This window comes from Streptomyces sp. NPDC023481 (assembly GCF_055560195.1).
On the sequence record NZ_JBVHJE010000003.1, the window covers coordinates 57,672 to 169,094 of the forward strand.

The following is a 111,423-nucleotide window of genomic DNA, read 5'->3' on the forward strand; positions in this document are numbered from 1 at the left end:
TCACCAAGGGGGTCCGGGTCCTCATCCTCGACGCCGCCGACACCAGGGCGCTGCGCTCCTCCATCCAGGAGGCGCACGCGGCGGGCGTCCCCGTCGTCGCCTACGACCGGCTCGCCGAGGGCCCGGTCTCGGGCTTCGTCAGCTTCGACGGCGCGCAGGTCGGCCGGCTCCAGGCCGAAACCCTGCTCAGGGGCATGGGAAAGAAGGCGCACGGCGGGAACGTGGTCATGATGAACGGCGACCCGGCCAGCCCGAACGCGGCCTGGTTCAGGCAGGGCGCGCTGTCCGTCCTCACCGGCAGGGTGAAGATCGGCAGGTCCTACGACACCCCGGGCTGGAGCACGGAGAACGCCCACGCCAACATGTCCGCGGCCCTCGCCGCCCTGCACCCGGAACGGATCGACGGCGTCCTCGCGGCCAACGACGCCATGGCCGCGGGCGTCATCTCCGCCTTCAAGAGCGCCCACGTCCGCAGACTCCCGCCGGTCACCGGCCAGGACGCAGACCTCGACGCCGTACGACGCATCGTCAAGGGCGAGCAGTACATGACCGTCTACAAGCCCTTCCGTGCTGAGGCCGAAGCGGCCGCCGCGATGGCCGTCAGCCTCGGACGCGGCGGCGACCCGCGCGGCCTCGCCACGACGACGGTCGACAGCCCCACCACGAAGCACGTCCCGTCGGTCCTGCTCACCTCGCGCGCGGTGACCGTCGACACCATCGAACGGACGCTGGTGAAGGACGGCGTGTACACCGTCGACCAGATCTGCACCCCGCGCCTGCGCCCCGCCTGTGCCAAGGCCGGCCTCGGCGGGGACGGGTCCTAACCGGCGTCAGGCGCGGAGGAAGTCGAGGAGCGCCTCGTTCACCTCGCGCGGGCGTTCCTGCTGCGTCCAGTGTCCGCAGTTCGCCAGCTTCAGCGGCGGGCGCCGCAGGTTGGGCATCAGGTCGGGGAGCTTGGCGATGAGTTCGGGGGTGCCGGGGAAGGCGGGGACGAGGTCGCGGTCGCCGTAGACGTACAGGGCGGGCGGGGTGACGACGGCCCCGTGCCAGGGGGCGGTCAGCTCCCAGTTGCGGTCGAGGTTGCGGTACCAGTTGAGCGCCCCGGTGAACCCCTGGGAGAAGCTCTCGGTGAGCGCGTCCAGGTCGTCCTCGGTGAACCAGTCCGGCAGCACCTCCGGCTCCGACATGGCCGCGAGCCAGCCGCGTTCGTGGTTGACCAGCGGCTGCTTGCCCACGCCGGCGTCGGGCGAGTCCGCGGAACCCCAGTAGAAGATCTTCCGCAGGGTGGTGCGCGGGTCCCGCGCGAACTCGGCGTCGGCGAGGCCGGGGCGGTTGAAGTAGTTCCAGTAGAACCGGCCGTCGAACATCTTGTCCATGGCGGCCAGCGGCGGCCGGGTCCCGCGGAAGGGCGGCGGCACGCTCAGGCCGGCCACCCCGCGCACCACGTCCGGGCGCAGCAGCGCGGTGTGCCAGGCGACCGGCGCGCCCCAGTCGTGCCCGACGACGTAGGCCTGTTCCTCGCCGAGGGCGTGGATCAGCCCGACGACGTCGCCGACCAGGTGGAGGATGGTGTACGCGTCGACGTCCTCGGGATGGTCGCTCTGCCCGTAGCCGCGCTGGTCGGGGGCGACCACCCGGAAACCGGCGGCGGCCAGCGGACCGAACTGGTGCTGCCAGGAGTGCCAGGACTCCGGGAAGCCGTGCAGGAGCACCACCAGCGGGCCGCTGCCCTGCTCGGCGATGTGCAGTCGGATGCCGTTCACGTCGACCATGCGATGTTCAACCATGTGTACGAGCGTACGCGCGGTGTTCGGGAGGCGGCGGTACCGGCCCGGGCCTGTCGTGCCGTCAGTACACGTCCCGCACGTACCGCTTGTCCGTGGCGAGGCGCCTGACGTACGCGGCGGCCTCGTCGGCGTCCATGCCGCCGTGGAGGGCGACGATGTCCCGGAGTGCCTGGTCGACGTCCTTGGCCATGCGCCCCGCGTCACCGCAGACGTAGAAGTGGGCGCCGTCCCGGAGCCACTGCCACAGACGGGGGCCGTGCTCGCGCATCCGGTCCTGGACGTAGACCTTGTTGCGCTGGTCGCGGGAGAACGCCAGGTCGAGACGGTCGAGGTGGCCGGACGCCCGGTACGCCGCCAGCTCCTCGCGGTAGTAGAAGTCGGTGGCCTCGCGCTGCTCGCCGAAGAAGAGCCAGTTGGGCCCGGTGTGACCCCGCGCCAGGCGGTCCTCCAGGAACCCGACGAACGGCGCCACACCGGTTCCCGGGCCCACCATGATCATGGGGGTGGCGGGGTCGGCGGGCGGCCGGAAGTGCGGGGCGCGCTGCACGAAGACCTGGACCGGGCCGTCGTCCGCGTGGTCGGCGAGATAGGTGGAGCACACGCCCTTGCGGTCCCGGCCGAGGCCGTTGGTATAGCGGACCACGGAGACCGTGAGCCGGACCTCGCCGGGGTGGGCGAGCGGGCTGGACGAGATGGAGTACAGCCGGGGCTGGAGGCGTTTGAGGACGCCCGCCCACTCCGCCGCCGAGGCGCGGACGGGGAACTCGGCGACGACGTCGGCGGCCTGCCGGCCCCAACTCCACTGCGCCAGCGCGTCCTTGTTGTCGGACCGCAGCAGGCGCTTCAGGTCGTGGCTGCCCGTGCGCTCCGTGAGGAACCTCAGCAGGTCGGTGGTGATGCGGGCGATGTCCAGGCGGGTGCGCAGCGCCTCTTCGAAGGGGACGGGCGTGCCGTCGCCGAGGTCGACCACCTCGTCGGGGTCGACACCGGTCAGGGCGAGCCATTCGGCGACGAGAGGGGCGCCGTTGGCCGGCCAGACGCCGAGCGCGTCACCGGCGTCGTAGGCCAGCTCGCCCTCGCGGGTGTCGAAGGCGAACTGCCGTACCTCCTTCTGCGAACCGGGCAGGCTCAGCAGCCGGTTGCCGACGAGCAGGGTGGCGAACGGGGACGCCTTGGTGTAGCCCGCCGGTGCGGAAGCCGGCGCCGGGAAGGCGGCGCCGGCCGGTGTGGCCGCGCGGGCCGCCGTGGGCGCCACGGCGACCGAGCCCGCCGGCACCGGGTGCCGGTCGTCGGTCGCGGTCAGGGCGGTGACGGCCCGGCCGAGCCATGGCTCGGCGGCCTCCTCGAAGTCGGGCTCGCAGTCGGTGCGGGGGAGCAGCCGGGTGGCGCCGAGCGCTTCGAAACGCTCGTCCAGCCGGCGGCCGTGACCGCAGAAGTCGTCGTAGGTGGAGTCGCCGAACGCCAGGACCGCGTACCTGATCCCCTCCAGCCGCGGGGCGTCCGGGGCGGACAGCGCCTGCCAGAATCCGGCGCCGTTGTCGGGGGCGTCGCCGTCACCGAAGGTGCTCGTGACGAGGAGGACGTCGGTGTCCGGGGTGAGATCGGCCGGAGAGGCGTCGGCCATGGGCAGCAGCTCGGCGTCCAGGCCGGACTCGGTGAGGCGGGCGGCGACGGTGGCGGCGAAGTCCTCGGCGTTGCCCGTCTGGGAGGCCCACAGGACGAGCAGCCGGCGGGCCGGCACGGCGGTGTCGGCCGCCGGCGGGCCGGCCTGCCCGGGGGCGGGGGCGGCGGTGCGGGAGTACATGCCGGCGAGGACGCCGTCGACCCACAGGGCGTGGCCGGGGCTGAACGGCGCGCCCGGCGGCAGCACGGGGACGCGTCCGTCGGGCGGGGTGAGGGTGAGACCGGAGAGGAAGCCGGCGAGGTAGCGGCGCTCCGGCTCGGCCAGGGACGCGGGCGCGAGGTCGGCGACGCCGAACAGCGCGGCGAGCGCGGGGACGGGGGAGTCCACCGGGGTGACCGCCGCGCTGACCGGGACCGGGACCGGGACGTCCACGGGTGCTCCTCCTCGGCTGGGTTCGGGCGTGCCGCCGGGGCGGGCCGCCGGGGCGGGGGCGGCCGTCCGGGTGAGGGCCACGGCGCAGACCTTGAGCTCGGGCTGGAAGGAGAGCGGGTCGATGGCGTCGTTGGTGACGGCGTTGACGCTCAGGTACTCCCCGAACAGGTCGTTCCAGTGGAACGGCGCGAAGCAGGTGCCCGGCCGCACACGGTCGGTGACCACGACGGGCAGCACGGCGCGCCCGCGCCGGGAGGCGATTTCCAGATGGTCGCCCCCGGCCACCCCCAGCGCCCGGGCGTCCTCGGGGTTGACCTCCACGAACGGGCCGGGGTTCAGCTTGGTGAGCTTGGCGACCTTGCCGGTCTTGGTCATCGTGTGCCACTGGTGCTGGAGGCGGCCGGTGTTGAGGACGAAGGGGTGGTCGTCGTCGGGGAGTTCGGCCGGCGGCAGGTGCGGGCGGGCGAAGAACCGCGCGCGTCCGCTCGGGGTGGGGAAGGCCAGCCGGGGGCGGGTGCCGTCCGCGTGTTCCCGCAGGGTCTGGCTGACCCCGTCGTTGAGGTAGCGGATCGGGTTGCGGTCCGGGCCGTCGGCGGTGGGCGCCGGCCACTGCACGGGGGTGGCGCGCAGCCGGTCGTAGGTCACGCCGCGCAGGTCCCAGCCGGTCGCGGGGTTCCAGGCCCGCTTCAGCTCCTCGAAGACCTCCTCGGCGCAGCTGTACGTGAAGCCGTCGGCGAAGCCCATCGCGCAGGCCACCCGGGCGATCAGCTGCCAGTCGGGCAGCGCCTGCCCGGGCGGGTCGACGACCCCCTGGACCAGGGTGAGGTTCCGTTCGGAGTTGACCATCACACCGTCGGACTCCGCCCACAGCGTCGCGGGCAGCACGACATCGGCGTACGCGTTGGTCTCGGTCTCGGCGAACACGTCCTGGGTGACGACGAGTTCGGCGGCCTCCAGGCCGGCGATGACGGACCTGCGGTTGGCGACCGAGGCGACCGGGTTGGTGCAGATGATCCAGCACGCCTTGATGTCGCCCGCGGCCATCCGCTCGAACATCTCGACCGTGCCGCGCCCGACCTCGGTGCGCAGGGTGCCCTCGGGGATGTTCCACAGGTCCTCCACGAAGGCGCGGTCGGCGTCGGCCAGGACCGAGCGCTGGCCGGGCAGACCCGGGCCCATGTAACCCATCTCCCGGCCGCCCATGGCGTTGGGCTGGCCGGTCAGCGAGAACGGCCCGGAGCCCGGGCGGCACAGGGCGCCGGTGGCGAGGTGCAGGTTGACCAGGGCGTTGGTGTTCCAGGTGCCGTGGGTGGACTGGTTCAGGCCCATGGTCCAGCAGCTCATCCACTCGCCGGCCTCGCCGATCCACCGGGCGGCCTGCCGGATGTCGCCCTCGGGGATGCCGGTGATCTCCGCGACCTTCCCGGGCGGGTAGTCGGCGAGGAAGGCGGGCATCTCCTCCCAGCCCTCGGTGAACTCGGCGATGAACTCCTCGTCGGTGTGGCCGTCCGCGACCAGCAGGTGCAGCAGGCCGTTGAGCAGGGCCAGGTCGGTGCCGGGCCTGATCTGCAGGAAGAGGTCGGCCTTGTCGGCGGTGGCGGTGCGGCGCGGGTCGACGACGATCAGCCTGGCCCCGGCCGACTTCACGCGGTCCATCATGCGCAGGAACAGGATCGGGTGGCAGTCGGCCATGTTGGCGCCGATGACGAGGAAGGCGTCCGCGTGGTCGAAGTCCTGGTAGGAGCCGGGCGGGCCGTCCGCGCCCAGTGACAGTTTGTAGCCGGTGCCGGCGGAGGCCATGCACAGCCGGGAGTTGGACTCGATCTGGTTGGTGCGTACGAAGCCCTTGGCCAGCTTGTTCGCCAGGTACTGCGCCTCCAGGGACATCTGCCCGGACACGTAGAAGGACAGCGCGTCCGGGCCGTGCTCGTCCAGGATCGCCCGCAGCCGCCCGGCGACCGTCCGGACGGCCTCGTCCACGTCCGTCTCGGCCGGCTGGGCCTCGCGCCCGGCCCGCACCAGGGCCTTCGTCAGCCGTCCGGGCGCGGCCATCATGTCCGCGCTCGTGGCGCCCTTGGTGCACAGGCGGCCGCTGTTCGTGGGGTGCGCCCTGTCCCCGGAGGCCCTGGCCGCGATCCGCCTGCCGTCGCCGGGGTCCCGCTTGATGTCGAGCACGATCCCGCAGCCGACCCCGCAGTACGAGCAGACCGTACGGACGCCGCCGTCCTTCGAGCCAGCCGCCACCGAACCCCCACTGCCGCGCGTCCACCGTCCGGACCGGCCCGCGGGTGGCGGGCGGCCCCAGGACAAGCACCGTAGGAAGATCGCATTACCGGCCCGTCACACACCGGGCCCGCCCGGGGTTACACCCCGCGCACACCCGTCGGCGGTGCCCTGTGAGACGGGCGGGACACCACCGGCCGGGACGGGGCGTCCGGTCAGGAGGCGCCGCCCGTACCCCGCTCCCCTCCCGCTCAACAGGCGCCGCCGGTGTCCCCCCGCGCGACGCCCGCCTCGCGCAGCGCCGGCCACACCCGGTCGCGGGTCAGGGGCAGCTCGGTGCAGCGCAGGCCGGTCGCGTCGCGCAGGGCGGGCGGGAGAGCCGTGGCGCCGGCCTTCCGGGCGCCCCGCACGGCACGGGGCGCGGGGTCACGGCTCGCCGTGCCGTTCCGTGTCGCGGAGCAGCAGCACGGTGTTGGAGACGCCTCCCGCCGCGGTGTTCACGGGTGCCGTGGCGGGGTCCGCCCCGGGGCCGGGATGGCGGACGTAGGCGCCCGCGATGCGGCCGTCCAGCAGGAACGGGGAGACGACGAACGGCACACGGGCCACCTTCCGGGCGCCGTCGCGGCCGCGGAAGTGCATCGGGGTGCGGTCGGGCACCAGCCGGCGTTGCAGGACGAGCGTCTGCTCGCGCGACCGCCGCGTCAGCAGGGCGAGCCACTCCCGTGCCGTGACCTGGTGACCGGCGACGAACCCGGCGCCGCCACGGCCGCACGAGGGCTTGACGACGAGGCCGGCCCGCTCCCGCACGGCCCGCGCCAGGACGTCCCGCCGCAGCTCGGCGGGCTGCTCGGGACCCAGCCACGCCGTCCACGGCACGTGCGCGAGGATCAGCTCGCGGTCCGCCGGCTCGTACAGGTCCAGGTCCTCGTGCATCCAGGCCAGCACCTGCTTGGCACTCGGCAGGCACGCGGCTTCGGGTACGAACAACCGCACGCTGCCGGCGAGGACCGCGGCCCGCAGGACGGCGACGGACCGGCCGTCCGCCAGCACCCGGCTGACGAACGGGTTGAAGACCACGTCGATGCGGTCGTCGCCGGCCCAGAGCCCGCCGGCGCCCCCGCGCACCTCGGACAGATCGGCGACGGACACCTCCAGCCCGGCCGCCCGGGCGGCTGCCGCGGCCGGCCGCAGATAGCGGCGCAGGGCGCGGGCGTCGTCCAGTTTCGCCGCGATGCCCGAGGTCGCCCGCCAGGTGGGCACGAGCACCCGGCCACGCCCACCGCCCGCCGGTACGACGCGGGCCAGACAGGCCGCCCGGGCCCGCAGCGTCGACGGAGGCTCGACCAGGGTCCCGTCCGGCCGGCAGCGGGCGAACGCCGAGGCCCGTCGCTCCAGGCCCGGTACACCGTAGATGTTCGGCCCGATGTTCAGCTCGACGAACCACGGCCTGCCGCCGACCGCGAGCGCGTCGGGACGGGCCATGCGCAGCAGCTCGGCGTCCGACAGCGGCTGCGCCGGGTCCAGGAGGCGCAGGTCGCGGCGGTCGTTCAGGACCCGGTACAGCTCGCCGGCGGTCCCGGCCCGGCGCCGGCACGCGAGCAGGGCGCACCGGAGCACCCCCGACGCCAGCGCGCCGAACCGGTGGTAGGCCGCCTCGGAGAACACCAGCGGGCGCAGCGCCTCCCAGCGGCCCGGCAGCGCGTCGAGCACCCACCAGTCGGCCCCGGCGGCGTGGCACAGCAGCTCCGAGCGGGCCTCGCGGGGCAGCCGGTGCCACAGGTCGTGCAGGGCGCATCCGTCCATCGGTTCCGACGGTAAGCGGTGGCGGCTGCGACGGCTTCCCCGGAAGCGGCGGGGGACCTCGTTGCTAGGCTCACGCGTATGCCGACGTCAGCGCCGCCCCGCAACCGATCCGCCTGCCGGGCGTCCGGCCCGGGGACGCCCGCGACGGCGCCCGGCGCCCCCTGCCCGGCCTCGGCCGACGGCGAGGACCGGGCATGGCAGCGCACGTCCTGATCCTCGGCGGTACCGCGGAGGGCCGCCGGGTCGCCGAACTGCTCGACGGCATCCCCGGGTTGCGGCTGACCAGCTCCCTCGCTGGACGGGTCGCCGGTCCCCGGGCGCTCCCGGGCGGGACGCGCGTCGGCGGCTTCGGCGGGCCGGAGGGGCTGACGGCGTGGCTGCGTGAGCACACGGTCGACGCGGTGGTCGACGCCACCCACCCCTTCGCCGGAACGATCAGCTTCCACGCGGCACAGGCCGCTGCCGCCGCCCGGGTCCCCCTGCTCGCCCTGCGCCGGCCTGGCTGGGCCCCCCTCCCGGGCGACCGGTGGCACCCGGTGGACTCGCTGGAGGAAGCGGCGCGCGTCCTGCCCGCACTGGGCCGGCGTGTGTTCCTGACCACCGGGCGCCTGGGGCTTGCCGCCTTCGCGGACCTGGACGCCCTGTGGTTCCTCGTCCGGTCCGTGGACGCCCCCGAGCCTCCGCGGCCGTCCCGCATGGAGGTGCTGCTGGACCGCGGCCCCTTCACCCTCGACGGGGAACGCGAGCTGCTGCGGCGCCACCGTGTCGACGTCATCGTCACCAAGGACAGCGGCGGAGCGGCCACCGCGCCGAAGCTGACGGCCGCCCGGGAGGCCGGGCTGCCCGTCGTCGTGGTCCGCAGACCACCGGCGCCCCGGGGCGTCCCCGTCGTCCCCGACCCGGAGAGCGCGGCCCGCTGGGTCCGCGAACGCCTCGCACCGGGGCAGCCGTCAGGCCGCTGACCGGCACCGGTACGCGCCGGGGCGCGCCGGCGCGCCCCGGCGCGTCACTCCTCCTCGCTCGCGAGCGCGTTCACCGCGGCGGCGGCGATGGCACTGCCACCGCGGCGGCCGCGGACCACCAGGTGCTCCAGCCCGGACGGATGCGCGGCCAGGGCGTCCTTGGACTCGGCGGCGCCGACGAACCCGACCGGGACACCGATGACGGCGGCGGGCCGCGGCCCGCCCGCCTCGACCATCTCCAGGAGGTGGAACAGAGCGGTCGGCGCGTTGCCGATGGCGACCACCGCGCCCTCCAGCCGGTCCCGCCACAGCTCCACCGCCGCCGCACTGCGCGTGGTGCCCAGCCGCGCGGCCAGCTCCGCGACGGCCGGGTCGGACAGCGTGCAGAGCACGTCGTTGCCGGCCGGCAGCCGCCTGCGGGTCACACCGCTGGCCACCATCTGGACGTCGCAGAGGACCGGCGCCCCGGCGCGCAGGGCCGCCCGGGCGCGGGCCACCACCGCCGGCGTGTAGGCCAGGTCCCGGACGAGGTCGACCATCCCGCAGGCGTGGATCATCCGCACCGCGACCTGGCCGACGTCGGCGGGCAGGCCCGCGAGGTCGGCTTCCGCCCGGATGGTGGCGAACGACTGGCGGTAGATGGCCGCGCCGTCCTTCTCGTAGACGTGGGGGGTCACGGTGCTCTTCTCGCTGCTCTCGGTCGTCTCGCGGCGCATGAGGTGCTCGCCGCCCGCACGGCGGTGAGCATACCCACCGCGCACCGCGGCGCGCGGCGGGCGGTGGTCACCTGCGCCAGGGACCGGTCACCGCGAACGTCGTGCCGGGCGTGTAGCAGTTGACGAACATCGTCTCGCCGTCGGGGGAGAAGGTGACCCCGGCGAACTCGCCCCACTCGGGCCGTTCCGGCGTCCCGATGTTCTGCCGGCCCCGGGCCATCGCGTACACCTCGCCCCCGCGGGTCACGCCGAACACGTGCTGCGCGCCGTTGCCGTCCTCGCACACCATCAGGCCGCCGCCGGGAGCGAGGCAGATGTTGTCCGGGGACTCGCCGGGCAGCTGGACGTCGGTGTCCGGGCCGAACACGACGACGAGGGTCAGCCGGCGGCGCGCCGGGTCGTAGCGCCAGATCTGCCCGTAGTGGTCGGCGGCGGAGCCGTCCGCGCCGCGGGCGAAGGACGACACGAAGTAGACGCAGCCGCCGCCCCAGTAGCAGCCCTCCAGCTTCTGCGCGTGGGTGATGCCGCCGGGGCCGTAGTCCTGCAACCGGGTCGGTGTGGAGACGGCCAGCGGGTCGGGTACGTCCACCCACGCGATGCCGTCGAAGCGCGCCCCGGTCTCCTGGACGGTGGAGAGGTCCGGTACGCCCGGCACCCGCATCGCCTGGAGCCGGCCGCCGGCGCGGAGGGAGCCGACGCCACCGAGCGGCCGGTCGGGCAGGAAGCGGTAGAAGAGGCCGAACGGCTTGACGAAGGCGTCCTCCGTCTCGTAGACGGTGCCGTCGCGCGGGTCGACCGCGATCGCCTCGTGCTGGAAGCGGCCCATCGCGGTCAGCGGAACCGCGCCGGTGCGGTGCGGGTCGGTGGGGTGGACCTCGAAGACGAAGCCGTGGTCCTTGGTGTAGCCGTTGGTGCCGGCCTTGTCCTCGGTCTCCTCGCAGGTCAGCCAGGTGCCCCAAGGGGTGTGGCCACCTGCGCAGTTGACGGCCGTACCGGCGATGGCGACCCGCTCGGACAGCACGCGGTGGTCCGCGTCGAGCGTCAGGGCCGTACAGCCGCCCTTACCCTCCGGGTCGTAGGTGAGACCGCGCACGGTCGGTACCGGGATCTCGGCCGTGACCCGGTTCTCGTGGTTGCGGACGAGGTGGGTACGGCCCCCGCGGCCGCCGAAGGCGGCCATGCCGTCGTGGTGGGAGGGGACTCTGCCCTCGCCGGAACGGAGCGGGTCGCCCTCGCGGGAGAGCACCGTGTAGCGGAATCCTTTCGGCAGGTCGAGCAGCCCGTCCGGATCGGGGACGAGCGGGCCGTAGCCGGAGTGACCCGGGCTCTGCGCGGCGGCGGTGCCCGCGAAAAGCTCGGACAGGGCCCCGGTGAAGGCGATGCCGGCGCCCAGGGCGCTCGCACGGGCCAGGACCTGACGGCGTGTTGCAGACATGCGGCAGCGACCTTCCTGCTGGCGGACAGGAACTGTGACCCCGCTGTGTCTATCACCCGGTGCGGGCCGCGGGAACCAGGCGTTCAGCCGTGTCAGCACGGCGTACCGGAACGGCCCGGCGGCCCATGGGCGCGGACAGACCACCACCGTGCGCCCTCGGTCGGGCCATCCCCTACACTGGGTAGACCTACCTACCTAATTCCATGGCGACGAGGGAGACCGGTGTGAGCAGCGGGGACAGCGGCCGGCGGCGGCCGGCCCGGGAGCGGCTGCTGGCGGCCGCCGCCCGCCGTTTCTACGCCGACGGCGTGGCGGCGACCGGCATCGACGCGATCACCGCGGAGGCCGGCGTGGCGAAGATGAGCCTCTACAACAACTTCGCCTGCAAGGCCGACCTGGTCAGGGCCTACCTCGACGCCCGGCACGAGGAGTGGCTCGGCCTGTACCGGGCGCGGCTGGAGCGGGCCCAGGGCCCGCGCGACGGCGTCCTCGCCGTCTTCGACGCATACGCCGACCACGCGGGGTTCGCCTACGAGCACGGCTTCCGCGGCTGCGGCCTGCTCAACGCCGCCGCCGAGCTTCCCGCCGGGGACGAGGGCCGGGCGGTGGTACGCGCCCACAAGGAGGAGGTCGAGCGGCTGATCGCCGGCCACCTGGAGGAGCTGATGCCGGAGCGTCCCGACGAGGCTCGCGCGACGGCCGAGCACCTGGCCTTCCTCCTGGAGGGCGCGACGGCCCGCGCCGGGCTGGAGGGCGACGGCGACCGCCTCCGGCGGGCCCGCGTGTTGGCGGCCGGCCTGCTGGACCGCCTGTGAAGCGGCCCGCCGGCCCCAGCCGGTCCGCGGGGATCGGCGCCCTGTGCGTCCTGGCCGCCTCCGTCCTGTGGGGGACCACGGGTACGGCCGCCACCTTCGCCCCCCAGGTGGGCCCGTTGGCCATCGGTGCCGTCGCCATGGGCCTGGGCGGACTGCTCCAGGCCCTCGCCGCCGCCGCACAGCTCGGCCGGCACGCGCCCCGCCTGCGCGAGCGGCGCGGCACGGTACTGCTCGGCGCCGTCTCGGTGGCCGTCTACCCCCTGGCGTTCTACAGCTCCATGCGGCTGGCCGGAGTCGCCGTGGGCACCGTGGTGTCGCTAGGGACCGCTCCGCTCGCCTCGGCCCTGGTCGAACGCGTCGTGGACCACCGCCGGCTCACCCGCCGCTGGACGGCCGCGGCCGCACTCGGCCTGGTGGGCACCGCCCTGCTGTGCGTCGCCGAAGCGGCCCACGCCGCCGACGGCACGGGGCCGGCGTCCGTGGCCGGCACACTCCTCGGCGTGAGCCTCGGCCTGGTCGCCGCCGCGACCTACGCCCTGTACTCCTGGGCCGCGCACCGGCTCATCAGCGGCGGGATCCCCTCGCGTGCGGCGATGGGCGCCGTCTTCGGCCTCGGCGGACTGCTCCTGCTGCCCGTCCTCCTGGCCACCGGCGCGCCGCTCGCCGGCTCCTGGTCCAACGCGGCCGTCGGCGCCTACATGGCGCTGGTCCCCATGTTCGCCGGGTACGTCCTCTTCGGCCGGGGTCTCGCGTGCGTGCCCGCCAGCACGGCCACCACCCTGTCCCTGCTGGAACCGGCCGTCGCGGCCGTCCTCGCCGTCCTGGTCGTCGGCGAACGCCTGCCGGCCGCCGGCTGGACCGGCATCGCCCTCGTCATCACCTGCCTCGCGGTCCTCACCACCCCCACCCCGGCCACCCGCCGCCGTCAGCATCGGCAGCCGCCGCCGGAAGGCAGGGCCGTCGCGCCGCCCCCCGACTCGGCCGGGGCGCTGCCGCCGGCCTCGGACGCGGACGCCGTCTGAGGACACCCGCCGCAGACGGACCCGGACGCCGTCCGAAGACACCGGCCGTGGACGCCCCGAGCCGTACCGGGCCGAGGGGCGCGGTCGGTCAGCCCGCGGGGTCGAGGACGACCGGCAGCTCGGCGAGGCCGCGGAAGGCCGGGAACGGGACCTCCAGCCACCGGGGTCCGGCGGCGGGGTCGGCCAGCGCCATCCGGGGGAACCGGTCGAACAGCCGGGTGAGCGCCAGCTGCGTCTCCATCCGGGCCAGCGGGGCACCCAGGCAGTAGTGGCCGCCGTGCCCGAAACCGAGATGGGCGTCCTGCGCGTTGCCCGGTCGCCTCACGTCCAGCTCGTCGGGGCGGTCGAACTTCTGCGGATCGCGGTTGGCCGAGCTGATGGCGATCTGGACCAGCGCGCCCTTGGGGATCAGGGTCCCGCCGTACTCCACGTCCTCGGTCGCGTAGCGGAACGTGGCGCTCTCCACCGAGCCGTCGTAGCGCACCAGTTCCTCCACCGCCGCGCGGATCAGCTCCGGGTTCTCCCGTACGGCGCGCAACTGCTCGGGATGCGACAGCAGATGGTGGACGGCATTGCCGATGAGGTACGCGGTCGTCTTGTGACCGGCGAACATCAGCAGGAACGCCGTGGAGACCAACTCGCTCTCGGTGAGCCCGTCGTCGTTGTCCCGGACCGCGATGAGCGCGCTCAGCAGATCGTCGCCCGGACGGGACCGCTTGGCGGTGATGAGCTCCGAGAAGTACGTGTGCAGACCCTCCTCGGCCTGCTGCTGGGCCCGCTTGGCCTCCTCGCCGAAGCCGGTCTGCGCCACCGTGGTGGACAGATGCTGCATCCGCGCGCGGTCCTCCGGCGGCACACCGAGCAGATCGCAGATCACGATGATCGGCAGCGGGAAGGCGAACTCGGGCAGCAGGTCGAAGCGTTCCCGGGTGGGGCACGCGTCGAGCAGGTCCTGGACGATCTCCTCGATCCGCGGCCGCAACGCCTCCACGCGCCGAGGGGTGAACGCCGAGTTGACCAGCCGGCGCAGCCTGGTGTGCTTCGGCGCGTCGGAGTTGAGCATGTTGTCGTCCAGCGCGACGGACGAGTCACCGAAGATCCTCCGGTAGGCTTCCATGGCCCCGTACATGTCCTTGCTCAGCCGCGGATCGGACAGGGCGGCCCGCGCGTCGTCGTACCGGGTGATCAGGTACGTGTCGTTGCCGTGCGGCGGCCGCATGGGGCAGACCGGTGCCGCCGTGCGCAGATGGGCGTAGACCGCGTGCGGGTCGCGCCGGAACTCCGGGGTGCACCGCTCGGCTGCGGTGACGGCCTCTTGCGTGGTGGTCACGGACGGCTCCTGAGGTCGAAGAGGGCTTGGGCGTTGCCGCCGAGGATGAGCTGCTGGGCGGCCGCGTCGACCGGCAGCTTCTCGATCAGGTGGATGAAGTCCTCCAGCGGCGCGGCCATCGGCGGTGAGTCGGTGCCGAACAACATCCGTTCGGGGCCCAGCACTTCGGCGTTCAGGCTCAGGTGCGCCGCACTGAACGGGCTGGTGTCGACGTACATGCGCCGCAGCGCCGCGGCCGGGTCGGCCGAGGGTTGCAGCACCGCGGGCTCACCGGCCCCGGGCCCGCCGGCCGCCGGCCCCGGGGCCGGGGCCTGCCGAGGCGCGACCTGCCGCGGGGCCTGCTGCTCCGCCCCCGGGTGGGGTGCCTCCGGGCCGCCTGCCGCCGACCGGCCCGGAGCGGAGGCCGCCCCGGGCCGGCCGGCGGCAGGCGCGCCCCCGGCCCAGTGCCGGGGGCGCGCCGCCGTCTGCAGGCGCTCCGGCAGCAGCGCCATCGCGCCGCCGCCGGTGGCGCCGATCAGCCGCAGACCGGGGTACTTGTCCAGCCACCCCGCGAACGCGATCATCGCCATGCCCAGGGTGACGTCCCCGAACCGGCCGATCTGCTCCACGAAGCCGATCCCCTCGACCCGCTCGGTGCCGACCGGTTCGGCCGGCGCGTGCACCAGCACCGGCACCCCCGCCTCCGCGGCCAGCGCGAAGAAGGAGTCGGCCCGCGGCGAGCCGAGCAGCTCGCCGTGGACGCTGGACGTGGTGATCAGGCCGACGAAGGCGGGGTCCGCCAGCGTCTCCCGCACCCCTTCGAGGTGGTCGTCGTCGCCGAACGGGTTGGCGAAGACGTACCCGCGCAGCTGATCCGGGAACGTCCGGATCAGCCCCGACATCCAGGCGTGGAAAGCGCGCAGCCGGTCGCGTGGTTGCGCGTAGTTGTCCACGCCCGGCACCCGCGCCATCGCGCCGGCCCCGACGGGGCTGCCGATGATGGTCAGGTCGATGCCGGCCTCGGCGCGAGCGGCGAGCATGCCGTCGACGTCGGTCAGACTCGGGGGCATGGGGAAGCGCTTCGCCGCTTCCGGTGGGGACAGGTGCCCGTGGATGTCGATGATCACGTGTCGGTTTCCGGTTTCGGTGCGAGTGCGCGGGTGACCGCGGCACAGTCCTGGTCGCCCAGCCCCTGCTCGGTGGCGCGGGCGTGGGTCTCCGCCGCGGCGGTCGCCAGCGGCAGGCTCAGGCCGACTGCTGCTGCCTGCTTGGAAGCGAGCATGAGGTCTTTCGCCATCAACCGCAGCCGGAAGTCCGGCTCCTCGAAGCGCCCGGAGGCCAGGCGCCGCGACTTGAACGCCATGACGGGCGAGGCGAAGCCGCTGCCCGCGATGGTCTTGAGGACCAGCTGCCGGTCGAGGCCACAGGCCTGCGCCAGCTCGGTGGCCTCCGCCAGGGCCTGGACCTCTATGCCCATCAGCAGGTTGAGGAGCAGTTTCATCCGCATGCCGGACCCGAGTGCGCCCAGATGGACCACTTCCTTGCCGAGCGCCTCCAGCAGCGGACGGGCGGTCTCGAACGCCCGCTGCTCGCCGCCCGCGAACAGCCGCAGTTCTCCGTCCCGGGCGTGGTCGCGGTTGCCGAGCATGCCGACGTCCAGGACGGCCGGGACCTCCCCGGCGATCTGCACGACCTCGTCGGGCGCGACGGTGCTGGCGCAGATCAGCACGCCGGGGTACGGGCCCTCGGCCAGCACACCGCCCGGTCCGTGCAGCACCGAGCCGAGGGCCTGGCCGTCGGCCACGACACACAGGACGGCGCTCGTACCCGCCACGGCGTCGGCCGGGTTGGCGGCGGCGTAGGCACCCGCCTCGGCGAGCGGGGCGGTGCGCTCCGGAGTACGGTTCCAGACGCGGACCTGTACCCCCTGGTCGAGGAGGCGACCGGCCAGGCCGGCGCCCATCGTGCCGAGACCGAGGACGGCGACGGGGCCGCGCACGGGGGGCTTCATGACGACACCCCCTTGGTCTCCTTGACCACACGGAACCGCATCGACTGCCTCTGGTCGACGAACTGGCGCAGCGGGGCCACCAACTCCTGGTGCTCCGCGCTCTGCTGCCAGGCGAAGAAGTCCTCGGCGGTCCGCCACTCGCTGGTGATCACCCACTGGCGGGAGTCGTCGACGGGTTCGCCGAGTCGCTCGATGATGTGTCCGGGGGTGCTGGACACGGACTTCCGGAGCTGCTCGTACAGATCCAGGAATCCCTGTTCGCCGCCCTCGATCACGCGGACCGCGAAAACCACGCTCAGCTTGTCGGCCGATCGGCCGTTGTCGTTGGCGCCCATGTCTCCTCCTGATGTGAGAGCCGGACGGTCACGACACCAACGGACTCATGTCCCTCGTACGGCTGCAACTCCGAACGGGGGACGACCCAGTGGGGACAAGGGATGCACAATCCGTTATTACTCATATCGGGTGACTTATAGGTATGAGGCGCGTGGTCCCGCGCCACGAGCCGCGCAGGGGTCCGCGGGGGCCGCACCGGGCGCCAGCGCCCCCGTTCGGCGGTCGGGTGACGGGCCGCCACCTGGGATGACATGATGACCGGCGACACAAGGCGACGGCGGTCCGAGGGGAGCGGCGCGGTATGCCCGAGGGGCCGACGGAACAGACAGCGGGCGGAGCGGTGCCGAGCCGGGTCGTCGTGTGCCGGGACTGCTGCTGCGGCACGCCCAAGGTGACGGGCGATCACGCGGCGCAGACCGCGCGGCTGCGGGCGGAGGTGCCCGTGCGCATATCCGACTGCCTCGACGTGTGCGAGCAGGCCAACGTCATCGTCGTACAGCCCTCCGCCGCCGGCCGGGCCGCCGGCGCCCGACCGGTCTGGCTGGGGCTCGTCAACGACCCGGACGCGACCGAGGACATCGTCACCTGGGTACGCGCCGGCGGCCCCGGCGTGGCTCCCCGGCCGGACATCCTCGACCTGTACGCCTTCACCCCACCGCGCCGGCGCTAGGCCCTCTCTTTCGGATCTTGTCGGCGTCGAAAGAAAGGACCTAGGTCGCCCCCGGCGGGCGGCCCAGCCGTAGGTTCCAGCGCCCGGACCGGCCGCTGAGTTCGGTCACGGTGAGCGGTGGCACGTCGAGACGCCAGAACAGCGCGGCGGGCAGGTTCAGCGCCTCCACGACCGCGGCCCGCACCACCTCCGGTTCGACCACGGCGAGCGTACGGCCCTCCACGGACTGGGCGTCGGCCAGCCAGCGCGCGATCCGCCCGCACAGCTCCCGGACCGACTCGCCGCCATGGGGCGCGCAGGCGGGATCGGTGAGCCAGCGGCCCACCGCCTCGGGCTCGGCGGCCCCCACCTCCTGAAGGGTGCGGCCCCGCCAGCGGCCCACATCGAGACCGGCCAGGTCCGCCGCCGGCACGCCGTCCAGGCCCAGCGCCGCGGCCGTCTCACGACAGCGTGTGCCGGGGGAGACCAGCACCCGCGCCGCGGACGGCAGCGACCCGGCCGCCGAACGGGCCTGCGCCGCACCCGCGTTGTCGAGAGAGCCGTCGTCGTCGAAGCGTGCCTGCCGCAGCGACGCGCTCATGGCGGGCGAGACGAGAAGGACTCGGCTGGTCACACGGTCGCTCCTGTTCACTGGTGTCCGAGGCGCGCGACCCGACCGGGCGGGACGCCTACGGACGCCGGCGCGCATCCTGTCGTCCGAACCGCTCACCGCCTGCCGCGCCCTCGCGAACATAGCATCCGCGTCAGGAACGCCGGCCGCGCAGCAGCAGGCCGGCGACCACCGGGCGGTGGTCGGAGGCCGTCGCCCGGGACTCGTACGCGCCGGTGACGGTCACCTCCGGGGAGACGGCCACGAGGTCGATCCGCCTCACCGGGTCGACCGCCGGACAGGTCTTGCCGCCACCCGGGGCGGCATCGGCCAACGGCCCCCACAGCCTGGCCAGTTCGGGCGCGTCCGGCTCGGCGTTGAAGTCGCCGAGGAGGACCTTCGGGCCGCGGTCCTCGGCCAGGACCCTCAGCATGTCGTCGACCTGGGCCCGCCGGACCGAGGGGTCCGTACGGTAGTCCAGGTGCGTCGCGTACACGTGCACGGGGACCCCCCGCACCCCGACCACCACCTCCGCGAAGCCCGGCGCGGGGGCCGGCACCGGGTCGGGCGTCTGGGTGGACAGCCGGGTGATCTCGTGGTTCCAGGCGCCGCGCACCGGAAGACGGCTCAGCACCGCGACACCGAACTGCCGTCGGTCGCCGCCCGGGGCGGCCGGAGGGAGGTCATAGACCGGCGCGAAGAACACCCGCATGCGCAGTCGGCCTGCCAACGCCCGGGCCTCGTCGGCGAAGTCGCTCCGGGCACCCCAGTGCACGTCGACCTCCTGCAGGCCCACCACGTCGGCGTCCAGGTCCCGGATCGCCGCTGCCGTGCGGCCGAGGTCGAAGACGTCGTCCTGGCCGGCTCCAGCATGGATGTTGTAGGTGGCCACGCGTAACGGCACGCGGCCGGGCTCCGCCGCGGCGGCGCTCGGTGCCGCCACGCCGACAGCGGCGGTGACGGCGAGCACGGCGGCGAGAGCGGCGGCGGCCGGTGCACGGCGAACGGGGCGTCGGGGCCTGCGGTCCACTGCGTCCTCCAGGTGATCCGGGTGCGGCGCTGCTGTCCGGGACCGGGCGCCGGGCCGCCCCGTGGGTGAAGGCGGCCGTCACGGCGGCCGGGCCGTCCGGCATCATGCCCGGCAAGGGGCACGGCCAAGCGGCCCCGTACCGTCGCCGCGAGGCACGTCGCATCGAGGCCCCGTACCGTCGCCGCGAGGCACGTCGCCTCGAACGCGGTGACTATGTAGAAGGTAGGAAGAAGGCGGCCACAGGCCGCCGGCGCGGCACGCGCTCCCACCGACCGGGAGAGGAGCACGCGGCATGGGCAGTACGGACACCTCGCGACCCGGCAGGGGCCGCCCCCTCGCGGGTGCCGGCTCCTCGCCCACCGGCCTGCTCGACCTGCTGAGCGTGGCCGCGGTGGTGCTGGACGCGAGCGGGCACGTGGTGTTCTGGAGCCCGCAGGCGGTCGACCTGTTCGGGTACACCGCCGAGGAGGCGCTGGGCCGGTTCGCGGCGCACCTGCTCATCCACGAGGAGCACCGCGACGAGGTGGTCGCGCTCTTCGCCGAGGTCATGGAGTCCGGCACCGACTGGGCCGGTGCCTTTCCGGTCCGGCACAAGAACGGCAGCACCCGGCTGGTCGAGTTCCGCAACATGCGCCTGGTCGACGACCTCGGCGACACCTACGCCCTGGGCCTGGCCGTGGACCAGTCGATCCTGGCCCAGGTCGAGCGGGGCGTCGCCCTGTCGGCACGCCTGGTCACCCAGTCCCCGATCGGTCTGGCCATCCTCGACACCGACCTGCGCTACCTGACCGTCAACCCGGCGCTGGAACGGATCCACGGCGTGTCCGCCGCCGACCACCGCGGCCGGCGGGTCCGCGACATCCTGGCCTTCCTGGACGGCGAGGCCATCGAGAGCCGGCTGCGCCGGGTCCTGGAGACCGGGGAACCGGTCACCGACCGGTACGTCGTCGGCCGCCCCGCCTCCGACCCGGAGCGCGATCACGCCTGGTCCGTGTCGTACCACCGGCTGGAGGACGCGGCCGGCCGGGTACTCGGCGTGGCCACGTCCGTCATCGACATCACGGAGCGCCACGAGGCCACCATCTCGGCGACCCAGGCCCGCAACCGGCTGGCCCTCATCGCGTCCGCCTCCGCCTCCATCGGTACGACCCTCGACGTGGAGCAGACGGCACACGAGCTGGCCGGAGTCGTCGTACCGGACCTGGCCGACGTCGCCTCCGTGCACGTGCTCGAAAGCCTCCTGCGCGGGCGCACCCCGTCCGCCGCCGGCCCCGCCCGCTTCCGCGTCACCGCCGTCGCCGCCGCACGGGCCACCGAGGCCGCCGACATCGCCGACCCGCCCGGCGAACTGGCCCGCTACGAGAGCGACCGGCTGCTCACCCGGTGTGTGCGCACCCGCCGGCCCGTCCTGGTGGCCGAGACCACCGGCGAGGACCTACGGCGCATCGCCCGCACCGACGAGGCCGCCGCACTCCTGAAGCAGGCGGGGGTGCACTCCTACCTCGCGGTGCCGCTGCTGGCCCGCGGCGAGATACTGGGAGCCCTCAGCCTCGTCCGCACCGGCACGGCCGCCTCCTTCGACGAGGACGACACGCTCCTCGCCTGCGAGCTGGCCGGCCGGGCCGCGACCTGCGTCGACAACGCCCGCTGGTACCAGAGCGCGCGCAACACCGCCCTCACCCTGCAGCGCCGACTGCTGCCGCAGCTGCCGTCCCACCTGCCCGGCCTGGCGATCGCCTGCCGCTACCTGCCGGCCGGGGCCGTCAGCGAGATCGGCGGTGACTGGTTCGACGCCATGCGCCTGCCCGGCGACAAGACCGCCCTGGTCGTCGGCGACGTGATGGGCAGCGGTATCAACGCCGCCGCCAGCATGGGACAGCTGCGCAGCGCCACCCGCGCCTTCGCCGGGCTCGACCTCGACCCGGCGGAGGTTCTCCGGCACCTGGACCGCCTCACCGAGGACGTCGAGCACACCATCGCCACCTGCGCCTACTGCCGCTACGACCCCGAGCGCGGGGAGTGCCGTATCAGCCTCGCCGGCCATCTGCCCCCGGTCCTGCTGCGTTCCGGCCGGCCCGCGGAGCTGCTGGACCTGCCCTCCGGCGTGCCGCTGGGAGTCGGCGGTACGGCGTTCGAGACGACGGTGTTCCCCTTCCGCCCCGGTGACCAGCTCGCCCTCTACACCGACGGCCTGGTCGAGACCCGCAGCGACCCGATCGACGCCCGCCTCGGCACCCTCCTGGACGCCCTCACCGCGACGGCCGCCCAGGACCTGGGCAAGACGTGCGACCGGGTGCTGGAAACACTCCGGCCACCCGGCGGCGACGACGACGTCGCCCTGCTCGTGGCCCGCGCCGAGGGCTGACCGGCCCCGGCCGCGGCAGCGCTCAGTACGGGTGGGAGCTGAGCCGCTCGATGGCCTCCAGCACACCCCTGCGCTGGGCGTGGGTGCGCTCGTAGCCCTGGAGGACCTGGAGGTCGGACTCGGACAGCGTGGGCAGGCGCCGCTCGATGTCCTCCACGCTGAGCTGGCTGAAGCCGACGATGGGCAGGCTCTCCTCGCTGCTCACCGCTCCCTGCACCTGCTCGGCCGCGGCGGTCACCTCACGCTTCGCTCCCGCCGGCCGCTCGGCCTCCCCGGCGTGCTGCGGGGGGCGGGCCGCGTGGCGCAGCCGGTCGGCGACGGCGAGCAGCGGGCGGGTGGCCCGGTGGGCGAGGCCGCCGCCCGCCGTCTGCTCCACGCGGAAGCCGTCGCCCGCGGCGGCCACGGCCCGGGCCTGCCGGGCGAGGCTGTCCTCCAGCTGGTCCAGCAGCTCCCGGTCGTGGTGGCGCAGCTCCACGAACAGGTCGAGGGTGACGCGGTCCTCGGCCTGGTCGGCGAGGACCTCGCCGGCCTGGGTGGTGGCGAGGGCCCGGGCCGCGGCGGCGTACTCGTCCTCGGTGTTCCGCAGCAGCTGCCGCTCGTCGGCCGGCCCCCGGCCGCCCATCACACCCGTCACCGCCTTCTGCCCGAGGGCCAGCGGGAGCGCGGCCGTCCGCACCGTGGTGCGGGCGGCGAACCGCGCCATGTCGGTCACACCGCCGAGCAGGCCCCGGGGCCGAAGGCCCCGGAGATGGAGTTCGAGGCTGTGCAGCCGGTCCTGCATGTCGTCGGCCTGGCGTCGCAGCATCCGCTGGTGCGGGCCGGGCGGTGCGGCCTCCGCGTCCGCCCGCAGTCGGTCGCGCGCTGCGGCATGGGCATGCTGGGCATCCTCGAGCGCCGGTATCAAGGTCTGCGTCATCGCCATGGGGGGCTGCTCCCTGCGGGGATCGGGCGGCGTTCGGCCGCGCGCGAGTACGACCGCCCGGCCGGCCGTACTCCGGGCCGGGCGCCCGCGATCATCCTGCGGGACCCACGCCAAGATCACCCGCCGGGAGCGTGACCGCCCGCGACGCGAACGGTGCCGGCGCCCGGTCCCCGGCGCTGTCACCGGCCCGGGGACGATCTCCGGGCCGTTCGACCGTGCGGGTGAGGGGGCGACGACGACCCGGAGGACGATGACGTCCCCGACCGGTGAGGGCGAAGCGGGCCGCGATCCTGGCGCACCGCGGCGAGGTGGGGACTACCCCCGCGTCACCCTCGGCCCGGGCGCTGGGTGAGGGCGGTGAAGCGGTCGACGTCGATGTTGCCGCCGGACGCGATGAGCCCGATCCGTCGCGGCGGGTTGTCGACGCGTCCGGCCAGCAGGGCGGCCAGGGGCGTGGCCCCGCTGGGCTCCAGGACGATCTTCAGCCGTTCGAAGGCGAACCGCATCGCGGTGACGATCTCGTCGTCGCTGACGAGGGCGATGGAGTCCACCAGGCGCTGGTTGACGGGGAAGGTGAGTGCGCCGGGCGTGTCCAGGGCCTGGCCGTCTGCGATGGTGTGGGGCACCGGGACGGTGACCCGCGCCCCGGCCTCCAGGGACCGCTTGGTGTCGTCACCCGCCTCCGGTTCTACGCCGATGACACGGATCCCGGGGTGCAGTGCCGTCGCCGCGGTGGCGCTGCCGGCGATGAGCCCGCCGCCGCCCACCGGCACCAGCAGCGCGTCCAACGGGCCGGTCTCCTCCAGGAGTTCCAGGGCCGTGGTGCCCTGGCCGGCGATGACGTGGGGATGGTCGTAGGGCGGGATGAGCGCCAGGCCGCGGTCCTCGGCCAGGGCGTGGCCGAGCGCGGTGCGGTCCTGGGTGTAGCGGTCGTAGGTGACGATCTCCGCCCCGTACCCGGCGGTCGCCTCCCGCTTGGAGCGCGGGGCGTCCTCGGGCATCAGGATGACGGCGGTGGTCCCCAGTTCACGGGCGGCGAGCGCGGTGGCCTGGGCGTGGTTGCCGGAGGAGTAGGCCGCGATGCCCTTCGCGAGCTGGTCCGGGGGGAGTTGGGCGGCGGCGTTGTAGGCGCCGCGGAACTTGAAGGCCCCGATACGCTGGAAGTTCTCGGCCTTGATGAACACCTCCGCTCCGACAAGGGAGTTCAGGGTGCGGGAGGTGAGGACCGGGGTGCGGTGGGCGACGCCGTCGAGGCGGGCGGCGGCCTCGCGGACGTCGGCGAACGAAACGGGCAGGGGGGCGGCGGCCATGGGAATCCTCGCTGTGTCCTGGGCGGGGGAGGGGCGGGAGGGGGTCACCAGCCGGTGACGCGCGGCCAGTACGCCTCGACCGCCGGCGCGGACGCCGCCGTGCCGTGCGTGCCGTCGATGACGTGGTAGCCGTGGTGCTGGGCGGCGGTGGCGCAGGCGTGGTTGGGCAGGACGCGCAGCCGGGTGCCGATGGGCAGTTCGGGCAGGTCGGCGCCGTTGCGGGCGGTGAGGGTGCCGTGTTCCTGGCTGGCGCCGGTCATGACCAGGTCCGGGATCAGGGTGCCGCCCAGGTCGGCGACCAGGCCGTAGCCCTGGTCCTGCGGCTGGGCGGCGGTGCCGCGGTCGCGGGACATGGCCATCCAGCCGCCGTCGGTGACGATCCAGCCGTACTCGGGGCGGTGGCCGATGACGGTGACCACCACCGACAGGGCGAGGTCGTCCAGGCCGCACACGCCGAGGCCGGCCATCACCAGGTCGAAGAAGACGTAGGTGCCGGCGCGGAGTTCGGTGACCCCGGTGAGGTCGTCGGCCGCGTGGGCGGTCGGGGTGGAGCCCACGCTGACCGTGGACACGGGCAGGCCGGCCGCGCGGAGCCGCTCCGCGGCGGCGACCGCGGCATCGCGTTCGTTCCGCGCCGCCTCGCGCCGTTCCCCGGCGGTGTGGCAGAAGTAGGACTCGCCCGCGTGGGTCAGTACGCCGTCCAGGCAGCCCGCGTCGTGCAGGACGCGGGCGATCCCCGCGAGGCCCGGGGCGTCGGGCCGCAGACCGCCGCGGTGGCCGTCGCAGTCGATCTCGATCAGCGCGGGGAGGGCGATGCCCGCCTCCCGGGCGGCCGCCGCGACGAACGCCGCCTGCTCGGTGCTGTCCAGCAGTACGCGCAGGGTGACGCCGCCTCGCGCCAGGGCCACCACGCGCGGGAGTTTGTGCGGTTCGATGCCGACGGCGTAGGTGAGGTCGCGGTGACCGGCCGCCGCGAACGCCTCGGCCTCGGCGAGGGTGGAGACGGTGACGGGTCCGGGGCCGCCGTCGTGCATGAGGGCGGCCGCGTCGAGGCTCTTGGCCGTCTTCACGTGCGGGCGCAGCGCGACCCCGAGCCGGTCCGCCCTCGCCCGCAGCCGGGCGATGTTGCGCCGGGCCCGGTGCACGTCGACCACGGCGAACGGGGTGTCGGGGCCGGCCAGCGTCCGGGCGGCGGGGGAGGCGGGGGCGGGGGAGGAGGCGGCGGTGGACATGGGCAAGGGCCCCTTCACTTCGCGTAGTTGTAGACCGTGGCCCGGGACACGCCGAGCAGGTCCGCGATGGTCTGCGCGGCGTCACGCGAGTCGAAGTAGCCGTCGCGCTGCAACTGCCGTACGAGCGCCCTCTTGTCCTCCCGGCTGAGGGAGCGCGGGGTGGCGGCGCGCTCGGCGGCGCGGGCCTCGACCGCCCGGCGCAGCTCGCGCGCGTTGCGGTCCCGCAGGGTCTCCAGCGGCCGGTCGCGGTGCTCGGTGTCCGTGGCGACGAGGTTGGCCAACGCAAGGGTCACCGGGGAGAGAACGGACACGTCCAGGTTGAGGCACAGGGCGGCGACGTACTCCCCGGCGGCGTTCTTGATGCCGATGGACGTGGACTTCGCCGGGCGGCCGTCGGGGAACCGGTTCGGGTAGTTCTGGATGACGCTCGGGTGCTGCGGGTCGGCGATCCGGGCCAGCCCCAACTCGGTGGCGGAATCGCCCACCTGACGGCCCGACAGGTTGTTCTCGATCGCGCGGATCGCCTGGTCCGGGTCCCGCAGGTCGTGCAGCACCACCTCGCACAGGCCGGGAAACATGCGGCCCAGCGCCACGGCGATCTTCTCGGCCTCCCGGATGAGGTGCTCGTCCGCGCCGTCCCGCCCCGCGCCGGCGTCGTCCACGCCATCCTCCGTCGACTTGTTGTCCAGCTCTGGATTCGAAGTCTAAGCAGCGGGGTGTGACGCGTCAACCGACGGTCGGGGGGGGGGGGGGAAGGCGCCCACCGGCTCGCCGCCGTCAACTACCGTCTGGCACAGAAGACGTACCTGTGTTCTGTGGACATACGCTGTGTTGCCTCATCTCGTGTCGCAGCTGAGGGAGTCGAGTGGCCTTCGGATGGCGGCTGTTCTGCGTCGGCGACGTGGGCAATCCCGCAGGAGGCCGGCCCGTTCCCCGCTGGGAGGACTGGCGTCGACGAGGGGCGACGCATCCGGCTCCGGTCGATGGCGGCACGTGGGCGAAGGGGCAGGCTGCGTTGAAGCTGCTGTACGGGAAAGCGTCCCAGCGCTGCCTTGCGCCGGCGAACCCGGTGACGCCGGCCTCGCCGACGGATGTGAAGACCTCGGACGTGAAGTGGCTGTCACCGCGGGCTTTCGGCTGTGGCGCAACGTCGGGCTCGGCGGCATGGACAAAGGGGATTGCAACCGGCAACGGCCACATCGGCACAGGTTCCGTCCCTCTGCCCCTTCTCCACTCCGCCATGGTCAGGGCTTGCGTTCGCCCCCCGGTGGCCGAGCTCGGTCAGCGCCACCCGCGCCGCGGGCGCGGATCGACGCCACCCCGGTTGGGGCGCTGAGCGGCGTTGCGGCGGAACGCTAGCCGCGTGCAGGCGTACGGCGCTGCGGGTTCACGACAGGCGCGTCAGGATGGTGGCAACTGGGCCTGCCACAGACGGGGGATGACGGCCGCATCCGGCAGGGCGGCGTCGTGGAGCAGGCCGCAGCGGATGACACCGGCGGCACGGGTGAAGGAGAGGTAGCCGAGCCGCTGGTGATAGAGGTCGCCGAACATCGCCGCAGCGCGCAGGGGGGCGCCCAGGCAGGTCATCGGGGCAGGCAGGACGATGCTGCTGGTGACGAGTGGGGCCGCTCTTTTGGCGGTGATCAGGCCGCAGGCGTACTCGCCCAACCGGGGGGGAAGGAGCCGTAGGGCGAGTCTGGTGGCGTCGCGGGCGCGGGTAGAGGCCATGGTGTGGGTCTGGCGGCGCACCAGGGCGACAGCCTGGTCGAGATGAGGGGCGGAGCAGGGGAGGGCCAGGGGGTGGCCGGTCAGCCGGTTGCCGGGGGCGTGACGCTCGTGAGCCTGACGCAGCGACAGCGGCAGCAGGACGGGCAGGTCCGGACAGGGTTGGCCGGGGGCCAGGTGGGTGTCGTGCCAGCGACGCAGGGCCTGGGCGAGCGCGGCCAGGCACAGGTCGTTGACGGTGACGCCGCGGGTCTCGGCCGCATCACGTACGAGCTGTTCGCGTACATCCTGGCAGGTCCAATGGATCTGGCGGGTGGGGGGTGCTTGGAGAACGGCCCAGGAGGGCGGGGGGCGCAGGGCGCGGAGGAAGGCCCGCCCGGCCAGCAGGGCACCCCGGAGGGTGGGCGGGGCGGCGCGTTGCGGGTAGGGGCCGGTGGCCGGCTGGTCTGCGAGCAGGGTGAGCATGGTGTGGGCCGCGCCGACGCCGTCGTGGAGGGCGTGGTGGACTCGGTAGCAGATGCGGAAGCGGTGGTGGGCGGGGTCGGGTAGTAGCCACAGGTCCCAGGGCGGGTGGGGGTCGGCGGGTAGGGGGTGGCGCAGGAGCGCGCTGGTGGTGGCGTCCAGGTCCTGTCCGGGACCCGGTGGGAGAGCCGGACGCAGGTGTGCACCCCCTTGGAGGGGGCGGGTGTGTGGGCGCCACTGGTGCCGGCCGGGGGTGGGGCGTCGTAGGAGCAGGGCGGGCAGCGTGGCAGCGCGGTCGAGCACGCGCGCTGCCAACTGCTGGTCGTGTGGGGCCGGCCCGTCGAAGTCCAGGAACAATCCGGCGACGGTTCCGTGCTTGAGGAACATGCGGTCCAGGGGGCCGCTGGTGTGGGTCGGGCGGGTGCTCATGCGGAGTCCTTCTCGGGGGGTGAGGGGCGGGTGCGCACAGGGGGGCGAGGCGCGGGAGGCCGCCGGGTGGCACCTGCCGACGGGGCGGGTGCGGCGCGCACCGTGGCCGGGTGCCGCTCGTCGCGGGTGTGGGGTGGCACCGGTGCGGGTGGGTGTGGGCCGGGGGCGGCGGGTGGCGGCGGGGAGAGGGTGATGGTGTGCAATGCCCGGCGGAGCGTTGCGGGTTGGTGGGTGGCTACGAGGACCGGCCTGCCGGCGGACAGACGGGCCAGGGCTCGGAGTACCTGCTGCTCGCTGGCGGGATCCAGTTGCGAGGTCGGCTCGTCCAGCAGGAACAGGTCGGCATCGGTGAGCAGGACACGGGCCAGGGCCAGGCGGCGCCGTTGGCCGCCGGACAGATCCTGCCCGCGCCCCAAGGGTGCGTCCAGTTTCGCTGGGAGTCGGCGTACGGCCTCGCCCAGGCCGACTGTCTCCAACGCCTGCCACAGGTCCGCCTCGCGCCACGGGGCGGTAGCCCCCGGCTGGAGGTTGTGCCGGATGGTGCCTTCCAGGACGGTGGGCTCCTGCTCCAGGTAGGCGACGCGGCGGCGCAGGTCCGTCAGCCACCATGAGCCGATCTCGGCGCCCAGAACGTGGATCTGGCCTTGGCCGGGGTGGGCGAAGCGGCCGATGAGGGCGAGGACGGTGGATTTTCCGGCGCCCGAAGGTCCGGTGAGGGCGGTCAGGCCGCGGGCGGGGACGGTGAAGGAGAGGTCGCGCAGAGCGGGAGCTGCCCCGGGGTGGGCGAAGGTGACGTCCCTGAAGGTCACGGCCGTGCGGGCCGTGCAGCAGGCCGGGGAGCAGGGGCGCCCTGCAAGAGGTGCTTCGGCTTCGGGGGCCAGGGTGAGCAGGCGTTCGAGGTGGGAGCGGGCGGCCAGGCCGGTCCTCAGCTGTCCCAGACCGAGGGCGGTGACGGTGAGAGGGGAGGAGAGGTAGAGGAGGGCGAAGAAGAAGGCGCTGAAGGCGGCAGGGGACAAGGCGCCGGACGCGATGCGCCAGGCCGCGGCCGAGGTGACGGTCACCAGGGCCAGTTGCTGTCCCAGCCCCACCAGAGGACCGATGAGGGCGTGGAGGCGGGCGGCGGTGGCTGAGGCGGAACCGAGATCAGCGGCGTCTTGGTCGAGTGCTTCGGCGGCAGCGGCCTCCCGGCGGTGGGCTTTGAGGGTAGTCAGCACGGCCAACTGCGCAGTCAGACGCTGGGCCAGGCGGGCCAGTGCCTCCTGCTGTGCTGTGGCCGCCCGCCGGGTGCGGGCCAGCACGCTGGCAAGGGGCAGCCCGGCGAGTGCGAAGGAGCCCGCGGCCAGGGCGGTCAGCGGTAGATCCAGGCAGGCCATGACGGCGAGGGTGGCCACGGTGCCGATAGCGGCTACCGGCAGGTGGACCAGGGCGGTGGCGACCACGGTGCCCGTCAGGGCGGCGTCGGAGGTGATCCGGGCGGTGAGGTCGCCTGCGCCGTGGGTGTGGACTACGGGGAGTGGTAGGCGCAGGACGTGGCCGGCGACGCGATGGCGCAGGCGGCGAACGAGACGTTCCTCGAACCGGGCGAGCAGCCAACCGCAGCCGGCCTGACAGGCAGCGGCCCCGAGGGCGGCGGCGGCCAGCCACGCCACCGGGCCGGTGACCGGCTGGTGCCGTGCCAGGGCCGCCACCGCGGCCTTGACCGCCCAAGGCAGGGCCAGGCCCGCAATCGTTGCGCCGCTGGCCGCCGCGGCGGCCCCGGCCAGCAAGGCGCGGCTGCCGCCCACCAGGTATCGCAGGGACAGACCCGGCTGGAACAGGGTTGCCGGCCGTTCGGTCCGGGGCGGCGCGGACCGGCGGCCGGGAAGGAGGCGGCGGCTCATGGGACGGTGTCCGCACCGGTGCTGAAGTCCCAGGCCAGCGCCGCGCTGACCCGGTGGGGAGCATGGCGCAGTGCCCAGGCTGCGGCACGGTAGCGCAGCGAGGGGATGCTGACGGCGCGGCCGCGGTCCAGGTCGCGCAGGGCGGCGTCCACTACCTGATCCGTACTTAGCCATAGCCACGCCGGAAGGTGGCCGGTGCCCATGTGGGCACGGGCGTGGAAGGCGGTGTGGGTGTAGCCCGGCAGCAGGGCCATCATGCGGACCCCGCTGCGGCGGACCACAGCGGAGCGGGCGGTGGACTCGGTGAAGGCCAGGACCCAGGCTTTGCTGGCCGGGTAGGTGCTGGCCAGCCAGGCCGGGCCGCAGCCGGCGACCGAGGCGACGTTGACGACGGCGCCGCTGCCCCGGCGCAGCATGTCGGGCAGGACAGCCTGGGTGGTGTGCAGCACGGACATCACATTCACCTCCAGCAGGTTCCGCTCCGCAGCGGGGTCGGTGAAAGGGAAGGCGCCTGCCAGGCCGACACCCGCGTTGTTGACCAGCAGGTCGGGCACGTCCTGGGTGAGGGCGGCCGCGATGCGGTCGCGACCGGCGCTGTCGGCCAGGTCGGCGGCCAGAACCCGCACCGACCGGCCGGGGCGCTGCAAGGATGCGGCGACTTCGTGGAGGTCAACGGTGGTGCGGGCCACGAGCGTTACGTCGTATCCGCGGCGGTGCAGTCGCGCGGCGAAGGCGCGGCCGATGCCGGAGGTGGCTCCGGTGATGACAGCGGTGGGCATGTGGGTCGGCTCGACAGGCCTACAACGGCTGGGGGACGTCGTCGGGCGTGTAGCGCACCCCCGTTCCGTACAGGTCGAGCAGACCCTGGAAGGGGGTGGATGGCAGGCCTGGCTTCCACAGCTCGACGGCCATCTCCCCGTGGTAGAGCAACGGCCAGCGCACGTACTTCCGTTCGTCTTCCGGGTCGTGGACGGCGGCGGAGCGGGCAATGGTGGTGCGGGCGACCTCTGTGGTCAGGTCGGTGCCGCAGCCGAAGCCGTAGGGAAATTCCACCCGGTCCGGCTCCACCGTCTCGATGACCGCCGTGTCGCTGGAGGTGACGCCGACGTGGGCGTGGATGCCCGCCCGGATCAGAGGCACCTCGCGCTCGCCGGCCGGGTCCAGCTGCCACTGGCCGGCCGGGGTCCGGCTCACGCGGACGGTGGGAACGGCCTCCATGAGTGCGCAGATCTCCCAGGTCTCCACCGAAGGCTGCACGGGCAGCGTGTCGCAGGGGGCCAGCACACGCAGGCGCTTGCCGCCGATCAGGCGCGGTTCCACGGCCACGATCTGCTCGCGGGTCAGCGAGCGCTTGTCCACGTCCCAGCTGCCGGAGCCGGTGACCAGCAGGCAGTCCAGGTCGGGGTCGTAGGCGAACAGCATTCCCTCGCTGTAGCCACGCACTCCCATGTACAGCTCGTACATGTCTGCTAGCTGCTCTGAGACGAAGTCGGTGAGCCGCACCGGGTCGGGCAGCAGACCCAGTTGCCCCATCCTCCGGCCGGCCTGAGCCAGCGCGTCGGGCGTGGGGCTGGCCTGCCACGCGTCGGCGGGCAGGGCGTCGCGGACGATGTCGTAGTGCTCGGCGACGTCCTGGGCACAGGCGGTGGTGACCAGGCGGTCACGGATGCCCTCGGCGATGGCGCGGTGCTCGGTGGGATGACCGCCCTCCATGGTGCAGAGGGTCACCTCCGTCACCTGCCCTGGGGCACTGCCACGCGTGACGAACACAATCTTGGCCGCACCGAGGCGGGCCATGGCGGTACGGGCGGCGGCCACCACCTGCGCGTGAGGCAGGACGCTGAGCCGCTCGGCGATCTCGACCAGCGCGACGAGGTGGCGCGGGGCGCGACGCAGGCCGTGACTCTGACGCAGCGTGGCGCTCGGCGGCGGGCACTGCTCGGGGATGCGTACCTGCAGCGGCTGCGGTCCCTCGGGGACGTGTGCGTGCATCAGCAGCAGATCGACGTCACCGTGGGAGCGGTCGACCACGGTGTGCCCTTGGTGCTCGAAGGCGGCCACCAGCCGCTCGGCGAACGCCGCCACCGCCTGCTGCCCGGGTGCGGGCTCGCCGACGACCTGGACCGTGCACGGCCGCCACCACCGGCATGCCGTCAGATCGGCGCGGGCCGTTGAGGTACCGGGCGGCGAGACGCTCATGGCAGACCTTCCCTGTAGCGGCGCCCGCCGCCCCTGACGGGCACGGTCACCTGGAACCAGCGCACCGGTGAAGCCCAGGACGCGGCAGCAGCGCGTCGACTACGGTGCCGACGGCCCACAGGGGCCGGACCGGATGCAGCGCGGACACTACCGGCCCGCACGCGACGATATGACCTTCCGTCACCCGTGCTGGTGAATCGCCTCAGCCCCGCCGCCGGGGCACCGCACGGCCCTACCCGGGCCGGACCTGCAGGGCAGCACCTTCGATGCAGGATGCTCTGCCCTTTCACAACTCCGGGCGGACGACCAGAGCTTCCTATGATCCGCAACGGCCGCCCCGCGCGTCGTCGCCTGGCTGCGCCACATCCGTACTGCCCGCTGCCGAGCCCCTGGGAGACCCGTGCCCACCCAAGTTCGTCCTGCACCGCGTCTCGACCAGGCCGTGGCCGTCGTGGGCGCCTCATGCAGGCTCCCCGGAGGCATCACCCACCTCGGCGACCTGTGGCAGGCGCTGTGCGAGGGCCGGGATCTGGTCGGCGAAGTGCCGGCCGACCGCTTCGACACCGCGCGCTTCGTCGACACCCAGCGACGCCGGGGCGACCGCAGCTACACCGCCGCCGGTGGCTTCCTGGAGGACGTCACCGGCTTCGACAGCGGGTACTTCACCCGGATCTCGCCCCGCGAGGCCTCCCGCATGGACCCCCAGCACCGGTTGCTGCTGGAGATGGCCGTCGAGGCACTGGACGACGCGGGCATCGACCAGGAAGCGGTCACCGGCTCGGACACGGCGGTCTTCATCGGCATCTCCGGCCACGACTACGCCGACCTGCAGGTCTGCGGTAGCAGTGCCCCCAGCGCCTACACCATGGCAGGACTGGCCGCCACCAACGCCGCCAACCGCATCTCCCACCTGTTCGACTGGCACGGGCCCAGCATGGCGGTCGACACCGCCTGCTCCTCGGCACTGACCGCCCTGCACCAGGCCTGCGAGACCCTGCGCACCGGTACCGCGCGCACGGCTCTGGCCGGCGGCGTCAGCGTCCTGCTCAGCCCTTTCAACTTCACTGGGTTCTCCGCCGCCGCCATGCTCTCGCCCACTGGGCGATGCCGCTCCTTCTCGGCCGACGCCGACGGCTATGTGCGCGCCGAGGGCGGCGGCGTGGTCATCCTCAAGCGCCTGGCTGACGCGCTGGCCGACGGGGACCGCGTGCACGGGGTGATCCGCGCCAGCGGGGCCAACAGCGACGGCCGTACCACCGGTCTGGCGCTGCCGAGCGCCGACGCCCAGGCCGCGCTGCTGGAGCAGGTCTATGCCCGAGCCGCGCTGTCCCCGGACGAGCTCGCATACCTGGAGGCTCACGGCACCGGCACGCCGGCAGGTGACCCCGTCGAGTGTGAGGCGATCGGCCGCGCCCTGGGCGCATGCCGCACCACGGGGGCACTGCCCATCGGTTCCGTCAAGAGCAACCTGGGCCACCTCGAGGCCGCCTCCGGCATGGCCGGGCTGCTCAAGGCCCTGCTGGTGCTCAAGCACCGCCGCGTTCCGCCCACCCTGCACGCCGAGCCACTCAACCCGGACATCGACTTCTCGGCCTGGAAGCTGCAGCCGTGCACCCGAACACTGCCGCTCGCCGCCGAGGGGCCGCTCACGGTGGGGGTGAACTCCTTCGGCTTCGGCGGCTCCAACGCCCACGTCGTCCTGACCACCGCCCCCGCTCCGGACCGGGCCCGCGAGCAGGGGACGGCCCACGCCGGGCCACTGCCGGTCGTCGTCTCGGCCCGCACGCCCCAAGCGCTGGACGCCGCGGCCGCCCGGCTGGCGCAGCACCTCACCAGCGAGGACCCGCGCGCCTTCTACGACCTGACGTGGACCGCGGCCCGGCGGCGTACCGCCCACCCGCACCGTGCCGTGGTCCTCGCCCGCACCCCGGGCGAGGCGGCGCAGGCGCTGCAGGGCCTGGCGCAGGGCACCACACCCCCGCCCGTCGGCTCGGCCACCGGGCAGGCAGTGGCCGACGGGCGGGTCGTCTTCGCCTTCTCCGGCAACGGCTCGCAGTGGGCTGGCATGGGCGCGGACCTGCTGCGCGAGGAGCCTGACTTCGATGCCGCCGTGCGGCGCGTCGACGACGCCCTGGCCCCTTACCTGGGCTGGTCGGTGTGCGAGGAGATGGCGACGGCCGATCCGCTGCGCGTGGAGGCGACCGAGGTCGCCCAGCCGCTGCTGTTCGCCTACCAGATCGCCCTGGCCGAACTGCTCGCCGCCCACGGCATTCGACCCGCCGCCGTAGTGGGGCACAGCGTCGGCGAGATCGCCGCCGCCCACGTCGCAGGCGCTCTCGACCTGCCCACCGCGGCCCGGGTGGTCGCCGCCCGCAGCCGCGCCCAGGCCGCGACGCGCGGCCGAGGGCGGATGGCGGCGGTCGGTCTGCCCGCCGAGCAGGCGGCCAAGGAACTGGCCCCCCACACGGGCGCCTTGGAAATCGCCGCGGTCAACGGTGAAGGAGACGTGACCGTATGCGGCCCAGAACGCGATCTGCTCGTCCTTGGCCGCGCCCTGGAGGACCGCGGGGTGTTCTTCCGGCTCCTTGAACTGGACTACGCCTTCCACAGCCGGGCCATGGACCCCATCGAGCAAGAGCTGCTGTCCGCCCTCCAGGGCCTGCGCCCCACATCTGCCCGCATCCCGTTCCTGTCCACCGTCACCGGCGGCCCCTGTCCGGGCGAGGCACTCGACGCCGACTACTGGTGGCGCAACGTCCGCGAACCGGTCCTGTTCGGCCCCGCGCTGCGCACCCTGCTCGACGACGGCCACGACACCTTCGTCGAGATCGGCCCCCACCCAGTGCTTCGCCCCTACCTGCGCAAGGCCGCCAAGGCGTCCGAACGGCCCACCGCGGTGGTGAGTACCGGCACCCGCGCCGTGCCCGGCCCGGCATCTGCGGCCAACGCCGTCACCCAGTTGCTGGCCGCCGGTGCCCGTGCCGACTGGGACGCCTTCTTCCCCAGTGCCGGCCAGGTGGCCGACCTGCCCGCATACCCCTGGCAGCGTGAACGTCACTGGCACGGTGACCCCCAGTGGTGGCTTCGTGTCACCGGTGAGACAGCTCCTGTCCAGCACCCGCTGCTGGGCGCTCCCGCAGCCGTCCGCCAGCCCACCTGGTCCACCCTGGTCGAGCCCGCCCGCCTGCCCTGGCTGGCGGACCACCAGGTCGCCGGCTCGGTGGTCATGCCGGCCGCCGCCTACCTGGAGATGGCCCTGGCCGCCGGCCACCTCGTGCACGACGCACCGGTGGAAGTCCACCACCTGCTCATCACCCGCGCCCTGGACCTGCCGTGGGACGACGAGAACGCGGACGTGCGCGTGCAGGTCTCCTTGAACGAGCAGGACCAGGCACTGCAGGTCGCAGCCCGCACCAGTGACCAGACGCCGTGGCAGCCGCACGCCCACGCCCGCGTACGGCGCCTGCTGACCCAGGCCCCGCCGCCTGTGGACACCGCCGCCCTGCGAGCCCACACCCGTATCCGGCTGGACGCGGCCGAGCACTACGCCCGCGCCCGGCGTACCGGCCTCACCTACGGCCCGGACTTCCAGGTCCTCACCGACCTGCACGTGTCCGAGGGCGACGTCCTCGCCTCCTACCACCTCAAGGCGCCCGCCGACGGCTACCACGTTCACCCGGCCCTGCTGGACGCGGCCCTGCAAACCGGCGCGCCCCTCACCATCACTGGTGACTCCTACCAGCCGTTCCTGCCCATCGGGGTAGAGGCGCTGCGGGTATGGCGCACCCCACCCTCCACCGGCGTGATCCACCTGCGTGCCCGCGAGAGCAGCCCGTGGGAGCAGTGTTGGGACATCACCGTGGCCGGCCCCGACGGCGAGGTCTGCCTGGAGATCGGCGGCGCCAGGCTCCGCCGCCTGGCCACTGCCACCGACCCGGTGCAGCAGCTGGCCACCGTGCTGCGCGCCGCTCCCGCACCCACCGAGCCGCCTCGCCGAGCCCCCCTGCCCGCGCCCGCTGCCCTGGCAGCGGCCTGCCGACCCGGCCGCGACCGCCTGGAGACCGACTGGCGCCGAGACGGCCACGACCGGGCCCTGGGGCGCCTGCGCGAGTGCTGCTCCCACCTGATCGCCGAGGCCTTCTCCCGCCTGCTGGGCGAGGTGCGCGACTTCACCATCGAGGACCTGGTGGCGGCAGGCATGCTGCCCCAGCACGCGCGCCTGGCTGCCCTGCTCGTCGACACCGCCCGCGGCGTCATCGAACACATCGGCGACACCGGCGGGCCGGTGCGGTGGCGTCTGCCCGCGCGCACCCGGGGGCGGGAGCTGTTCCAGCAGGTCATGCGCGACTCCCCGCGTCACGCCGTCGAGGCCACCTTGTTCGGCCGCAGTTGCCTGCACTTGGACCAGGTGCTGAGGGGCGACCGCGACCCGCTGCAATTGTTGTTCGACACCCCCGACCGCCACCTGATCGAGTACTTCTACAGCGACGCCGCCCAACCGCACTTCCACAACCGGCTGCTGCGCGCCCTGGTCCGCGAGCAGGTCCGCGCCTGGCCGGCCGACCGGCCGCTGCGGATCCTGGAGGTCGGTGCCGGCACGGGCGGCACCACCGCCGTGCTGCTGCCCGAACTGCCCGCCGAGCGCACTACCTACACTTTCACCGACCTGTCGGCCGGCTTCTTCCCCCACGCCCGCGACCGCTTCGCCGACCACGACTTCATCGACTATCGCTGCCTGGACCTGAATGCCGACCCCGCCGAGCAGGGTTTCGCCGACGCCGACTTCGACCTGGTGATCGCCACCAACGCTCTGCACGCCACCGCTGACCTGCGCCAGACCCTCGGCCACATCGTCCGGCTGCTGGCCGACGGCGGCCAGCTGCTGGCTTTCGAGACCCATGACGCCGCCCTGCTGGCCCCTTGCTTCGGTCCGCTGGAGGGGTTCTGGAGCTTCACCGACACCGACCTACGGTCCACTTCGCCCCTGCTGCCCGCCGACGCGTGGGCTCCGCTGCTGCGCGCCTGCGGTTTCGACGACATCGCCCAGCTCGGTCACGACCAGCCCCTGCCCGATCTCGCCTACTCGGTCCTCTGCGCCCGCCGCGCCCCACGCCTCCAGTCCGCCCCTCGCCCAACCGCGCCGACGGCCACCGAAACCGGTCCCTGGGTGATCGCCGCCGAGTGTCCCGGCAGCCCTGTGGCCGGCGCCCTGACCGACGCCCTCGCGCGTGCGGGTGCCCACGTTCAGATGTCTCCTTGGGCAGAAGCCACCCACGCCTGGGAGCGCCCGGCAGGCGACGGCACGCATCCGCGCCTGGTCCTGCTCTTCGACGCCGATCCCGAGCCCGACTCCCCGGCCGCAGCGACCGACCAGAGCACCTCTCGACTCGCCGCCCTGCGCACCCTGGCGGCCTCCTGCGCCGGCCTCCCCCCCGGTGCCACCGCTCACCTCTGGATCATCACCCGACCCAGCGGCATCCACCCCGCCCCCGAGCACCCGCGCGCCCCGCAGGACGCAGCAGTGTGGGGCGCGACCCGCTCCCTGGCCAACGAGCACCCCCAGCTGACCGTGCGTCGCATCTCCCTGGACGACAGCCCGCGCCCCGAAGACGACGCCCGGCGCCTGGTGGCCGAACTCCTCCACCCCGGCGACGAAGACGAAATCGTTCTCACCCGCGGCGGGCGGTTCGTGCCCCGCACCCTCGCTGCCCGGCCCACCACCGCGGCTCCCGCTCCCGACGTCCCCTACACCCTGCGCCTGCGGGAGACCGGTCTGCACCCCTCGCTGGCCTGGACCCCCGAACACCCCCGCCGGCCGGGCGACGACGAGGTGGTGATCGCCGTACAGGCCGCCGCCCTCAACTACCGCGACGTCATGCTCGCCGCGGGCCTGCTGCCGCCCGGCGCCGAGGCACCCCTGCCCGACGGCCCGGCCCTGGGCCTGGAGTGCGCCGGCACCGTAACCGCCGTCGGCGCAGCCGTCACGCACGTGGCACCCGGCGACCGCGTCTACGCCCTCGCGCCGCGCAGCCTCAGCTCCCACGTCACCGCGCCGGCCCGCCTCGTCGCTGCCATCCCCGACGGGATGTCCTACGCCGAGGCCGCCACCGTGCCGGTGGTCTACTTCACCGTCCACCACGCCCTGGAGCGCCTGGCCCGACTTCAGCCGGGTGAGACCGTCTTGGTCCACGGCGCAGCCGGCGGCGTCGGCCTGGCGGCCCTCCACTTCGCCCGGTCCTGCGGCGCCACGGTCATCGCCACTGCCGGCACCCCCGCAAAACGCGACCTGTTGCGCATGCTCGGCGTCCCGCACGTCCTCGACTCGCGCACCCTCGACTTCGCCGACCAGATCCACGCTCTCACCGCCGGCCAGGGCGTGGACGTGGTCCTCAACTCCCTCGCCGGTGAAGCCATCGCCCGCAGCCTGGAACTCCTGCGACCCGGTGGGCGGTTCCTGGAACTCGGCAAGCGCGACATCTACGCCGCCACCCCGCTGGCGCTGCGTCCGTTCGCCAACAACATCGCCTTCTTCGGGATCGACGCCCACCAGCTCATCACCCACCGCCTGCCGCAGGCCGGAACCTGTTTCGACGAGACCACCCAGCGGATCGCCGACGGCACCTACCCGCCCCTTCCCCACCTGACCTACCCGGCCGCCCGCATCGGCGAAGCCCTGCGCGTCCTGCAACGCTCCCGCCACCTGGGCAAGGTCGTCATCACCTTCCAGGAACCACCCGCCGTCGAACAGACCTGTCCGCCGTTGCAGCTCTCACCGGAGGCGACCTACCTGATCACCGGCGGTCTCGGCGGCCTGGGCGCGGCCCTCGCCCACCGCCTGGTAGACCTCGGTGCCCGGCACTTGGCCCTGCTCGGTCGCCGCGGCCCCCAAAGCCCCGGTGCCACCGATCTGATCCGCGCCCTGGCCGACCGTGGCGCCTGTGCCACGGCCCACACCGCCGACGTCAGCCGCGAAACCGACCTGCGCCGCGTCCTGGACGCCCTCGATGCCGCAGGGCACCCGCTGGGTGGCGTGATCCACGCCGCGATGTGTCTGGACGACGCTCCGCTGGCCGAACTCGACGACCAGCGCCTGCGCAGCGCGCTGGAACCCAAGATGCTCGGCGCGGCCCTCCTGGACACCCTCACCCGGGACCGCGACCTTCCCCTGTTCGCTATGTGCTCCTCGGTGACCGCCTGGTTCGGCAACCCCTACCAGGCCAACTACACCGCCGCCAACAGCTACCTCGAAGCCCTCGCCCGCAACCGGCAAGCCACCGGACGGGCCGGGACCACCGTCGCCTTCGGCGCCATCGGCGAGACCGGCTACGCCGCCCGCCACGGCATCACCGACCTTCTCGCCCGCCTGGGGCTGGACACCCTCACCCCCGCAGAAGCCTGCACCGCCCTGGAGAACGCCGCCGCCCGGCACATCGCCGTCACCGCCGCAGCCCGCATCGACTGGGCCCGCATCCGCAGCATGATGCCAGCCGTCCAGACGCCCCGCCTCGCCGGCCTCATCCCCGCGCACAGCTCGGTCGACGACGCCCCCGACCAGCTGCGTCACCGCCTGTCCACCGCCACCCCGGAACAGGCCCTGACCCTCGCAGCGGACGCGATCGCCCAAGTCCTCGCCGACATCCTGCAGACCGATCCCGCCCGCTTGGACCGCGACCGCCGCCTGGACCAGCTCGGTCTGGATTCTTTGATGGCCGCCGAAGCCGTCATCGCCGCCCGACGCCACCTGGGCTGCGAACTGCCCACCCTGGAGTTCCTCAACGCCCGAGGCATCACCGACCTCGCCCGGCGCGCCCTGATCCGCCTGGGCTACCAGGCACCTGCCGACAGCTCCGCTTCCACCCCGTCCGGCCAATGAGCCGGTCCCGTCGCGAGGAACCACCCCACGTGAGCACTCCTTCGCACCCCGGCGGCCTGGCCGCCGCACCGCTGGCGGCGCTGGCGCGCTGGGCGTCGCGCCGCCGCCGCGGCATCCTGACCGCCGCCCTCCTCCTCACCGTCGCGGGCGGGCTGCTCTCCTTCGGTCTGGTCGGCCACCTCGCCGACGGCGGGTGGCTGGCCCCCTGCTCACCCTCTGCACACGCCCGTTCCGTGCTGGCCCAGTCCCCCCACGCCGGCGCCCCACCCGTCGTGATCCTGGCCACCGGCCCCCGCACCGTGGACGACCCCACCACCCGAGCGGCCGGTATCCAGCTTGTGGAGCGCCTGCGGCAGATCCCCGGTGTGCGCGGAGCCGACTCCTACTGGACCGGCCCCGTCAGCCCGGCCACCGCACAGACGGCTTCGCGGCCGTCCCCCGACCCGCTGTTGCGCTCCACCGACCAGCGCACGGCCGTGATCGCCCTGTGGCTAAGCGGCGACGAGCGAACCCAACGGACCACTGCCGACACAGCGGTGGCGACCGCCTCCCGGCACCGCGGCCCCCTGGACATCCAGGCGACCGGCGAAGCGGTGATCACCCGCGCTGTCGAGCAGGCCAGCGAACGCGCCATGCTCCGCATGGAGATGCTGGCACTGCCCGCTACTCTCGCCCTGCTCGTCTTCGTCTTCGGCAGCGTCACCGCCGCCTGCCTCCCGCTCGCCGTCGGCGCCGTGGCCATCACCGGTTCCGCCGCCATCCTGCGCGGCATCGCGGCCTTCACCCCGGTGAGCACCTTCGCCCTCAACCTCACCACCGCCGTCGGCCTGGCACTGGCGATGGACTACAGCCTGTTCATCGTGGCCCGCTACCGCGAAGAGCGGGGCGCCGGACTGCCGCACCAGAAGGCCCTGGAACACGCCACCGCAGCCGCCGGACGCGTGATCGCGGTCTCCGCCGGCACCGTCGCCGTCTCCCTGCTGGGCCTGTTGCTGTTCCCGCTGTACTTCCTGCGTTCCCTCGCGCTCGCGGGCATCAGCGTCGTCCTGCTCGCTGCCGCTGCCTCCCTGCTGGTCATCCCGGCCGCCCTCGCCTGCCTCGGCGAACGCCTCGCCGCCCGTGACCGGTTTGCCCGCTGGCGGACCGACCCGCGAGCTGCGGGCCGCTGGCACCGCCTGGCCCTTGCCGTGATGCGCCGCCCGCTGAGTGTCCTCGTCCTCACGGGCACCCTCCTGCTTCTGCTCGCTCTGCCCTTCCGGCACGTCGCCTTCGGCTTGCACGACGAACGCGCCCTGCCCCGCGACGCCGCCGTGGTCAAAGCGACCCAGGCACTCCACACACGCTTCCCTCAGATGCGTACCGAGATCGACGTCGTCATGCCCCGGTGGCAGCCAGCCGACCGCACCCGCGCCGCCCAACTCGACACCTACGCCCGCCACCTCTCCGCGCTGCCCGGGGTACAGGGGCTACGTACCGCCACCGGCACCTACCTCGACGGCCACCCCGTAGGCCGTCCCTGCCTCGTCCCCGCGAGGTCACAGACCGCGGACGCCTGCGAAGGAGCACACCGGTTCGCGGGCCCCGCCGGCACCTGGCTCGCCCTCAATACCCCCGCACTCCCGTACACGTCCTCGGCTGCCACCCTGGTCCACCGGCTCCACGACCAGCCGGCCTCCGTCCAGCCCGTTATCGGCGGAGCCACTGCGGAGTTCCTCGACACCCAGGCCCTCCTCGCGCGGAGACTGCCCGAAGCCCTCGCCGTCGTGGCGGCGGCCACGCTGGCCCTCCTCTTCGTCTTCACCCGCAGCCTGTTCCTCCCCCTCAAAGCCCTCCTACTCAACCTCCTCAGCCTCACAGCCACGTTCGGAGCGCTCGTCTACGTCTTCCAGGAAGGGCATCTGCGGTGGCTGGTGGGCGACTTCCAACCCACCGGCACCACCAATCTCATGCTGCCGCCGATCGCCTTCTTCCTGGCCTTCGGCCTGTCCATGGACTACGAAGTCCTGCTACTGGCCCGCATCGGCGAGGCCTACCGGCGCACCCGCCACACCGCCCATGCCACCGCCGAAGGGCTCCAGGCCGCAGCACCGCTGTTCACCGCTTCCGCCGCCCTGGTGCTCATCGTGCTTCTGGCCCTGGCGGCCGCCCCGGTCACCAACCTCAAGTGCGTCGCCGTCACCGTCGCCCTGTCGGTCTGTCTGGACGCCCTGCTCGTCCGGCCGCTCCTGGTACCCGCGGTCATGCAGCTGGCCGGGGCCGCCAACTGGTGGCTTCCCCGGCCCCTGCAGCGGCTGTGGCCCAAGGCGGCCCTTCACCCCACCGGCCTCGGGCCGACGGCTCGGAAGGGAGTTCCGACATGACCACCCCTGGGCCGATCCCGGACCGTGAACGTATCGCCGAGCGCCTGATCTCCGCCTCCCGCAAGCACTCCTTCGACCCCGACACGGAGCTCGACTGGGACCAGCCTCTGGAACCACACAAGTGGTTCTGGCCCCCGGAACTGGTCTCCCTCTACGACACCCCGCTGTGGCAGCGGATGTCACTCGAGCAGCGCATCGAACTCTCCCGGCACGAATGGGCGTCCACCAGCTCCCTCGGCATCGGCATGGAGATCATCCTGATGCAACTGCTCCTCCGGCACATCTTCGACCAGCCGCCGACCAGCGCGCACACGCAGTACGCCCTGACCGAGATCGCTGACGAGTGCCGGCACTCGCTGATGTTCGGACGGTTGCTGGCCAGATGCGGCCTACCCGCTTACGAGATGCGCTGGCCGTACCGCAGCCTGGCCCGCCTCCTCAAGACGTTCTCACCGACCCCCGCCTCCTTCACAGCGGCTCTGGTCGTCGAGGAGATCTACGACTGGATGCAGCGACTCACCTTCCCCGACGAGCGAGTACAACCTCTCGTCCGAGGCGTCACCCGCATCCACGTGATCGAGGAAGCCCGCCACGTCCGCTACGCCCGAGACGAACTGCGTCGCCAGATGGCCACCTGCGCGCGCTGGAAGGCCGAGAGCGCCCGCATCATCGCCGGCTCAGCGGCTTGTTTTCTCTCCAGCGCGTTGATCCACCCCGACGTCTACACCCAGGTGGGCTTGGACAGGCGCGAAGCCATTGCGCAGGCCAAGGCCAGCGGACATCGCCGCGCCGTCCTCCGGGCTTCGGCCGAGCGCCTGACGGACTATCTCGGTGACATCGGTGCACTCGCAGGCCCTGGTCGTCGCCTCTGGGTCGCCTCCGGCCTCCTCGCGAAGTGACGACCGCGAACCTTGGTAGATCGGGCCGGCGCTCTATCCGCAGTAGATGGCGCCGGGCGGGTCGAGGACAGCGACAGCTTGCGCGGACACGGTGTGCATGCGGGACGCGGGCCGATGCGCTCCGCGGCCGCAGTGTGGCGCATGGCTGCACGGTCACGCCCCTGTGCCCCGCGAGTCCGTCGCCCTGGTAGCGTCTTCGGCCGAGCGGCAACACCCTTCGACCGTCCGCAGAACCGGAACGTTCCACCAAGGGGGACACATGGCCGACCGGTCCAGCGCGGAGCACCGTCTGTGGCTGCGCAGCTTTCACCAGCCGACACCGGGCGCGCCGCGGCTGCTCTGCCTGCCGCACGCCGGCGGCTCCGCGAGCTTCTACCGGCCCTTCTCCCAGGCGTTGTCACCCGCGGTGGACGTGCTCGCGGCGCAGTACCCCGGCCGCCAGGACCGCCTCGCGGAACCTCCCCTGGCATCCGTCCAGGAGCTGGCGCGGGGCGTGTTCCGCGCGCTGGACGAACGGGACGGCACACCGCTCGCCCTGTTCGGGCACAGCATGGGCGCCCTGGTCGGTTTCGAGCTGGCCCGGCTGCTGGAGGACGCGGGCCGGCCGCCCGAGGTGATCTTCGTCTCCGGGCGCCGGGGCCCCTCCGTCGAGCGGGTCGAGAACGTCCACCTGGGCGACGACGCGCGCCTGATCGCGGAGGTCGTCAAGCTCGACGGCACCCACGCGGCCCTGCTCCAGGACGAGGAGCTGCTGCAGATGATCCTGCCCGCGCTGCGCGCCGACTACCGCGCGGTGGAGACGTACCGGCGCACCCCCGGGCCGCGGCTGAGCCGCCCCTTCGTCGCGCTGACGGGTGACGCCGACCCCCGGGTGACCCCCGAGGAGGCCCGGACCTGGTCCCAGGAGACCGACGGCCCGTTCGCACTGCACGTGTACCCGGGAGGCCACTTCTACCTGGTGGCCCAGCAGCAGGCCGTACTGTCCCGGATCGAGGCCACGCTACGGCGGCTCGGACCCGGCACCGGCGCGGCGGCCTGAACCCCGCCACCGGCCCCGCGGCACGGGCGGCACCGGCGGACCGGCGCCGCCCCGGCGGTGTGCGTCAGCCGAGCACCTTGGCGGACTCGATGACCACGGGCTCCGTCGGGACGTCCTGGTGGCCGCCACGGCTGCCCGTCTTGACCCCCTTGATGGAGTCGACGACGTCCTGGCCCTCGGTGACCCTGCCGAACACGGCGTAGCCCCAGCCGGTCGGCGTCTTCGCCGAGTAGTTGAGGAAGGCGTTGTCCGAGACGTTGACGAAGAACTGCGCCGTCGCGGAGTGCGGGTCGTTCGTCCGCGCCATCGCCACGGTGTAGTTGTTGTTCTTCAGCCCGTTGTCGGCCTCGTTCTGGATGGGCGCCTGGGTGGGCTTCTGGGACATGTCCGGGGTGAAACCGCCGCCCTGGATCATAAAGCCGTTGATGACCCGGTGGAAAATCGTGCCGTCGTAGTGGCCGCTGCGCACGTACGACAGGAAGTTCTCGACGGTCTTCGGCGCCTCGGCGTCGTTGAGTTCCAGCACGATTCGGCCGAAGTTGGTGTTCAGCTCGACGGACGACATCAAAATTCTCCTTATTCGGTGGGTCTTGCCCCACGCCTACGCTACGGAATATACGACCACACGGCACACGCACCCCGTCGCGGCGCCCCACGGTCCGAACGGCCGTCCGGGTGTGTCAGGGCGGCGGGCGAGTGTCCCCGGGCGTGGGCGGCAGGGCCAGGTGGGCCAGGTCGTCCGGCGGCGGTGTGGTCACCGGCCACAGCGGAGGCGCCTCCCCGTCGGCCAGCGCGGCGGGAGCGTCGGTGAGGTGCATGCGTTCGCGCAGCCGGCCGTAGAAGTCCGTCGGACCGAGCCGTACGGCCCTGAGCCGGCGCGGCGAGGCGTACACGCCGATCCAGTCGCCGGGGCCCAGCACCCCGCGCAGCTGCCCGTCGATGCTGACCGCGGCCCGGCCCGACCGTTCCAGCACGCGCAGCACGATGGGCTCGTCCGGTGCGGCCACCACCGAGCGGTCGAACACCATGTGCGGGGCGACCGGCGTGAAGACCAGGGCATCCGCGCGCGGCGAGACCACCGGGCCGCCCGCGGCGAAGCTGTACGCCGTCGAGCCCGTGGGCGTCGCCACCAGCAGCGCGTCGGCCGAGTAGTAGGCCAGGAGCCGGCCCGCCAGATAGACCCCGACCGACACCTGCCGGTCCCGGGCCAGCTTCTCCACGACCACGTCGTTCAGCGCGGTGACGTTCAGGGCGACCCCCCAGTCGCCGCCCGCCTCGCACTCCGTGCGCACCCGCGGCGGCGGCAGCATCGGCCCGCGGCCGTACCGCAGCAGTCCCTCCATGTGCGCGGGCACCCCCAGCCGGCACGACGCCCGCAGGGTGAGCAGCATCCGGCGCTCGACACCGATCCGGTCCTCCCGTACGGCGTCCAGCGCGGCCCGCACCCCCGCGGCGGGCACCTCCGTGAGAAAGCCCACCCGGCCGAGGTCCACACCGAGCAGCAGGGCGTCGTTCTCGGCCGCCAGCCGGGCCCCGCGCAGGAACGTGCCGTCACCGCCCAGCGTGACGATGAGGTCCGGGTCGCCCGCGCTGTCGACCTCCTCGCGGGCGCTGTGCCGGGCGCCCTCCTGCCACACGTCGATGTCCCGGCAGCCCAGCGCGTGCTCGGCGCACCACGCGCGCACCGTCCGCGCCGCGTCCACCGCCTCGGCGCGCCCACCGTGCACGACCAGGCCGACACGGCTCACCGTCATACCCGCACACCCGCCTCCCGGTCGGCTCCGTATCGAGCGCCATCCTCGCCGGGGACCGCGCCGGCCCGGTGCGCGCCACGCCGCCCGGAGCCTCCGCGCGGCCTTCCGTGGGTGTACGGACCTGGTTACGTCACCGGTGTGTCACAACGGCCGCACCAGGGAACCCACGGCCCCGGCGCCCGGTCTGTGCCGGTGAGCACCGGCGCCCTGCCGGCCGCCCTGACCACCCACACCACGGACAACCGGGGGACCTCATGCAGTACCGACACACCAGCCGTTTCACCGCGGCGGCCCTCGCCGCCGTCGCCGCCACCCTGTCGCTGACGGTCTGCCAGACGGCGACGGCGGCGGGCGGCGCCTCGGCCCCGACGGCGAGAGCCGCGGCGGGCACCGCCTCGGCCCCGGCGGCCCACGCCGCCGCCGTTCCGGCCGCCCGCACCACGCCGGCCTGCACGGCGAAGGCGCTCAAGGCGTCGGCGTACCAGTCCGCCGTCCGGCCCCGGGGCACCGGCACCGGGGCCGCGGTGGTCCAGTTCACCAACGTCTCCTCGGCGGCCTGTGTGCTGCGCGGCCACCCGACGGTGGCCGGGGCGGCCAACGGCTCGCCCCAGCGGTCCGTCCCGCTGAAGGTGACCCCCAAGGGCACCGAGCCCACCGTGCGCCTCGCGCCTAAGGGCAAGGCGTGGCTGAAGCTGACCTTCGTCCAGGTGCAGGGCGAGGGGGACGGGTACTGCGTCTCCGGCGCGACCCCGTCCGTGTTCCCGACGCTGGTGGTGGGCCTGCCGCACGCGGGCAAGCACCAGGTCGCCCTGGACGACGGCTGGTTCGCCGAGTGCGACAACAAGGTGACCGCCACGGCGGTGTCGGCGGTGAAGCCCGCCTGACCGTTGCCCGCCGGGGACCCGGGTGTCAGCCCCGCACGTCCCCGGCGAGGAACGGCTCCAGCAGCTCCAGCAGCGCCGCCGGGCGGTCCAGCGGGATGATGTGACCGCACTCCGGGATCACCCGACCGGTCAACCGCTCGGCGTACGGGCGTAGTTGGCGTTCCAGTGCGCGGCCCGCCGGGTGGGCGCCGATCGTCAGCGCGGGGACCGTGAGGCGGACGCCGGCCACCGCCTCCCGGATCTGCCGGGCGGTGACGGGCAGCGCCCGGTACGGCCCGAACGCGGCACGCAGCGCTTCGCTCCCGCCGTAGGCGCGGACCAACTCGGCCCGGATGTCCGGCCGTACGCCCCGGCCGAGGGTGCCGCGCTCCAGGAACCAGCCGATGTACGCCTCCTCCTGCCCGGCGAGCACCGTTTCCGCGAGGCCGGGTTCGGCGTGGAAACCGAACCACCACGGCGGCCCGCCCGCCAGGAACTCCTCGGCGCCCGGCAGGTCGCCCAGCAGCGACTCCATCAGCACCAGCCGCCGTACGCGTCCCGGCCGCCGCATGGCCAGCAGGAACGCGGGCGGGACGCCGAGGTCGATGCCGACCACGGCGGTCGGCCCGGCGTCGAGCGCCTCCAGCAGGGCCTCGGCGTCGGCGGCGAGCGTCCCGGCGTCGTATCCGCCGGCCGGCCGGTCGCTGTCGCCGAAGCCCCGCAGATCCGGGGCGATCACCCGGTGCCGGCGGGCCAGCGGGCCGATGACCTCGGCCCACAGCCGCCAGGTGTGCGGGAAGCCGTGCAGCAGCAGGACGGCCGGCCCCCGGCCGGCCGTGGCGACGTTGAGGCCGACGCCGTTGACGGTGACCCGGCGCAGCCGCACGCCGGGGACGGAGAGGACGGTCATGAACGTTCCCTTGGGTAACCGATGGTGACAAGGGAACGGTAGGTAACTATCCTCGGCGTCAACAGACCGCACTTTCCCGTCAGTTGGTGAGCTCCAGGTGACTTCCCAGGCCAAGGGCACCCCCGCCGTGCGCGGCGACCTGTTCGACCCCGCCTGCCCGACGCGCAGGCTGCTCGACCGGATCGGCACCAAGTGGACGTCGATGGCGGTGAAGGTGCTGGCGCAGGCGGCCCCGGACGAGGTGCGCTTCGCCGAACTGCTGCGCCGGATGCCCGGCGTCTCCCAGAAGATGCTGTCCGTGACCCTGCGCAGCCTCGTCCGGGACGGCCTGGTCGCCCGCCGGGTGGAGCCCTCCGTACCGCCCGGCGTGCACTACCGGCTCACCCCGCTCGGCCTGTCCCTCGAAGCCGTCCTCGCCGCCGTCCGGGACTGGGCCGAGGAGCACATGGCCGAGGTGGACCGGGCCAACGGGCTGAGTGACGGTCAGGAGGGCCGCGCGTAACCCGCCGCGGTGTGACCTTCTTCCTTGCGGCGCCCGCCCCGCTGCTGTGAGTCTCCCCGTCGAACGACTTTCCGAAAAACCGTTATCGGCACCGCGCCCGGCGGTCTCCCGGGTAACGGACCGCATCGTTCGGCGTCGAGGACAGGGAAGTTCTGATGAGGACACAGCACACGGCAGACACGGCGGCACTGGTGACCGCCGCCCGAGCGGGGGACCCTGCGGCACAGGACGCCCTGGTCAGCGCCTTTCTCCCGCTGGTGTACAACATCGTGGGCCGCGCCCTGAACGGCTCCGTCGACGTCGACGACGTGGTACAGGAGACCATGCTCCGGGCCCTCGGCTCGCTCGGCGACCTGCGCAGCCCGGAGAGCTTCCGCTCCTGGCTCGTGGCCATCGCCATGAACCGGGTCCGCGCCCACTGGCAGGACCGCCGACTCGCCCCGGACGCCGTGGAGGAGGCCGCCGACGTCGCCGATCCGGGCGCCGACTTCGTGGACCTCACCATCGTCCGCCTCCAGCTGTCCGGCCAGCGCCAGGAGACCGCGCGCGCCACCCGCTGGCTGGAGCCGGACGACCGGGAGGTGCTGTCGCTGTGGTGGCTGGAGTGCGCCGGTGAGCTGACCCGGGCCGAGGTCGCCGCCGCCCTCGCGGTGTCGCCGCAGCACACCGCGGTACGGGTGCAGCGGATGAAGGCACGGCTGGAGGCGGCCCGGGTGGTGGTACGGGCCCTCGACTCCCGGCCCGCCTGCGCGGAGCTGCACGGGGTGCTGGCCGCCTGGGACGGCCGGCCCTCCGCCCTGTGGCGCAAGCGAATAGCCCGGCACGCGCGCGACTGCGCGCGCTGCGGCGGCCTGTGGAGCGGTCTGCTGCCCGCCGAGGGCCTGCTGGCCGGACTCGCCCTGGTCGCCGTGTCGTCGGCGCTGCTCACGACGACCCGGTCCGCCGTCACCGGCATGAGCGCGGCCGGCTCCGCCGCACCGGCGCCGGCCCCCGCCGACGCCCCCCACCCGGCCGGCCAACCGGCCCAGGGGGCCGTGGAATCCAGGCAGGACGCCGTCGAGGCGGCCCACGGCGGCCCCGGCGACCCGGCCGGACCGCGCGCCTCCCGTCGTCGTACGACCGGACGCGGTGAGGCACGCAGACGGCGGCGGACACGGCGCCGGGCCGTCGGCGGTGCCGTGGTGGCGGCCTGTGTGGCGGGCGGCGGCCTCTGGTACTTCGGCACCGACTCCGGACAGCCGGAAACCCGGGAGGCCGGCGCCGCGCGGACCGCCGGCGCCCCCGTCGTGGACCTCGCGCGACCCGGCGCCGCCGAGACCTCCGCGTCGCCCTCGCCGTCCGCGTCGCCGTCCCCGTCGCACGCCAGGAAGAAACCGAGCCCCGCCAAGAGCCCCCGTCCCCCGCGCGAGAGCGGCACGCCGAAGGCCGCGCCGGCCGCGCCCACCACCCCGCCCGCCTCCCGGACCCCGCAGGCCCAGCCGGCGCCCGCGGGCACGGTGGCGCAGGTGGTCGCGCTGGTGAACAAGGAGCGGGCGACCGCCGGGTGCGGACCGGTCACCGAGGACGCGCAGCTCGACAAGGCCGCCCAGGGCCACTCCGACGACATGGCCGCGCGGAACTTCTTCGACCACACCAATCCCGACGGCGCCGACCCCGGCGAGCGCGTCACCGCGGCCGGCTACCGCTGGTCCACCTACGGCGAGAACATCGCGAAGGGCCAGCAGACCCCCCAGTCGGTGATGGACTCCTGGATGAACAGCCCGGGCCACCGCGCCAACATCCTCAACTGCTCGTTCAAGGACCTCGGCGTGGGCGTCCACGACGGCCCGGGCGGCCCCTGGTGGACCCAGGACTTCGGCACCAGGCTGTGACAGCTACGGGGCGGTGCCCGGCGTGTGCCCGAAGGCGCGCCGGAAGACGTCGATGAACGCGCTGGCCGAGGACCAGCCGCAGCGGTGCGCCACCGTGGTCACCTGCGCCCCCTCGGCCAGCAGGACCAGCGCGTGGTGAAGCCGCAGCTGGGTGCGCCACTGCGGGAACGTCATGCCGAGATCCCGGCGGAACAACCGGGACAGGGTACGGTCGCTCGCCCCGACCTGTCGGCCCAGCTCCGCCAGCGTGCGGCCGTCGGCGGGATCCGCGCGCAGGATGTCGCACAGCGCCCGCAACACCGGTGAGCCGGGCGTCGGCAGGTGCAGCGGCTGCTGGGGCGAGGCACGCAGTTGGTCCAGCAACACCGCCCGCAGCCGCGCCCGTTCGGGACTGCCGTCCTGGGGCCCGCGGGCGTGCACGACGATCAGCTCGCGCAGCAGCGGGCTCACCGCGAGCACGGTCGGCGCGGTCAGGCCGAGCGGGTTCTCACTCGCGGGCAGTCCCACCAGGTGCAGTTCGAGCGCCCCGTGCGCCTGGTGGGCGTGCACGGTGCCGGCCGGCACCCACAGGGCGCGGGTGGCCGGGGCGACCCAGGAACCCGCGTCGGTGGTCACGGCCAGCACGCCCCGGCCCGCGTACACGATCTGGTGGTCGTCGTGCCGGTGGGCGCTGATCGCCGCGCCGGACGCGAGCCACCGGGTGCGGGTGGGGGCCACCGGGTCATGGCGGATCTCCGTCATCACCTGGCAGGTTATCGAAAGCGCGACACCCCGGGAGCGCCGGAGCATGACCGGGTGCGAAGCAAAGCATCGATCACCCTGCTGTCCCTCGGGCACGCCTGCGTCGACGTCTACCAGGGAGCCGTGGCGTCCCTGATCCCGTTCCTCGTCACCGAGCGCGCCTACGGCTACGCCGCCGCCTCGGCCGTCGTCCTGGCCGCCTCCCTGCTCTCCTCGGTGGCGCAGCCGCTGTTCGGCGCGCTCACCGACCGCCGGCCCGTGCCCTGGCTGCTGCCGGCCGGCACGCTCCTGGCCGGCCTGGGCATCGCGCTGAGCGGCACCGGCGGCTCGTACGCGCTGACGCTGCTGTGCGTGGCGGTGTCCGGGGCCGGCGTGGCCGCCTACCACCCCGAGTCCGCCCGTGTCGCCCGGCTGGCCGGCGAGGGCAGCCACAGCGCCATGGGCTGGTTCGCCCTGGGCGGCAACGCCGGTTTCGCCCTGGCACCGCTGCTGGTCACGGCCGTCGTGGGCACGGGCGGACTGCGCTGGACCCCGCTGCTGGCCCTGCCGGCGCTCGTCGGCGCGGCGCTGAACCTGGTCGTCCTGCGCGCCCCGGAAAGCCGGCGGCACCTCGCCGGCAGGGCATCGGTGGCCGGCGCCGACGACCGGGCGTCCTTCCTGAGGCTGTCGCTGGCCGTGGTGTGCCGCTCGGTGGTGTTCACCGGCCTGAGCAGCTTCCTGTCCCTGTACGCGGCGCAGCGCGTCGGCGGCGGTACGACGGCCGGTACGGCGGCGCTGTTCGTGCTCTACCTGGGCGGCGCGGCCGGTTCCGTGCTGGGCGGCCGCCTGGCCGAGCGCTGGGACCGGGTGACGGTGTGCCGCTGGTCGTACCTGCTGTCGGTCGCGGCGGTCGCCGGCGTCGTCTTCGTCCCCGGGCCGGCCCTGTACCTGTGCGTGGCCCTGACCTCCGCCGGGCTGTACGTGCCCTTCTCCCTCCAGGTCACCCTGGGCCAGGACTACCTGCCCAGCCGGGTCGGCACCGCCGGCGGTGTCACCCTCGGACTGACCGTCAGCGTCGGCGGACTGGCGAGCCCCCTCATCGGGCGGGTGGCCGACGCCACGTCCCTGCGGGCCGCCCTGGCCCCGCTGGTCCTGATGCCCGCGCTCGGCTGGCTGCTCTTTCGCACCCTGCCCGAACCGGCGGCGCCAGGCGGCCGGGCCGAGGCGCCGGCCGCCGCCGCTCAGCGGGCCGTGCCGAAGTCCTGGGTCCAGTAGCTGCCGGGCTGGGCGAGACCGACGCCGATCTCCTTGAAGCCGCAGTTCAGGATGTTGGCCCGGTGGCCGGGGCTGGCCATCCAGGCCGCCATGACCTGCTCGGCCGTGCCGTACCCGTAGGCCACGTTCTCCCCGTAGCTGCTCCAGGCGTAGCCGGCACGGGTGATGCGGTCCCCCGGGGAGGACCCGTCCGACCCGGTGTGCGACATGTTCTGGTGGGCCGCCATGTCGTCGCTGTGCGCCTGGGCGGACCTGGTCAGCGCCGGGTCGAGGGTCAGCGCCCGGCAACCGGCCCTGCCCCGCTCGGCGTTGACCAGCCGCAGGACTTCGGCGGTGACCCCGGACGCGGTGGCCGTCGGCTTCGGGGAGCTGGACGCGGTGGGGACCGCGGACGCGTTTGCGGTGGCCTGGGACGTGCCGGGCGCGGTGGCCGCAGGGGTGCCGGGTGCGGTGGCCGCAGGGGTGCCGGGTGCGGTGGTCCGCCGGGGCGCGTGGACCGTGGCCCTCCTCGGCGTGTGCGTCCGCGTGTGCTTCTTCGGGTGCTTCCTCGTGTGCGGGTGCACGCTCACGCGGACGCTCGGGTCGGCGCTGGGGGACGCCGTGACCGACGGCGTGGGCGGCACGGTGGCCAGGGACGCGCCGGTGTCGTCACCGTTGCCCGGGTAACGCCCCGGGGTGTACTGCCACTGCCCCGCGGGTTCGGTCGTAGCGACGCTCTGCGCCTGGCCGTCCGGGCCGTACGGCCAGTCGGTGCAGGCAAGGGCGACGGACGGTACGCCCACGGCGCCGACGGCGGCGGCAGCGACGAGTATTCGCCGGTAGTGCTTCGTTTTGCGGTGCTGGCCCATACGTCAACCTCACTCGGTGATCGCCGAGCGCTCATTGTTGGGACGGGCGCACACCAGGCGCAAAGGGTCCTTCTCCTACCTCCCCTCGTAGATCCGCGCACCCCTTGTCAGGCGCGCCCGGAGATGCCGACTTCGCGACCGCTAAGTTTGCGCGACGCTGTCGGGCCGTCATGTCGGCGCGCACGCCGGGGAATGCGGACGAGTGCGCAGCGGCGGTCGTGTCGTGGCCCGCAGCGCGGCCCGCGGTCACGGCAAGACGGACAAATCCCATATGTCGCCGGAGCGGCATCTACTATCCCACCCGCCTAGTAGCCGACGCGGCTGTGACGGATGTCACCCACCCCGTGCAGGGCGCGGCGGCCGGGCTCAGGGGCCCGGCCGCCGCACTCCCGTGTCCGGTCGCCGTCACTCGTTCCGGAAAACGGCCTTGCTGACCTCGGCGGGGTTCTGGAACTCCTTCTTCCCGAGGTGGGAGATCCGTTCGGTGACCTCCTTGGGCGCGTGGTTGTGCTCGGCGACCTTCCGAAGCTGATCGGAACTGGCCGGGTACTCCGCGCCGGACAGGGCTTTCTGCAGATCGGGTGGGGTGATACCCGCCATGGCTCCTCCAGGCGGTGAGGTGGTTCAGGACTGCCCAGGTACCCCCTCCCGCGGAAGCGGACTCAGAAATCCCGTCGGGTGATGGGTCGCGGGACGCAGGGGTACCCGGGGGCTTCGGGCATCACGTGTGAGACGCGTCCCGGGAGGTTTCCGATGAGCGAGAGCACCCCTTCCCAGGCCGAGGGCGAACCCGAGGAGGCCGCCCCCGAGGAGCAGCAGCCGCCCCGCACCACCCCGTCACAGGCGGACGGCCCCGACCCCGCCGACGAGGACGCGGACGAGAGCGACGCGTAGCGGGTCCTCCGCGCGGACCCGGCCCCGCCTTGACCGGTCACCGGGTCCGACCTAGCGTGACCTGAACATGTCCGGACAGGACCTGGACACGCCGGACAGGCAGGGCAGGTGGGCTCGGCGATGACGCACCCGCGCGATTCCCTCGGCGGCGGATCCGCCGGCCGCCCCCTCCAGGTGGAGGCGCACGGGCTCGACGTCATCGCGGACGCGGAGCGCTGCGGTACCCCAAGCTCCCTGTTCTGGCCCTGGTTCGGGGCCAACGTCTCCGTCCTCGGAATCGGCTACGGCGCCTTCGCCCTGGGCTTCGGCATCTCCTTCCGGCAGGCCCTCGCCGCAGGCGTGCTCGGCATCGCCGTCTCGTTCCTGTTGTGCGGCTTCGTCGCGGTCGCCGGCAAGCGCGGCTCGGCACCCACCATGGTGCTCAGCCGGGCCGCCTACGGCGTCCGCGGCAACCGGCTGCCGTCCGGCCTGTCCTGGATGCTCACCGTCGGCTGGGAAACCGTCCTGACCGCGCTCGCCACGCTGGCCACCGCGACGGTGTTCGGCAGACTCGGCTGGGGCGGCGGCACCGGGACCAAGGTGGCCGCCCTGACGGTGGTGGCCGCGCTGACCGTCGTCGGCGGGGTCGTGGGCTTCGACCTGATCATGCGGTTGCAGACCTGGATCACCCTGGTCACGGGCGTCCTCACGATCGTCTACATCGCCCTGGTCGCCGACCACGTCCACTGGGGCGCGGTCGACGCCCTCCCGTCCGGCTCGGCACAGCGGTTCATCGGCGCGCTGGTGTTCATGATGACCGGCTTCGGCCTCGGCTGGGTCAACGCCGCCGCCGACTACTCCCGCTACCTGCCGCGCGGCTCCTCCAGCCGGGGAGTGATCGGCTGGACCACCTTCGGGGCCTGTCTGGCCCCGGTGGTCCTGCTGCTCTTCGGCCTGCTGCTGGCCGGCTCCTCCGAGGCACTCGGCAAGGCGATCGCCGCCGACCCGATCGGCGCGCTGACCACCCTGCTGCCGACCTGGTTCCTGGTGCCGTTCGCCGTCGTCGCCGTCCTCGGCCTGGTCGGCGGCGCCGTTCTCGACATCTACTCCTCCGGCCTGGCCCTGCTCTCGGCCGGCCTGCGCGTGCCCCGCCACCTGGCCGCGCTCCTCGACGGGGTACTGATGATCGCCGGCGCCGTCTACATCGTGTTCTACGCCGACGACTTCCTCGGCCCGTTCACGGGATTCCTCACCACACTCGGCGTGCCCATCGCCGCCTGGGCCGGTGTCATGCTCGCCGACCTGGCACTGCGCCGCCGCGACTACGACGAGGGCGACCTGTACCGCCCGCACGGCCGCTACGGCGACGTCCCGCTCCTCCCGCTGATCCTCACGCTCGCCGCCACCGCGGTCGGCTGGGGCCTGGTCACCAACGCCGCCGCGAACTGGCTGACCTGGCAGGGCTATCTGCTGGGGCCGCTCGGCCTCGGCGGCAGGATCGGCGCCTGGGCCTACGCCAACCTGGGCGTCCTGGCCGCCCTGGCACTCGCCTTCCTCGGCACGCTGCTGACGGGCCGGGGCCGGGTGCGGTCCCAGGAGGCCCGGGCACCTGGGTCCTCCGTCTCGGATCAGGTCGGATTGGGGTGAGGGAGCGTTCCGGTCGACGCCGGCAGGGTCCGGAAGAGAGGGCCTGGCCCGGCACCCGACGCGGCGGCACCCCACCCGTGAGCAGCGGACATCTCGCCGTAGGAGGAGGGCCCCGCACATGAGCAGTGGACATCTCGCCGTCATCGACATGCAGCGTGTCTTCGCCGACCCGGCCAGCCCCTGGGCCACCCCCCGCTACGCCGACGCGGCGGCGGACGTACGCGCCCTGCTGCCGGCTTTCGCCGGCCGGGTCACCTTCACCCGCTTCCTCGCCCCCGAGCAGCCGGCCGGCGCCTGGCGCGCCTACTACGAGCGGTGGCCCTTCGCCCGCCGGCCGCCGGACGCGGACCTCTGGTCACTGACCGAGGAGTTCGCCGCCCTCGCGGACCATGTCGTGGACACCACCACCTTCGGCAAGTGGACCCCGGAACTCGCCGCCCGGGTCGGGCCGGAGGGCCGTCTGGTCCTGGCCGGCGTCAGCACCGACTGCTGTGTGCTGTCCACCGCCCTGGCCGCCGCGGACGCCGGCGCCGAGGTGCTGGTCGTGGCGGACGCCTGCGCCGGCGTGGACGACGACTCCCACCTCAGGGCCCTGCAGATCATGGAGCTGTACCGGCCGCTGGTCCGCGTCACCACCCTCGCCGACCTGCTCACGCGGACCTGAGCAACCTCCCCGTGACCGGTGTCCCACCGAAGCACCGGCGGATCCTGCATGCCCGGCACCCCACCGGGTACGCGTGCCGGGAGCCCGCCCGGGCTCCAGTCCGCCCGGGCGGCCCGTACAACCACCGATCTGGGGATCAGCCATGGAAACACCCGCACACGAGGCCCAGCCGACGCCCGCGCAGCAGGCACTGGACGCGCTGGCCGTGAACGCCGAGGACCAGGCCGCCCTGGACACCCTCGCCCACAGTGACGTACTCGTCCCGGTACCCGACGACGCGGTGGACGGCGAGGGCGCGGACGCCTCGACGGTGGCCCTGCCCGTCCTGGAACAGCCCAGCGGCGACCATGTCGTCCCGGTGTTCACGTCGGAGGGCGAGATGGCCGAGCTGCTGCCGTTCGTCTCGCGCTACCGCCTGATACCGCTCGGCGCGCTCGCCGCGCAGTGGCCCACGGAGGACCTCTCCCTCGCCATCGACGGCAGCTCCGCCCACGGGCTCACGCTCACCTCGCAGGGAGTCCGCACCCTCCTGGCCCGCTGACCAGAGACCCGGGCGGGCTCCGGCCCGGTGCGCTCAGGCACCGGGCGGGCCGCCCCGGCTACGCGTCCCGTCCGGCCAGCATGCGCCGCAGGACCGCGCGCTGGACCGGCAGCACCTCGGCGTGCAGCGCGCGGCCCTTGGGGGTGAGCGCGACCCACACCCCGCGCCGGTCCTCCGCGCACACCGAGCGCTCCACCAGGCCGTCCTTCTCCAGGCGGCCGATCAGCCGGGACAGCGCGCTCTGGCTGAGATGCACCCTGCCGACCAGGTTCTGCACCCGGCAGTGGTCACCCTGCTCGGGCGACTCCGCCGCCAGGATGTCCAGCACCTCGAAGTCGCTGGCGCCGAGACCGTGCGGATGCAGTGCGCGGTCGATCTCGCACATCGTGTGCGCGTGCACCGCGAGGATGTCTCGCCAGCGCTCTTCGAGCCGGGTGTCGGCCGTCGTGACTGCCATAACCGCACCGTAGCACCGATCCAGCCAGTCGTTGAGTGTGCAACTAGTGGCTCGGGCGGGCGGTCGTACCGGCCTCAGGCCGACGGGTCCTGCAGCAGCCCCACGAGGTTGCCGTCGGCGTCCTTCACGGAGGCGATCAGCCGGCCGCCACCGACGTCCTGCGCGTCCTGGAGCAGCTCGGCCCCCGCCGCCAGCAGCGCCGCGAGCCGCTCCCGCAGATCCGTCACGTGCCAGTACGGCACCGGACCCGTCATGCCCTTGGCGTGCCCGTTCGGGTCGAGGCCGACGTCCTGGCCGGAGGCCTTGTAGCCGACGTAGTACGGCTCGTCGGCGTACGGCTCGACACCGAGCAGCGCGCCGAACACGGCCTTGGCGCGCGCCAGGTCCTTCACCGGGTAGATGATCGTCTGCAGTCCGGCGGTCATGATGCTCACTCCTTGGCGATGCGGAACCCGACGGGTCCCCGTCGGTGCTCCCACGCTAGGGCCGCGGCCCCCGCCCCGGCTTCTTCGATCCTGACCGCTTGGCGCCGTCCGGCGGACCAGGACACCCGGTGTCACGTCGAGTCGCGCGTCACCAGCTCCGTCGGCAGGATCACCGCCGCCGGGTCCTCCCCGCCTATCTGGGCGAGCAGCACCCGCACCATCTCGGTGCTGATCCGGTCCCACGGCTGCCGGATCGTGGTGAGCGCCGGGGTGGCGGCGGTCGCGGCCGGGGAGTCGTCGAAGCCGCCGACGGCAATGTCCTCCGGCACCCGCTTCCCGGCCCGGTGCAGGGCCGCCAGCACGCCCTGCGCCATCAGGTCCGAGGCGACGAACACGGCGTCCACGTCCGGGGCCTGCGCCAGCAGCCGTTCCGCGCCCGCCTCCCCGCTGGCCCGGCTGTAGTCGCCGGAGACGACGAGCCGCTCGTCGGCCGCGATGCCCGCCTCGGCGAGCACCTCCCGGTACCCGGCGAGCCGCTCCACACCGCCGGGGGTGTCCAGCGGGCCGGTGACCACGCCGATCCGGCGCCGGCCCCGGGCCAGCAGGTGCCGGACCATGTCCCGGGCGCCGTCCCGGTCGTCGGCGGCCACGTAGCTCACCTTCGAGCCGAGCCCGATCGGCTTGCCGCAGGCGACCAGCGGCACCCCCGCGCCCCGCAGCTCCTCGGCGACCGGGTCGCCGGAGTGGCTGGAGACCAGCAGCACCCCGTCGACGTGCCCGGCGGTGATGTACCGCGTGATGCGCCGCCGTTCGTCCTCGGTCCCCGCCAGCATCAGCAGCAGCGGGACGTCGTGCGCGGCCAGCGCCTGGGTGCAGCCGCGCAGCAGGACGTTGAAGTTGGGGTCCTCGAAGAACCGCTCCTGCGGCTCGGTCAGCAGGAAGCCCACCGAGTCGGAGCGGCCCGTGATCAGCGAACGGGCGTGCCGGTTCACGACGTACCCGGTCCTGCGGATCGCGGCGTTGACCGCCTCCTGGGCGGCCGGGCTGACGTAGTGCCCGCCGTTGAGCACACGTGAGACGGTGCCGCGCGAGACGCCTGCCTCGCGCGCCACGTCGTGGATCGTCGGCGGTCTGCGCCGGCCCCCCGGATTGCCCATGGTCATGACTTTACGGCCCCGGACAGCAGATCCAGGCTCCAGAACCGCTGGATGACCAGGAAGAGGGCGATCAGCGGGAGCACCGCGAGGAACGCCCCGGTGATCACCAGGGTGTACAGCGCGGGCGTGTTGGAGCCCTGCTCCAGCAGTGTGTACAGGCCCAGCGTGAGCGGAAACTTCTCGTCGTCGCTCAGCATGATGAACGGCAGCAGGAAGTTGTTCCAGATCGCCACGAACTGGAAGAGGAACACCGTGACCATGCCGGGGATCATCATCGGCAGCGCGATCCGGGTGAAGATCCGCCACTCGCCCGCCCCGTCCATCCGCCCGGCCTCCACCACGTCGGAGGGCACGGCGGCGGACGCATAGATCCGGGCGAGGTAGACCCCGTACGGGGAGAGGATCTGCGGCAGCAGCACGGACAGGTAGGAGTCCGTGAGGTCGGCCTTGGCCAGCAGCAGGTACTGCGGGATCGCGAGGATCACCGGCGGCATCAGGACGCCCGCCAGCAGGATGTCGAACATCGTCTCGCGGCCCCTGAAGCGGTAGGTCGCGAGCGCGTAGCCGCTGATCGCCGACACGGCGGTGGACAGCAGGGCGCCGAGACCCGCGTACAGGGCGGAGTTGCCCATCCAGGTCCAGTAGACGCCGTCCCGGTAGGCGTCGAGGTCCCTGATGTTGTCGGTGAAGCCGGTGCCGGGCAGGAAGGTGAACGTGGAGAACAGCTCGTGCCCGGACTTGGTCGACGCGATCACCACCCAGGCGACCGGGAGCAGGGTGTAGAGCGCGCCGAGCAGCAGTGTGGCCGTGGGGATCAGGGCGATCCGGCGGCGCAGCGGCGGGCCCTGCGCCGTACCGGGGGTGGTGCCGGCGGCCGGTGCGGTCTTGTGGACGGCGAGGGTGCTCATCCCGCTGCCTCCTGCTTGTTCCGTCGGTTCGCGGCCCGCAGGAAGCCGAACGACAGCAGCAGCGTGACCACGGCGATCAGCGTCGCCTCGGCCGCCGCCGCGTAGATGTCGTTGCGGCCGAAGGCGTCCTGGTACACCTTCATCAGCGGGCTCCAGGTCGTGCTGACCGAGTTGGTCAGCGGTTTCAGGGTGGTGGGCTCGTTGAACACCTGGAGCGTCGCGATGATCGAGAAGAAGAAGGTCAGCACCAGCGAGGGCGCCACCATCGGGATCTTGATCCTCAGCGCGATCTGCAGCGGTGTGGCGCCGTCCAGCTTCGCCGCCTCGTACACCTCGGCCGGGATGGACCGCAACGAGGTGTAGATGACGATCATGTTGAAGCCGGTGCCGCCCCAGACCGCGATGTTCGACAGGGCGAGGTACAGCGGACCGCCGTCCAGCAGGTCCGGCTGCGGCAGGCCCAGCCGGTCCAGCAGGAAGAAGAACGGGCTGACGTCCGGCAGGTACAGGAAGCCCCACAGCAGCGCGGCGACCACGCCGGGGACGGCGTACGGCAGGAAGATCGCGAGCCGGGTGAACGGGGCGAGCCGCACCCTGTCGGAGTCCAGCATCAGCGCGAACAGCAGCGCCAGGCCCAGCATCACCGGGACGACGATGCAGCCGTAGCCGAACACGCGCAGCGCGCCGGCCAGCAGCTCGCTGTCCTGGAGGGCCTCGGTGTAGTTCGCGACGCCGGCCCACACCTCGGTGCGGGCGCCCGAGCCGAGGCCGAGACCGGAGACGTGCGCCTTGCGGAAGCTGAGCCAGACCGCGTAGCCGATGGGCAGCGCGAAGAAGAGGGCGAACAGGATCGTGGCGGGGAGGAGGAAGCCGTACGGGGCCCCCTTGACCCCGTACGGCTTCCGGTCGGCGGGGCTGCTCACGGGGCGACCTCGAAGCCCTGCTTCTTCATGTCGGCGACCGTGTCGTCCTGCATCTTCCCCAGGGCGGCGGTGAAGTCCGACGTGTTCTTGGCGGCGGCGCCGAAGGCGTCCTTGAAGGAGGTGTAGGCGACGTTCACGTTCGGGCCCCACGCGGAGGGCGCGGTGGTCCGGGCGATGTCGGCGGCCCGGGTGTAGAAGTCCGGCTGGTTGGCGAAGTACGCCGGCGGGTTGGAGAAGGCGCCGCTCAGCTGGGCGGAGGTGGAGGCCGGGTAGATGCCGCCGTCCTTCGCCAGCGCGTTCAGGGCGTCGTGGTCGGTGTTCAGCCAGGCCGCGAACGCGGCGGCGGCCTCCTTGTGCGCGGAGTCGGTGGTGACCGCCGTCGAGGAGCCGCCCCAACTGCCGGTGACGTCCTGGTCGGCCGACCACTGGGGGAGCGGGGCCATGGCCCACTTGCCCTTGGTGTCCGGTGCCGCCGTGGTCAGCGTGCCCGGCGCCCACACGGCGCTCACCCAGGCGATCTGCTTGCCGGTGTCCAGCGCCTTGTTCCAGGACGGCGTGTACATCGGCTGGTTGTCGATGACGCCCTCCTTGACCAGGCCGCCCCAGAAGGCGGCGACCTTGCGGGTGGCCGCGTCGTCGATGCCGACCTTCCACCTGTCGCCGGAGGTGGTCCACCACTTGGCGCCGGCCTGCTGGGCGAGCCCGGCGAAGAGCCCGGAGTCGTTGGCGGAGAAGGTGGTCAGGTCCTTCTCCGGCGCCTTCTTCTTCAACTGGCGGGCGGTCTCGGCGAACTGCTCCCAGGTGGTGGGGACCTTCAGGCCGTACCGCTTGAACAGGTCCTGTCGGTAGTAGAACATCATCGGCCCGATGTCCTGCGGCACCGCGTAGACCGCGTCCGTGCCGAGCGTGGTCTGCTGCCAGACACCCTCCGCGAACTTGTCCTTGACGTCGCCGACTTCCTTGGAGATGTCGGCCAGGGCGTCGTTGCTGACCAGTGTCGGCAGCGCCTGGTACTCGGCCTGCACCAGGTCGGGGGCCTTCTTCGCCTTGTGCGCGGTGAGGATCTTGGTGACCAGCGTGTCGCCGGACGCCTGCTTCTTCACCGTGACGGTGATCTGCTCCTTCTTCCCCGGCCCCTTGTTCCACAGGTCGACGACCTTGTCCATGCCGGGCGTCCAGGTCCAGTACGTCAGCGAGACGGGACCCGACTCGGCCTTGCTGTCGTCCTCGGAACCGCAGGCGGCGAGGGCGGTGGCGCCGAGGGACACGGCGACGGCGGTTGTCACGAGGCGGCGGCGCTTCGTGTGCGGCATGGTTTCTCCCCTGACCTGGGCCCCCGCCCGCTGCGGAGACCTGCCATGCAGATGTGCACGTTCACATGACCGCGGTGCGCTCCGAGGGAGCCCCTGCCATGCTTCTGTGAGCGTTCACAGTAGAGAAACATCCCGGACACTTGTCAATGGTTGTTGCTGTGCGGTTATGTTGGGATCGCACCGCCGCTGCCATGTGTGCACGTTCCCAAATGATCGATCTCCCGGGAGTCAGCCATGCCGGACACCAGCCCCAGGGGCCTCACCAGGCTCGCCTTCGGTGGGGACTACAACCCCGAGCAGTGGCCGGAATCCGTCTGGCGGGAGGACGTCCGGCTGATGCGGGAGGCCGGCGTCACGCTGGTGAGCGTCGGCATCTTCTCCTGGGCCCTGCTGGAACCGGCGCCGGGGGAGTACGACTTCGGCTGGCTCGACCGGATCCTCGGCCTGCTGCACGAGAACGGCATCCGCGTCGACCTCGGCACGCCCACCGTGGTGCCGCCCGCCTGGTTCTACCGCGCGCACCCCGAGGCCCTGCCGGTCACCGCCGAGGGCGTGCGCTACGAGTTCGGCTCCCGCGGCGCGATCTGCCACAGCAACGCCGACTACCGGGCCGCCGCCGCGGGCATCACCACGAAGCTCGGCGAGCGCTACGGCGACCACCCGGCGCTCGCGATGTGGCACGTCCACAACGAGTACGGCGTCCCCGTCTCGGCCTGCTACTGCGCGTCCTGCGCGGACGGGTTCCGCCGCTGGCTCGCCGACACCCACGGCAGCGTGGACGGCGTCAACGAGGCCTGGGGCACGGCCTTCTGGGGCCAGCGCTACACCGACCTCGGACAGATCAACCCGCCCCGGGCCACCCCGACGGTGGGCAACCCCGGCCAGGCGCTGGACTACCGGCGGTTCACCGACGCCACCATCCGGGAGAACTTCCGCGCCGAGCGGGACATCCTGCACCGCCTCTCGCCGGGCGTGCCGGTCACCACCAACTTCATGACCGCGCTCAGCCAGTGCGACTCCCTGGACTACTGGGCCTGGGGCCGCGAGGTCGACCTCGTCACCAACGACCACTACCTGATCACCGACGGCCGCCGCACCCACGTCAACCTCGCCATGGCCGCCGACCTCACCCGCTCGGTCGCCGGCGGCGCCCCCTGGCTGCTGCTGGAGCACTCCACCTCGGGCGTCAACTGGCAGCCCCGCAACCCCGCGAAGGCACCGGGCCAGATGGCCCGCAACTCCCTCGCGCACGTGGCGCGCGGCTCCGAGGGCGCGATGTTCTTCCAGTGGCGCCAGTCCCGCCGCGGCGCCGAGAAGTTCCACTCGGCGATGCTGCCGCACGGCGGCACCGACACCCGCGTGTGGCGCGAGGTGGTCGAACTCGGCGCCTGGGTCGAGGAGTTGGCCGAGATCCGGGGCACCCGCACCGAGGCCGACGCGGCGATGCTGTGGGACTGGCAGTCGTGGTGGGCCCAGAACCTGTCCTGGCGCCCCAGCGAGGACCACGACCCGCGCGAGCGCGCCGACTCCTTCTACGAGGCCCTCTACGACCGCCACCTCACGGTCGACTTCGCCCACCCGGAAGCCGACCTGTCCCGCTACCCCCTGGTCGTCGCCCCGGCCCTGTACCTGATGACGGAGGCCGCGGGGCGCAACGTCCGGGAGTACGTCGAGAACGGGGGCACGCTCGTCGTGTCGTACTTCTCCGGGATCGTGGACGAGCACGACGCCGTCCACGAGGGCGCCTACCCCGGCGTGCTGCGCGACGTGCTCGGGCTCACCGTGGAGGAGTTCTCGCCGCTGCTCAGGGACGAGCGGGTGCGGCTGACCGGTCCGGACGGCTCCGAGCTGACGGGGGACGTGTGGACGGAGTTCGTCGTCCCGCGCGGCGCCGAGACCGTGTGGTCGTACGCCGACGGGCTCACCGCGGGCCGCCCGGCCGTCACCCGGCACCGGCTCGGCCGCGGCACCGCCTGGTACGCCTCCACCCGCCTCGGCGCGCGGGGCCTGGACGTGCTCGTGGGCCGGGCGGCCGACGACGCCGGCCTCGCGCCGCGCGACGGCCTGCCCCGCGACGTCGAGGTCGTACGCCGCGCCGGCACGTCGGGCAGCTACCTCTTCGTCATCAACCACACCGCCGGCGACACCAAGGTGCCGCTGGACACGCCCGGCACCGAGCTGCTGACGGGCGAACGCGCCGCGGGCCGCCTCGCGGTCCCGGCGGGGGCCGTCCGGGTCGTACGACTCGACGGCTGAGCCGGCTCCCCTCCGCCCGCGTGTGCCACGAGAGCCGCGGGCGGAGGGGTCCTCCTCCGGGCCCACCGGAGGACCCCCCTCCCCATACGTCGAAGGGACGACGGACGATGAAGTTCCCTCCCAGACGCACCATCAGAGCCCTGCTGGCGCCACTCGCGGCCGGGCTCGCCCTCACCGCCCTGCCCGCCCCGGCCGCCCACGCCGCGAGCACCCTCGCCAACGGCGGTTTCGAGTCCGACGCGGCGGGCGCGGCCACCCCGGCCGGCTGGTCCGAGTACGGCGACACCGGCGCCTCGTACAGCGAGTCCGGCGGGCACAGCGGCGGCTACCGCCTCTCCCACTACTCCTCGTCCGCCTACAAGGTGGAGACGTACCAGTACCTGTCCGGGCTGGCCAACGGCCAGTACAAGCTCACGGCGTGGGTCCGGTCCAGCGGCGGACAGAAGGCCGCCTACCTGGCGCTCAAGAACTGCGGTGGTTCCGAACAGCGCACCGACCTGCCGATATCGTCCAGTGGGTGGATCCGGATCGTCACGCCGGTCAATGTGACCACCAACCAGTGCACCATCAGCATCAACAGTGACGCGAACGCGGGCAACTGGATCAACGTTGACGATCTGACCTTCGCGCCTGGCACCACCGGGACGTCCATCCACGGCGCCGACGTCTCCTCCCTCGCCAAGAGCGAGGCCAAGGGCGGTGTGTACCGGACGGGTTCCGGAACGACCGGGGACGCCCTCGCCATCCTCAGGTCGTACGGCATGAACTACGCGCGCCTGAAGGTCTGGGTGAACCCGGCCGACGGCTTCAACGACAAGGCGCACGTCCTCGCGCTGGCCAAGCGCGTCAAGGCGCGGGGCATGAAGCTCCTGGTCGACTTCCACTACTCGGACAGCTGGGCGGACCCGGGCCAGCAGAACAAGCCGACCGCATGGGTGGGCCATACATACGGTCAACTGAAGACGGACGTGTACAACCACACGTACGACGTGTTGAACGCCTTGAAGGCTCAGGGAACCACCGCCGACATGGTCCAGGTGGGCAATGAGATCAACGGTGGCATGCTGTGGTCCGAGGGGTCCACCAGCAACTGGAGCCGGCTCGCCGGGTTGATCAACTCCGGCTACGACGCCGTCAAGGCGGTCGACTCCTCCACCGTCGTCGCGCTGCACCTGGCCAAGGGCGGCGACAAGGCCGGCACCGAGTGGTGGTTCGACAACGCGGTCGCGGCCGGCGTGCGGTTCGACGCGATCGGCCTGTCGTACTACGGCTACTGGCACGGCCCGCTCTCCGACTTCCAGACCACCCTGGACGACGCGGCCTCCCGCTACGGCAAGCCGGTGTTCGTCGCCGAGACGGCCTACCCGTTCCGGCTGGACAGCGACGACTCGCTCACCAACCAGATCGACACCACCGGCGAACTGGTCCCCGGCTACCCGGCGACGGTGGCCGGCCAGACCAGGTGGCTGAACGGCGTGGCGAGCATCGTGGAGGCGGTCCCGAACGGCCGCGGTCTCGGCGTCTTCTGCTGGGAGGCGACCTGGACCGCCGTCGACGGCAACGGCTGGGACCCGACGGACCCCGCCTCGGGCAACGGCTGGGAGAACCAGGCCCTGTTCGGCTACGACGACAGGGCGCTCTCCTCCATGACGTGGTTCAGCCACCGCTGACCCGTCTCCACGGGGCCCGGCCGCACCCCGCGGCCGGGCCCCCGCCGTGTTCCCGGAGCTGTGGGGCGGCTCCTGGGACGCGGCGCCGTCCGGTACCGGACAACGGCCGTCGAGTCCCGGACGGGACGGCGTCGCCCGCGCGACAGTGGGTAACACTGCGTATCAGGGGGCGGGACGGGAGGGCGGACGGATGACGGGGACTCCCTCGGGCCGGATGCGGCAGACCATCCTGGAATGGCTCAAGGACCCGCCGGCCCACTTCCCCGCCGCGCGCTGCGGCCACCCCGCCGACACCGGCGTCACCGCGCGGGCCGTCGCCGACAAGCTGGGCGTACCCCGCCGCACCGCCCTGGCCCACCTGGACCTCCTCACCCGCCTCGGCCTCCTACGCACCCGCCGGATCCGCTGCCGCACCTACTACCGGCGCGACGAGGTCCGCATCGCCGAGGTGGCCCGGATGTTCGAGAAGGGCTGGTGACGGACGACCACCGCGGGGAGACTCCAGGCAGTCGGGGCCGGGTGTCCCGACGCGGAAGGGGACGCCCATGGACCGACCGGCCGCACTCGTGCCGCTCCACTACGTCTGCCTGGGCGCCCGCGGCCCCGAGGACGTCGTCCCCGACGGGCGCGGGCGCGTCCTGACCGGCGTGGCGGACGGACGCATCCTGCGCGTCCACCACCTCGGCGACCCGCGCACGGCCCGCACGGAGCTGCTGGCCGAGACCGGCGGCCGCCCCCTCGGGCTCGAACTCCTGCCGGACGGCGGCCTGTTGGTGTGCGACGCGGAACGCGGCCTGCTGCGTGTGGACACCGCGGACGGTACCGTACGCGTCCTCGCGGACTCGGTGGCGGGGGAGCGGCTCCGCTTCTGCAGCAACGCCGTCGCCCTGCCCGACGGCACCGTGTACTTCACCGTCTCCAGCCGCCGCCACCCCCTCGACCGGTGGATCGGCGACATCGTCGAACACACCGGCACCGGGCGCCTGCTGCGGCTCGCCCCCGAGGGCGGGGAACCCGACGTGGTGCTGGACGGGCTGCAGTTCGCCAACGGGATCGCCGCGAGCGCCGACGGTTCCTTCCTGGTGATCGCCGAGACCGGCTCCTGCCGCCTCACCCGCTTCCGGCTCACCGGCCCCCGCGCGGGCCGCGCCGAGCCCTTCGCCGACCTGCCCGGCATGCCGGACAACCTCTGGCGCGAGGGCCCCGGCGGCCCGGTCTGGGTCGCCCTGGCCGGCCCCCGCGTGCCCCCGCTGGACGTGCTCCACCGCGCCCCGCGGGCCGTGCGCGGCGCCGCCGCCCGGGTCGCCGTACACGCGCCGTACCGGCCGAGCGGGACCACCGGCGTGGTCGCCGTGGACGACCGAGGCCGGATCGTCCACCACCTCACCCGCCGGCGCTCCGGCTTCCGCATGGTCACCAGCGTGTGCGCGACCGGTGACCACCTGGTACTGGGCAGCCTGTGGGAGTCCGGTGTGGCGGTCTGCGGCCGCCCTGCCGGGCACTGAGACGGCGGTAACCTGGTCCCGGCCTTGATCGCCCGCCGGGGCAGGGGCCGAACAGGAGACGTACCAGGATGACAGCCCCGGAAACCGGGACCCACGGCGTGCGCCCCGCGACCGCGCGGCGGCCCGAGTGGCGTACCCAGGCACCCGTCGCCGCCGCCGTGGCGGCCGGCGGCGCGCTCGGCGCGACGGCACGCCACGCCCTGGCGCTCGCCTGGCCCACACCCGCAGACGGCTTCCCCTGGGCGACCTTCTGGACCAACGTCTCCGGCTGCGCGGCCATGGGCGTGCTGATGGTCCTGGTCACCGAGGTGTGGGCGGGCCACCGCCTGCTGCGCCCGTTCCTCGGCACCGGCGTCCTCGGCGGCTTCACCACCTTCTCCACCTACGCGGTCGACGTCCGCCGACTGGTGGACGCCGGCCGCCCGGGCCTGGGCCTGGCCTATCTCGCCGCGACCCTGTGCGCGGCCCTCGCGGCGGTGTGGCTCGCCTCGGCCGCCGCCCGCCGACTGCTGACCGGGAGGCGTCGATGACGTTCCGTACCGACCGCGCCGTCCGGCTCACCGTGTACCTGAGCGAGGACGACACCTGGCACCACCGGCCCCGCTACTCCGAGATCGTGCACCGGGCGCACGCCGCCGGGCTCGCCGGGGCGGGCGTCTTCCGGGGCGTGGAGGGCTTCGGCGCCTCCTCCCGCATCCACACCTCCCGCCTGCTGTCCCTGAGTGAGGACCTGCCGGTGGCGGTGGTCGTGGTGGACACCGAGGAGCGGATCCGCGCGTTCCTGCCGCGGCTGGAGGAACTGGCCGGCGACCACCTCGTCACCCTGGACGAGTGCGAGATCGTCCGGTACGCGGGGCGCGCGCCCGGACCGGACGAAACGGACCCGGAGGGTAAGAAGTCGTTGTGAACTGGCTGCTGGTCGTCGCGGGAGCCGCCGTCGGCGCACCCCTGCGCTATCTCACCGACCGCGCCGTGCAGGCCCGCCACGACTCGCTCTTCCCCTGGGGCACCTTCGTGGTGAACGTGGTCGGCTGCCTGGTCCTCGGGCTGCTCACCGGCGCCGTCTCCGCCGGGGTCGCCGGGCCGCGCCTGGAACTCCTGCTGGGCACCGGGCTGTGCGGCGCGCTCACGACGTACTCGACGTTCTCCTACGAGACCCTGCGGCTGACCGAGGCCGGCTCCGGCCTCTACGCTGCCCTGAACGTCGCGGCAAGCGTGGCGGCGGGGCTCGCGGCGGCCTTCACCGGGGTCTCGCTCGCCGGCGCCCTGTGGGCCTGAGCACGTGCCACCCGTCCGCACGCAGCAAGTGACGCAGTGAGTACTGTCTACACCATTGTCGACCCCCTCTCCTCAGAACTGGATTCCATGAGCGCCATTTCCGTCGGTCAGGCCGTCGTCCTCGGAGTAGTCGAGGGGGTGACCGAGTTCCTCCCCGTGTCCTCCACCGGCCACCTCAAGATCACCGAGGGGCTCATGAACATCCCCGTCGACGACAAGTCCGTCGTCGGCTTCTCCGCCGTCATCCAGGTCGGCGCCATCGCCGCCGTGCTCGTGTACTTCTTCAAGGACATCCGGCGGATCGTCTCCGCCTGGTTCCGCGGTCTGACCCACCGCGAGGAGCGCTACCACCACGACTACAAGTTCGCCTGGTGGGTCATCGCCGCCACCATCCCGATCGTCGTGGTGGGCCTGGCCGCCAAGCCCCTGATCGACGGCCCGCTCGCCTCGCTGTGGGTGGTCGCCGGCTCGCTGATCGTCGGCTCGGGCGTGATGTGGGCCGCCGACCAGATGGGCCGGCACAAGCGCGGCGAGGACGACACGTCCTTCAAGGACGCGATGTGGGTCGGCTGCTCCCAGATCCTCGCCCTGCTCTTCCCCGGCTTCTCCCGCTCCGGCGCCACCATGTCGACCGCGCTCATCCTGGACCTGGACCGCGTCGCCGCCACCCGGCTCTCGTTCTTCCTGGGCATCCCGGCCCTGACGGGCGCGGGCCTGTACGAGCTGAAGGACGCCCTCGGCACGGGCGTCGGCGCCGCCCCGCTGGCCGTCGGCACCATCGTCTCCTTCGTGGTCGCCTACGCCTCCATCGCCTGGCTGCTCAAGTTCGTCGCCAAGCACTCCTTCAACGCCTTCGTGATCTACCGGATCGTCATCGGCGTCGGCCTGCTCGGTCTGCTCGCCACCGGCACGCTCGGCAGCTGAGCGAACGCCGCTGATCACCCACGGGGTGCGGATGCCTGCATTCAGGCGCCGCACCCCGTGAATGTCTGCTTACCCGACACCTTGACACTCCCCGCCCGCACCCCGCAGGATCGCTCCCGTGAACCTGTCAGACAGCCAGACAGGTGGTCTCGTCCCGCGGCGCGTCAGCGCGATGGAAGCGGTGCTCGACCACCTCCGCGACGCCATCGAGCGCGGCCGGTACGCCATCGGCGACAAGCTCCCCTCCGAGGCAGAGCTGTGCCGCACCCTCGAGGTGTCCCGGCCCGTGCTGCGCGAGGCGCTGCGCGCGCTGCAGACGATGGGCCTCACGGTCTCCCGGACCGGGAAGGGCACCTTCGTCGTCGCGAACACCGTCGAGGACCCCACCTTCGGCGACTACGCGGCCAGCGACCTGCTGGAGGTGCGCCGGCACATCGAGATCCCGGTCGCCGGATACGCGGCACTGCGTCGCACCCCGGAGAACCTGGACCACCTGGCCCACCTGGTCGACCGCATGGAGCGGGAGACGGACACCACCGCCTGGGTCGCGATGGACACCCTCTTCCACCTCGCCGTCGCCGAGGCCGCCCAGAACCCGGTCTTCCGCCGGGTCATCGAGGAGATCCGCGACGCACTGGCGCGTCAGTCGGCCTTCCTCAACGAGCTGGGGGGCCGCCGCGAGCAGTCCAACCGGGAGCACCGGGCGATCGTCGAGGCACTGGTCGACGGTTCCGAACACGACGCGGTGGAGGCCATGAGCCACCACCTCGACCGCGTCGAGACGACCCTCACCGACATCGTGCGTCCCCAGCGGACGGACTCCCCTACGGAAGGCGGACCCGAGGCGTGAGCGAGCAGCACCTCAAAGACGAGACGCGCCCCTCGTCCGGCCATGTCGACGCCGGAGACGCCGGCTACAGCAAAGGCCTGAAGCACCGGCACGTCAACATGATCGCCATCGGCGGGGCCATCGGCACCGGCCTCTTCCTCGGCGCGGGCGGCCGGCTCGCCGACGCCGGACCCTCCCTGTTCATCGCGTACGCCGTCTGCGGCGTCTTCGCCTTCCTGGTCGTGCGCGCCCTCGGCGAACTCGTCCTCTACCGCCCGTCCTCCGGCGCCTTCGTGTCGTACGCCCGGGAGTTCCTGGGCGAGAAGGGCGCCTACACCGCGGGCTGGATGTACTTCCTGAACTGGGCGACCACCGGCATCGCCGACATCACGGCCGTCGCCACGTACACGCACTACTGGGGCATGTTCTCCGACATCCCTCAATGGTTGATCGCCTTGATCGCCCTCGCGGTCGTCCTGACCGTCAACCTGATCTCGGTCAAGATATTCGGTGAGCTGGAGTTCTGGTTCGCCATCGTCAAGGTCGGCGCGCTCGTGGTCTTCATGTGCATCGGCATCTTCCTGCTGGTCACCCAGCACCCGGTCGACGGCCACCACCCCGGCCCGTCCCTGATCACCGACAACGGCGGGGTCTTCCCCAACGGCCTGCTGCCCATGCTGCTGATCATCCAGGGTGTCGTCTTCGCCTACGCCTCGGTCGAGCTGGTCGGCGTCGCCGCGGGCGAGACCGAGAACCCCGAGAAGATCATGCCGAAGGCGATCAACTCGATCATGTGGCGGGTGGGCGTGTTCTACGTCGGCTCGGTCGTGCTGCTGTCGATGCTGCTGCCCTGGAGCAAGTACTCCGCCGGCGAGAGCCCCTTCGTGACGGTCCTGTCCCACATCGGCGTCCCGGCGGCCGGCGGTGTGATGAACCTGGTCGTGCTGACCGCGGCCATGTCCTCGCTGAACTCCGGCCTGTACTCCACCGGCCGCATCCTGCGCTCCATGGCGATGAGCGGCTCGGCCCCGAAGTTCACCGGCCGGATGAGCCGCAGCCAGGTCCCGTACGGCGGAATCCTGCTCACCAGCGGTATCTGTGTCCTCGGCGTGGGCCTGAACTACGTCGTCCCCGCCGACGCCTTCGAGATCGTGCTCAACTTCGCGGCGATCGGCATCCTCGCGACCTGGGGCATGATCATGCTCTGCCACCTGCTGTTCTGGCGAAAGACCCGGAGCGGCGCGCTGACCCGGCCGTCGTACCGGCTGCCGGGCTCCCCCTGGACCGAACTCGTGACGCTGGCGTTCCTGGCCTCCGTCCTGGTCCTCATGTACGCCGACGGCGGCGCCGGACGCACCACCGTGCTGTGCCTGCCGCTGATCGTCGCCGCACTGGTCGCGGGCTGGTACGCCATCCGCGCCCGCATGTCCCGCACCTCCACCGGCGCCGGCGCGTGACCCGCGTACCGGCCGACCCCGACCCCATGATCAGGCAGTGATGTACAGCAGTTCCCCCGCCGACGCCCCCGTCGTCCGCGAACCTCTCCACGCCCCCGTCGCCCACCTCGTCCGCGGCGGGGTCGTCGAGGGCATCCACTACGGCTCCGTCGTCGTCCTCGGCGCCGACGGACAGGTGCGGTTCCAGCTCGGTGACATCGAGGCGGCCTTCTACCCGCGCTCGGCGCTCAAGCCCGTCCAGGCCGTGGCCATGCTGCGGGCCGGGCTGCCGCTCGACGGAGCGCTGCTGTCGCTGGCCGCCGCGAGCCACTCCGGCGAGGAGCGCCACCTCGCCGGCACCCGGCGCATCCTGGAACTCGCCGGGCTCAGCGAGGACGACCTGCGCAACGTGCCCGACATGCCGTTCGACCCGGTCGTCCGGGACGCCTGGGTCCGCGAGGACCGGCCGCCCTCCCGGCTCGCCCAGAACTGCTCCGGCAAGCACGCCGCCATGCTCTGGACGGCCCGGATCAACGGCTGGTCCCTGGAGGACTACCTGGATCCCGCGCACCCCCTCCAGCAGGCCGTCGCCGAGACCGTCGAGGAGCTGACCGGCCAGCGCGTCGCCCGGGTCACCGTGGACGGCTGCGGCGCCCCGCTGTTCTCCGTCTCCCTGAACGGCCTCGCCCGCGCCCTGGCCCGGATCACCTCGGCCGAGCCCGGCACCCCCGAGGCCCGGGTCGCCGACGCGATGCGCGAGCACGCCGAGATGGCCTCCGGCTCGGGCCGGGACGTGGCCGCGCTGATGCGGGCCGTGCCCGGGCTGCTCGCCAAGGACGGCTTCGAGGGAGTCCAGGTCGCCGCGCTGCCGGACGGCACGGCGGTCGCCGTGAAGATCGCCGACGGCGCGAACCGGGCACGGATACCGGTGGCCGCCGCCGCGCTCGCCCGCGCGGGCGTCGACCCGGGGCTCCTCACCGAGTTCGCGGGGGAGTCGCTGCTGGGTGGCGGGCAGCCGGTGGGGTGCGTGCGTCCGGTGCGTGCGCTGGACCCGCTTCCGGTCACCGCCTGCGCCTAGGCCCTCCCTTTCGGATCTTGCCGGCGTCGCCGAAAGGCACCGTCGCCCCGGGCCGACCTGATCCGAAAGACAGGGCCTGGCCCGCGCCGCGAGCCGTCGTGCGCCGCGGGCCGTTCCCGGCCCGCGGGCCGTCCGCGGCCGAGCGCCCCGCGCCCCCTTCCTTCCGGGCGCTCCCACCTCCGTACCTCAGAAAGAGGACCCGCACTCCATGAGCGCCGCCACCCGCAGCGAGCACGACCTGCTCGGCGACCGTGACGTCCCCGCCGACGCGTACTGGGGTGTCCACACCCTGCGCGCGACGGAGAACTTCCCCATCACGGGCACCCCGATCTCCGCGTACCCGCACCTGATCGACGCCCTGGCCGCCGTCAAGGAGGCCGCCGCGCTCGCCAACGAGGAACTCGGGCTGCTGGCGCCCGAGAAGGCCGCCGCGATCGTCGCGGCCTGCCGGGAGATCCGCGCCGGCGCGCTGCACGACCAGTTCGTCGTGGACGTCATCCAGGGCGGCGCCGGCACGTCCACCAACATGAACGCCAACGAGGTCGTGGCCAACCGCGCGTTGGAACTGCTCGGCCACGGCAAGGGCCAGTACACGTATCTGCACCCCAACGAGGACGTCAACCTCGGCCAGTCAACCAATGACGTCTACCCGACCGCCGTCAAGATAGCGACGGTCTTCGCGGTACGTGGACTGCTCAGGGCGATGTCCGTACTGCAGGACGCGTTCGCCCGCAAGGCCGTCGAGTTCCGTGACGTGCTCAAGATGGGCCGTACACAGTTGCAGGACGCCGTGCCGATGACGCTCGGCCAGGAGTTCTCCGCGTTCGCCGTCATGATCGAGGAGGACCGCAGCAGGCTCGCCGAGGCCGTCGAGCTGATCCACGAGATCAACCTCGGTGCGACGGCCATCGGCACCGGCCTCAACGCGCCCGCCGGCTACGCCGAGGCGGCCCGCCGCCACCTGTCCGCCATCACCGGCCTGCCCCTGGTCACGGCCGCCAACCTGGTCGAGGCCACCCAGGACTGCGGCGCCTTCGTCCAGATGTCCGGCGTCCTCAAGCGGATCGCCGTCAAGCTCTCCAAGAGCTGCAACGACCTGCGTCTGCTGTCCTCCGGCCCGCGCGCGGGCCTCGGCGAGATCAACCTGCCGCCGGTGCAGGCCGGTTCGTCGATCATGCCGGGCAAGGTCAACCCGGTCATCCCCGAGGTGGTCAACCAGGTCGCCTTCGAGGTGATCGGCAACGACGTCGCCATCACCATGGCCGCCGAGGCCGGACAGCTCCAGCTCAACGCCTTCGAGCCGATCATCCTGCACTCCCTGTCGGAGTCGATCACCCACCTGGAGAGCGCCTGCCGGACGCTCGCCGAGCGCTGCGTGTCCGGCATCACCGCCAACACCGAGCGGCTGCGCGCCACCGTGGAGAACTCCATCGGCCTGGTCACCGCGCTCAACCCGCACATCGGCTACACGGCGGCGACCGACATCGCCAAGGAGGCCCTGCGCACCGGCCGAGGCGTGGCCGAACTGGTGCTGGAGAAGGGCCTGCTGCCCGCCGAACGGCTGACGGCGCTCCTCCGCCCGGAGGTACTCGCCGGAAGCGGAACCCCGCAGGCGATCTGACGCCACGGCACCCGCGCGCCGCCCGGCCCGGCCCGCGGGTGCCGTCACCCGCCCGCAGCGCCCTGCCGCCCCCGTGGCGCCCCGGCGTCAGGGGTGCGGCATGATGACGATCATGTCCTCGCAGTTCCAGCCGGTCCTCGACAGCATCCTGGCGGAGATCGAGCGCACGCCCGGGCGCGGCCGGTCCGCCGACTACATCCCCGCGCTCGCCGCCTGCGACCCCCGCCGCTTCGGCATGGCCGTCGCCGAACCGGACGGCACGGTGTACGGGGTGGGGGACTGGCGGCAGCCGTTCTCCACGCAGTCCGTCACGAAGGTCTTCACGCTCGCCCTGGACCTGGCCCGCGAGGGTGACGAACTCTGGGAGCACGTGGGCCGCGAGCCGTCCGGCAACCCGTTCAACTCCCTGGTCCAGCTGGAGTACGAGGACGGTATCCCGCGGAACCCGTTCATCAACGCGGGTGCCCTGGTCGTCACCGACCGCCTGCAGACGCGTACCGGGGACGCGGCCGGCGAACTGCTGTCCTTCCTGCGCGCCGAGAGCGGCAACCCCGCGCTGGACTTCGACCTTGAGGTCGCCGCGTCCGAGACCGCGCACGGCGACCGCAACGCCGCCCTCGCCCACTTCATGGCGTCCTACGGCAACATCGACAACGAGGTGCCGGTCCTGCTCGACCAGTACTTCCGGCAGTGCTCCATCGCCGCCTCCTGCGCCGACCTGGCCCTCGCCACCGGTTTCCTCGCCCGGCACGGCATCCGCGCCGACGGCAGCCGGCTGCTCAGCCGCAGCCAGGCCAAGCAGGTCAACGCGGTCATGCTGACGTGCGGCACGTACGACGCCGCCGGCGACTTCGCCTACCGCGTCGGCCTGCCCGGCAAGAGCGGGGTCGGCGGAGGGATCATCGCCGTCGTACCGGGACGGTGCACGCTGTGCGTGTGGAGCCCGGGCCTGGACGAACGCGGGAACTCGGTGGCGGGCGTGGCGGCCCTGGACCGCTTCACGACCCTGACCGGACTGTCGGTGTTCTGACCGCGCCCCCACCGCCCGGGCCACGCCACCCCCACGCCCCCCACCCTCCGGTCACACCTCCGCCCCCGCCCGGCAGGGCCCCCGTCGTCTTCCGGTCATCCGGTGTCGACAGGCTGTCCCGGTGTTGGCCATGGCGTTCCCCGTCGACCTCCGCCGCTGCCAGGTGCTGGGCCTGGCCGGTACCGCCTGCCTCGCCCTCGGGGGTGAGACCGCGGGCGCCCTGCCCGTGCGGAAGCTCCTGGCGCCCGCCTCGGCACAGGTGGCGCTGGGCCTGGTCGGGGTGTACTTCGGGGTCGTCCTGCTGGTGGCGGCCTGGGCGCTGCTCGGCCGCCTGGTCCGGGGCCCCGAGCCGCCCGGACCGCGCGCCCTGCTGCTCGTCCTGGCCGTCTGGGCGGCCCCGCTGCTCCTCGCCCCGCCGCTGTTCAGCCGGGACGTGTACAGCTACCTCGCGCAGGGCGCCATGGTCGACGCCCACCTGGACGTGTACGCCCACGGCCCGGACCTGCTCGGCGGCCCGCTCACCGCCGAGGTCGCCCCGATGTGGCGGCACACCGGCGCCCCCTACGGACCCGCCTTCCTGGCCGTGGCCTCCGCGCTGTCCGGGCTGACCCGCGGCGAGGTCCCCGCGGGCCTGCTCGGCATGCGCCTGGTCGCCCTGCTCGGCGTGGCCCTCATGGCGCTGGCGCTGCCCCGCCTCGCCCGGCACAGCGGCGCCGACCCGGCCGCCGCGCTGTGGCTCGGCGCGCTCAACCCGCTCGTGCTGCTGCACCTGGTCGCCGGTGCCCACAACGACGCCCTCATGCTCGGCCTGCTGGGGCTCGGCCTGGTGGCCGCGCGGGGCCGCGCACCCGCCGTCGGCGCGGTCCTGGTCACGCTCGCCGCCCTGGTCAAGGCACCCGCGACGCTCGGACTCCTGGCCGTCGTGGCCCTGATGGTCCGCTCCGGCCGCCGCCCGCTGCCGGCCGTCCTGACCACCGCCGCGGCCTGCGCCGCGACCATGGTCGCCGCCACCGCCCTCGCCGGCACCGGCTACGGCTGGATCGGCGCCCTGGGCACCCCGGTCTCCCCGCACAACTGGGCCCTGACCAGCCTCCTCGGCCGTGCCACCGGCGCGCTGCTCGCCCGCCTCGGCAGCGGCCTGGCCCCGCTGGCCGTGCCGGCCTGGCACCTGATCGGCCTCGCGGCCACCGCCGTCGCCGTGCTGCTCATCTGGCTGCGGCTGCGGCCCCGGCCGGTGTACGCGCTGGGTCTGAGCCTGCTCGCGGTCGCCGTCCTCGGACCGGCCATTCGGCCCTGGTACGTGCTGTGGGGCCTGTTCCTCATCGCCGCCGCCGCGCCCAGCACCCCGGTACGGCACCGGGTGGCCGCCCTCGCCGGGGTGCTCGCCCTCGCCGTGCTCCCCGGCGGCGGCCCGGCCGGCCCCGGGCAACTGGTGCTCGCGGTCTCCGGCGGCGCGCTCGGCGTGGTCGTCCTGTGGCAGGCCCACCAGACGGCACAGGTCCCGGCGCGGGGACGTACCGCGTGAGTGCGCCGCCGGGACCCCGTACCGGGCGCGGCCGCCTGCTGCTCGTGCTCGCCCTCGCCACGGCGGTGACGGTCTTCACGGCGACCGTGCCCCTGCTGCGCGACTTCTTCGACCTGCGCGTCTACTACGGCGCCGTGCACACCTGGGTGCACCACGGCGGCCGCCTGTACGACTACCGGGTGCCGGGCACCTCGTACGGCTTCACGTATCCGCCGTTCGCCGCCGTCGCCATGCTGCCGCTGGCCCTGCTCGGCAGGCACACCGCGATCGCCGCCTCCCTGCTGGTGAACCTGGCCGCGCTCGCCGCGGTCCTGTGGATCCTGACCCGCCCGGACCGGCGGCGGCTCGGCTGGTACCGGTGGGCGCTGTGTCTGTGCCTGCTCGCCCTGTTCGAGCCGCTGCGGGACACCGTCAGCTTCGGCCAGGTGAACCTGGTGCTGCTCGCCCTGGTGCTGGCCGACTGCCGGCTGCTGGCCACCGGCCGGGGCCGGTGGGCGGGCGCCGGGATCGGGCTGGCCGCCGCCGTGAAACTCACGCCCGCCCTGTTCGTCGGCCTGCTGCTGCTCGCCGGGCGCCGGCGGGCGGCCGGCACGGCCACGGCCGTCGCCGCCGCGGCGAGCGCGCTGGCCGTCTGGGCCGACCCGGCGGCCTCCCGCCTCTACTGGACCGAGGCACTCTGGGACACCGGCCGGGTGGGCCGCCTGGAGTACGTGTCGAACCAGTCGCTGCAAGGCGTGCTGGCCCGCCTCGGCGAGCCCGGCCGCCTCGTGTGGGCGACGGCGGTCCTGCTGACCCTCGGCGTCTGGGCGTGGCGCAGCCGCCGGGCGGTCGCGGCCGGCGAATGGACGGCGGCGTTCGCCCTCACCGGCGTGGCGGCCTGCCTGGTCAGCCCGGTCACCTGGGTGCACCACCTGGTGTGGCTGCTGCCGTCGTTCGCGGTCCTGCTGCGCGCCGGGCACCCGCGGACCGCGGGCGCCCTGTACGCGGTGCTGTGCACCAGCGTGGTGTGGCTGTGGGCCGACGACGCCTCGGGCCCGGTCGGGTTCCTCGGCGGCAACGCCTACACGTGGGTCTCGCTGGGCCTGCTGCTCGGCCTGCCGACGGGTCAGCCGCGGTCCGAGCGGGCGGCCCTGGCCCGCAGCGCCAGTGCCACGGCCGCCGCGCCGAGCACGGTGAGGCCCGCGACGACGGCGGTGCCGGACCAGTCCGGGCCGTCGTCGTCCGGGGCCACGGCCGCCGCCACCGGCTTCGCGGAGGCCGGCGTGGGGGACGGCGGCCGCAGCGCGTCCAGCGAGCCGACCGGATCCACCTGACCGGCGGACGCGAAGCCCCAGTCGAGCAGGGCGCGGGCCTCCTCGTACACCGTCAGCCCGCCGCCGGCCTGAGGGTTCAGCACGGTCGCGACCAGGGTGCGCCCGCCCCGCCGGGCCGCGGCCACCAGGGTGTTGCCGGCGTTGCTGGTGTAGCCGTTCTTGATCCCGATCAGCCCCGGGTACGGCGCGACGCCGTCCTCGCCGGTCAGCAGCCGGTTGGTGTTCTCGATGGGGTACGGCGCCCCGTCACCGGGGAAGTCGGCCGCGGCGGTGGAGCAGTACCGGGCGAAGTCGGGGTTGCGCAGGCCCATCCGGCCGAACACCGCGAGGTCGTAGGCGGAGGACACCTGGCCGGGGGTGTCGTAGCCGTCCGGGGAGACCACATGGGTGTCGAGGGCGCCGAGCGAGCGGGCCTTGTCCTGCATCCGGTGGGCGGTGGCCTCCCAGCCGCCGCTCAGCGCGGCGAGCACGTGCACGGCGTCGTTCCCGGAGCTGAGGAAGACCCCGCGCCACAGGTCCGCCACCTGGTAGGTGTGTCCCTCCTCGACACCGACCAGGCTGCTGCCCTCGCCGACGTCCGCGAGTTCCTCGTAGCGCACGGTGTGCTGCCGGGCGCCGGGCAGTCCGGGCAGCACGGTGAGGGCGAAGAGGGTCTTCAGGGTGCTCGCGGGCGGCAGCGCGCGGTGGGCGTCGTGCGCCGCCAGCACCTCCCCGCTGCCCGCGTCGGCGACGAGCCAGGACAGCGCCGAGACCTCCGGCGGTGCGGGCGTGCCCAGGTGCGGCCGGGCCTGGACGCCGGGGCGGTAGAGCAGGGAGGGCCCGGGCGTCGAGGCCCGGGGGCGTGGCGGAGCGGGCTCCCCGGCCCGGTGTCCGGCGGCGGCAGCGGCCGGCGTGAGTGCCAGCAGGCCCGCCACACAGAGGGAGCAGGCCGACACAGCCGCGCGATGACAGAATCCGGTAACCATATGATCAACCTACGAATTTGGTCCGCGTCCACCACGCTGCCCGGGCCGTTCGGGTGGTCCGGGCAACCCGGATGCCGCACCCGCAGGCTCGGCGACGCCCCGCGACGCCTCCCCGGCCGGCCGTCAGGCGGACGGCAGGGCGGGCCGGATCCGCCGCAGGAAAGCGGCGTCGTCCGGCGTGGCGCGCAGCCGTTCCAGGAGGGTCTTCGGGGCGGACGGTCCGGCCTCCCGGGAGCGCATGACCCGGCGCAGGCCGGTCACGGCCGTCAACTCGTCCGGGGCGAGGAGGAGTTCCTCGCGCCCGGTGCCGGTGGTGTCGAGGTCCACGGCAGGCCCACGTGGACGTCGTGCTGCCGGGTTGTTCAGTGCGCGGTGAGCCCGCCGTCGACCACCAGTTCCGCGCCGGTGATGAACGAGGATTCGTCGCCGGCCAGGAAGAGGATCGCGGGTGCGATCTCCTCGGCGCGGCCGGCTCGGCGCATGGGGGTGCGTTGGATGTCCGGCTGCCGGTCACCCTGGTCGTCCAGAAGGTCCTGGATCATAGGGGTGGCGATCACCCCGGGGTGCAGTGAGTTGATCCGTACTCCCCGCCGGGCGTACTCGACCGCGGCGGTTTTGCTCAACAGGCGCACGGCCCCCTTGGACGCCTGGTAGGCCGCGGCCGCACCGCTTCCCACCAGGCCGAGTACGGACGACGTATTGATCACCGACGCGTTGCCGCTCGCACGCAGGAGCGGCATCGCCGCCTTCATGCCGAGCCATGTGCCTTTCTGGTTCACGTCGATGACGCGGTCCCAGTCCTCTTCCCGGGTGTCTTCGACACCTGGCCAGTCGAGAATGCCGGCGATGTTCACGAGCACGTCCAGCGTTCCGAACCGGTCGCGTACGACGGCGATCACCTCGTCCCACTCCCGCGCGCAGGAGACATCGAGGCGGGCGGCGACGACGTCCGCGCCGCGTGCCCCGATCCGGTGGGACAGCTCCCGCAGGGGGCCTTCGGCGATATCGGTGATCACCAGCCGGGCGCCCTCGCGGGCGAAGAGTTCGGCGGTCGCTGTGCCGAGGCCGCCGGTCGCGCCCGTGATCAGCGCGACCTTCCCGTCAAGTCGTCGTCCCGTCATGGACATGGCCCTCGATTCTCGTTGTCGCTGACTGACTGGCTGCCGTATCGGGCCCTTCACGTCCGCCGAGGGCGGATGCCTCCCGGTGCCGGGGCGGCCGTGGCCGGGCCTTCTCTACGACCGGTTTCGCTCCCGGTAGAGCACGAGGTGCTCGTGATAGAGCACTCCGTCCCGGATGTCGCCCGTGGCGGTGAAGCCGGTGTCGTCGACGTAGTCCAGGTGGCTGCCGGTCACCGTGTACCGGCCGGTGTACGCGCCGGCCCGCTCGCCGCGGGCTTCGTCGTAGCGGCCGTCCGGCAGCAGTTCCTGCCGGATGTGGCCATCCGCGGTCACCCACATCCCGACCACGTCGACGTGGTCGCCCTCAACGGTCCCGGCCATGGCGGGCTCCTCTCCTCGAACGGTGCGGTCCTTCCCGCTCCGTCGAGTCTGCGCAGGTCGGCGGCCGTCAACCAGGACGCCTGCTGCCGGGGTGCAGCACACCCAGGCACCACGCCGAGCCGCCGCCTAGCCTGCGTACATGGACGACAACCACCTGGGAGACTTCCTGCCTACACGCCGTGCCGGCCTGCGGCCGGAGGACGTCGGCATGACGAGCCACGCGGCCCGCAGAGTCGCCGGACTGCGCCGCGAGGAGGTCGCCGTCCTGGCCGGAGTGAACGCCGACTACTACGCCCGCCTGGAACAAGGCCGCGAGCGCAACCCCTCACCCCAGGTGATCGACGCACTCAGCCGCGCGCTGCGCCTCGACGCGGACGCACGCGCGCACCTGTACCGGCTGGCCGGGGCCACGCCGGGCGACCGGCCCTCAGCCCACGCCGCCGAGCGGGTCAGCTCTTCGCTGCGACAGCTGATGGACGGCTACCCGAACACTCCAGCGTTCGTCATGAGCCGGACCCTGGACCTCCTCGCCGTCAACGCCCTGGCCGACGCCCTCTACGCTCCGTTCGAGCCGGCGGACAACCTGGCCCGCATGACCTTCCTCGACGCCGCGGGCCGCAGCTTCTACACGGACTGGGACCGGGCAGCCGAGGCCACCGTCGCCAACCTTCGCGAGGCAACCGGATGCGACCCGGACAACCCACGGCTGCGTGAACTCGTCCGCACCCTCACTGAGCACAGCGTGGACTTCACCCGCCGCTGGAACGCCCACACCGTGCGCGGCAAGACCCAGGACGCCAAACGCCTCCTCCACCCGGACGTCGGCCCCCTCACCCTCACCTACCAGGCTTTCGACGTACGCGACGCCCCCGGCCAGCAGCTCGTCATCTACCACGCCGAACCAGGCAGCCCCAGTGCCCAGTCCCTCCATCTGCTCGGTTCCCTCCACGCCACCCGGCGCCGGCCCGCCCCCACCGCTGATCAGCCGACGGAACACCGACTGGCCGGAGACCGGGCAGCGAGGCCACGTTCCGGCAGCATCGGGACCGACCGCCTCGGCGCCGCGCCGGACCCGCCGCCGTAACCCTGCGTACCCGCCGGTCGCCCGTCGGGGTGGTGAAGTCCCGCGGTCCGGGCCGCGATCCGGCGCGGTACGGCACAGTGGGCGGGTGCCTCGCCGACTTCTCCCGCTGCTCGCGGCGGCCCTGATGGGCCTCGCCGGTTGCACCACCGTCAGCTCCGTCCCGCCGACCGACACGGCCCGCACCCGGTCCTCCCTCGCGCCCGACACGGTGGTGCGGCCCCCGGTGCTCCGGGAACCGGTCCGCACGCCGTCGGGGAAGGCCGCGCTCGTGCGCACCGGACGCGCGCACCCGGACGGGCACCGCCCGGCGGCCGCGCCGAGGCGGCACCCCGGACCCGCACCCGCCCGCCCCCCGGCCGTGGCACCGGCCGCCCCGCCGGTGCGGCACCCGCACCCGGAGCGCAGGACCCCCGTACGGCGCCCGGCCCCGCGCCCCCGCCCGGCCCCCCGGCCGCCCGTCGCCCGTATGCGCGACCTGTGCCGTCAGGCGGACGGCGTGGCCGACCCCCGGGTCGTCCGGCTCTGCCACGACACCTTCGGATGAGCGGCGGCCGGGGCGCCTGCGGGCGACCGGCATAGGCTGACGCCATGTTCGGTCCCCAAGGCCCCACGCTGCGCGAACTCGCCGTACAGGCACTGTCGTCCGTGGAACACGGCTACGACCTGCTCGCGCCGAAGTTCGACCACACCCCGTTCCGGACGCCCGACGAGGTGCTGGACGCGGTGGCGCGGGCGCTGGCGCCGCTCGGCCCGTTCACGGACGGACTCGACCTGTGCTGCGGCACCGGCGCCGGGACGCGCGTCCTGACCGGACTGTGCCGACGCAGCGTCACCGGGATCGACTTCAGCGCCGGCATGCTCGACATCGCCCGGCAGCGGGTGCGGCCCGCGGACGAACCCGGCGTGGCCTGGGTGCGCGGCGACGCCCGGGCCCTGCCGTTCACGGCCGCGTTCGATCTCGTCGTCTCCTTCGGGGCGTTCGGCCACTTCCTGCCGCGGGAGCTGCCCGGCCTGTTCGCCCAGGCCGCCTCGGTACTGCGGCCCGGCGGCCGGTTCGCCTTCCCGGTGTTCGCACCGCCCCGCCCGGCGCACCCCGGCTTCTGGCTGCTGCTCGGCTTCGACACGGCGATGCGGGTGCGCAACACGCTGTGGCGGCCGCCGTTCGTCATGTACTACCGGGCCTTCCGGTTCGGCACCGTCCTGCGGGAGCTGGAGCGCGCGGGCCTGACGGTCGAGCTGGGCGTGCTGCCCGGGTTCGGCCGGCGCGCCGACGGCAGCCCGCGCGCCCGGCTGGTGGTGGCCCGCCGGCCCGAGGAACGGCCCGCGCGGGTCAGCCCGCCGCGGGCAGTGTGAACTCGTAGACCAGGGCGTCCCGTTCGGCGTTCACCACCAGATCGGTGATCTCCAGCGGGCGCGCGTACTGGTCGTGCACCCGCCGGGTCACCCGCACCGAGGAGGCGTGGCCGATCTGGGTGATGGAGTCCCGGTGGTGCAGCGCCAGCCCGGCCTTGCGCATCCAGTCGTAGGCCCGCCGCAGCTGCGCGGGCGTAGCCCCGTCGGCCCGGTCACGGTAGCGCGCCAGCTCCGCCACCTCGGCCAGCACCACCGCCGAGAACGACGTCACCGCCGTGCGCAGCGACCGGCCGTCCGGTGTCGCCGACAGGTACCGGTGGACCAGGGTCGGCCGGTGCGGGGCCAGGTCCAGCGCCCGCGCGTGCTCCGGTGGCGGCGCCTCCCAGGCCACCGTGGCCCGGTCGACCGCACACGGGTCCGCCGGCCGGGCGCCCACCGGGAAGGTGAGCGAGTCCGGCGTCTCCACCGGACGGCCGGGCAGCGTGGCGTGGCTGCCCCGCCTGTCGGTGGCGACCAGACCGCCGCGGCGCAGTACCTCCAGCGCCTGCCGGACGGTCTCCCGGCTGACCCCGTAGCGTGCGGCCAGGTGCCGCTCGCCCGGCAGCCGTTCACCGGGCGCGATGGTGCCGTCGCGCAGTTCGCCGAGCAGCAGCGCCGCGATCCGGCCGTACAGGGGCCGGTCGTCGCCGGACGGGGGATCAAGCGGGGTGGTGCGGGCCATGCCGCGCCCTCCTGTCGTGACAAGGCGTAGTCGTGCGAGCTCGTTGCGCGACCACACTTAGCATTGGTCTAAACCACGAGGGAAGGGCGGTCCGCCGGTTCGACCGAAACACACCCGCGCCCAGGGCGCTCACCCGCCGCCGCGGCGGCGGCTCACAGAGACCGGTAGACAGCGTCGACCAGCGCGGTTTTCCGTGGATCATCGGCGATGTGCGGCCCCATCCGGTTCATGACATAGCCCAGCGACACCCCCGCCTCCGGGTCGGCGAGCCCGCAGGAACCGCCGAATCCGTCATGGCCGAAAGCGCGCGGATTGGGCCCGTACGACCCACCAGGCCCGCTCAGCCACACACCGAGCCCCGCCTCGGTCTCGCGGTCGACACCCGTGCCGATCACCAGGTCGCGGCAGCTGCCCTGGCCCTCGCGCACCCGCTCGGCGGCCCCCGGGGACAGGATCCGCCGGCCGCCGAGCGAGCCCTGCCCGGCGAAGACGCCGTACAGCGCCGCCACCGCGCGGGCGGTGCCGTGCCCGTTGGCCGCCGGGATCTCCGCCGCCCGCCAGCCGGCGCTGTTCGCCTCCGTCGCCCCGACGACGGGGTTGGCCAGGACGGCCAACACCAACGGGCTGAAGGAAGCGGCCCGTTCACCGCTCGCGGCGACCGACGGGTGCACCAGCTCGGCCGCGCGGCCCGACTCCCGCGCCGGCAGGCCGACCGTGAAGCCGATCCCGAGCGGCCCGGTCACCTCCCGCTCCAGGAAGGCCCCCGGCCGCAGCCCCGAGACCCGTCGTACGACCTCCCCGACCAGGAAGCCGTACGTCAGCGCGTGGTACCCGGACCGGGTGCCGGGCTCCCACCAGGGCTCCGTGGCCGCGAGCCGCGCGGTGGTCAGCTCCCAGTCGTACAGGTCCTCCAAGGTGTGCCGCTCCCGCAGTCCGGCCAGGCCGGCGCGGTGCGACAGCAGGTGCCGTACCAGCACCTTCTCCTTGCCCGCGGCGGCGAACTCCGGCCAGTACGCGGCCACCGGGGCGTCGAGGTCGAGCAGGCCCCGGTCGGCGAGGATGTGCGCGCACAGGGCGACGGGCCCCTTGGTGGTCGACCACACGTTCACCACCGTGTCCCGCTCCCAGGGCCGGGTGCGCGCCGCGTCCGCCCAGCCGCCCCAGAGGTCCACCACCGTCTCCCCGGCGACGGTGACCGCCACCGCGGCGCCCAGCTCGCCCCGTTCGCGGAGGTTCTCCTCGAACGCCTCCCGGACCGCGGCGAACCGTGGATCGCAGTGGCCGTCGATCCCCGCGTGCGGTCGCGGTGTCCGGGGTGTCTGCGGGGTCTGCTGCGCGGGCATGTGGCCTCCGTCGTCGCCGGCGAACCCGGGCCGCGGCGCTGCGGCCCGGGCCCACCGAACGTACCGACTGGTCGGACCGGAGGGAAGTCCGCGGGTCGCGGTGCGGCTCAGGCGTACGACCGCAGCCAGCCCGCCTTCGCCGCCTCGTGGAAGGGGCCCCCGCCCTCGTGGTCGTTGAAGTCGTACACCTCGATCGCCTTGTCCTCGTGCGCCCACGCGTTGAACGCCGCGTACACGGTGGACGGCGGGCAGGTCTGGTCCTCCAGGGCCGCCGAGAACAGCGCCGGGGCCCGGCCCCGGGCCGCGAAGTGCACCCCGTCGAAGTAGGACAGCGTGCGCTGGACGTCCGCCGAGCGCCCGCGGTGCGTCTTGAGGAACAGACCGATCTCCCGGTAGGGGTGACGGTCCGTCAGGACCGCCGCGCGGGGGAAGTCGCACAGGAACGGCACGTCCGGGGCGACCGCCGCCAGGTCGGGGACCAGGCCGCCGACGGCCAGGGAGATGCCGCCGCCCTGGCTGCCGCCGGTCACCGCGGTCCGCGCCGCGTCGGCCAGCGGATGGGAGCGGGCCGCCTCGACCGCGCGCACGGCGTCCGTGAACACCCGGCGGTAGTAGTAGTTCTCGGGTGCCTCGATGCCCCGCGTCATGAACCCGGGGTACGCGGGCGCCGCGCCCACCGGGTCCGGCGTGTCGCCCCCGCCGCCCCAGCCGCTGCCCTGGCCGCGGGTGTCCATGGTGAAGTGCGCCCGGCCCGTCGAGGCCCACAGCAGGTTCTCGTGCGGCAGGCCGCGCCCGCCGCCGTAGCCGAGGAACTCCACGAGTAGCGGCAGCGGTTGCGTGGTTCCGGCCGGCAGCCGCAGCCAGCCCTTGACGGGGTGGCCGCCGAACCCGGCGAACGTCACGTCGTACACCTCGACCGTGGTCAGCCCGGTCTCCACCGGCTCGAAACGTGCGTTCAGTTCGTGCTCGCGGGCCTGCTGGAGCGTCTTGTCCCAGAAGGTGTCGAAGTCCTCCGGTTCGCTGGACCCGCTGCGGTACTCACGGAGTTCGTCGAGAGGCAGATCGAACTGGGCCATCAACAACCGCCTTCGTGAAGGGAGACTGCGTCGGCTCACCGTACGTGAGTGATCGGATGACTCGCCAGGGCGCGACGGGGCCCGGCCGGTCGGTGCTCGGTGCCCCGGCGCCGCAGCCACAGCGAGTAAGCGCTTGTTCTGCTCAGAGCGAGGCGGAAGCGCCTGCTCACATTGGTCGGGTGATCAGCCCGTCATGTGCGCGGCTGCGTCCAGCGCGGCCCCGTCCGGGCCCACTCCCGCTCCCACTCGGCCAGCCGGTGGCGCAGCGCGATCCGGCGCTCCAGCGCATGGCCGAGCAACACCACGGTCGCCGTGCCGCCGGCCGCGCACAGCCCCAGGGTGACCGCGTGCTGCCAGACCGTCACGTCGTCCGGTGGCGGGGCGACACTGCGGCCCCGGGAGTCGAACCACACCGACACCGGCTCACCGGCCCGGGTCCCCGCCGGCACCCGGGCCCACGCCGTCCGCACGCCCTTGCCCGGCTCGGTCCAGCGGACCTGGGCCCGGTACGGGTACCGGCGGTCCTTGCGCACATCGGTCGGCCGCTCGGGCGCCTCGCCGACCACCACGGCCCGCACCTGATGGCGCGCGGCCCGCTGCACCGCGGCCTGCGCGCTCGCCCGGTCGTGCGCCTGCAAGCCCACGGCCACCCCGACCAGGGGCGCGACCACGAACAGCAGGACGGCGACCACCAGCACCGTCCAGGCCTCCACGACGTCCGACCGGCGTCGCAGCGGATTGCGCCGCCAGCGCCAGCCACGCACCCGGGTACGCATGTCCACCTCCTCGCCACCGGCGGAGCCGGAGAGCCGGAGGAGCCGGGCCGCCGGTCCACCGCCCCCGCCGCTCACGCGCACGAGTGCCCACACCCGTCTCGTACCCTGTTCGGCGCCCCTCGCGCATGCCGTGAACCGCGAGTTCCGGCCCATATGGCGCACGGCACCCCGCCATGCGCCCCACGATGGCGCGCCCGCCCCGGCGCGCGACCCGGGCGCGCCATCGTTGCGGCCGTATGAACTCTCCCCGGGGCCGGGAATACCGCGCCCCGCGCCGCTCCTTGCCGATCGGTGCCGGTCGCCTTCCGGCCGGTGCCGGCCGCGGTGTGCCCGAGACTGGCACCGGACGCGCCGGTGACAGCGCGAGAGAAGTGAGGGAACGAGGATGCCCAGGCCGTATGTGTCCAGGTCCGTGATCGAGGTGCCCGCATGAGCGTCGTGAGCAGCCCGGGCGACCCCGGCCAAACCGCCGCGGGCGTCCCGCACGTCCTCGACAACCCGGCCCTCGCCGCCCTGACCGGCCCGCACGCCCGCTTCGCCGAGCGGCGCGGCCGGGTGCTGCGCTACCCGGTCGACGTCTCGCCCTGGCTGGCGCTGCCCGACGAACCCGACGCACAGGACTGGGCGGACATCGCCGCGCTGGCCGGACCCGGCGCCGAGATCGCGCTCCCCGGCTTCGACGGGGAGGTCCCGGAGGGCTGGGAGATCACGTTCCGGGTCGAGGGCGTGCAGTTCGTGGACGACGGCCTCGCCGCCGCACCGGACCCGGAGGCCGTCCCGCTCGGCCCGGAGGACGTCCCCGAGATGCTCGACCTGGTGGCCCGCACCCAGCCGGGACCGTTCCTGCCGCGCACCGTGGAACTCGGCACCTATCTCGGCATACGCCGTGGCGGCGCACTGGTCGCGATGGCGGGGGAGCGGCTGCACCCGCCGGGCTGGACCGAGATCAGCGCGGTCTGCACCGATCCCGCCTTCCGCGGCGCGGGCCTGGCGACGCGGCTGGTCCTCGCGGTCGCGCACGGCATCCGGGAGCGCGGCGAGACGCCGTTCCTGCACACCAGCGCCGAGAACGGCACCGCGATCCGGCTGTACGAGGCGCTCGGCTTCCGGCTGCGCCGCCGCACGGCGTTCCTCGCCGCCCGGGTGCCACAGCGCCTGCCGGACGGCCGCGCGGCGGTGCCGGTGCCGTGACGGGGTGGCCCAGTTGGGCCGGTTCGGTGCCGGTTCCGGTGTCGTGAACCAGCGGTCCGGCCAGACCGGTGCCGGTGCCGTGGCGTGGCAGCCTCGTCGGGTGGGTCGGTTGCCGGTCTCGTGACGCGGCGGCCTGGTCGGGCCGGCTCGGTGCCGGTGCCGTGAACCAGCGGTCCGGCCGGACCGGTGCCGGTGCCGTGACGCGGCGGGCTTGCCAGAAGGCGCCGGTTCCGGTGTCGTGACGCGGAGGCCGCGTCAGGCCGGTTCGGTGCCGCCCGGCTCCGCGTTGTACCGCTCCAGGTAGGCCGCGAACCGCACCAGGTCCTCCTGCGGCCAGCCCGCGAGCCGCTCCCGGAACGCGGTCCGGCGGCTGCGGGTGACCTGGGCCAGGATCTCCTGGCCCGCCTCCGTGAGGTGCAGCACCTGGACCCGGTGGTCCTCCGGGTCCAGCCGGCGCTCGATCAGCCCGGTCCGCTCCAGCGCCGCCACCTGGCGGCTCACCGTGGACTTGTCCAGGGCGTAGTGCGCCGCCAGGTCCGTCGCCCGGCAGCCGCCGCGCTCCTCCAGGTGGCCGAGCAGGGTGTACGACACCAGGGACAGCTCGGGGTGCATGCGGCCCGCCGACGCGCGGGCCCGGCGGGCGAAGATGGTCATCTCGCGCTGGATCGTCTCCACGGCCGACTCCGCTGCGCTCACGGGAATACCTCCTCCGGCGTTGTAGTTGTACAGTACAACTTAGACGGGAAGTTGTATAAGCCAACCTTTGGAGGACACACGCGATGAGGTCACCGGCACTGCGCCACGTGCTCACGCACCTGATCACCCCGCTACTGATGTGCATAGGCATGGGGCTCGCGTACATGGGGGCGTTCGTCACCCCGGAGCCGAACCACCTGCCGGTCGCCGTCGTCGGCACCGCCCCGCAGGCCAAGGTCTTCGCGCAGACGGTCAAGGACACCGCGGGAGACAAGCTCGACGTCCGTACGGTCGCCACCCGCGGGGACGCCGTCCGGCTGCTGACGTCACGCGAGGTCACCGGCGCCTACGTGCCGAGCGCCGAGAAGCCCGAGCTGCTCGTGGCCAGCGCCGCGTCCGACATGGGCGCCACCGCCGTGGAGAAGGTCTTCACCCCGGTCGCCGCCGAGGAGGGCGTCCCGCTGAAGATCACCGACGTGGCCCGGCCCGTCGCCGACGACCCCACCGGCCAGGGCCTGTTCTTCCTGCTGATCGCGGTCAGCATCGGCTCCTACGCCTCCGTCGCCGCCCTCGGTGCCGCGGGCGCCGCCCTCACGATGCGGGTCCGGGCGCTGCTCGCGCTCGGCGTCTCCGCGGTGGTCGGCGGCATCGGAGCGCTGCTCGCCGGGCCGGTGTTCCACCTTGCCCACCACGACCTCGCGGGCGTCTGGGGCATGGCCTGGCTGTACTCCGCGGGCATCCTCCTCGTCGGCGTGGGCCTGCACACCTTCCTGAAGCGGTGGACCACGCTCGCCATGATGGTGCTGTTCGTGATGCTGAACTTCACCAGCTCCGGCGGTTTGTTCCGGCCCGAACTGCAGAACGCGTTCTTCGGCACCCTGCACGCCTTCTGGAACGGCGCCGGTTTCGTCGAGGGCGTCCGCAGCCTGCTCTACTTCGGCGACGACGGCCTCGCCCGCACGGTGTGGACCCTCGTCGTCTGGCTGCTGGTCGGCCTGGCGGTGACCGCGATCGCCGCCCTGTACGAGCACACCCGCCGCACCCGTCAGGCGGTCGCGGACCCCGGCACCGGGCCGACGCCCCGGCGGACCACCGAGCCGGAGAGCACGCGGGAAGCCGAGGCGCGGGCCGAGGAGGCGGCCGAGGAGGAGGCCGAGGAGGAGGCCGAGGAAACGGTGGGCGTCTGAGCCCGCCGACCGAGGCCAGGGGCCGGCGACCCGCCGTGCGCTAAAGTGGCCGTCCGGCCGCGGTGATCGCGGCTCCGACGGTGAGGAGGTGAGACCCATTACCGCTGTGTCGGCTGGGGTGCTCCCTCCTCGTGACGGCGCGGTACACCGGAAGCGGTGACCGCGGGAGCGCCCCGAACGCCTCGCGCTCCCGAAAGGTCAAGGCTTCCATGCCCACCCCCGCACCGTTCCCCCCGTCTCCCTCGTTCTCCCCGGCCGCCGCCGTCTCCGCGTTGCGTGCCGCCGGGTGCGTCTTCGCCGAGGACGAGGCCGAGTTGATTCTCGCCACCGCCCGTACGCCCGAGGAGGCGGCCGGCATGGTGGACCGGCGCGCCGCCGGGCTGCCGCTCGAACAGGTCCTCGGCTGGGCCGGCTTCCGCGGGCTCCGCGTCACCGTCGAACCGGGTGTCTTCGTGCCCCGCCGCCGTACCGAGTTCCTCGTGGACCGGGCGCTGGCCGCCGTACCGGACGCGACCGTGGTCGTGGACCTGTGCTGCGGTTCCGGCGCGCTCGGCGCGGCCCTGGCCGCCGCCCTGGACGATGCCGAGGTGCACGCCGCCGACATCGACCCGGCCGCCGTACGCTGCGCCCGTCGCAATCTCGCCCCCTTCGGCGGCCGCGTCCACGAAGGCGACCTGTACGACGCCCTGCCCGCCGGGCTGCGCGGCCGGGTGGGCATCCTGACGGCCAACGTGCCCTACGTCCCCACCGCCGAGGTGGCCCTGCTGCCGGCGGAGGCCCGCGACCACGAGCCGCTGGTCGCGCTGGACGGCGGCGCGGACGGCCTGGACGTGCTGCGCCGGGTGGCCGCCGGGGCCCCCGAGTGGCTCGCCCCCGGCGGCTGCCTGCTGTCCGAGACCAGCGAACGCCAGGCACCGGCCGCCGTACGGGCCTTCGCCGACGCCGGTCTGACGACCCGTCTGGCGGTGGACGAGGACCGGTACGCGCACGTGGTGACCGGCACCCGGCGTCGCTGACGTACGCCCGCGGGGCGCTACGGCAGTTCCTGGGCCCGGGCGATCAGCAGGGCGACGTCGTCGTGGTTGTCGGGGTGGTGCAGTGTGCGCAGCAGGATGTCGCAGGCCTCCTCCAGGGGGCGGGCCGGGTCGTCGAGGAGGGACAGCAGGAAGGCCAGCCGCTCGTCCAGCGAGTGGTGGCGGGTCTCCACCAGCCCGTCGGTGTAGAACACCAGCTCGTCGCCCGGTGCGAAGTCGACCGTGACCGTGGAGAACCCGACCCCGCCCACCCCCAGCGGCACCCCGGTGGGCAGGTCCAGCAGCTCCGGCGGCCGGCCGGGCCGTACCCGGGCCGGCGGGAGGTGGCCGGCGTTGGCGATCCGGCACTGCCTGAGGTGCGGGTCGTGGACGGCGTACACACAGGTCGCGATGGAGTGGTCCAGCGCCGCGGTGGTCTTGTCCAGCTGCTCCAGCAGCCGGGCCGGGTCGAGGTCGAGGGCGGCCAGGGTGGTCGTCGCGGTGCGCAGCCGGCCCATCGTGGCGGCCGCGCTGACACCGCTGCCCATCACGTCCCCCACGACGAGCGCGGTCTTGCCGCCCTCCAGCGGGATGACGTCGAACCAGTCACCGCCGACCTCGCTGGTGGCGCCCGCCGGCTGGTAGCGGGAGGCCACCTCCAGGCCGGTCGTCACCGGCGGATGACCGGGCAGCAGGCTGCGCTGGAGGGTGAGGGCGGTGTTGCGGGCGTTCTGGTACCAGCGCGCGTTGTCGATCTGCACGGCCGCCCGGGCGGCCAGCTCCCGCGCCAGCAGGACGTCGTCCTCGTCGAAGGGCGCCGGATTGCGGGTGCGCTTGAGGTCGAGCGCGCCCAGCACCTCGCCGCGCGCGATCAGCGGCACGGCGAGGTAGGAGTGCAGGCCCGCGCGGCCGAGCAGGACGGCCGCCTCGGCGGAGCGGGCGATGCGCGCCAGGTCCTCGTCCTTGACCTGCCGTACCAGCACCGCCTCGCCGGTGCGCACGCACTCGGTGACCAGGCGGTCGGGCGCGTACCGGGCGATCCGGCCGGGCGGGTCGGCGGCGCGCACGGCCTCCGAGTCGTTCGCCGGGCGCACCGCCAGGGCCCGGATCACCGCGGCCTCCGAGGGGCCCAGCGTGCTCCGCCGGCCCTCGACCACCGCGTCCAGCAGGTCCACGGCGGCCACGTCGGCCAGTTCCGGCACGGCGACCTCCGCCAGCTCGCAGGCGGTGCGTTCGAGTTCGAGCGTCGTACCGATCCGGGTGGAGGCGTCCGCGATGACCGCGAGCCGGCGCCGGGCGGTCTCCGCCTCGACCGAGGCCCGGTGCTGCTCGGTGATGTCGACCACCGAGACCGCCACGCCCAGCACGTTGCCCAGCGCGTCCTCGAGCCGGTACAGCGAGTGCGCCCAGGTGTGGTCCGCGTCCGGGTCGGCGGGCGTACGGCCGGCCAACGTGTCGTCGATCACGGGCACACCGGTCTCCAGCACCCGCCGGGCGCCGTCCTCCACGGACGTGGAGTCCAGCATCGGCAGCACCTCGCGCAGCGTGCGGCCCACGTGCTCGGCGGCCGGCACCCCGTTGATCCGCTCCAGGGCCGGGTTGACCGAGACGAACCGCAGCCCGGTGTCGAGGACGGCGTACCCGATCGGCGACTGCCGCACCATCCGCTCGGACAGCGCCACCTCCTGCTCCAGCCGCCGTACGGTCGCCTGGTCGGCGGCGAGCCCGAGCGCGTACACCTCACCCTGGTCGTCCAGCAGCCGCATGTTGCGGAACTCCACCAGGCGGGTGCTGCCGTCCTTGCGGCGGATCGGGAAGCCGCCCGCCCAGCTCTCCCCGGTCCGCATGACGTCGGCGAAGAGCTTGCCGACCAGCTGGATGTGCCGTTCGTGCACCATCAGCCGGGCGGCCAACCGGCCGAGGGCCTCCTGCGCGGTGTAGCCGAACAGCTCCTCCGCCTGCGGGCTCCACAGGACGATCCGGCCCTCTGTGTCCAGGACCACCGAGGCCACGCCCAGGACGTCGAGCAGTCCGCTCGGCGGCACCGGTCCACGCGGGGGCTCGCCGTTCTCCGCCGCCGGAGCCTCGGCTGCACTCATGCCACGCACCGCCTTCGCCCGTTCGCACGGCACGTCGTCCCCCGTGCCGACTCCCCTTGTTCCACCGCTCTCACACCCGACTCCCCGACGCCGTCCACCTCCACCATCCCTCAACACGGCGGCGGACGTCCGCCGAGGCCGCCGCGCGCGGTGCGGGGCCTCCTGCCGAGACCGTACAGCGCGGTCCCGCTGGCCGTGAGAGGGCGGACCCATGTTGCTCGATTGGTCTGTACATGACCGTCACGCCACGCCAGACTGTCCGCCGACCGAGTGCCCCCCACGTCCGAGGAGTCGGCCATGCCCTCGTCCGCACGGCAACGCTGTCACGCAGTCCTCACCGGACTCGTCACCCTCGCCACCGCCGCCGTCGTGTCCCTCGCCGCCCCCGGCTCCGCCCACGCGGCCGACACCTGGACCGAGACCGGCTCCGACCGCGCCGACCCGCTGACCGAGAGCCAGGGCCTGACCTCGGTGGAGGTCCCCGCGAACAGCCCCAACCACTACACCGGCATCGGCACCATCCCCCTCGGCGTCTCCAGTCGCGGCTGGAACCACGTCGGCGACCCCGACGCCTCGTACAACGGCTACTACATCGAGCCCTACCAGCGGGACTCCGGCGACTCCAAGATGTACCGCGTCCAGGCGCCCGGCGGCGCCTGGTCGGAGTACGTCCACACGCTCGCCCCGGGCGAGGCGATGAACAACTCCTGGGACGCGATCTCGCCCGACGGCCAGTGGATGCTGTCCGGCGAGTGGGGCACGATGACCCGCCTGCTGGTCTTCCCCACCCCCGGCGTCAACCCCTCCACCTCCCCGTCGGCGAACCTCCCGCTGGCCTCCACCGTCCGCCTGGACCACGCCGTCCGCGACGTCCAGGGCTGCGACTTCTCCGGCCCCACCACCCTGCTGTGCTCCTCCGACGACCCGGACGGCAGCCTCTTCGGGCTCACCAAGCCGCTGCTCCAGATCGACCTGTCGGCCGCCCCGAACGGCACGGCCGACGTCTCCGGGCACGTCACCGCGCTGCGCCAGCTGCCGCTGCGCAGCTCCTGCTCGGGCACCTTCGAGGCGGAGGGCATCGACTACGACCGGCGCACCGGCATCCTGCGCGTGATCGTCGTCTCGCCCGGTTTCTGCGTCCTCACCGACAGCAAGACGTACAAGTTCGCTCGCGGCTGAGGTGTGCCCGGAGGTTCGTGGTGCTTTCCTGAGGATGGAAGCGGTTCGGCGGGGTACCCCGTTCCACCGCAGCGCGGCCACGAAAGGAGCGATCAATGGCAGACACGGAGCGGTCGCATCCGGAGACCGTCACGGTGGAGATCAGTGGATCGAAGGAGGACGCCCGCGTCGTTTTCGACGCACTGCGGACGTGCTTCGCCTCCGACCGGGGCGCGGATGAGGAACCTCAGCAGCTCCACGAGACCCGGCCCATGGTGTGGCTCGGGACCTACGACGTCGCGGACGCCCGGGAGACGGGCTGCCAGCCGGTCCGCCTGGGCGGGCCCGTGCAGGCGGACATCCAGGGCGGCTACTGGGCCGTCGACCGGTTCCGGACCACCCTGGACGCGATGTTCACCGTGCAGGAGACCTCCGCGGCCTCCGGCGACCAGGAGCGCGACCTGCACCTCCGCCTGGAAAGTCGCTGACACCCGCGGGTTTCCCGGCACAGCGCCCCGGCCGACATCGGATCGGCCGGGGCGCTGTGCCGTGCTCGGCCGTGGCCGGGGTCATCGTGGCCGGTGTCACCGCGGCGCCGTTGTGCAACTAGTTGCATAAAGCGTCGGGCTTCCTCTACAACAGAGGCGACGACACCGCGCACGGAGGGCCCGATGAGCCGATACCCGCACCTGATGACCCCGCTCGACCTCGGCTTCACCACGCTGCCCAACCGCGTCCTCATGGGCTCGATGCACGTCGGCCTGGAGGAGGCCGAGCGCGGCTTCGAGCGGATGGCGGCGTTCTACGCGGCCCGCGCGCGCGGCGGAGTCGGTCTCATCGTCACCGGCGGCATCGCCCCCAACGAGGAGGGCCGGCCCTACGAGGGCGGGGCCAAGCTCACCACCGAGGCGGAGGCCGGACAGCACCGGGAGATCACGGAGGCCGTACACCGCGAGGGCGGCCGGATCGCCCTGCAGATCCTGCACTTCGGCCGGTACGCCTACCACCAGGACCTCGTCGCGCCCAGCCCGGTCCAGGCGCCCATCAGCCCCTTCGTACCCCGCGAGCTGACCGACGCGGACGTCGAGCGCACCATCGAGGACTACGCCCGCACCGCCCGCCTGGCCCGGCGGGCCGGCTACGACGGCGTCGAGATCATGGGCTCCGAGGGCTATCTGATCAACGAGTTCACCGCCGCGCAGACCAACCACCGCACGGACCGCTGGGGCGGCTCGTACGAGAACCGGATGCGGTTCCCCGTCGAGATCGTCAAGCGGGTGCGCGAGGCCGTCGGCGAGGACTTCATCGTCATCTACCGGCTGTCCATGCTGGACCTGGTCCCGGGCGGCTCCTCGCTGGACGAGGTGATCACCCTGGGCAAGGCCGTCGAGGCCGCCGGGGCCACGATCATCAACACCGGTATCGGCTGGCACGAGGCCCGCATCCCCACCATCGCCACCTCCGTGCCACGCGGCGCCTACACCTGGGTCACCAGGAAGCTGATGGGCGAGGTGTCGGTGCCGCTGGTGACCACCAACCGCATCAACACACCCGAGCTGGCCGAGGAGCTGCTGGCCACGGGTGGCGCGGACATGGTCTCCCTGGCCCGTCCGATGCTCGCCGACCCCGACTTCGTCGCCAAGGCCGCCGCCGGGACCCCGGAGGCCATCAACACCTGCATCGGCTGCAACCAGGCCTGCCTCGACCACACCTTCAGCGGGCAGATCACCTCCTGCCTGGTCAACCCGCGCGCCTGCCACGAGACCGAGCTGGTGCTCGCACCGACCCGGCTGAAGAAGCGCGTCGCCGTCGTCGGCGCCGGTCCGGCCGGCCTCGCCTGCGCGGTCTCCGCCGCCGAACGCGGCCACACCGTCACCCTGTTCGACGCGGCGAGCGAGATCGGCGGCCAGCTCAACGTCGCCCGCAAGGTCCCGGGCAAGCAGGAGTTCGACGAGACGCTGCGCTACTTCCGCCACCAGCTCGACGCCCACGGCGTCGACGTACGCCTGGACACCTGGGTCACCGCCGCGGACCTGACCGGGTACGACGAGGTCGTCGTCGCCACCGGCGTCACCCCGCGAACCCCCGACATCCCCGGCGTCGACCACCCCCGTGTCCTCGGCTACCTCGACGTGCTGCGCGACGGCGCTCCCGTCGGCGACCGCGTCGCCGTCCTCGGCGCCGGCGGCATCGGCTTCGACGTCGCCGCGTTCCTCACCGACGGCGGCGACAAGGCGAGCGAGGACCCGGAGAGCTACTTCCGGCAGTGGGGCGTCGACATGGACTACCAGGCGCGCGGCGGCCTCGCGGCCCCGCGGCGGTCCGCGCCGCCCCGCCAGGTCCACCTGCTCCAGCGCAAGACCAGCAAGGTCGGCGCCGGCCTCGGCAAGACCACCGGCTGGATCCACCGCACCGAGCTGAAGCACCGGGGCGTCACCATGGTGCCGGGCGTGCGCTACGACCGGATCGACGACGCCGGCCTGCACATCACCGTCGGCGAGGAGAGCACCGTCCTGGAAGTCGACACCGTGGTGCTCTGCACCGGGCAGGAACCGCGCCGCGACCTGTACGAGGAGCTGCTGGCCGCCGGGGTCGCCGCCCACCTGATCGGCGGCGCCGACGTGGCCGCCGAACTGGACGCCAAGCGCGCCGTCAAGCAGGGCACCGAGGTGGCGGCGGCGCTGTAGGGGGCCGGACGCGCCTCCCTAGGATGAGCCCATGTCACTCCCGCACGCGATCCTCACCGCCCTGCTGGAAAAGCCCTCGTCGGGGCTGGAGCTGACCCGCCGGTTCGACAAGTCGATCGGCTACTTCTGGTCCGCGACGCATCAGCAGATCTATCGCGAGCTGGGGAAACTGGAGGCCGAGGGCTTCATTCGCGCGCTGCCGGCCCGGCAGCCGGCCCGTGGGCAGAAGAAGAGCTACGAGGTCCTGCCCGCGGGCCGCGCCGAACTGGCCCGCTGGACCGCCGCCGCGCAGGACCCCAGGACCCTGCGGGATCCGCTGCTGCTGCGGCTGCGCGCGGCGGCCGTGGTCGGCAGCGCGGGCCTGGAGGACGACCTGCGCCGCCATCTGCAGTTGCACCGGCGGCAGCTGGCCGAGTACCAGGAGATCGAGCGGCGCGACTTCCCGCCGGACCGCAACGCCCCGGAGGACCGGCTGCGCCACCTGGTGCTGCGCGCGGGCATCGACCTGGAGACCTTCTGGACGCGGTGGCTCACCCACGCCCTGGCGGAGTTCGCCGAACTGCCGGACGCCCAGGTCGCGGACGCCCAAGCGCCGGACGCCGAGCCGCCGGGTGAGGGCCGCGCCGGCTGAAGGCCGTTCAGAGCCGGTACGGCCTCGAGCGGCGGCGCAGGAACCAGCCGGTGGCGACGAGCCCGGCGCCGACCAGGGCACCGCCGAGACCCAGGGTCAGTGTGCCGTAGTCGTGGGTGGCGCCGCCGAGGCCGCCCATCACGCCCCGGGACGGAGCGGGGGCCGAGGTCGAGGAGATGGTCGGCCGCGCGGGCGAGGAGACGATCACCGACTGGCTGCCCGCGGTGCTGCCGCTGGCGCAGACCACCACCACGGTGTACGTCCCCGGGCTCACCGACGACCAGGCCGCGGACTGGCTGACGGAGGTGCCGGACAGGGCCACCTGCCGGCCCTGGGCGAAGTTCGCCTGACGGCTGGTGAGCAGGGCCGCCGTACCCCAGCTGCCGTTGATCTGGGTGCACGCGCTGGTGACCACCGAGACCGTGGAACCGGTGGTGCTGACGGAGATGCCCGAGGCCGCCGCGGACGGCCCGGCCAGCGCGGCCGGGAGCGCGGCGACGGCCGCCAGGATCAGGCCGGAGCGGAGCAGAAGTCGCGAGGTGTGCATGGGCTGGCCTCCGGCGGCACGGTTGGCGGTACGTCCCATGCGCCGCCGAGGGTCGGGAAACGTCCGTGCTGCCTCAACCGCAGCCAACGCGGCCCCGGGACCGCCCGCATGCGGGAGGGACCCGGTCGGGTGACGGATTCCTCCGTCCGGCGCACGGGGCTCCGCCGGGCCGGTGCCCCGGTCAGCCGCCCGTGGTCACCGTCCGCTGCGCCGACCAGCCGCCCCAGGTACCGTCCGGCAGCCGCGCCCGCAGCCGTACCCGGTGCTCCTCCCCGGCGGCGCCGCCGACGTAGAAGCTGTGCCGGGACCGGCCGCGCGGCGGTGTGCCGCCCCAGACGAGCGAGGTGGCCGCGGTGCCGTCCAGCTGGATCAGGTACTCGGTGATCACACCGTCCGTGCGCGGCGGGTCCCAGGCCAGGTCGATGTAGTAGGCACCGCCGGAGCGGTGGGTGGCGGCGGTGAACCCGGTGGGCGCGGTGCCCCGGCCGTCGTCGCTGCCCGGCGTGGTGAGGCGGACCGGCGGCCCGGCGGGGGAGAGGTTGTCGGCGGCGTCCCGGGCGCGGACCGTGAAGACGTACCGGCTGCCGGGACGCAGACCGGTGACGACGGTGGCGGTCTGGTCCCCGCCCACGCTGTGGATCTTCACTCCGCCCTGGCAGATGTCGTACGACAGCACGCCCCGGTCGTCCCGGGAGGCGCCCCAGGTCAGCTGGACCGCGCGGCTGCCGACCACCCGCCCGACGGTCGTCGGCGGCCGGGTCGGTGCCGAGCGGTCCGCCGGTGTCGCGGCCGGTGTGCGGGCCCGCACCGCCCGGCTCGGCGGGCCCAGCCGGCCCGCGGTGTCCCGGGCCCGCACGGAGAAGGCGTAGCTGGTCGACGGCCTGAGCCTGGTGACGTCCACCATGTGCTGCGAACCCGGTACATCGGCCACTTTCGTGGTGCCGCGATAGACCTCGTAGGTACGGACTCCGGAGGTCCCCGGCGCCGCGTCCCACATCACGTGCACGCTCGTGGCGCTCCCCGCCGCCGCGGTGACCCCGGCCGGGGCGCCGGGCACCCGGCCCTCGCCGCCGTCGTCGGCCCGGCTCCAGCCGCAGGCCGCCACCAGCAGCAGCGATCCGCACAGCAGCACGAGCGGAACGGGAACGCGTCGCACGGCCCTGCCTCCCCGGACGGCCTCGGCACCTCTAAAAGGTCCGGACCAATATGGCCCGGCGGGGGCGGGCGCGGCAAGGGGGCCGCAGGGGCGACCGTCTCGGGGAGGTACGTATGCTGGGCCTCCCTACGGCTGAACCACCCTGGAGCAAAGGGGAGTTCACGCCTGCGGCGCGGACACGCTGTCGTCGCCGATCCCGCGCCGGCGCGGGTGGCCGGGGGGCCCGGGCCGGGCCTCCCGGCCCCTGTTGTCCCCGCTCCCGCCCCCACATCCGACCTCTCCGGCCGTCCTGTCCCCTTACGGGGTGTCAGGGACGTGCTCCATCCGGCCCCTTCGCGGTGGCCCCCACGGCCGTGCGCCCGGACCCACCGCACAGTGGGCTGGTTGTCCCCATGTCCCCGACGAGAGGGTCCCCCATCGTGCGTTTCCCGTCGCTGACCCTGGCCGCGGCCGGTGCAGCCCTGCTCACGCCGGCGGCCCTGCCCGCCCCGGCCACCGCCGTCCCCGCCGCGGTCGTCCCGTCCCGCGGCGAGGGCGCGGTCGCCGCCGCCGATCTGCTGGCCCGGGCAGGCGCGTGCACCGAACTGTCCAAGGGCCGCTACCGCACCGACGCCGGCGGCCCCGCGACCGTCCCCGTGTGCGGCACCCGTGACGCCGTCTTCTGGAAGGCCGACCTGGATATCGACTGCGACGGGCGGCCCACCATCCACTGCAACAGCAGCACCGACCCCACGTTCGCCGCCGCCACCGCCTTCGAGCAGTCCGACGGCCGCTACCTGAACGCCGAGACCCTGCCCTACATCGTCGTCCCGGGGCCCAGCTCCCGCTGGGACTACCGCGCGCACGGCATCCGGGGCGGATCCGTGGCCGCCGTCGTCTACGGCGACCGGGTGCAGTACGCGGTCGTCGGTGACACCGGCCCGAGCGACATCATCGGCGAGGCCTCCTACGCGGCCGCAGCCGGGCTCGGCATCAACCCCGACCCGCAGGTCGGCGGGGTGCCCGGCGGTGTGACCTACATCGTCTTCCGTGACTCCCGGATCAGCCCCATCGAGAACCACGCGGCGGCGGTGACCGAGGGGGAGCGGCTGGCCAGACTCTTCGTCACGAACAACTGACCAGGAACGACCGGCCGGGAACCACTGGCCGGCGACACGGGAACCGCCGACCAGCGACAACTGACCAACGACAACTGGCCAGGCACGACTGGTCAGGCACAACCGAACAGGCACAACCGAACAGGCACAACCGGCCGGACGCGACCGACCGAGCAGGCACAGCCGACCGGTCCGCTCCCGGGAACCGCTCACACCTTCCGGTAGTCGTACGCCTCCGCCGCGGCGGCCTCCACCGCGTCCAGGTCGGCACCCGCCGCGGCGGTGACCACGGCGGCCACCGCACCCTCCAGGAACGGGGCGTCCACCAGGCGTGTGCCGTCCGGCAGTTCGTCGCCCTCGGCGAGCAGCGCCTTCACCGTGAGCACCGCGCTGCCCAGGTCGGTGAGGACCGCCACCCCGGCCCCCCGGTCCACCGAGGCCGCCGCGGCGGAGATCAACTCGGCGCTGGTGCCGAGCCCCCCGCCCTCGGTGCCGCCGGCCGGGGCCACCGGCACCGCGCTCGCCCCGCCCGCCAGACCCTTCGCCAGCTCGGCCACCGAGGCAGCCACCTCCGCGCTGTGCGACACCAGCACGATCCCGACCAGCTTCTCCTCACTCACCGTCCGCCTCCGCCGTGTCGGCCAGCGCCGCGATCAGCAGCGCCGACGAGGTCGCCCCCGGGTCCTGGTGGCCGATGCTCCGCTCGCCCAGATAGCTCGCCCGGCCCTTGCGGGCCTGCAACGGCGTGGTGGCCAGCGCGCCCTCCTCGGCGGCGGCCCGCGCGGCGGCGAACCCGGAACCGAGCGCGTCCACCGCCGGCACCAGCGCGTCGATCATGGTCTTGTCGCCGGGTGCCGCCCCACCGAGCTTCATCACCCCGTCCACGCCCTCGCGCAGCGCCGCGGCCAACTGCTCCCGGCCGACCTCCGTGGCATCACCGAGCGCCTTTCCGGTCCGGCGCAGCAGGGTGCCGTACAGCGGTCCGGACGCGCCCCCGACCGTCGAGATCAACTGCCTGCCGGCCAGGGCCAGTACGGCGCCCGGGGTGTCGGGCGCGTCCTTCTCCAGGGCGGCCGCCACGGCCGTGAACCCGCGTTGCAGATTGCTGCCGTGGTCGGCGTCCCCGATGGCCGAGTCGAGGGCGGTGAGCCGCTCCGCCTCGCGGTCGACGGACGCAGCGGCCGCCGTCATCCAACGGCGGAAGAAATCGGCGTCGAGCACTGGAACTCCTTGCGTCGGAGGGCTGTTGACCAACGCGGCCGGGTCGAATGGCCGCCTGCCGGGCCGTCTCACATCCCCCAGCGCAGGCCCGGGGTGTTCACCGGCGCGTCCCACAGCCGGAGCAACTCCTCGTCCACCTGGCACAGCGTCACCGAGGCGCCCGCCATGTCCAGGGACGTGACGTAGTTGCCGACGAGGGTGCGGGCCACGGGAACGCCGCGCTCCCTGAGCACCCGCTGCACCTCGGCGTTGAAGCCGTACAGCTCCAGCAGCGGTGTCGCGCCCATGCCGTTGACCAGGACCAGGACGGGGTTGCGTGGCGGCATGTCCTCCAGAACGGCGTTGACCGCGAAGTCGGCGATCTCCCCGGAGGTCATCATCGGCCGCCGCTCGCGGCCCGGCTCGCCGTGGATGCCGATGCCCAACTCCAGCTCGCCGTCGGGAAGATCGAAGGTCGGGCTGCCCTTGGCCGGGGTCGTACAGGCGCTCAGGGCCACGCCGAAACTGCGGGAGTTCTCGTTGACCTGGCGGCCGATGGCCTCCACCCGCTCCAGCGGCTGTCCCTCGGCCGCGGCGGCGCCCGCGATCTTCTCCACGAACAGCGTCGCGCCGGTCCCGCGCCGGCCCGCCGTGTACAGGCTGTCGGTGACCGCGACGTCGTCGTTGACGAGGACCTTGGCGACCTGGATGCCCTCGTCCTCGGCCAGCTCGGCCGCCATGTCGAAGTTCAGCACGTCGCCGGTGTAGTTCTTCACGATGAACAGCACGCCCGCCCCGCTGTCCACGGCGGCCGCGGCGCGCGCCATCTGGTCCGGCACCGGCGAGGTGAAGACCTCACCGGGGCAGGCGGCGGACAGCATGCCCGGGCCGACGAACCCCCCGTGCAGCGGCTCGTGCCCGGAGCCGCCGCCCGAGACCAGCGCGACCTGCCCGGCCACGGGGGCGTCGCGGCGGACGATCACCCGGTTCTCCACGTCCACGTTCAGCTCGGGATGCGCGGCCGCCAAGCCGCGCAGCGCGTCCGCCACCACGGTCTCCGGCACGTTGATCAGCATCCTCATGGGTGTCTCCTCGTATCTACGCGGGTCAACAGCGTCAGGAGTCTGGAGCCGACTTGGGAGGCCTCCCGGTCCTACTTCGAAGTATCGGCCCTGCGGCGAGGAAGGTCACCTGTAGGCGTGAGGCGTCGCCGGGCGCACGGCTCCGCTTCGGCGGGGCCGACCGGGGAACCCGGTGCAGCGGGACGGGGGCCGCCGGCCGGCGGAGGAGGTGCCGTCGCCGTGGACGACTGGGAGATGTGGGACATGCACGACGAAGTACGGCTGTCAGCGCACGAGCGACTCGCGCTGTTGCAGATCGAGGCGAACCTCCGGCAGGACCGGCGGTTCGCGCGCCGCATGGGCGCTGTCCGGGACCGGATGTGGCTGCCGGCGTCGGTTCTCCTGCTGGCGGCCTCCTCGGCGTTCGTCGCCGTCATGGGCATCCGCACCTCGCAGTCCGCGCTGCTGTGGTGCTTCGCGCTGCTGTGGCCGCTGACCCTCTTCCAGGCGTTCCGGCTGCTGTGCCGGAGCGGGGCCGGCCCCCGCCGCCGGCCCCGCTCCGGCACCCGCCCGACCCCGTGGCTGTGACGTCCTGACCGGCCCGACGGAACGCCGGTGGCCGTGGACCTCTGCGCGGCCGGACGGAACGCCCGTGGCCGGCGTGAACCCCTGACCGGGCCCACGGGACGGGGGCCGGGCAGCTGCCCGGCCCCCGCGGGGGAGCACCCCGTCAGCTCTCCTTGCCCCGCCCCGACAGCGCGTCGCGCAGGCGGTCGACCAGGCCGGCTCCCGGCGCCAGCAGCTTGTTGGCCGGGGGAGTGTCCGGTGCCGACGGGTGCGGGCGGGTGGGGGCCGTCTTCTTCGCCCGCCGGACCTTGTCGCCCAGGTCCATCAGCGCGTCCGGGGGACAGGCCGCCTCCAGCTGCGGGAACAGGTTCTGCTCCTCGTCCGTCACATGGGAGCGGATCTCGCTCATCAGCTGGGTCATGAGCGTGTCGAAGCGGGGGTCGTCCGCCTCGCAGCTCTCCAGGTCCTTCATGAGCTGCTCGGCCTTGGCGTGGTCCTCGAGTTCCTTGTCGGCCAGGCGGTCCCCGTTGGTCACGTGTTCGCGTACCGCCGGGTACAGGTAGGACTCCTCCGCGACGGAGTGCCGGATCAGCTCCATCGTGGCCTGGTCGCAGAGGGTCTTGCGTTCCGCGGAGCCGGGCGGCAGCGCCTCGATGCGGCCGAAGATCTCCTCGACCTCGCGGTGGTCGGTGGTCAGCTCCTGGATGACGTTTCCGCCGTGACCCATGGTCGTTACCTCCTGCGTCCAACGCGGCGGCCCGTGAGCGGCCTGCCGTCGCCGCGTCGAGTGCCCCGGCCTCGGCGCGCTACACGGTCCGCCGGGACCGGTCAGCGCATCGGGTGGCAGTCTGCGGCCGTCCGGCCCGCTCCGAAGAGCGCCGCCCCCCGTCCTCTGGAGAGCGCACATCCCGGCCTCCGGTGAACGCCCCCACCCGTGCCCGGCCCCCGTCCTCCGGGAGCGCACCACGCCGGCCTTCAGCGAACGCCCCCCATCCTCGGAGAGCGCCCACCCCGGCCTTCGGCGAACGCCCCCCACTCGTGCCCCGCGCTGACCGATCGCCCGCACGTGGACCCGGGCCGCGAGTCGTCTCAAGAACTCGAACGCAGCATCCCCGGTGGCCACTTGGGGCCGGCCCGGCAGCGTCCCAGGGCCCCGCTCGGCACCGCCGCAGCCACCTCGTCGTGCGGGAGTCCTCCGTCTGTGGTAACCGGGTCGCAGGAGTCGCGAGACCGCGCGTGATTCCGGAGAATGAGAGTCCAACGTGTGAACCCAACTGGCAGGGGAACCCAGCTGCCAGCGCCGTCCAGCCAGTGGCGGCGAACCAGGGCGGCCCCGCGCGAACGACGGGACCCGAGCCCTGTCCTCCCCCTTCCCCACGGGCCGACGGCGTCGGACCCGGCGACGCGGCACGCGCCCATCCCCTCGGCCTGCGCGACGACGCAGCCCGGGACGCGGACCGGGCGGACGCGGACGCGTGGACCAAGGACGACGAAGGAACAGCCCCCATGACTGGTGACACACCGTTCTCCTGGCGGCGCGCCCTCGTGACCGGCGGCGCCGGCTTCCTCGGCTCCCACCTGTGTGAACGCCTGCTGGATTCGGGCGTCGAAGTTGACTGTGCCGACAACCTGGCCTGCGGGCGGCGCGAGAACATCGCCCGGCTGGAGGACCAGCCCGGCTTCCGCTACGTGCACTGCGACGTCTCGGCACCGGAGTGCGCCGAGCTGCTGCCGGGCCCGTACGACCTGGTCCTGCACTTCGCCTGCCCGGCCTCGCCCGCCGACTACCTGCGCATGCCCCTGCAGACCCTGGACGTGGGCAGCCTCGGCACCCGCAACGCCCTGGCGGTCGCCGAACGCGACGGCGCCCGCTTCCTGCTCGCCTCCACCTCCGAGGTGTACGGCGACCCGCTGGTGCACCCGCAGCACGAGGGCTACTGGGGCAACGTGAACCCGGTCGGGCCGCGCAGCGTGTACGACGAGTCCAAGCGGTTCGCCGAGGCCCTGGTGACCGCGCACGCCGCCACCCACGGCACGGACGCCGGGATAGTGCGGCTGTTCAACACCTACGGCCCGCGGATGCGGGCCCACGACGGCCGCGCGGTGCCCACCTTCATCTGCCAGGCCCTCGCCGGCGAGCCGCTGACGGTGACCGGCGACGGCAGCCAGACCCGCTCGCTGTGCTACGTGGACGACACCGTCGACGGCATCCTGCGGGTGGCCGCCAGCAGGGCGGTGCGGCCCGTCAACATCGGCGGCAGCGACGAGATCACCATGGCCGACCTGGCCCGCCGGGTGGTCGCCCTGACCGGCTCCCGGTCCCCGATCGCGTTCATAGACCGGCCCGTCGACGACCCCGGCCGGCGCCGCCCGGACACCACCCTCGCGCGCGAACTGCTCGGCTGGTCGCCGCAGGTCCCCTGGGAGGAGGGCCTGAAGCAGACCATCGCCTACTTCGCGGCCCAGCCCCCGGAACCGGTCCGGCCCCCCTACCAGGAGGAACCGGCCCCCCGGTTCTGACCCCCCGCCCCCTCCCGGCCCTGGAGACAGCGCATGCACGTCCTCGGAATCAACGCACTCTTCCACGACCCCGCCGCCGCCCTCCTCACCGACGGCCGGATCGTGGCGGCGGCGGAGGAGGAGCGGTTCTCCCGCCGCAAGCACGGCAAGCGGCCCGTGCCGTTCTCCGCCTGGGAGCTGCCCGAGCAGGCGGCCCGCTGGTGCCTGGAGCAGGCCGGCCTCACCCCGTCCGACCTGGACGCCGTCGCCTACTCCTACGACCCCGCGCTCGCCCGCCCGGCCGACGAGATGGGCCTGCACGACCCCTGGGACCACCTGCGCCGGCAGTACGCCCGCGAGGCGCCGAACTTCCTCGCCGAGGCGCTGCCCGGACTCGACCCGGCGAAAGTGCGGTTCGTCCCGCACCACGTGGCGCACGCGGCCTCCGCCGGGCCCGTCTCGCCGTACCCGGACTGCGCCGTCCTCGTCCTGGACGGCCGCGGCGAGTGCGGCTCGCACCTGGCCGGCCGCTACACCAACCGCGAACTGACCGTCCTCGGCACCCAGCGGCTGCCGGACTCCCTCGGCCTGTTCTACGAGGACCTCACCCAGCACCTCGGATTCCTGCGCAGCAGCGACGAGTTCAAGGTCATGGCGCTCGCCTCCTACGGCACCCCGCGCTTCGCCGGCCGGCTGCGCGAGTACGTCCACGCCGGCGACGACGGCGGCTTCCGGGCGCGCCCGGTGCCCTGGGCCGAACTCGTCCCGCCCCGCCCGGCCGGGGGCGCCTGGAACCAGGACCACGCCGACCTCGCGGCCAGCGCCCAGCTCTGCCTGGAGGAGACCATGCTCGGCCTCGCCCGCTGGCTGCGCGAACGCACCGGCGAGGACGCGCTGACCATGGCCGGCGGGGTCGCCCTCAACTGCGTGGCCAACACCCGGCTGTGGCGGGAGAGCGGCTTCCGGCACGTGTGGGTGCAGCCCGCCGCCGGCGACGCCGGTACGGCCCTCGGCGCGGCGGCGCACGTCGCCGGGCAGAAGGACACCCTGGAGCCGATGCCGACCACCGCCCTGGGCCGCGGCTGGAGCGATGCCGAACTGCGCGCGTGGCTGGAACGGGCGGCCGTACCGTACGAGGAGCCCGCCGACATCGCCGAGACGGCCGCCGAGGCGCTGGCCGCCGACGGGATCGTGGCCTGGTTCCAGGGACGCAGCGAGTACGGGCCGCGTGCGCTCGGACACCGGTCGCTGCTCGCCCACCCCGGCAAGGCGGAGAACCTGGAGCGGCTCAACGCGGTCAAGGGACGCGAGGAGTTCCGGCCGGTCGCGCCCATGGTGCTCGCCGAACGCGCGGCCGAGATCTTCGACGGGCCGCTGCCCAGCCCGCACATGCTGTTCGTGCACGGGGTCGCCGCCCACTGGAAGGCCCGGATCCCGGCCGTGGTGCACGTCGACGGCACGGCCCGCGTCCAGACCGTGGACCGCGCAAAGGAGCCGCTGGTGGCCCGGATGATCGAGGGCTTCGAACGGCGCACCGGGCTGCCGGTGGTGGTCAACACCAGCCTCAACACCGCCGGGCGGCCCATGGTCGACGACCCCCGGGACGCCCTGGAGTGCTTCGGCTCGGCACCCGTGGACCTGCTGGTGCTCGGCCCGTTCGCGATCCGCCGCGGGAAGGCCTTCGCATGACCGGCGCGCCCGCCTACACCGTGGTCGTCCCGACGATCGGCCGGCCCTGCCTCGCCGAGTGCCTGCGCGCGCTCGGCGCGGCCGACGGCCATCCGCCGCACGAGGTGGTCGTCGTGGACGACCGGCCCCAACCCGACGGCGACCTGCCCCTGGACACGGCCGGGCAGCTGCTCGACCGGGTGCGCACCCTGCGCACCGGCGGGAAGGGGCCGGCCGCCGCCCGCAACGCCGGCTGGCAGACCGTCCGTACGCCCTGGACGGTGTTCCTCGACGACGACGTCCAGGTGCTGCCGGACTGGTCCCGGCGGCTCGCCGACGACCTGCGCGCGGCCGGCCCCGATGTCGGCGGCGTCCAGGGGCGGTTGCTCGTCCCCCTGCCCCCGGACCGTCGGCCCACCGACTGGGAGCGCACCACCAAGGGCCTGGAGAACGCCGCCTGGGCCACCGCCGACATGGCGTACCGCACCGAGGCGCTCAAGCGGACCGGCGGCTTCGACGAACGCTTCCCACGGGCCTTCCGCGAGGACGCCGACCTCGCCCTGCGGGTGCAGCGGGCGGGCTGGGACCTGGTCCGGGGCGCACGCGTCACCCGGCACCCGGTCCGCCCCGCCCACTGGTGGGCCTCGCTGCCCGCGCAGCGCGGCAACGCCGACGACGCCCTGATGAACCGGCTGCACGGCCGGGACTGGTGGGCCCGCGCGCAGGCGCCCCGCGGCCGGCTGCCCCGCCATGTGGTGGTCACCGGGGCGGCCCTCGCCGCCGCCGGCTGCGCCCTGGCCGGGCGGCGCCGGGCCGCGGGCGCCTGCGCGGCCCTGTGGACGCTCGGCACCGCCGAGTTCGCGCTCGCCCGGATCCTGCCCGGACCGCGCACCGCCCGCGAGATCGCCGGGATGCTCGGCACGAGTGTGCTCATCCCGCCGCTCGCCGTGCGGCACTGGATGCGCGGAGTGGTCCGCCACCGGCACGCCGAGCCCCTGGGAGGTGCCCGGTGAGCAGGTTGTCCGCCGTTCTGTTCGACCGCGACGGCACCCTCGTGGTGGACGTGCCGTACAACGGCGACCCCGGCCGGGTCCGGCTGCTGCCGGGCGCCGCCGCGGCCGTCGCGCTGGCCCGGGCCCACGGCCTGGCCACCGGCGTGGTCAGCAACCAGTCCGGCATCGGCCGCGGGCTGCTCACCACCGAGCAGGTGCTCCGCGTCAACGAACGCGCCGACGAGCTGCTGGGCGGCCTGGACACCTGGGTGTTCTGCCCGCACGCCCCCGACGCCGGCTGCCCCTGCCGCAAACCCCGCCCCGGACTCGTCCACCTGGCCGCCGAGCGGCTGGGCGTACCACCTCGCGAGTGCCTGGTGATCGGCGACATCGCCGCGGACGTCCTGGCCGCCCGCGCCGCCGGCGCCCGAGGCGTCCTGGTCCCCAACGCGGCCACCGCCCCGGCCGAGGTACGACGTTTCGCCACCGAGAGCGCCCCTGACGTGCTCACGGCGGTCCGGGCGGCCCTGTTCGAGGCCGGTGCCTCGGCGGGTGGAGGCGCCTGCGGCCCGCCGAGGGCGTCGACGGCCGGGTCCCGGGGGGCCGGGGTCTCCGCGGCCCCGGCCGAGGTGCGTCGTTTCGCCACCGAGATCACGGCGGGGACCCCGGTGGGCGGATGCGCCTGCGGGCTGCCCACGGCATCCGCGGCCCGGCCGCCGGGGGCCGCCGGCTTCGCCCCGGACGCGGTGACGCCGGATGCCGTCGGATGCGTGGGGAGGTGGTCGGCGTGAGAGCGCTCGTCGTCCGTCTGGACAGCTTCGGTGACGTGCTGCTCGCCGGGCCCGCCGTGCGGGCCGTCGCCGCCGGGTCCTCGCACGTCACCCTGCTCTGCGGCCCCCGGGGCGCGGACGCGGCCCGGATGCTGCCCGGGGTGGACGAGGTGCTGGTGTGGGAGGCCCCCTGGGAGGGGTTCGACCCGCCCCCGGTCAGCCCGGCCGACATCGACGGGCTCGTCGGGCGGCTGCGCGCCGGGGCGTACGACACCGCGCTCGTCCTCACGTCGTACCACCAGAGCCCGCTGCCCACCGCCCTGCTGCTCCGGCTCGCCGGGGTCCGCCGGATCGGCGCCGACAGCGTCGACCACCCCGGCCGGCTGCTCGACGTGCGCCACCGGCGGCAGGCGGGCCGGCACGAGGCCCAGGCGGCCCTGGACACCGCCGCCGCCCTGGGTTTCCCGGCACCGCCGGGGGATGACGGCCGGCTGCGCGTGCTGCCCCCGCCGGACACCGGCCGCCTCACCGGCAACGGCCCCTACGTCGTCCTGCACCCCGGCGCCAGCGCCCCCGCCCGCGCCTGGAGCCCGCACCGCTGCGCCGAGGCGGTCGCGCTGCTCACCGACGCCGGGCACCGCGTGGTCGTCACCGGCGGCCCCGCCGAGACCGCCCTCACCCGCCGGGTCAGCGGCGGCCTGGCCGTGGACCTCGGCGGCCGGACGACCCCCCGTGCCCTCGCCGGGGTGCTGCGCATGGCCGACGTCGTGGTCAGTGCCAACACCGGCCCCGCCCACCTCGCCGCCGCCGTCGGCACCCCGGTCGTCTCGCTGTTCGCCCCCGTCGTACCGGCCGAGCGCTGGGCGCCGTACGGCGTCCCCGTCATCCTGCTCGGCGACCAGTCGGCGCCGTGCGCGGACACCCGGGCCCTCACCTGCCCGGTGCCCGGGCACCCCTGCCTGGACGAGGTCACCGGACAGGACGTGGTGCGCGCGGTGCACAAGCTCATCCAGGAGCGGCCCTCATGAACATCCTCGTCTGGCACGTGCACGGATCCTGGCTCACCGCCTTCGTGCAGGGCCCCCACACCTACCTGATCCCGGTCACCGACGACCGCGGACCCGACGGCCTCGGCCGCGCCGTGACCTGGGACTGGCCCGAGTCCGTGCGGGAACGCACCCCGAAACAGCTGTGGGACTGCGACATCGACCTGATGGTGCTGCAACGCCCGCACGAACTCGACCTGGCCCTGCGGTGGACCGGCCGACGGCCCGGCGTGGACGTGCCCGCGGTGTACGTCGAGCACAACAGCCCCGACAAGTCACCCGAGCGGCAACTCCACCCGCTGGCCAAGCAGTCGAGGATCCCCGTCGTCCACGTCACCCACTTCAACCGGCTGATGTGGGACAACGGCCAGGCCCCCACCGAGGTCGTCGAACACGGCATCATCGACCCCGGCCCGCTCTACACCGGCACCGAACGGCGCGCCGCCGTCGTGGTCAACGAGCCCGTGCGCAGGGGCCGTACCACCGGCACCGACCTGCTGCCCCGGTTCGCCCGGTCCGCACCCCTGGACGTCTTCGGGATGCGCACCGACGGACTCGCCGAACACCTCGGCCTGCCCCCCGAACGCTGCCGCACCCGCGACCTGCCGCAGCACGCACTGCACCGGGAGATGGCCCGCTGCCGGGTCTATCTGCACCCCGTGCGCTGGACCTCGCTCGGACTGTCCCTGCTGGAGGCCATGTTCCTGGGCATGCCCGTGGTCGCCCTGGACACCACGGAGGTCCGCGAGGCGATACCCGACGGCGCCGGGGTGGTCTCGAACCGCCTCGACGTCCTGGAGGACGCCGTACGGACCTTCCTCGCCGAACCCGAACAGGCCCGCCGCACCGGCGCGGCGGCCCGGGCCGCGGCCCAGGCCCGCTACGCAGAACGGCGCTTCCGCGACGACTGGGAGCGCCTGATCAAGGAGGTCACCCGATGAGCCGCATTCCGCACACGGCCGGGCGCGTCGCCATGGTCTCCGAGCACGCCAGCCCGCTGGCCGCGCTCGGCGGACCGGACGCGGGCGGCCAGAACGTGTACGTGGCGCAGACCGCCCGGCAACTCGCCAGGCAGGGATACCGGGTCACCGTGTACACCCGGCGGGACTCGGCGGGCCTGCCGGACCGGATGACCCTCATCGACGGCGTCCAGGTGGTGCACGTGCCCGCCGGACCGCCCGCACCCGTCCCCAAGGACGAACTCCTGCCCCACATGGCCGAGTTCGGCACCTTCCTGGCCCGGCAGTGGGCCGAGAGCCCGCCCGACGTGGTGCACGCCCACTTCTGGATGTCGGGCCTGGCCGCCCTGGCCGGCGCCCGCGACCTCGGCATCCCGGTCGTGCAGACCTACCACGCGCTGGGCACGGTCAAGAAGCGCTACCAGGGCGACGCCGACACCAGCCCGCCGCAGCGCCTCGCCGTCGAGGAGGCCATCGGCCACGAGTGCGCCCGGATCATCGCCACGTGCAGCGACGAGGTGGCCGAACTGAAGGCCATGGGGCTGCCCGAGGACCGGATCAGTGTCGTCCCCTGCGGCGTCGACCCCGACCAGTTCACCCCCTCCGCCCGCACCCGCCCGCCCGGCGCCCGCAGACGGCTGCTGGCCGTCGGCCGGCTCGTGCCCCGCAAGGGCTTCGACCGGGCCATCCGCGCCCTGGCCGGCGTCCCCGACGCCGAACTCCTCATCGCCGGCGGCCCCGAGGCCGACCTGCTCGGCGCCGAACCCGAGGCCGCACGCCTCTACGCCATCGCCGGCGAGTACG

General features: G+C 73.6%; 99 protein-coding genes and 1 pseudogene (2 of these 100 running past the window's edge). 52 read left to right on the plus strand and 48 right to left on the minus strand.

The window, feature by feature from the left end; translation table 11 throughout:
- On the plus strand, positions 1–824 hold the 3' portion of the coding sequence (locus tag ACZ3ZD_RS07740) for a sugar ABC transporter substrate-binding protein (protein WP_467394659.1). The gene continues 268 nt to the left of window position 1, outside the view; the window shows 824 of its 1,092 coding nt (coding positions 269–1,092); its start codon lies beyond the left edge, outside the window; its stop codon occupies positions 822–824.
- Between the two features lie 6 nt (positions 825–830).
- Here ACZ3ZD_RS07740 and ACZ3ZD_RS07745 read toward each other — a convergent pair whose 3' ends face one another.
- The 4 genes from ACZ3ZD_RS07745 to ACZ3ZD_RS07760 form a co-directional block, all read right to left on the minus strand.
- Entirely contained in the window at positions 831–1,787 is a 957-nt protein-coding gene (locus ACZ3ZD_RS07745; RefSeq protein ID WP_467394661.1) for an alpha/beta fold hydrolase, read from the minus strand.
- 61 nt (positions 1,788–1,848) lie between these two features.
- Positions 1,849–6,087 carry a molybdopterin-dependent oxidoreductase gene (locus ACZ3ZD_RS07750; protein WP_467394663.1) on the minus strand — a complete coding sequence of 1,413 codons (4,239 nt, stop codon included), beginning with the start codon at positions 6,085–6,087 and terminating at the stop codon, positions 1,849–1,851.
- A 230-nt stretch (positions 6,088–6,317) separates the two neighbouring features.
- The gene (locus ACZ3ZD_RS07755; RefSeq protein WP_467394665.1) at positions 6,318–6,476 is read right to left on the minus strand and encodes a hypothetical protein; all 159 of its coding nucleotides are present in this window, start codon (positions 6,474–6,476) and stop codon (positions 6,318–6,320) included.
- 16 nt (positions 6,477–6,492) lie between these two features.
- Entirely contained in the window at positions 6,493–7,869 is a 1,377-nt protein-coding gene (locus ACZ3ZD_RS07760) for a hypothetical protein (protein WP_467394668.1), read from the minus strand.
- Positions 7,870–8,063: 194 nt separating this feature from the next.
- On the opposite strand from ACZ3ZD_RS07760, the gene ACZ3ZD_RS07765 reads away from it, so the two are divergent.
- Positions 8,064–8,831 (plus strand): cobalt-precorrin-6A reductase, encoded by a 768-nt coding sequence (locus tag ACZ3ZD_RS07765; protein WP_467394670.1) that lies wholly within the window; start codon positions 8,064–8,066, stop codon positions 8,829–8,831.
- Between the two features lie 44 nt (positions 8,832–8,875).
- Here the strand turns inward: ACZ3ZD_RS07765 and ACZ3ZD_RS07770 are convergent, their stop codons facing one another.
- Together ACZ3ZD_RS07770 and ACZ3ZD_RS07775 are read right to left on the minus strand one after the other, a co-directional pair.
- Positions 8,876–9,547 (minus strand): precorrin-8X methylmutase, encoded by a 672-nt coding sequence (locus ACZ3ZD_RS07770; RefSeq protein WP_467394672.1) that lies wholly within the window; start codon positions 9,545–9,547, stop codon positions 8,876–8,878.
- A 67-nt stretch (positions 9,548–9,614) separates the two neighbouring features.
- The gene (locus ACZ3ZD_RS07775) at positions 9,615–10,982 is read right to left on the minus strand and encodes an alkaline phosphatase PhoX (protein WP_467394674.1); all 1,368 of its coding nucleotides are present in this window, start codon (positions 10,980–10,982) and stop codon (positions 9,615–9,617) included.
- Between the two features lie 203 nt (positions 10,983–11,185).
- Between ACZ3ZD_RS07775 and ACZ3ZD_RS07780 the strand changes: the two genes are divergently transcribed.
- Entirely contained in the window at positions 11,186–11,797 is a 612-nt protein-coding gene (locus ACZ3ZD_RS07780; protein WP_467394676.1) for a TetR/AcrR family transcriptional regulator, read from the plus strand.
- On the plus strand, positions 11,794–12,819 hold the full coding sequence (locus ACZ3ZD_RS07785) for a DMT family transporter (RefSeq protein WP_467394678.1): 1,026 nt from the start codon (positions 11,794–11,796) through the stop codon (positions 12,817–12,819). Before ACZ3ZD_RS07780 ends, ACZ3ZD_RS07785 begins: the two co-directional genes overlap by 4 nt.
- An 88-nt stretch (positions 12,820–12,907) precedes the next feature.
- Here the strand turns inward: ACZ3ZD_RS07785 and ACZ3ZD_RS07790 are convergent, their stop codons facing one another.
- From ACZ3ZD_RS07790 to ACZ3ZD_RS07805, 4 genes are read right to left on the minus strand one after another with little or no spacing between them, the layout of a single operon-like run.
- Positions 12,908–14,149, minus strand: a complete 1,242-nt coding sequence (locus ACZ3ZD_RS07790; RefSeq protein ID WP_467394680.1) for a cytochrome P450 family protein — start codon at positions 14,147–14,149, stop codon at positions 12,908–12,910.
- Positions 14,146–15,255: an amidohydrolase family protein gene (locus ACZ3ZD_RS07795; protein ID WP_467394682.1), complete on the minus strand. Its 1,110-nt coding sequence runs from the start codon at positions 15,253–15,255 to the stop codon at positions 14,146–14,148. Before ACZ3ZD_RS07795 ends, ACZ3ZD_RS07790 begins: the two co-directional genes overlap by 4 nt.
- Complete coding sequence (locus ACZ3ZD_RS07800; RefSeq protein WP_467394684.1) at positions 15,252–16,139, minus strand: NAD(P)-dependent oxidoreductase; 888 nt, start codon at positions 16,137–16,139, stop codon at positions 15,252–15,254. Before ACZ3ZD_RS07800 ends, ACZ3ZD_RS07795 begins: the two co-directional genes overlap by 4 nt.
- On the minus strand, positions 16,136–16,474 hold the full coding sequence (locus ACZ3ZD_RS07805; protein ID WP_467394686.1) for an antibiotic biosynthesis monooxygenase family protein: 339 nt from the start codon (positions 16,472–16,474) through the stop codon (positions 16,136–16,138). Before ACZ3ZD_RS07805 ends, ACZ3ZD_RS07800 begins: the two co-directional genes overlap by 4 nt.
- Before the next feature lie 302 nt (positions 16,475–16,776).
- Here ACZ3ZD_RS07805 and ACZ3ZD_RS07810 point away from each other — a divergent pair, with 302 nt between their 5' ends.
- Complete coding sequence (locus ACZ3ZD_RS07810) at positions 16,777–17,145, plus strand: hypothetical protein (protein ID WP_467394688.1); 369 nt, start codon at positions 16,777–16,779, stop codon at positions 17,143–17,145.
- Between the two features lie 40 nt (positions 17,146–17,185).
- On the opposite strand, the gene ACZ3ZD_RS07815 is transcribed toward ACZ3ZD_RS07810, so the two are convergent.
- Positions 17,186–17,758 carry a histidine phosphatase family protein gene (locus tag ACZ3ZD_RS07815; RefSeq protein WP_467394690.1) on the minus strand — a complete coding sequence of 191 codons (573 nt, stop codon included), beginning with the start codon at positions 17,756–17,758 and terminating at the stop codon, positions 17,186–17,188.
- 130 nt (positions 17,759–17,888) lie between these two features.
- Complete coding sequence (locus ACZ3ZD_RS07820) at positions 17,889–18,764, minus strand: endonuclease/exonuclease/phosphatase family protein (RefSeq protein ID WP_467394692.1); 876 nt, start codon at positions 18,762–18,764, stop codon at positions 17,889–17,891.
- 292 nt (positions 18,765–19,056) lie between these two features.
- On the opposite strand from ACZ3ZD_RS07820, the gene ACZ3ZD_RS07825 reads away from it, so the two are divergent.
- Complete coding sequence (locus tag ACZ3ZD_RS07825; RefSeq protein ID WP_467394694.1) at positions 19,057–21,129, plus strand: SpoIIE family protein phosphatase; 2,073 nt, start codon at positions 19,057–19,059, stop codon at positions 21,127–21,129.
- A gap of 22 nt (positions 21,130–21,151) precedes the next feature.
- Here ACZ3ZD_RS07825 and ACZ3ZD_RS07830 read toward each other — a convergent pair whose 3' ends face one another.
- From ACZ3ZD_RS07830 to ACZ3ZD_RS07865, 8 genes are all read right to left on the minus strand, one after another.
- Positions 21,152–22,051, minus strand: a complete 900-nt coding sequence (locus ACZ3ZD_RS07830) for a hypothetical protein (protein WP_467394696.1) — start codon at positions 22,049–22,051, stop codon at positions 21,152–21,154.
- Between the two features lie 326 nt (positions 22,052–22,377).
- The gene (locus tag ACZ3ZD_RS07835) at positions 22,378–23,361 is read right to left on the minus strand and encodes a threo-3-hydroxy-L-aspartate ammonia-lyase (RefSeq protein WP_467394698.1); all 984 of its coding nucleotides are present in this window, start codon (positions 23,359–23,361) and stop codon (positions 22,378–22,380) included.
- A 44-nt stretch (positions 23,362–23,405) separates the two neighbouring features.
- Positions 23,406–24,593, minus strand: coding sequence for an alanine racemase (locus ACZ3ZD_RS07840; protein ID WP_467394700.1), 1,188 nt, complete (start codon positions 24,591–24,593; stop codon positions 23,406–23,408).
- Positions 24,594–24,607: 14 nt separating this feature from the next.
- Positions 24,608–25,255: a helix-turn-helix transcriptional regulator gene (locus tag ACZ3ZD_RS07845; protein ID WP_467394702.1), complete on the minus strand. Its 648-nt coding sequence runs from the start codon at positions 25,253–25,255 to the stop codon at positions 24,608–24,610.
- 739 nt (positions 25,256–25,994) lie between these two features.
- On the minus strand, positions 25,995–27,209 hold the full coding sequence (locus tag ACZ3ZD_RS07850; protein ID WP_467394704.1) for a wax ester/triacylglycerol synthase domain-containing protein: 1,215 nt from the start codon (positions 27,207–27,209) through the stop codon (positions 25,995–25,997).
- Positions 27,206–29,089 carry an ABC transporter ATP-binding protein gene (locus tag ACZ3ZD_RS07855; RefSeq protein ID WP_467394706.1) on the minus strand — a complete coding sequence of 628 codons (1,884 nt, stop codon included), beginning with the start codon at positions 29,087–29,089 and terminating at the stop codon, positions 27,206–27,208. Before ACZ3ZD_RS07855 ends, ACZ3ZD_RS07850 begins: the two co-directional genes overlap by 4 nt.
- Positions 29,086–29,868, minus strand: coding sequence for an SDR family NAD(P)-dependent oxidoreductase (locus ACZ3ZD_RS07860; protein WP_467394708.1), 783 nt, complete (start codon positions 29,866–29,868; stop codon positions 29,086–29,088). Before ACZ3ZD_RS07860 ends, ACZ3ZD_RS07855 begins: the two co-directional genes overlap by 4 nt.
- Before the next feature lie 19 nt (positions 29,869–29,887).
- A complete protein-coding gene (locus ACZ3ZD_RS07865) occupies positions 29,888–31,288 on the minus strand; it encodes a hypothetical protein (protein ID WP_467394709.1) in 1,401 nt (466 codons plus the stop codon).
- Positions 31,289–31,688: 400 nt separating this feature from the next.
- Here ACZ3ZD_RS07865 and ACZ3ZD_RS07870 point away from each other — a divergent pair, with 400 nt between their 5' ends.
- From ACZ3ZD_RS07870 to ACZ3ZD_RS07885, 4 genes are all read left to right on the plus strand, one after another.
- Entirely contained in the window at positions 31,689–39,161 is a 7,473-nt protein-coding gene (locus ACZ3ZD_RS07870; RefSeq protein WP_467394711.1) for an SDR family NAD(P)-dependent oxidoreductase, read from the plus strand.
- Positions 39,162–39,190: 29 nt separating this feature from the next.
- On the plus strand, positions 39,191–41,521 hold the full coding sequence (locus tag ACZ3ZD_RS07875) for an MMPL family transporter (protein ID WP_467394713.1): 2,331 nt from the start codon (positions 39,191–39,193) through the stop codon (positions 41,519–41,521).
- Entirely contained in the window at positions 41,518–42,420 is a 903-nt protein-coding gene (locus tag ACZ3ZD_RS07880; RefSeq protein ID WP_467394715.1) for an AurF N-oxygenase family protein, read from the plus strand. Before ACZ3ZD_RS07875 ends, ACZ3ZD_RS07880 begins: the two co-directional genes overlap by 4 nt.
- A 259-nt stretch (positions 42,421–42,679) precedes the next feature.
- Entirely contained in the window at positions 42,680–43,459 is a 780-nt protein-coding gene (locus tag ACZ3ZD_RS07885) for a thioesterase II family protein (protein ID WP_467394717.1), read from the plus strand.
- A 64-nt stretch (positions 43,460–43,523) separates the two neighbouring features.
- On the opposite strand, the gene ACZ3ZD_RS07890 is transcribed toward ACZ3ZD_RS07885, so the two are convergent.
- Complete coding sequence (locus ACZ3ZD_RS07890) at positions 43,524–44,024, minus strand: peptidylprolyl isomerase (RefSeq protein WP_467394719.1); 501 nt, start codon at positions 44,022–44,024, stop codon at positions 43,524–43,526.
- A 115-nt stretch (positions 44,025–44,139) separates the two neighbouring features.
- Positions 44,140–45,213: an NAD(+)/NADH kinase gene (locus tag ACZ3ZD_RS07895; protein ID WP_467394721.1), complete on the minus strand. Its 1,074-nt coding sequence runs from the start codon at positions 45,211–45,213 to the stop codon at positions 44,140–44,142.
- A gap of 254 nt (positions 45,214–45,467) precedes the next feature.
- Between ACZ3ZD_RS07895 and ACZ3ZD_RS07900 the strand changes: the two genes are divergently transcribed.
- Entirely contained in the window at positions 45,468–46,097 is a 630-nt protein-coding gene (locus tag ACZ3ZD_RS07900; RefSeq protein ID WP_467394723.1) for a DUF4232 domain-containing protein, read from the plus strand.
- A gap of 25 nt (positions 46,098–46,122) precedes the next feature.
- Here the strand turns inward: ACZ3ZD_RS07900 and ACZ3ZD_RS07905 are convergent, their stop codons facing one another.
- The gene (locus ACZ3ZD_RS07905) at positions 46,123–46,986 is read right to left on the minus strand and encodes an alpha/beta fold hydrolase (RefSeq protein WP_467394725.1); all 864 of its coding nucleotides are present in this window, start codon (positions 46,984–46,986) and stop codon (positions 46,123–46,125) included.
- 97 nt (positions 46,987–47,083) lie between these two features.
- On the opposite strand from ACZ3ZD_RS07905, the gene ACZ3ZD_RS07910 reads away from it, so the two are divergent.
- Both ACZ3ZD_RS07910 and ACZ3ZD_RS07915 read left to right on the plus strand, forming a co-directional pair.
- Positions 47,084–47,488: a winged helix-turn-helix transcriptional regulator gene (locus ACZ3ZD_RS07910; protein WP_467394727.1), complete on the plus strand. Its 405-nt coding sequence runs from the start codon at positions 47,084–47,086 to the stop codon at positions 47,486–47,488.
- 155 nt (positions 47,489–47,643) lie between these two features.
- Entirely contained in the window at positions 47,644–49,359 is a 1,716-nt protein-coding gene (locus ACZ3ZD_RS07915; protein WP_467394729.1) for a sigma-70 family RNA polymerase sigma factor, read from the plus strand.
- Positions 49,360–49,362: 3 nt separating this feature from the next.
- Here the strand turns inward: ACZ3ZD_RS07915 and ACZ3ZD_RS07920 are convergent, their stop codons facing one another.
- On the minus strand, positions 49,363–50,100 hold the full coding sequence (locus ACZ3ZD_RS07920) for an AraC family transcriptional regulator (RefSeq protein ID WP_467394731.1): 738 nt from the start codon (positions 50,098–50,100) through the stop codon (positions 49,363–49,365).
- A gap of 54 nt (positions 50,101–50,154) precedes the next feature.
- Here ACZ3ZD_RS07920 and ACZ3ZD_RS07925 point away from each other — a divergent pair, with 54 nt between their 5' ends.
- Positions 50,155–51,354, plus strand: a complete 1,200-nt coding sequence (locus tag ACZ3ZD_RS07925; RefSeq protein WP_467394733.1) for an MFS transporter — start codon at positions 50,155–50,157, stop codon at positions 51,352–51,354.
- On the opposite strand, the gene ACZ3ZD_RS07930 is transcribed toward ACZ3ZD_RS07925, so the two are convergent.
- Both ACZ3ZD_RS07930 and ACZ3ZD_RS07935 read right to left on the minus strand, forming a co-directional pair.
- Positions 51,321–52,202: a CAP domain-containing protein gene (locus ACZ3ZD_RS07930; protein WP_467394735.1), complete on the minus strand. Its 882-nt coding sequence runs from the start codon at positions 52,200–52,202 to the stop codon at positions 51,321–51,323. The two genes, ACZ3ZD_RS07925 and ACZ3ZD_RS07930, sit on opposite strands and share 34 nt — an antisense overlap.
- Before the next feature lie 405 nt (positions 52,203–52,607).
- A complete protein-coding gene (locus tag ACZ3ZD_RS07935; protein ID WP_208030477.1) occupies positions 52,608–52,802 on the minus strand; it encodes a DUF2795 domain-containing protein in 195 nt (64 codons plus the stop codon).
- Positions 52,803–52,955: 153 nt separating this feature from the next.
- Here ACZ3ZD_RS07935 and ACZ3ZD_RS07940 point away from each other — a divergent pair, with 153 nt between their 5' ends.
- The 4 genes from ACZ3ZD_RS07940 to ACZ3ZD_RS07955 all read left to right on the plus strand — a co-directional run bounded on the left by ACZ3ZD_RS07940 (position 52,956) and on the right by ACZ3ZD_RS07955 (position 55,927).
- On the plus strand, positions 52,956–53,096 hold the full coding sequence (locus tag ACZ3ZD_RS07940) for a hypothetical protein (protein WP_467394738.1): 141 nt from the start codon (positions 52,956–52,958) through the stop codon (positions 53,094–53,096).
- Positions 53,097–53,216: 120 nt separating this feature from the next.
- Positions 53,217–54,722 carry a purine-cytosine permease family protein gene (locus ACZ3ZD_RS07945; RefSeq protein WP_467394740.1) on the plus strand — a complete coding sequence of 502 codons (1,506 nt, stop codon included), beginning with the start codon at positions 53,217–53,219 and terminating at the stop codon, positions 54,720–54,722.
- A gap of 118 nt (positions 54,723–54,840) precedes the next feature.
- Positions 54,841–55,386, plus strand: coding sequence for a cysteine hydrolase family protein (locus ACZ3ZD_RS07950; protein WP_467394742.1), 546 nt, complete (start codon positions 54,841–54,843; stop codon positions 55,384–55,386).
- A gap of 142 nt (positions 55,387–55,528) precedes the next feature.
- Positions 55,529–55,927 (plus strand): SseB family protein, encoded by a 399-nt coding sequence (locus tag ACZ3ZD_RS07955; RefSeq protein ID WP_467394744.1) that lies wholly within the window; start codon positions 55,529–55,531, stop codon positions 55,925–55,927.
- 58 nt (positions 55,928–55,985) lie between these two features.
- Here the strand turns inward: ACZ3ZD_RS07955 and ACZ3ZD_RS07960 are convergent, their stop codons facing one another.
- The 6 genes from ACZ3ZD_RS07960 to ACZ3ZD_RS07985 all read right to left on the minus strand — a co-directional run bounded on the left by ACZ3ZD_RS07960 (position 55,986) and on the right by ACZ3ZD_RS07985 (position 61,110).
- Positions 55,986–56,384, minus strand: a complete 399-nt coding sequence (locus ACZ3ZD_RS07960; protein WP_467394746.1) for a MarR family winged helix-turn-helix transcriptional regulator — start codon at positions 56,382–56,384, stop codon at positions 55,986–55,988.
- Between the two features lie 74 nt (positions 56,385–56,458).
- Positions 56,459–56,809 carry a VOC family protein gene (locus ACZ3ZD_RS07965; protein ID WP_467394748.1) on the minus strand — a complete coding sequence of 117 codons (351 nt, stop codon included), beginning with the start codon at positions 56,807–56,809 and terminating at the stop codon, positions 56,459–56,461.
- A gap of 131 nt (positions 56,810–56,940) precedes the next feature.
- On the minus strand, positions 56,941–57,972 hold the full coding sequence (locus ACZ3ZD_RS07970) for a LacI family DNA-binding transcriptional regulator (protein WP_467394750.1): 1,032 nt from the start codon (positions 57,970–57,972) through the stop codon (positions 56,941–56,943).
- The gene (locus ACZ3ZD_RS07975) at positions 57,969–58,874 is read right to left on the minus strand and encodes a carbohydrate ABC transporter permease (protein WP_467394752.1); all 906 of its coding nucleotides are present in this window, start codon (positions 58,872–58,874) and stop codon (positions 57,969–57,971) included. The genes ACZ3ZD_RS07970 and ACZ3ZD_RS07975 overlap by 4 nt, the downstream gene beginning before the upstream one ends.
- Complete coding sequence (locus ACZ3ZD_RS07980) at positions 58,871–59,797, minus strand: carbohydrate ABC transporter permease (RefSeq protein WP_467394754.1); 927 nt, start codon at positions 59,795–59,797, stop codon at positions 58,871–58,873. The genes ACZ3ZD_RS07975 and ACZ3ZD_RS07980 overlap by 4 nt, the downstream gene beginning before the upstream one ends.
- Positions 59,794–61,110: an ABC transporter substrate-binding protein gene (locus tag ACZ3ZD_RS07985; protein WP_467394756.1), complete on the minus strand. Its 1,317-nt coding sequence runs from the start codon at positions 61,108–61,110 to the stop codon at positions 59,794–59,796. The genes ACZ3ZD_RS07980 and ACZ3ZD_RS07985 overlap by 4 nt, the downstream gene beginning before the upstream one ends.
- A gap of 234 nt (positions 61,111–61,344) precedes the next feature.
- Between ACZ3ZD_RS07985 and ACZ3ZD_RS07990 the strand changes: the two genes are divergently transcribed.
- The 15 genes and pseudogenes from ACZ3ZD_RS07990 to ACZ3ZD_RS08060 all read left to right on the plus strand — a co-directional run.
- On the plus strand, positions 61,345–63,366 hold the full coding sequence (locus ACZ3ZD_RS07990) for a beta-galactosidase (protein ID WP_467394758.1): 2,022 nt from the start codon (positions 61,345–61,347) through the stop codon (positions 63,364–63,366).
- 107 nt (positions 63,367–63,473) lie between these two features.
- Complete coding sequence (locus ACZ3ZD_RS07995) at positions 63,474–65,036, plus strand: glycoside hydrolase family 53 protein (RefSeq protein ID WP_467394760.1); 1,563 nt, start codon at positions 63,474–63,476, stop codon at positions 65,034–65,036.
- 190 nt (positions 65,037–65,226) lie between these two features.
- Positions 65,227–65,514, plus strand: a complete 288-nt coding sequence (locus ACZ3ZD_RS08000; RefSeq protein ID WP_467394762.1) for an ArsR family transcriptional regulator — start codon at positions 65,227–65,229, stop codon at positions 65,512–65,514.
- A gap of 67 nt (positions 65,515–65,581) precedes the next feature.
- Positions 65,582–66,541, plus strand: a complete 960-nt coding sequence (locus tag ACZ3ZD_RS08005; RefSeq protein WP_467394764.1) for an SMP-30/gluconolactonase/LRE family protein — start codon at positions 65,582–65,584, stop codon at positions 66,539–66,541.
- A gap of 68 nt (positions 66,542–66,609) precedes the next feature.
- Positions 66,610–67,071, plus strand: a complete 462-nt coding sequence (locus tag ACZ3ZD_RS08010) for a fluoride efflux transporter FluC (protein ID WP_467394766.1) — start codon at positions 66,610–66,612, stop codon at positions 67,069–67,071.
- Positions 67,068–67,448: a DUF190 domain-containing protein gene (locus tag ACZ3ZD_RS08015; protein ID WP_467394768.1), complete on the plus strand. Its 381-nt coding sequence runs from the start codon at positions 67,068–67,070 to the stop codon at positions 67,446–67,448. Before ACZ3ZD_RS08010 ends, ACZ3ZD_RS08015 begins: the two co-directional genes overlap by 4 nt.
- Positions 67,445–67,819, plus strand: coding sequence for a fluoride efflux transporter CrcB (gene crcB / locus ACZ3ZD_RS08020; protein ID WP_467394769.1), 375 nt, complete (start codon positions 67,445–67,447; stop codon positions 67,817–67,819). Before ACZ3ZD_RS08015 ends, crcB begins: the two co-directional genes overlap by 4 nt.
- An 87-nt stretch (positions 67,820–67,906) precedes the next feature.
- Positions 67,907–68,743 carry an undecaprenyl-diphosphate phosphatase gene (locus ACZ3ZD_RS08025; RefSeq protein ID WP_467394771.1) on the plus strand — a complete coding sequence of 279 codons (837 nt, stop codon included), beginning with the start codon at positions 67,907–67,909 and terminating at the stop codon, positions 68,741–68,743.
- Between the two features lie 118 nt (positions 68,744–68,861).
- Positions 68,862–69,593: a FadR/GntR family transcriptional regulator gene (locus ACZ3ZD_RS08030; RefSeq protein WP_467394773.1), complete on the plus strand. Its 732-nt coding sequence runs from the start codon at positions 68,862–68,864 to the stop codon at positions 69,591–69,593.
- On the plus strand, positions 69,590–71,029 hold the full coding sequence (locus ACZ3ZD_RS08035) for an amino acid permease (RefSeq protein WP_467394775.1): 1,440 nt from the start codon (positions 69,590–69,592) through the stop codon (positions 71,027–71,029). Before ACZ3ZD_RS08030 ends, ACZ3ZD_RS08035 begins: the two co-directional genes overlap by 4 nt.
- A gap of 40 nt (positions 71,030–71,069) precedes the next feature.
- Complete coding sequence (locus tag ACZ3ZD_RS08040) at positions 71,070–72,086, plus strand: asparaginase (RefSeq protein ID WP_467394777.1); 1,017 nt, start codon at positions 71,070–71,072, stop codon at positions 72,084–72,086.
- Positions 72,087–72,294: 208 nt separating this feature from the next.
- Positions 72,295–73,707 (plus strand): aspartate ammonia-lyase, encoded by a 1,413-nt coding sequence (gene aspA, locus ACZ3ZD_RS08045; RefSeq protein ID WP_467394779.1) that lies wholly within the window; start codon positions 72,295–72,297, stop codon positions 73,705–73,707.
- A gap of 100 nt (positions 73,708–73,807) precedes the next feature.
- Positions 73,808–74,737 (plus strand): glutaminase, encoded by a 930-nt coding sequence (locus tag ACZ3ZD_RS08050; RefSeq protein WP_467394781.1) that lies wholly within the window; start codon positions 73,808–73,810, stop codon positions 74,735–74,737.
- Positions 74,738–74,867: 130 nt separating this feature from the next.
- Entirely contained in the window at positions 74,868–76,262 is a 1,395-nt protein-coding gene (gene mptB, locus ACZ3ZD_RS08055) for a polyprenol phosphomannose-dependent alpha 1,6 mannosyltransferase MptB (RefSeq protein WP_467394783.1), read from the plus strand.
- Positions 76,263–76,441: 179 nt separating this feature from the next.
- A pseudogene (locus ACZ3ZD_RS08060) lies at positions 76,442–77,143 on the plus strand (glycosyltransferase family 87 protein); the annotation flags it as partial.
- A 224-nt stretch (positions 77,144–77,367) separates the two neighbouring features.
- On the opposite strand, the gene ACZ3ZD_RS08065 reads toward ACZ3ZD_RS08060, so the two are convergent.
- The 4 genes from ACZ3ZD_RS08065 to ACZ3ZD_RS08080 all read right to left on the minus strand — a co-directional run bounded on the left by ACZ3ZD_RS08065 (position 77,368) and on the right by ACZ3ZD_RS08080 (position 80,042).
- Positions 77,368–78,540 (minus strand): D-alanyl-D-alanine carboxypeptidase family protein, encoded by a 1,173-nt coding sequence (locus ACZ3ZD_RS08065; RefSeq protein WP_467394785.1) that lies wholly within the window; start codon positions 78,538–78,540, stop codon positions 77,368–77,370.
- 123 nt (positions 78,541–78,663) lie between these two features.
- Positions 78,664–78,867 (minus strand): hypothetical protein, encoded by a 204-nt coding sequence (locus ACZ3ZD_RS08070; RefSeq protein WP_467394787.1) that lies wholly within the window; start codon positions 78,865–78,867, stop codon positions 78,664–78,666.
- 35 nt (positions 78,868–78,902) lie between these two features.
- The gene (locus ACZ3ZD_RS08075; protein ID WP_467395318.1) at positions 78,903–79,661 is read right to left on the minus strand and encodes an SDR family NAD(P)-dependent oxidoreductase; all 759 of its coding nucleotides are present in this window, start codon (positions 79,659–79,661) and stop codon (positions 78,903–78,905) included.
- Positions 79,662–79,775: 114 nt separating this feature from the next.
- Entirely contained in the window at positions 79,776–80,042 is a 267-nt protein-coding gene (locus ACZ3ZD_RS08080; protein WP_467394789.1) for an Atu4866 domain-containing protein, read from the minus strand.
- Between the two features lie 139 nt (positions 80,043–80,181).
- Here ACZ3ZD_RS08080 and ACZ3ZD_RS08085 point away from each other — a divergent pair, with 139 nt between their 5' ends.
- The 3 genes from ACZ3ZD_RS08085 to ACZ3ZD_RS08095 all read left to right on the plus strand — a co-directional run bounded on the left by ACZ3ZD_RS08085 (position 80,182) and on the right by ACZ3ZD_RS08095 (position 82,479).
- On the plus strand, positions 80,182–81,126 hold the full coding sequence (locus ACZ3ZD_RS08085) for a helix-turn-helix domain-containing protein (protein ID WP_467394791.1): 945 nt from the start codon (positions 80,182–80,184) through the stop codon (positions 81,124–81,126).
- Between the two features lie 85 nt (positions 81,127–81,211).
- Entirely contained in the window at positions 81,212–81,670 is a 459-nt protein-coding gene (locus ACZ3ZD_RS08090; RefSeq protein WP_467394793.1) for a hypothetical protein, read from the plus strand.
- Positions 81,671–81,714: 44 nt separating this feature from the next.
- Positions 81,715–82,479, plus strand: coding sequence for a class I SAM-dependent methyltransferase (locus ACZ3ZD_RS08095; protein WP_467394795.1), 765 nt, complete (start codon positions 81,715–81,717; stop codon positions 82,477–82,479).
- Here ACZ3ZD_RS08095 and ACZ3ZD_RS08100 read toward each other — a convergent pair.
- The 4 genes from ACZ3ZD_RS08100 to ACZ3ZD_RS08115 form a co-directional block, all read right to left on the minus strand.
- Complete coding sequence (locus tag ACZ3ZD_RS08100; protein WP_467394797.1) at positions 82,457–83,200, minus strand: GntR family transcriptional regulator; 744 nt, start codon at positions 83,198–83,200, stop codon at positions 82,457–82,459. The genes ACZ3ZD_RS08095 and ACZ3ZD_RS08100 overlap by 23 nt on opposite strands.
- 152 nt (positions 83,201–83,352) lie before the next feature.
- A complete protein-coding gene (locus ACZ3ZD_RS08105; RefSeq protein WP_467394799.1) occupies positions 83,353–84,543 on the minus strand; it encodes a serine hydrolase domain-containing protein in 1,191 nt (396 codons plus the stop codon).
- Between the two features lie 107 nt (positions 84,544–84,650).
- Positions 84,651–85,619 (minus strand): acetylxylan esterase, encoded by a 969-nt coding sequence (locus ACZ3ZD_RS08110; RefSeq protein ID WP_467394801.1) that lies wholly within the window; start codon positions 85,617–85,619, stop codon positions 84,651–84,653.
- Between the two features lie 191 nt (positions 85,620–85,810).
- A complete protein-coding gene (locus ACZ3ZD_RS08115; protein ID WP_467394803.1) occupies positions 85,811–86,395 on the minus strand; it encodes an Rv1733c family protein in 585 nt (194 codons plus the stop codon).
- Positions 86,396–86,824: 429 nt separating this feature from the next.
- Here ACZ3ZD_RS08115 and ACZ3ZD_RS08120 point away from each other — a divergent pair, with 429 nt between their 5' ends.
- Positions 86,825–87,586, plus strand: coding sequence for a GNAT family N-acetyltransferase (locus ACZ3ZD_RS08120; protein WP_467394805.1), 762 nt, complete (start codon positions 86,825–86,827; stop codon positions 87,584–87,586).
- A gap of 255 nt (positions 87,587–87,841) precedes the next feature.
- On the opposite strand, the gene ACZ3ZD_RS08125 is transcribed toward ACZ3ZD_RS08120, so the two are convergent.
- Positions 87,842–88,240, minus strand: coding sequence for a MarR family winged helix-turn-helix transcriptional regulator (locus ACZ3ZD_RS08125; protein ID WP_467395319.1), 399 nt, complete (start codon positions 88,238–88,240; stop codon positions 87,842–87,844).
- 125 nt (positions 88,241–88,365) lie between these two features.
- Here ACZ3ZD_RS08125 and ACZ3ZD_RS08130 point away from each other — a divergent pair, with 125 nt between their 5' ends.
- Both ACZ3ZD_RS08130 and ACZ3ZD_RS08135 read left to right on the plus strand, forming a co-directional pair.
- Positions 88,366–89,469, plus strand: coding sequence for an ABC-2 transporter permease (locus ACZ3ZD_RS08130; protein ID WP_467394807.1), 1,104 nt, complete (start codon positions 88,366–88,368; stop codon positions 89,467–89,469).
- A 209-nt stretch (positions 89,470–89,678) separates the two neighbouring features.
- Positions 89,679–90,485 (plus strand): putative protein N(5)-glutamine methyltransferase, encoded by an 807-nt coding sequence (locus tag ACZ3ZD_RS08135; RefSeq protein ID WP_467394809.1) that lies wholly within the window; start codon positions 89,679–89,681, stop codon positions 90,483–90,485.
- 17 nt (positions 90,486–90,502) lie between these two features.
- Here the strand turns inward: ACZ3ZD_RS08135 and ACZ3ZD_RS08140 are convergent, their stop codons facing one another.
- Entirely contained in the window at positions 90,503–92,581 is a 2,079-nt protein-coding gene (locus ACZ3ZD_RS08140; RefSeq protein ID WP_467394811.1) for a SpoIIE family protein phosphatase, read from the minus strand.
- Between the two features lie 297 nt (positions 92,582–92,878).
- Here ACZ3ZD_RS08140 and ACZ3ZD_RS08145 point away from each other — a divergent pair, with 297 nt between their 5' ends.
- The 4 genes from ACZ3ZD_RS08145 (at position 92,879) to ACZ3ZD_RS08160 (ending at position 97,057) form a co-directional block, all read left to right on the plus strand.
- Positions 92,879–93,760, plus strand: coding sequence for a hypothetical protein (locus ACZ3ZD_RS08145; protein WP_467394813.1), 882 nt, complete (start codon positions 92,879–92,881; stop codon positions 93,758–93,760).
- A gap of 95 nt (positions 93,761–93,855) precedes the next feature.
- Entirely contained in the window at positions 93,856–94,227 is a 372-nt protein-coding gene (locus tag ACZ3ZD_RS08150; RefSeq protein ID WP_467394815.1) for a hypothetical protein, read from the plus strand.
- A 183-nt stretch (positions 94,228–94,410) separates the two neighbouring features.
- Positions 94,411–96,426, plus strand: a complete 2,016-nt coding sequence (locus tag ACZ3ZD_RS08155; RefSeq protein WP_467394817.1) for an NADPH-dependent 2,4-dienoyl-CoA reductase — start codon at positions 94,411–94,413, stop codon at positions 96,424–96,426.
- Positions 96,427–96,457: 31 nt separating this feature from the next.
- Positions 96,458–97,057, plus strand: a complete 600-nt coding sequence (locus ACZ3ZD_RS08160; protein WP_467394819.1) for a PadR family transcriptional regulator — start codon at positions 96,458–96,460, stop codon at positions 97,055–97,057.
- Between the two features lie 7 nt (positions 97,058–97,064).
- Here the strand turns inward: ACZ3ZD_RS08160 and ACZ3ZD_RS08165 are convergent, their stop codons facing one another.
- Positions 97,065–97,604 carry a hypothetical protein gene (locus ACZ3ZD_RS08165; protein WP_467395320.1) on the minus strand — a complete coding sequence of 180 codons (540 nt, stop codon included), beginning with the start codon at positions 97,602–97,604 and terminating at the stop codon, positions 97,065–97,067.
- A gap of 181 nt (positions 97,605–97,785) precedes the next feature.
- Complete coding sequence (locus ACZ3ZD_RS08170) at positions 97,786–98,760, minus strand: fibronectin type III domain-containing protein (protein WP_467394821.1); 975 nt, start codon at positions 98,758–98,760, stop codon at positions 97,786–97,788.
- A 419-nt stretch (positions 98,761–99,179) separates the two neighbouring features.
- On the opposite strand from ACZ3ZD_RS08170, the gene ACZ3ZD_RS08175 reads away from it, so the two are divergent.
- A complete protein-coding gene (locus tag ACZ3ZD_RS08175; protein ID WP_467394823.1) occupies positions 99,180–99,878 on the plus strand; it encodes a glycoside hydrolase family 75 protein in 699 nt (232 codons plus the stop codon).
- 188 nt (positions 99,879–100,066) lie between these two features.
- On the opposite strand, the gene ACZ3ZD_RS08180 is transcribed toward ACZ3ZD_RS08175, so the two are convergent.
- From ACZ3ZD_RS08180 to dhaK, 3 genes are all read right to left on the minus strand, one after another.
- Positions 100,067–100,477 (minus strand): PTS-dependent dihydroxyacetone kinase phosphotransferase subunit DhaM, encoded by a 411-nt coding sequence (locus tag ACZ3ZD_RS08180; RefSeq protein ID WP_467394825.1) that lies wholly within the window; start codon positions 100,475–100,477, stop codon positions 100,067–100,069.
- Positions 100,470–101,078, minus strand: coding sequence for a dihydroxyacetone kinase subunit DhaL (dhaL, locus tag ACZ3ZD_RS08185; RefSeq protein WP_467394827.1), 609 nt, complete (start codon positions 101,076–101,078; stop codon positions 100,470–100,472). The genes ACZ3ZD_RS08180 and dhaL overlap by 8 nt, the downstream gene beginning before the upstream one ends.
- 68 nt (positions 101,079–101,146) lie before the next feature.
- Positions 101,147–102,139 (minus strand): dihydroxyacetone kinase subunit DhaK, encoded by a 993-nt coding sequence (gene dhaK / locus ACZ3ZD_RS08190; protein WP_467394829.1) that lies wholly within the window; start codon positions 102,137–102,139, stop codon positions 101,147–101,149.
- 219 nt (positions 102,140–102,358) lie between these two features.
- On the opposite strand from dhaK, the gene ACZ3ZD_RS08195 reads away from it, so the two are divergent.
- A complete protein-coding gene (locus tag ACZ3ZD_RS08195) occupies positions 102,359–102,706 on the plus strand; it encodes a DUF3040 domain-containing protein (RefSeq protein ID WP_467394831.1) in 348 nt (115 codons plus the stop codon).
- A 142-nt stretch (positions 102,707–102,848) separates the two neighbouring features.
- Here ACZ3ZD_RS08195 and ACZ3ZD_RS08200 read toward each other — a convergent pair whose 3' ends face one another.
- On the minus strand, positions 102,849–103,412 hold the full coding sequence (locus ACZ3ZD_RS08200; protein ID WP_467394833.1) for a hemerythrin domain-containing protein: 564 nt from the start codon (positions 103,410–103,412) through the stop codon (positions 102,849–102,851).
- A 779-nt stretch (positions 103,413–104,191) separates the two neighbouring features.
- Here ACZ3ZD_RS08200 and ACZ3ZD_RS08205 point away from each other — a divergent pair.
- The 7 genes in view from ACZ3ZD_RS08205 to ACZ3ZD_RS08235 are tightly spaced (at most 33 nt apart) and all read left to right on the plus strand, a layout consistent with a single transcriptional unit that may run on beyond the window.
- Entirely contained in the window at positions 104,192–105,205 is a 1,014-nt protein-coding gene (locus tag ACZ3ZD_RS08205; protein ID WP_467394835.1) for an NAD-dependent epimerase/dehydratase family protein, read from the plus strand.
- Between the two features lie 33 nt (positions 105,206–105,238).
- Complete coding sequence (locus ACZ3ZD_RS08210) at positions 105,239–106,873, plus strand: carbamoyltransferase family protein (RefSeq protein WP_467394837.1); 1,635 nt, start codon at positions 105,239–105,241, stop codon at positions 106,871–106,873.
- Positions 106,870–107,865: a glycosyltransferase family 2 protein gene (locus ACZ3ZD_RS08215; protein ID WP_467394839.1), complete on the plus strand. Its 996-nt coding sequence runs from the start codon at positions 106,870–106,872 to the stop codon at positions 107,863–107,865. The genes ACZ3ZD_RS08210 and ACZ3ZD_RS08215 overlap by 4 nt, the downstream gene beginning before the upstream one ends.
- Positions 107,862–108,635, plus strand: a complete 774-nt coding sequence (locus ACZ3ZD_RS08220; protein ID WP_467394840.1) for an HAD-IIIA family hydrolase — start codon at positions 107,862–107,864, stop codon at positions 108,633–108,635. The genes ACZ3ZD_RS08215 and ACZ3ZD_RS08220 overlap by 4 nt, the downstream gene beginning before the upstream one ends.
- Positions 108,632–109,642, plus strand: coding sequence for a glycosyltransferase family 9 protein (locus ACZ3ZD_RS08225; protein WP_467394842.1), 1,011 nt, complete (start codon positions 108,632–108,634; stop codon positions 109,640–109,642). The genes ACZ3ZD_RS08220 and ACZ3ZD_RS08225 overlap by 4 nt, the downstream gene beginning before the upstream one ends.
- Entirely contained in the window at positions 109,639–110,601 is a 963-nt protein-coding gene (locus tag ACZ3ZD_RS08230; protein WP_467394844.1) for a glycosyltransferase, read from the plus strand. The genes ACZ3ZD_RS08225 and ACZ3ZD_RS08230 overlap by 4 nt, the downstream gene beginning before the upstream one ends.
- Positions 110,598–111,423 carry the 5' portion of a glycosyltransferase gene (locus tag ACZ3ZD_RS08235; RefSeq protein WP_467394846.1) on the plus strand. 407 nt of this gene lie beyond the right edge of the window, so 826 of the gene's 1,233 nt are visible here — the first part of the coding sequence; it begins with the start codon at positions 110,598–110,600; its stop codon lies beyond the right edge, outside the window. The genes ACZ3ZD_RS08230 and ACZ3ZD_RS08235 overlap by 4 nt, the downstream gene beginning before the upstream one ends.

Excerpts from the sequence above, each read along its gene's own strand:
- ACZ3ZD_RS07745 (WP_467394661.1), bottom strand. The coding sequence starts at position 1,787 with ATGGTTGAACATCGCATGGTCGACGTGAACGGCATCCGACTGCACATC.
- ACZ3ZD_RS07760 (WP_467394668.1), bottom strand. The coding sequence starts at position 7,869 with ATGGACGGATGCGCCCTGCACGACCTGTGGCACCGGCTGCCCCGCGAG.
- ACZ3ZD_RS07765 (WP_467394670.1), top strand. The coding sequence starts at position 8,064 with ATGGCAGCGCACGTCCTGATCCTCGGCGGTACCGCGGAGGGCCGCCGG.
- ACZ3ZD_RS07770 (WP_467394672.1), bottom strand. The coding sequence starts at position 9,547 with ATGCGCCGCGAGACGACCGAGAGCAGCGAGAAGAGCACCGTGACCCCC.
- ACZ3ZD_RS07775 (WP_467394674.1), bottom strand. The coding sequence starts at position 10,982 with ATGTCTGCAACACGCCGTCAGGTCCTGGCCCGTGCGAGCGCCCTGGGC.
- ACZ3ZD_RS07780 (WP_467394676.1), top strand. The coding sequence starts at position 11,186 with ATGGCGACGAGGGAGACCGGTGTGAGCAGCGGGGACAGCGGCCGGCGG.
- ACZ3ZD_RS07800 (WP_467394684.1), bottom strand. The coding sequence starts at position 16,139 with ATGAAGCCCCCCGTGCGCGGCCCCGTCGCCGTCCTCGGTCTCGGCACG.
- ACZ3ZD_RS07805 (WP_467394686.1), bottom strand. The coding sequence starts at position 16,474 with ATGGGCGCCAACGACAACGGCCGATCGGCCGACAAGCTGAGCGTGGTT.
- ACZ3ZD_RS07810 (WP_467394688.1), top strand. The coding sequence starts at position 16,777 with ATGCCCGAGGGGCCGACGGAACAGACAGCGGGCGGAGCGGTGCCGAGC.
- ACZ3ZD_RS07825 (WP_467394694.1), top strand. The coding sequence starts at position 19,057 with ATGGGCAGTACGGACACCTCGCGACCCGGCAGGGGCCGCCCCCTCGCG.
- ACZ3ZD_RS07830 (WP_467394696.1), bottom strand. The coding sequence starts at position 22,051 with ATGGCGATGACGCAGACCTTGATACCGGCGCTCGAGGATGCCCAGCAT.
- ACZ3ZD_RS07835 (WP_467394698.1), bottom strand. The coding sequence starts at position 23,361 with ATGGCCGCCGCCCCCCTGCCCGTTTCGTTCGCCGACGTCCGCGAGGCC.
- ACZ3ZD_RS07840 (WP_467394700.1), bottom strand. The coding sequence starts at position 24,593 with ATGTCCACCGCCGCCTCCTCCCCCGCCCCCGCCTCCCCCGCCGCCCGG.
- ACZ3ZD_RS07850 (WP_467394704.1), bottom strand. The coding sequence starts at position 27,209 with ATGAGCACCCGCCCGACCCACACCAGCGGCCCCCTGGACCGCATGTTC.
- ACZ3ZD_RS07855 (WP_467394706.1), bottom strand. The coding sequence starts at position 29,089 with ATGAGCCGCCGCCTCCTTCCCGGCCGCCGGTCCGCGCCGCCCCGGACC.
- ACZ3ZD_RS07860 (WP_467394708.1), bottom strand. The coding sequence starts at position 29,868 with ATGCCCACCGCTGTCATCACCGGAGCCACCTCCGGCATCGGCCGCGCC.
- ACZ3ZD_RS07865 (WP_467394709.1), bottom strand. The coding sequence starts at position 31,288 with ATGAGCGTCTCGCCGCCCGGTACCTCAACGGCCCGCGCCGATCTGACG.
- ACZ3ZD_RS07880 (WP_467394715.1), top strand. The coding sequence starts at position 41,518 with ATGACCACCCCTGGGCCGATCCCGGACCGTGAACGTATCGCCGAGCGC.
- ACZ3ZD_RS07885 (WP_467394717.1), top strand. The coding sequence starts at position 42,680 with ATGGCCGACCGGTCCAGCGCGGAGCACCGTCTGTGGCTGCGCAGCTTT.
- ACZ3ZD_RS07890 (WP_467394719.1), bottom strand. The coding sequence starts at position 44,024 with ATGTCGTCCGTCGAGCTGAACACCAACTTCGGCCGAATCGTGCTGGAA.
- ACZ3ZD_RS07895 (WP_467394721.1), bottom strand. The coding sequence starts at position 45,213 with ATGACGGTGAGCCGTGTCGGCCTGGTCGTGCACGGTGGGCGCGCCGAG.
- ACZ3ZD_RS07900 (WP_467394723.1), top strand. The coding sequence starts at position 45,468 with ATGCAGTACCGACACACCAGCCGTTTCACCGCGGCGGCCCTCGCCGCC.
- ACZ3ZD_RS07905 (WP_467394725.1), bottom strand. The coding sequence starts at position 46,986 with ATGACCGTCCTCTCCGTCCCCGGCGTGCGGCTGCGCCGGGTCACCGTC.
- ACZ3ZD_RS07915 (WP_467394729.1), top strand. The coding sequence starts at position 47,644 with ATGAGGACACAGCACACGGCAGACACGGCGGCACTGGTGACCGCCGCC.
- ACZ3ZD_RS07920 (WP_467394731.1), bottom strand. The coding sequence starts at position 50,100 with ATGACGGAGATCCGCCATGACCCGGTGGCCCCCACCCGCACCCGGTGG.
- ACZ3ZD_RS07930 (WP_467394735.1), bottom strand. The coding sequence starts at position 52,202 with ATGGGCCAGCACCGCAAAACGAAGCACTACCGGCGAATACTCGTCGCT.
- ACZ3ZD_RS07935 (WP_208030477.1), bottom strand. The coding sequence starts at position 52,802 with ATGGCGGGTATCACCCCACCCGATCTGCAGAAAGCCCTGTCCGGCGCG.
- ACZ3ZD_RS07940 (WP_467394738.1), top strand. The coding sequence starts at position 52,956 with ATGAGCGAGAGCACCCCTTCCCAGGCCGAGGGCGAACCCGAGGAGGCC.
- ACZ3ZD_RS07945 (WP_467394740.1), top strand. The coding sequence starts at position 53,217 with ATGACGCACCCGCGCGATTCCCTCGGCGGCGGATCCGCCGGCCGCCCC.
- ACZ3ZD_RS07950 (WP_467394742.1), top strand. The coding sequence starts at position 54,841 with ATGAGCAGTGGACATCTCGCCGTCATCGACATGCAGCGTGTCTTCGCC.
- ACZ3ZD_RS07955 (WP_467394744.1), top strand. The coding sequence starts at position 55,529 with ATGGAAACACCCGCACACGAGGCCCAGCCGACGCCCGCGCAGCAGGCA.
- ACZ3ZD_RS07960 (WP_467394746.1), bottom strand. The coding sequence starts at position 56,384 with ATGGCAGTCACGACGGCCGACACCCGGCTCGAAGAGCGCTGGCGAGAC.
- ACZ3ZD_RS07965 (WP_467394748.1), bottom strand. The coding sequence starts at position 56,809 with ATGACCGCCGGACTGCAGACGATCATCTACCCGGTGAAGGACCTGGCG.
- ACZ3ZD_RS07970 (WP_467394750.1), bottom strand. The coding sequence starts at position 57,972 with ATGACCATGGGCAATCCGGGGGGCCGGCGCAGACCGCCGACGATCCAC.
- ACZ3ZD_RS07975 (WP_467394752.1), bottom strand. The coding sequence starts at position 58,874 with ATGAGCACCCTCGCCGTCCACAAGACCGCACCGGCCGCCGGCACCACC.
- ACZ3ZD_RS07985 (WP_467394756.1), bottom strand. The coding sequence starts at position 61,110 with ATGCCGCACACGAAGCGCCGCCGCCTCGTGACAACCGCCGTCGCCGTG.
- ACZ3ZD_RS07990 (WP_467394758.1), top strand. The coding sequence starts at position 61,345 with ATGCCGGACACCAGCCCCAGGGGCCTCACCAGGCTCGCCTTCGGTGGG.
- ACZ3ZD_RS07995 (WP_467394760.1), top strand. The coding sequence starts at position 63,474 with ATGAAGTTCCCTCCCAGACGCACCATCAGAGCCCTGCTGGCGCCACTC.
- ACZ3ZD_RS08000 (WP_467394762.1), top strand. The coding sequence starts at position 65,227 with ATGACGGGGACTCCCTCGGGCCGGATGCGGCAGACCATCCTGGAATGG.
- ACZ3ZD_RS08005 (WP_467394764.1), top strand. The coding sequence starts at position 65,582 with ATGGACCGACCGGCCGCACTCGTGCCGCTCCACTACGTCTGCCTGGGC.
- ACZ3ZD_RS08010 (WP_467394766.1), top strand. The coding sequence starts at position 66,610 with ATGACAGCCCCGGAAACCGGGACCCACGGCGTGCGCCCCGCGACCGCG.
- ACZ3ZD_RS08015 (WP_467394768.1), top strand. The coding sequence starts at position 67,068 with ATGACGTTCCGTACCGACCGCGCCGTCCGGCTCACCGTGTACCTGAGC.
- ACZ3ZD_RS08025 (WP_467394771.1), top strand. The coding sequence starts at position 67,907 with ATGAGCGCCATTTCCGTCGGTCAGGCCGTCGTCCTCGGAGTAGTCGAG.
- ACZ3ZD_RS08040 (WP_467394777.1), top strand. The coding sequence starts at position 71,070 with ATGTACAGCAGTTCCCCCGCCGACGCCCCCGTCGTCCGCGAACCTCTC.
- aspA (WP_467394779.1), top strand. The coding sequence starts at position 72,295 with ATGAGCGCCGCCACCCGCAGCGAGCACGACCTGCTCGGCGACCGTGAC.
- ACZ3ZD_RS08050 (WP_467394781.1), top strand. The coding sequence starts at position 73,808 with ATGATGACGATCATGTCCTCGCAGTTCCAGCCGGTCCTCGACAGCATC.
- mptB (WP_467394783.1), top strand. The coding sequence starts at position 74,868 with ATGGCGTTCCCCGTCGACCTCCGCCGCTGCCAGGTGCTGGGCCTGGCC.
- ACZ3ZD_RS08065 (WP_467394785.1), bottom strand. The coding sequence starts at position 78,540 with ATGGTTACCGGATTCTGTCATCGCGCGGCTGTGTCGGCCTGCTCCCTC.
- ACZ3ZD_RS08075 (WP_467395318.1), bottom strand. The coding sequence starts at position 79,661 with ATGACGGGACGACGACTTGACGGGAAGGTCGCGCTGATCACGGGCGCG.
- ACZ3ZD_RS08080 (WP_467394789.1), bottom strand. The coding sequence starts at position 80,042 with ATGGCCGGGACCGTTGAGGGCGACCACGTCGACGTGGTCGGGATGTGG.
- ACZ3ZD_RS08085 (WP_467394791.1), top strand. The coding sequence starts at position 80,182 with ATGGACGACAACCACCTGGGAGACTTCCTGCCTACACGCCGTGCCGGC.
- ACZ3ZD_RS08095 (WP_467394795.1), top strand. The coding sequence starts at position 81,715 with ATGTTCGGTCCCCAAGGCCCCACGCTGCGCGAACTCGCCGTACAGGCA.
- ACZ3ZD_RS08100 (WP_467394797.1), bottom strand. The coding sequence starts at position 83,200 with ATGGCCCGCACCACCCCGCTTGATCCCCCGTCCGGCGACGACCGGCCC.
- ACZ3ZD_RS08105 (WP_467394799.1), bottom strand. The coding sequence starts at position 84,543 with ATGCCCGCGCAGCAGACCCCGCAGACACCCCGGACACCGCGACCGCAC.
- ACZ3ZD_RS08110 (WP_467394801.1), bottom strand. The coding sequence starts at position 85,619 with ATGGCCCAGTTCGATCTGCCTCTCGACGAACTCCGTGAGTACCGCAGC.
- ACZ3ZD_RS08115 (WP_467394803.1), bottom strand. The coding sequence starts at position 86,395 with ATGCGTACCCGGGTGCGTGGCTGGCGCTGGCGGCGCAATCCGCTGCGA.
- ACZ3ZD_RS08120 (WP_467394805.1), top strand. The coding sequence starts at position 86,825 with ATGAGCGTCGTGAGCAGCCCGGGCGACCCCGGCCAAACCGCCGCGGGC.
- ACZ3ZD_RS08125 (WP_467395319.1), bottom strand. The coding sequence starts at position 88,240 with ATGACCATCTTCGCCCGCCGGGCCCGCGCGTCGGCGGGCCGCATGCAC.
- ACZ3ZD_RS08130 (WP_467394807.1), top strand. The coding sequence starts at position 88,366 with ATGAGGTCACCGGCACTGCGCCACGTGCTCACGCACCTGATCACCCCG.
- ACZ3ZD_RS08135 (WP_467394809.1), top strand. The coding sequence starts at position 89,679 with ATGCCCACCCCCGCACCGTTCCCCCCGTCTCCCTCGTTCTCCCCGGCC.
- ACZ3ZD_RS08140 (WP_467394811.1), bottom strand. The coding sequence starts at position 92,581 with ATGAGTGCAGCCGAGGCTCCGGCGGCGGAGAACGGCGAGCCCCCGCGT.
- ACZ3ZD_RS08145 (WP_467394813.1), top strand. The coding sequence starts at position 92,879 with ATGCCCTCGTCCGCACGGCAACGCTGTCACGCAGTCCTCACCGGACTC.
- ACZ3ZD_RS08150 (WP_467394815.1), top strand. The coding sequence starts at position 93,856 with ATGGCAGACACGGAGCGGTCGCATCCGGAGACCGTCACGGTGGAGATC.
- ACZ3ZD_RS08155 (WP_467394817.1), top strand. The coding sequence starts at position 94,411 with ATGAGCCGATACCCGCACCTGATGACCCCGCTCGACCTCGGCTTCACC.
- ACZ3ZD_RS08160 (WP_467394819.1), top strand. The coding sequence starts at position 96,458 with ATGTCACTCCCGCACGCGATCCTCACCGCCCTGCTGGAAAAGCCCTCG.
- ACZ3ZD_RS08165 (WP_467395320.1), bottom strand. The coding sequence starts at position 97,604 with ATGCACACCTCGCGACTTCTGCTCCGCTCCGGCCTGATCCTGGCGGCC.
- dhaK (WP_467394829.1), bottom strand. The coding sequence starts at position 102,139 with ATGAGGATGCTGATCAACGTGCCGGAGACCGTGGTGGCGGACGCGCTG.
- ACZ3ZD_RS08200 (WP_467394833.1), bottom strand. The coding sequence starts at position 103,412 with ATGGGTCACGGCGGAAACGTCATCCAGGAGCTGACCACCGACCACCGC.
- ACZ3ZD_RS08205 (WP_467394835.1), top strand. The coding sequence starts at position 104,192 with ATGACTGGTGACACACCGTTCTCCTGGCGGCGCGCCCTCGTGACCGGC.
- ACZ3ZD_RS08210 (WP_467394837.1), top strand. The coding sequence starts at position 105,239 with ATGCACGTCCTCGGAATCAACGCACTCTTCCACGACCCCGCCGCCGCC.
- ACZ3ZD_RS08215 (WP_467394839.1), top strand. The coding sequence starts at position 106,870 with ATGACCGGCGCGCCCGCCTACACCGTGGTCGTCCCGACGATCGGCCGG.
- ACZ3ZD_RS08230 (WP_467394844.1), top strand. The coding sequence starts at position 109,639 with ATGAACATCCTCGTCTGGCACGTGCACGGATCCTGGCTCACCGCCTTC.